Here is a 115,343-nt window from a genome sequence, read left to right on the forward strand (position 1 = left end):
ACCTACATCAGCAACATGGTGCCAACAACGCTCACACTTCGCCGCTTCAGAAGCAACAACGTCAACAAACAGACCATCTAATTCTGTTGCTTTCGCTGATTCTGTTTTCTCGCTCAGTGGTTTAACCGTTGCAGCTGAAGTTAGAAGAACAAAACGCAGTTCATCTTCTAATTTGTTGATTTTAGCAATTAATGCATCATCAGCGTACAGCGTTACTTCTGCTTGAAGTGCGCCACCGATCACTTTTTCACCACGAGCAGCTTCAAGTAATTTATTTACAGAAGCACGAACTGCTTGGATATCAGTCCAGAATTCATTATTGAACTCTTCACCTTCAGCAAGATCAAACAGACCTTGGTACCATTCACCTGTAAATACGAATTTCTCACGCTCACCTGGCATTTCATTCCAGATTTCATCAGCTGTGAATGACATGATAGGAGCCATCCAACGAACTAATGCTTCTACGATGTAGTAAAGCGCCGTTTGACAACTGCGTTGAGCGTGACCGCCCTTCTTCGCTGTATATTGACGATCTTTAATTACGTCTAAGTAGAAAGAACCCATTTCGATTGAACAGAAATGCATCAAACGCTGAGTTACTTCGTGTAAGTTGTATTCATCGTAAGATTTGATGATCTCTTGCTGTGCTGCAAATGCACGACCTACAGCCCAACGATCTAACGCTACCATTTCTTCTGCAGGAACGATATCTGTTGCTGGGTTAAAGCCACTTAAGTTTGCTAAGAAGAAGCGAGCTGTATTACGAATACGACGGTATGCGTCAGCTGAACGTTTTAGAATTTCATCAGAAACTGCAACTTCGTTAGTGTAATCAGTAGATGCTACCCATAGACGAAGAATATCTGCGCCTAGTTTGTTTGTTACATCTTTAGGTGCAACAACGTTACCGATAGATTTAGACATCTTACGACCGTTACCATCCACCACGAAACCGTGTGTTAGTACTTGGCGGTAAGGTGCTTTACCTTTCATCGCTACTGATGAGATCAACGACGATTGGAACCAACCACGGTGTTGATCTGAACCTTCTAGGTAAAGATCTGCACTGTGCGTTCTTTCTTCTTCTGGGAAGTTGTATTCTTCACGAGAATCAACAACAGAGAAGTGAGTTACGCCAGAATCAAACCATACGTCTAAAGTATCTAAAACTTTTTCGTAGTTTGCAGCATCTTCTTCGCCCATAAGCTCAGCGGCATCAACATCCCACCATGCTTGAATGCCTTTTTCTTCAACTAGTTTCGCTACTTTCTCAATTAGCTCTAGTGAATCAGGGTGCAATTCAGCGGTTTCTTTATGTACAAACAGAGCAATTGGCACGCCCCAAGTACGTTGACGAGAGATACACCATTCAGGACGGCCTTCGATCATACCTTCAATGCGGTTTTGACCCCATTCAGGCATCCACTCAACACTCTTCACTTCTTCTAACGCTTTTGCACGAAGACCCGCTTGATCCATTGAGATGAACCATTGTGGCGTTGCACGGAAGATGATTGGCGTTTTGTGTCTCCAGCAATGTGGGTAGCTGTGCTCGTACGCGTGATGATGCAGTAATGCACCTTTTTCTTTTAGTACTTCAAGAACTGAATCGTTCGCTTTGAATACGTGTTGACCAGCAAATAGCTCAGTATCAGGAAGGTATACACCATTTGAACCAACTGGGTTTGCGATTTCTAAATCGTATTTTTTACCAACCACGAAGTCTTCTTGGCCATGACCAGGAGCGGTATGAACAATACCTGTACCAGAATCAGTCGTTACGTGTTCACCTAAAATTGCAGGAACCGTAAAGTTGTAGAATGGGTGGTTAAATTGAAGAAGTTCTAAGTCAGAACCTTTAGCAAAACCTAAGTTATGGTAATGTTCGATGTTTGCACGATCTAATACTGACTTAGCCAGTTCAGAAGCAAGGATCAGACGTTGCGCTTTTTGCTCACCGTGTGCTTCTACTTGTACTAATACGTATTCAAGATCTGCGTGTAATGCCACTGCACGGTTTGCAGGAAGAGTCCAAGGTGTTGTTGTCCAGATAACAACTGATAATTCACCTTCACCTTGATGGCCTTCAGGCGTGCTGAATTTCGCTAATGTAGCAGCTTCGTCAGCGGCAACAAAACGTACATCAATTGATGGAGATACTTTATCTTGGTATTCAACTTCCGCTTCAGCTAGTGCAGAACCACAATCCGTACACCAGTGAACAGGTTTGAAACCTTTCAATAAGTGGCCTTGGTCAGCAATTTTACCTAAAGAACGAATGATGTTTGCTTCAGTACCAAAATCCATTGTGCGGTAAGGTTTATCCCACTCGCCCATAACGCCTAGACGTTTGAAGCTCTCTTTTTGACCTTCAACTTGGCCTGCCGCATATTTACGACATTCTTCACGGAATTCAGCAGCAGAGATCTTTTGACCCGGCTTACCTTTTTTCTTTTCTACCATTAATTCGATTGGTAGACCGTGGCAGTCCCAACCTGGAACATACGGCGCATCGAAACCAGAAAGTGTTTTCGACTTAATAATAATGTCTTTAAGAATCTTGTTTAGTGCGTGACCAATATGGATGTCACCATTTGCATAAGGAGGGCCGTCGTGTAATACGAACGATTTCTTACCTTTTTTCGCTTTACGGATTTCACCGTAAAGGTCTTCATCGTACCAACGCTTAAGCATTTCTGGCTCACGATTAGCCAAGTTACCACGCATTGGGAATCCTGTTTCTGGCAGGTTCAAGGTATCTTTATAGTCACTCATTGATTCTTAATTCCGTTACTTGGGCGAAATGAAATGTTATCTATTTTCAGACAGCCACACCCGCGCTGCCTGAGAATCTAATTCTATTTGTTGTTTTAGAGCGTCAAAAGACTCAAATTTATGCTCGTCTCTTAATTTATAAAGCAATTCAACATCCAACTGTTGACCATAAAGATTTCCTTTATAGTCAAAGAAATGAACTTCAAGTTGCTGACGAGCGCCATTTACCGTTGGGCGATGACCGATATTGGCAACACCACCTAATTGTTTCCCTTCGCTATCTTTAGCTTGCACAACATACACTCCAGAGACAGGAGAAACACAACGTTTTAATGGGATATTCGCTGTAGGAAAACCTATGGTTCGTCCTAATTTTCGACCGTGGGATACACGACCTGTAATACTATAATGTCGCCCTAACATGGTTGCGACATCATCTAATTTATTATGTAAAAGTGCAGAACGTATTGCTGTGCTACTTACTCGTTGTTGCTGTAGGCAAAAACTTTGTGTGTTCACCACTTCAAAGCCATGTTTTTTACCTGCTTCTTGCAACATGGCAAAATTTCCTTTGCGGTGTTTACCAAAACAGAAATCATCACCCACAACCAGAAACTTAACACCCAACAGTCTCACCAACAAGTCTTCGACAAACTCATCAGCACTTTGTTCTGCAAATTTCTGATTAAAATTAATACATAATAAACGTTCTATTTCTAGCTTTTTAAGCTGAACAAATTTATCTCGTAAACGAGTTAATCGTGCCGGAGCCTTTTCTTTTGCAAAAAACTCCATAGGTTGAGGCTCAAAAGTCATTACGACAGACGGTAAGCCTAGCTCTTTAGCTTTAGACTTAACTTGTTGTAATACTTGCTGATGTCCTAAATGAACACCATCAAAATTACCTATCGTCATTACGCAGCCTTTATGGTCTGGCGTAATATTGTGAATACCTCGGATTAATTCCATTATCTCAATATCAATTTATTCGCTTAAAAAAACTGACGAATTATATACTAATGAACTCATTCAGACCACTGAACAAAAGCAATTCTTAATTTAGACTGATGCTCTTAAATGACGAGGACGCAATCCAAATACAATTGCTGTGATTAAGTAAGAAGTGGCACCTAAACCAATAAAGGCAAATAGCATCATCACTCGCTTAGCCAAATCCCACTCTAACCAGATGCTCATGCTCGGCATCAGCCACAGTAAAATAGATACCATAACACCACCTGACACAATTAACTTCAATACAAAAAATACCGTCTCTTTTGATAATTTATATACGTTTGCTAAATGCAGTCCTCTATATAAGAGAACCATATTAACTAATGCAGATAATGCTGTCGCCATAGCAAGGCCAACATAGCCATAAAAATAAGCAAAAATAGCATTAAAGAACATGTTAGTTACCATGGCAATGATACCGTAACGAACTGGTGTTTTAGTATCTTGACGAGCGTAATAACCAGGCGCTAATACTTTAATTAACATAAAGTTCAGCAAACCAGATGCGTAAGCCAATAAGGACAGAGAAGCTTGGTGTACATCATTTGGAGAAAACTCACCACGCATAAACAAAACCATGAGCATTGGTTTAGCCAATACCATTAAGCCCAGCATGGCTGGAATACCAAGTAAAATCACCATTCTCACCCCCCAATCCATAGTTTGCGAGAATCCATCGCCTTCGGCATCGACATGTTTACGTGATAATGCTGGTAATATCACGGTTGCAATAGCAATACCAAATAGCCCTAAAGGAAACTCTAACAGACGATCTGAATAATATAGCCAACTGATCGAGCCCGTCGCTAAAAAGCTGGCAATAAAGGTATCAAATAATAAGTTGATTTGACTAACAGACACACCAAATAATGCTGGGATCATTAAGGTTCTGATTTTTACCACACCAGGATCATTCCACCCCCATTGTGGGCGAACTAACATCTTTGCTTTATAAAGAAATGGAAGTTGGAATAAGAATTGGATTAAACCGCCTAAAAAGACACCTATTGCTAAACCGATTTCTGGCTGCTCTAAATTAGGAGAGACAAAATATGCACACGCAATAATAGCTATATTAAGGAAAACAGGTGTAAAAGAAGAAACGGCAAACTTACCAAGAGTGTTTAAAATGGCCCCAGACAAGGCTACAAATGTGATAAACCATAAATAAGGAAAGGTAATTTTTAAAAGAAAGCTGGCCAGCTCAAATTTAGGTGCTGCTGGACCATCATTTAGCCAGTCCATAAACCATCCGGCCCCAAATAATGCGGTAACGACACCTGAGCCGATAATACCAAAGAAGGTAACAATGGTAACTAATACGCCCAATGTTCCCGAGGCTTTTGCAATTAATTCTCGTGTCTTATTATCGTCTCCACTAGCATGATATTCAGTTAAAACAGGGACAAATGCTTGAGAAAAAGCGCCCTCTGCAAATAGACGACGTAAAAAGTTGGGGATCTTATTTGCAAAGAAGAAAACATCAGCCGATGCTCCTGCTCCCATAAGATTTGCAACCACGACATCACGGACTAAACCGAGAACTCGAGACACTAAAGTCATGATGCTGACTATTAAGCCAGAACGTAAAAGTCGTTTACTCACAAAAAAAACCTCATAAAGATGGTAATGATGACCATAAAGAGCTTACTAACTGGAAAAAATGCTGTTAGAATGCACGTCATCTTAACCGTGTTTTGCCAGTTTCATCAAACTTTTGTTTGAGACAGCTTGGTTTTTACACAAATCATTTGACATTTGGGTTCAAAGGGTGCATATTTCCCGACCTTAAATTGTCACCGAACTACGTTTTTGGGAGTTAGACCCTTGGCAAATAGTAAATCTGCTAAGAAGCGCGCAACTCAAGCTGAAAGACGTCGCCAGCACAACGCTAGCCGTCGTTCAATGATGCGCACTTACATGAAAAAAACTATCGCAGCTATCGAAGCTGGCGATAAAGAAGCTGCAACTGCTGCACTAGCAACTGCAACTCCACTTCTAGACCGCATGGCGACTAAAGGCCTTATTCATAAGAATAAAGCTGCACGTCATAAAGCGCGTTTCACTGCTGCAATCAAAGCTCTTTAATAGAAATTTGATTCTCAGTTAGAAATAAGAAAAAACCGACTTAGGTCGGTTTTTTTATATCTGCAATTTGAAGAAAAAAGAAAAAGCTCTTACAGCCCCTTCCTCTCCTTTTCTCTATAACTTACTTTTGACAATATAAATCGTGTAGTAATTGAATCACAGATCTTACTTCTTGACTATTTAATGAGTAAAAGACCGTTTGAGATTCTTTTCTTGTTGATACTAACTCATCACGACGTAACCAACCTAAATGTTGTGACAGTGCAGATTGGCTTAATTCTAATTTTTCTGCAATTTGACCTACCGACAATTCGCCATCTAATAGTAAACACAAAATGAACAATCTACGTTCGTTAGCCATCGCTTTTAATAATGTCACCGCTTGTGGTGCATTATCTTCCATCATTTGTAAGTCCATATAGACATCCACCTTCTAATTTAGCTCTGGCTAATTTAGCTTGTTACTTACTGTAATTGCAAATTAAAAATCAAATAAATGCGAGAAGTCTGCTTCACAAATACTTTTCACTGCTGGGTGCTGTATCATTCTTTCTGCAAAAATGACGTAATACTCTTCTTTTAGATCTCTTACATCTGCAATCTTATGTAAAGATAAATCAGAATCCGCTTCATTCATATATACAGAAGGCGCTAAAAAAACCGCATTATTTTCACGAGCAAATGCTTTCATTAATGCAACATCATCAAACTCACCTAAAATATTTGGAGTCACGCCTTGTTGATCGCACCATTGAACCACTTTTCTTCCCATTGAAGTACGACTACCTGGGATTAGTACCTTATGTTTTTCTAATACCTCAGGAAATGTCACTCCTTTAAGTTCTTTTGAACAAAAGAAGCTCATCTCACATTCACCCAACTTTTTACTGAATAACCCTGAATTTTGGCTTGAATCTACAGGACAGTCTGAAAGGATCATATCCAATTTATGTTGAGATAATTGTTCTAGTAATAATTCATGCGTCGATTCAAAACAACGTAAGTGAATAGATGCATCTTCAGGAACGGTTGTTGAAAGCACCTTACTAACCAACCTTTTAGAAAGCGCATCAGCAACACCAACATCAAATAATACATTCGCCTGTTGGCTATAATTTACGATATCTAGCATTTCATAACTTAAACCAAACATACGATCGGCATATTTATAAATAAGCTGCCCTAACTCTGTAGGCTCAATATTACGACCATTACGTTTAGTTAACTTTCCATCAAGTCTATCTTCTAATGCTTTAATCTGACCCGTTACCGTTTGAGGGGTTAGAAATAATGCCTCAGCCGCTTTAGTTACAGAGCCTTGTTTACATACCATCCAAAAGTAATACAAATGGTTATAGTTTAAATGAGACATTACGATTCCTTTTACTACTCACGTTATGAATTACGGCAATAATCGTTAATATTGTTTTGCTCTAAACAAGATACGTCATTTATTACAGCAATAGCAAATACTTCGTAAAAAGTACAACAAATAGCAAAATAACTCGACTTTTCCGCATCCAGATTCTTCAAAGCGTCATACAAACGCAATATAGAACAAAATAATCCCAAAAAATAATTTATATTCCATTTTCTAATAACGCATATAAACCATTAAATATCAAAAACTTAAAATAAATAAAAATCATGTATTCACTCAAATAATCGAATATGACGCATTTATTACAGTTTTATCCTCCACTGTAATATTTCTGAAATATTCGTTATCTACTATCGCAGCAGATTAAATAAACCGACAACATAATTTCTCGGTACGGAGCTTTACTATGAATACCCAATCAATTTCTGCAGCAACAATGAGCAATACCTCGCGCATGCTGCGTTGGGCGAACTTAGCATTTATGCTTTACCTTCTTCTTTTAGCGGTTTCTATGGTTGGCACAGGCTTTAAATGGTCTGTAGGTGAAGAAGCTAAAGTTCTTTTTGAATTTGCTGCTCACCCAATTGCTGGCTTAATGATCGGCTTAGTTGCAACGGCATTAATTCAATCATCTTCAACAGTAACATCAATCATTGTTGGATTAGTTGCTGGTGGTTTACCTGTTGAAACTGCAATCCCTATGGTTATGGGTGCAAACATTGGTACAACTGTTACGAATACACTAGTAAGTCTTGGCCACGCTCGTTGTAAGAACGAATTTAGACGTGCTTTTGCTTGTGCGACAGTTCATGACTTCTTTAATCTACTAGCGGTAACTATTTTCTTACCACTAGAGATGATGTTTGGTATTTTCCAAAAACTATCAGCATGGTTAGTATCTCCACTATTAAACGCTGGTGATATGAGCATGAAAGGTTTTGATTTTATCAAGCCAATTACAAAGCCGGTAATCAGTGCGATTCAAGAGCCACTATCAAACTTTGGTAGCATGACTGGTGGTCTACTAATGATTGCTCTTGGTATTACTATTTTGTTCATCGCAATTACCTTGATGGGCAAACTAATGAAGAGCCTAATGGTTGGTCGTGCAAAAGAACTACTTAAAAGCGCAATCGGTCGCGGTCCTCTACACGGTATTGCATCAGGTACTGCGGTTACAGTTCTTGTTCAATCATCATCAACAACAACAAGTCTAATGGTTCCACTGGTTGGTACTGGTGTTCTTAAAGTTCGTGATGTGTATCCATTTACTCTAGGCGCTAATATCGGTACTTGTGTAACCGCTTTACTAGCAGCGACAGCGGTATCTGGTGAATACGCAGTATTTGCACTACAAATTGCATTAGTTCACTTATGTTTTAATGTTATCGCAACATTGGTTATCTTCGGTACTCCGTTCCTACGTGAGTTACCAATTAAAGGTGCTGAGTGGATTGCTGAAATGGCTAACCGTAACAAAAGCGTTGTTGCTGGATATTTAGGTTTTGTATTTATTATCCTGCCAGGTAGTGTATTAGCACTAACGGTATAAGACTAAAAATACGTGTCTCGTCCTAAAATACGTTGACGATTTTAGGACGAGACAATCTAATAAATAATATTAAACAGAGAAAGGATACTTTATAGCCTCATGGCTTTCATAGCCAACCACTTCAAAGTCATCCATAGTTACCCATGTTTCTAAATCTTCTAATGACTTAATCTCAGGGTTTATTTTAAAGATCGGCGCTTGTAACGGTTCACGTTTTAGCTGTACATTTTGCATTAACTCAAGTTGGTCTTCATAAATATGTGCATTTACAATCTTATGGTACGCCTTACCTGCTTTATGCCCTGTAATTTGTGCCACGATAGCTAATAGAAAATAAACTTGAACCATATTGAAGTTTAGGCCTAGAGGCACATCACAAGAGCGTTGAGTGCTATTTAGGTATAATGTATCACCTAATAATGAAAAATGATGTGAGTACATACACGGACGCAAACAACCCATATCAAACTCACCAGGGTTATAAAAATTTAAAATTTCACCACGATCATCAATTCCCTGACTTAAATCATCAATGATTTTTTTCAGTTGATCGACAAACTCACCATTTGGTTTCGCCCATGAACGACCTTGAACACCATATACTCGCCCCATATCATCATCACCTTTACGGTGAGGGTTGTTTAGCCATGCATCGTTAAGATTAGCATTCGCATCCCATGTTTTAGTGCCAATTTTACGGAAGTCTTCTGCGCTATCGTAACCACGGATATAACCAATCATTTCTGCAACTGCCGCTTTCCAAAAGCTCTTACGCGTTGTAACAAGAGGGAAAACACCATTTTCTACATCATAAGTTAAATCCGCATTAATCACCGTTAAACAACGCTTTCCTGTGCGCTCGTTTTCGATCCAAGTTCCTTCATCTACAATGCGTTGGCATAAATCTAAATACTGCTTCACGGTCATTTCTCTCAAAATTTAACTTAAAAAAATGGCCTCATGAGTTCAGAGGCCACTATATAATAAAACTATTCTAACTTATTTTTTCTTTGCCGTACTTTGTAGTTGCTCAACTGATGGGTACAAATTGCGTTTAAATGCCCAAAGCATCATTAATAAGCCACCAATCACCATTGGTAGTGACAAAATTTGTCCCATTGAAATCCAATCACCAAATAAGCCTAACTGTGCATCTGGTTGACGTACATACTCGACCAAGAATCGGAATGTACCATATCCAAATAGGAATAAACCTGAAACTGCGCCTAATGGACGAGGTTTACGAATAAACCAGTTTAGAATAAGGAATAATACAACACCTTCAAGGGCAAATTCATATAGCTGAGAAGGATGTCGAGGGAAAGGACCACCCGTTGGGAATACCATAGCCCAAGGCACATCGGTAACACGTCCCCACAACTCACCATTCATAAAGTTACCTAAACGACCCGCTCCCAGACCAAATGGTACCAATGGTGCAACGAAGTCTGCAATCGTAAAGAAGCTACGATTATTCTTATAACCATACCAAAGCATTGCTGAGATAACACCCAGTAAACCGCCATGGAAGGACATACCACCGGTCCATACCTCAAATAAGTACAGTGGGTTATCTAAGAAGTAGCCGAAATTATAAAACAGCACATAACCAACACGACCGCCGATCACTACACCTAAAAATCCAGCAAACAATAGGTCGCTAACTTGATCTCGTGTCCAACCACTATTTGGTTTATCTGCACGCTTATTAGCAAGCCATAATGCAAACATAAAACCAAATAAATACATTAATCCATACCAACGAACCGCTAATGGACCGATCTCAATTAATACAGGATCTATATGTGGGAAGTTCAAATACCCCTGACTCATGACTACTCTCTTTTATCCTAAAAACATTTTGCTGCCAATAAATACTAGAAATATGGCAAAGATTTTTTTTAACGTTGATGTCGGCAAATGCGATGTTAACTTTGCGCCAATTCTGGTGGTCAAAATAGACGTAACACCAATACCACATAATGCAGGTAAGTAAACATACCCTAAACTCATTGAAGGCAAGTTAGTTACTTGTACTCCATGAAGAATAAAACCTATCATGCCAGCAAGCGCTATCAAGGTTCCGCACAAAGAAGAACTACCAATGGCTTTTCTCATTTCTACGCCATGAAAACTTAAATAAGGTACCGTTAATGACCCACCACCAATTCCAGCTAAGCTTGATACAACACCAATAACCCCACCAGAAGCGGCAATTTTAAGCGGAGATGGCATAGTTCTGGTTGCTGTAAACTTAAGCGCTAATAACATTTGTAAAGCAAGCAGAAGTACAATAACGCCAAATACTTTTGGTAAATATTGGCTTGGAATTAATTCTGCAACGTAGCTACCAAGAAAGCCACCAGCAATAACTCCAGGAGCCAAACTACGGATAAGTGCTACTTCGACATTGCCTAAACGTAAATGGTTCAACGCAGATGACGTTGAAGTTAAAATAATCGTTGCAAGTGAAGTACCTAATGCCATTTGCATTACGATTGAACTATCGATTCCTGCTTGAGGTAATAACCACAATAAAGCGGGAACAACTAACAAACCACCACCAATTCCAAGTAATCCAGCCATTACGCCAACGATACTACCTAGCAAAAGATATAAAACAAAAAGCGAACCAAAATCCACTGTCATTACCTGCCTGCTCGAATAAACCCTGAGAGTTCTTTCTCTTCAAAGAAGCTAATCATATCAGTTAAAATTTGCTCTGCATCATCGTGATGTAAAAGAGTCGCAACTAATTGTTCAACTTCTTGCTGCGATACCTGCCTAATAATGTATTTTACTTTGGCTACGTTAGAGGTATTCATACTTAAACTTTGATAGCCCAAACCAAGCAGTAATAAGCAACCAATAGGATCCCCCGCAAGCTCCCCACAAACACTAACAGGCAATTTATATTGATTTGCTGTATCAATAATTTGCTTTAAAGCAAGTAACACGGCGGGATGATAAGATTCATAGACATGTGAAACTCGTGCGTTATTTCGATCTACCGCTAAGAGGTATTGAGTTAAGTCATTAGTACCTACAGAAATAAAATCCACTAATCCAACAACTCTTGGTAACAAGTAGAGCATAGAAGGCACTTCTATCATCATACCTATACGAGGTTGTGAAAAGTCTCCTTCCGATTCACCAAGCACTTCTTCATAGGCTTGATTAATAAGCTTTCTTGCTTGCTTTAATTCGGGTAAGCCTGAAATCATAGGTAACATAATGGATAAATTACCATTACCTATATTTGCTCTAACCATCGCTTTTAGCTGCAGAAGAAAAATATCAGGATGATCTAAAGTAAAACGAATACCACGCCAGCCTAAAAATGGATTTTCTTCTTCGATAGGCAGATACGGTAATGGCTTATCACCACCGATATCTAACGTCCTCATAATCACAGGCTTTTTCGGATACGTTTCTAAAATAGTTTTGTATTGTAGATATTGCTCTTCTTCCGATGGGAATCGCTGTTGCAATAAAAAAGGAATTTCAGTTCGATACAACCCAACGCCATCAACACCCTGATTAACAGCAATACTCGTGTCGGCACTTAACCCAGCATTCAAATAAATTTTCATTTGATGCTCATCACGAGTAAATGTTGGTTTATCAAGATCCTGAGTGATTAATTCAGAAAGAGCTAACTCTTCATTTTGTAATTCGGTGTATTCTTGAATTAACGCTTCTGTCGGCTTGATATATAAAGCGCCGCTATAGCCATCAACAATCGCTAATTTTTGATGATAGTGAGTCGGGTTAAACTCCACCCCCATAATAGCGGGGATCCCAAGGGCTCTTGATAAGATGGCAGCGTGAGAGTTTGCTGCGCCTTCAAGCGAAATAACGGCTTTTAATTTATCTTGAGGAACACTGGCGAGCATAGAAGCCGTCAGCTGAGTGGTCACTAAAATTACAGGATGAGCTAAATCCAGCTCTAACTTACCTTCATAATTTAAGAAATAAAGTAACCTCTGACCTAACTCACGAACATCATTAGCCCGTTCACTGAGATAGGAATCACTCATTTTTTCAAAACGCCCTGCATATGACTCAATAACTTGACGTAATGCCCATTCGGCAGAATCACCTTGGTTGATCTGTTTTTTCAGATCCCCCTTCAACATAGGATCGTTTAATAAGTGAGTAAAAAGATCAAAAATAGCCAACGTTTCGGTATTTAATTCTTGCTCAAAACGTTTTTTAGCTCGGCGGAAATCTTTTAAAGCCAACTCAACCGCAGTACCTAAACGATCTTGTTCTTGCTCTGTATCAAGACATGAACTTGGCAGAATCGATTCTATTCTTGGTTGCGCATCATCAAACCATAATGGAGCAATAGCCACACCATTTGATGCAGAAATACCTTTAAATTGCTTTTGTTCAATCGATTGGGGTTGTAATTGAATCGACCAACTTTCATGAGCTTTAGCATGAGCAAGTACAACTGCAAGTTGGGCTGATAATGTGACTAAAAAGGACTCTTCAACTTCAGTAAACTGACGCTTTTCCTTTTGCTGTACAACAAGTACACCAAGGTTTTGACGTCGGTAAATAATCGGGGTTGCCAGAAAGGAATTAAACTTATATTCGGCAATACTAGGAATGTATTTATATGAAGGGTGTACAGAAGCATTAGCTAAGTTTAGCGGCTCACAACTGCGTGCAACCAATCCAACTAAACCTTCATCAATACCTAATGAAACGGTCTTGGGTTTCGCTTTTAATCCTTCTGTCGCCATTAATTCTAAGCGCAGGTTATCATTACTCATCAAATAGACTGAGCAACACTCTGTATGCATAGAGTTACGAGTATTTTTCACGAGCAACGCTAAAGCATCATCAAGAGACTCCGCTTTAGCTACGTGATCAACTATATCCCTGAGTTGAGTAAGCATGCTTGCCAATCCTTAAGGTTATATAAGGTATCGACCGCTTAACCTTTTTTACCTTTCCTTTTAAATTTTCGTTCCTTAAACGGCATAGCGATCACCGCGAACTCTTTTAGTGCTCGACGGTAAACATCACGCTTAAATGAAACCACTTGTCTTACAGGGTACCAGTAGCTTACCCATCGCCAACCATCAAATTCAGGCGAGCGATCTCTTTGCATATTAACCTTGGATTCATCACATTCTAAGCGTAACAAAAACCATTTTTGTTTTTGTCCGATACAGACAGGTTTAGAGTCCCATCTAACTAGACGTTTCGGTAATTTATATCGTAGCCAATGACGGCTGCTTGCTAAAATACGAACATCATTTTTTGTCAGACCTACTTCTTCGTATAATTCACGGTACATGGCTTGTTCTGGAGTCTCTCCATCATCAATACCACCTTGCGGAAATTGCCACGAATGCTGTCCGTATCGCTTCGCCCAGAATACTTGACCATGGCTATTACATATCACTATCCCGACGTTCGGGCGGAAACCATCGCCATCTATCACTGGATGACCTCATCATAAACTTATATTGACTCTGATTTTTTCACAGATCGGCTCTTTGAGCAAACAGGATCACGCTTTCTTGTCACGTTTTACCAAAATAACCTGATTTTCTGAATAACTTTTAATCACTGCTTAACTTATCAACACAACAATGAGATATAAGCCACATTTATTCACCTTTTCTGTGTATAACTTTGTGCAGAAGCTAAAAATAAATCACAAACGATAAAAGTTAGCTCTTTCAATACAAAATAAAAACAGAGACAGTAAATACATAAAAAACAATAAAACCAACAAGTTAAATTAAGGATCTTTACTTTGATCTTTTCTCTGAAAAAGTGGTTGGATAATATAAACACAGATCGGTTAAAGATCCATCAACAAGCTAATTACCCACAATCAAGGCTATCTGATTAAGTATAAGAGCTAAAAGTCAATGAGTTATTCAAAATTAAAGCACTGTATATGGATCCAGAAAAATAAGAGATGAATAAAATATATACACTATTGTGGATAACTTACGAAGATCCAAATTAGGTCAAAAAATAATGTTGATAATATGATAATCTATTCGTTCAATCATGTTGAAGAGTCTTTATGAGCTTACCACCACCAAATACTATTGATGAATTATTACAGCGAGCAGAAAGCATTGCAGGCTATACGCTATCTGAGTTGGCAGAGCAAGCAAATATACCAGTACCTGAAAACTTAAAGCGAGATAAAGGCTGGGTTGGTCAATTATTAGAATGGCATTTAGGCGCTTCAGCAGGTAGTAAACCTCTACCTGATTTCATTGATCTTGGAGTCGAATTAAAAACCATTCCAATCAGCTATACTGGCAAACCATTAGAAACCACCTTTGTTTGTGTTGCCCCATTAACAGGCGTTCATAGCTTACAATGGGAAGAATCGCATGTTCGTCATAAGCTTGCTCATGTTTTATGGATCCCTGTAGAAGGAGAAAGAGAGATCCCTGTAGGGGATCGTCATGTTGGATATCCAGTTTTATGGCAACCTTCTTTAGAAGAAGAACAACAATTAAAACAAGATTGGGAAGAGTTAATGGATTTAATTGTGCTCGGTAAGGTTGAGTCAATTACAGCAAAACATGGCGAAGTTCTTCAATTAAGACCTAAAGCAGCAAACAGCCAAGCATTAACTGAGGCTTATGGTGAAAATGGGCAACCGATAAAAATGCTACCTCGCGGTTTTTATTTAAAAACTCAATTTACTCATTCTATATTAACTTCATTCTTCAGCTAAAAAAATAGGCCTACCTAATTCAAGGTAAGCCTATTTTTTCAATCAAAAGCTCGGTTAGCTATAGCTTCTCGGCTCTGAAATTAAATTATGTTTATTCAATAAACGATACATAGTTGCTCGTGAAACACCCAGCTCTTTTGCCGCTGAAGATACTTGACCATCATGAGATTCTAATACCATCAATAATGCATCTCGCTCAGAGTTTTCACGGATAACACGTAAACTACGTTTAGTTTCACTGCGTTGTGGTAAATCTAAATGTTCAAGATCAATTGTCATGCTATCGGCAAGTAATACAGCACGTTTCACTTGGTTTACCAATTCACGAACATTACCTGGCCATTGATAATGTAGCATGGTTTGTAATGCTTCTTCAGAGAACGTTCTTGCTTGTGTATTGTATTCTTTTGCATAACGCTGTAAGAAATGCTCTGCTAAAACCGAGATATCTGAACTTCTCTCTTTTAAAGACGGAACATGAATACGTAATACATTTAAACGATAATACAACTCTTCTTTAAAGCTGCCTTCTTCAATCGCTTTTTCTAAATCAATGTGGCTTGCAACAATTACACGAACATCTAAATCAACAAAACCTTTTTCAGTCTCAATATTACCTTCTTGTAGGAATCGTAATAAATGCTGCCGCTGACTAGCTGGCAAATCATTAATATCATTTAAAAATAATGTACCACCATTGGCTTGGAATAATTTTGATTCTTCCGGTGACGAAGAATGAGAACCAAACAGCTCCTGCTCAATCTTGCTTTCAGATAACGAACCACAATTTAATGAAACAAATGGACCTTTATTACGGCCTGATGATTCATGAACTGCTTTTGCTACCGCATCTTTACCTACACCGCTTTCACCAGAAATAAGAATAGAAACATCTGTTGGAGCAACACGGCGAATTTGATCTCGTAAACGTTTCACCGCAGGTGCTTCACCTAAAATACCTAGATCCGATTTATTACCCATATTAGGCCATACTTTACGCTCTAGCTTAAGCATACCTAGCTGGTGACCAATCGTACTTAATAATTGAGCATCTGGAATCGGTGCAGTGAAGAAATCAATACAGAAGTTTACAATGAACTGGCAAATAGTATCTGAACTTAGCTGAGACTCACGGATGAAAGCCATCCAACGAACTTGCTTATTGTTATTTACTAATGTTGCAATGCCATTAAGACTAAAATCATCTTGGCTTAAATCAACAATACCAATACATGGCCCAATCTCGTCAAACAGAGCTTGAGCTGCTCGAAGATCATAGCAACGATGACAACGCCAACCTACTTGTTCTAAAACGGCTAACCAAGGTTCATAGCTGCCACCAACAACAACTAAAGAGCCTGGAACCGAATCCATACGAAATTGAGTACCCATAACACTACCTCTAAATTCTTATTTCTAAACCAACTAAAAATGTTTCTTAGATGCAACTATACAGGTTTTAAGACCTTATCTCGTCTCACAAATGAGATGCGCGTCATCCTTTTAACAAAAAAAATACATCTCGAGCATAATAAATAAATGACAGTTAACATATTAAAGAAATAGTTGAATCAAATATGAGATTGGAGAAGATTTATTGCATAAAAAAAAAGGTTTTTATTACTTTTTAACCGTTACATGACTATTAATTTGAATTGTAAAAATTAAGTCAATTGATAAAAAAGTGTAGTTATTTTCTCATTTTTAGTGCTTTGAGTAAGATAAATAAAAAAAGAGCGGCTATTTAGCCGCTCTTTCATCATCTTTATTTATTCTTTATTACGCTTGTGGACGCATTGATGGGAATAAAATAACGTCACGAATTGTGTGCGTGTTAGTTAATAGCATAACTAAACGGTCAATACCAATACCCTGACCAGCTGTTGGTGGTAAACCATGCTCAAGAGCTGTGATGTAGTCTGCATCGTAGTACATAGCTTCATCATCACCAGATTCTTTAGCATTAACTTGCGCTTTAAAACGCTCGTCTTGATCTTGTGCATCATTCAGCTCAGAGAAACCATTAGCAACTTCACGACCACCAATGAAAAATTCAAAACGGTCTGTAATGAAATCATTGTCATCGTTACGACGTGCTAATGGAGAAATATCAGCTGGGTATTCTGTAATGAATGTTGGTTGCATTAACTTAGGTTCAGCAGTTTCACCGAAGATTTCTTCAAGAAGCTGACCACATGTCCAGAAGCTTTCAACTTCAACATGTACAGATTTAGCAATAGATACCATTAGATCGCGATCTTTAACGCCTTCGTATGTTAGCGCTTGGATCTCAGCGTGATCTGGGTTGTATTGTTTGATCGCATCTAACATGCTCATACGAGCGTATTTGCCACCAAAATCAACCGTGTGTTCACCGTAAGGCATTTTGTCACTACCTAAAACAGATGTTGCTACTGTAGATAGCATTTCTTCTGTAAGGTCCATTAGATCGTTGTAATCTGCGTACGCCATGTAGAATTCCATCATTGTGAATTCTGGGTTATGACGTGGAGATAGACCTTCGTTACGGAAGTTACGGTTAATTTCGAATACACGTTCAAAACCACCAACAACTAAACGTTTTAAGTAAAGCTCTGGAGCGATACGTAGGTACATATCAACATCAAGTGCATTATGGTGCGTTACGAATGGACGAGCAGAAGCACCACCAGGGATAACGTGCATCATAGGAGTTTCAACTTCCATGAAGCCTTTATCAACCATGAAGTTACGGATAGCAGCAACCACTTTAGAACGAACGATAAATGCATGACGTGAGTCATCATTTACGATTAGATCTACGTAACGTTGACGGTAACGCATCTCTTGGTCTGTTAAACCATGAAATTTTTCTGGTAATGGACGTAATGCTTTTGTTAGTAGTACGTACTCTTCCATGTTCACGTAAAGATCGCCTTTACCTGACTTATGAAGTGCACCTTTAACACCGATGATGTCACCGATATCCAAACCTTGGTATTTGTCTTTTAGTTCTTTTTGAACTTCTTTTGCCGCGTAAGCTTGGATCTTACCAGACACTTCTTGAATCAATAAGAAAGGACCACGCTTAGCCATAACACGGCCAGCAATTGCAACAACGTGGTTCAGTTCTTCTAGCTCTTCTTTGGTCTTTTCACCAAATTCAGCTTGAAGATCACCCGCTAGGCTATCACGACGGAAGTCATTTGGGTGGCCATTAGCTTTACATGCTTGACGAATATGGTCTAATTTACCACGACGTTCAGCAATCAGTTTGTTTTCATCTAGTTGTACTTGTTCAGTCATAATGAACCCTTTCTTATAATCCAGATTTTAAGCTGGCTTCGATAAATTTATCTAAATCACCGTCTAGAACGGCTTGCGTATTACGGTTTTCAATGCCGGTACGCAAATCTTTAATGCGTGAATCATCTAATACGTATGAGCGAATTTGACTACCCCATCCGATATCAGATTTAGCGTCTTCATTGGCCTGTTTTTCAGCATTTTGCTTTTGCAACTCATATTCAAACAATTTCGCACGTAACTGCTTCATTGCTTGATCTTTGTTTTTATGCTGAGAACGGTCATTCTGACACTGAACAACGATATTTGTTGGTACGTGAGTAATACGTACAGCAGATTCGGTGGTGTTTACGTGTTGACCACCCGCACCAGAAGCACGGTAAACATCAATACGTAAATCAGAAGGGTTGATATCAATCTGAATGTTGTCATCAATCTCTGGATAAATAAATGCAGATGCAAATGAAGTATGGCGACGACCACTAGAATCAAATGGCGATTTACGAACTAAACGGTGAACACCAGTTTCTGTACGTAACCAACCATAAGCATATTCACCAGCGATACGAACTGTTGCGCCTTTAAGACCTGCAACTTCACCTTCTGATACCTCGATAACTTCTACTTTAAAGCCTTTCGCTTCTGCCCAACGTAAATACATACGCAGCATCATAGAAGTCCAATCTTGAGCTTCTGTACCACCAGAACCCGATTGTAGATCGATATAACAGTCAGAAGCGTCGTGATCACCAGAGAACATACGGCGAAATTCAAGTTTAGCTAACTTAGCTTCTAGCTCAGCCAGTTCAGGTTCAATTTCGTCAAATGTTTCTTGATCTTCTTCTTCAACCGCAAGTTCTAGTAAGCCGTCTACGTCCTCAACACCTTGATCTAAAAGATCAATAGTTTCAACAACAGCTTCTAGTGATGCACGTTCTTTACCTAGTGCTTGCGCACGCTCAGGTTCATTCCATACATCCGGTTGTTCTAGCTCTGCATTTACTTCTTCTAGACGCTCTTTTTTAGCGTCATAGTCAAAGGTACCCCCTCAGGATATTTGTGCGTTCAGACACATCCTGGAGACGGTTTTTAATAGGATTAATTTCGAACATGGTGTTTTATCATCGCCGAATAAAAAATAACCGAGAGATTTTAACCAAAAGTGTGATAGAAATCGAGGTATTTCACCCTCTGAAAGCAAGAACAATAAAGATTGAGAAAATGGTGTAAAAAACGTCACACCAAAACGTTTTTTATTTAACTTTCACAAGGAAAATAAGGCCTATCTGTTTTCAACTAAACCATAAAAATAACAACTCATTAAGTCTTTTTTAATGAGTTGTTCAGTGAAAATTAACGTGTTTTACGGATTATTCATGAATTAAAGTGGTTCAATATTCTCAACCATAAGTTGTAAGGTTTGATTTCCACGAAATTCATTAATATCGAGTCGATAAGCTAACTTTACTTTTTGAACTGAGGCATCTGGCCAGCGGCGAACATCAATATTAAATGCGATGGCATCAACCATTTTATTGGTTGGAAAATCACGATGAATCGGCTCTAACATTAATTTAAGATGTTTCTCACCAACTAAGCGTTGGTTTAATACTTTAAATTCACCATCAAAAATAGGCTCTGGAAAAGCTTGTCCCCATGGTCCACCCGCTCGGATAATTTCAGCAGTACCTAACGTAAATTCTTCCGGTGTAAGTGCACCATCAGATAAAACGATTCCCTTAAGAGCCTCTTCTTCTACCGACTCACGAACAACATCATCAAAAGCTTGACTGAATTTTTTATAATCCGTCTCTTTAATGGTTAATCCAGCAGCCATAGCATGCCCACCAAATTTCAAAATAAGGCCTGGATTTCTAGTATCAATCAAATCCAATGCGTCACGCATATGAAAACCTGCAATAGAACGGCATGATCCCTTAATAAAACCATCACCACCGTCAGCAAAAGCAATGACAGGACGGTGATATTTTTCTTTTATTCGTGAAGCCAAAATACCAATAACCCCTTGGTGCCAATCACGCTGAAACAGCACTAATCCAAAAGGCAATTCACTTTGAGCACCAAACTCTAATCGCTCACAAATAGCCATGGCTTCTTCTTTCATGCCTTGCTCAATTTCTTTTCGAGTTTGATTTAATGAATCTAATTCTGCCGCCATACGACGAGCTGCATGAATATTATTTGACATTAAAAGTTCAACGCCAAATGACATATCATCCAAACGGCCCGCTGCATTTATTCTTGGACCTAAAGCAAAACCAAAATCAGAAGCAACAATACGTGATGGAACTCGATTAGCCACTTCAATTAATGCTTGGATCCCGGGTCGACACTTACCTGCACGAATACGCTGAATACCTTGATGAACAAGAATTCGATTATTTTCATCCAAGGCAACTAAGTCAGCTACTGTCCCAAGTGCAACTAAATCAAGTAAATCAGCTAAATTCGGGATGGCTATATTTTGTTTTTCAAACCAATTTATTTCACGAAGACGAGCACGAATAGCAAGCATTAAATAAAAGGCAACACCAACTCCTGCCAATGATTTCGATGGGAATGCACATGCTTCTAAATTAGGGTTTACAATCGCATCAGCTAAAGGCAAATGAGCACCTGGTAAGTGATGATCCGTTACAACGACTTGCATTCCATATTCTTTTGCTTTCAACACTCCATCAATAGAAGAAACTCCATTATCAACGGTCATGATGATTTCAGCACCCATCTCTTTTGCTTGGTCCACAACATCAGGACTCAAACCATAACCATCTTCAAAGCGGTTAGGCACTAAGTAATCAACATTTTGACTTCCCATCATACGAAATGCCATAACTGACAAGGCTGAACTGGTTGCTCCATCGGCATCAAAATCACCAACGACGATAATACGAGTTTGGTTTTGAATCGCCTCAACTAAGATATCAACGGCTTTAGAAATGCCATGCATAGATTGAAATGAGAGTAAAAATTTTGCGCCACGCTCAAGCTGTGAGCTTGATGTAATACCTCTTGCTGCATAAATTCGCTGCAAAATTGGAGGTATCGAATCCGGAAGTTGAATGGAGGTTGGAACAATTCGACGTTTCACTTCAATCATGAATTTCACCTAGTTTTTCAATAAAAAAATCCCCGCATACACGGGGATTATAGTGAATAGCTTTACTTAATTATCGTTCTAAATCAGATAGAAGCTCACGAGCTGGTTTATATCCAGGAACAAGATCACCACTTGGAAGAACAATTGCAGGAGTTCCATTTACACCCATTTTTCTACCCAATAAGTATTGTTCTTTAATGATATTTTTACACTCAGCCGTTGCTGGTTTTGAACCATTAATTGGACGATTTGATTTTGCATCTTCCATCGCTTGCTGTTTATCATCAGCACACCAAATTTGAGCCATTTTATCAGCTACTGAACCTTGGTAACCTTGACGAGGATATGCTAAATAACGAACGGTAATACCTGCATCATTATAGTCTTTCATCTCTTTATGCAATTTTGTACAGTAACCACAAGTGATGTCAGTAAAAACAGTAATTACGTGTTTTTCATTTTTAGCAGGGAACACAATCATATTATCGCTTTGGCTATCCACCAATTTAGCAAAACGCGCGGCTAATAAATCTTTCATGTTGCCGTTTTCATCAAACTCAAAAATTCTACCTTGGATGAAATGCTTACCATCAGAAGATACGTAAAAAATACCAAACGGAGTTTCAACTTGTTTAAAGCCGTCAACTTCTGAATCATGAATAGCTTCTACAGGCAAACCTAAAGTCGTTAGTCGCTGAGTAATAGCTTGTTCTGAATCAGGTTGAGCAGTCTCAACTGCAGAAGGTGATGCATCCTGTTTTTGTGCTTGTTCATCTGAACATGCAGTAAAAGAAACTACGCTCATTAAAGCAATAATCATCGCACTAGTTCGGCGAATAAATGACATAAGGGTACCTATAAAAAATGTAATTGTAGAAGATTTGAAGTTTAGAGTTTTTAAACCACCAGAAGTTCCCTTAATTATGAACGAGGGTGATGCTCTTGATGGATTTGCTTCAAACGTTCCGTTGCTACATGAGTATATATTTGTGTTGTAGAAAGATCACTATGTCCTAACAACATTTGTACAACACGGAGATCTGCGCCATAGTTTAAAAGGTGTGTAGCAAAAGCATGTCGCAATACGTGTGGCGATAATTTATCAGAATCAATACCAGCAATAACCGCATAATGCTTAATTCGATGCCAAAATGTCTGACGAGTCATTTGTTTTGCTCGTTTACTAGGAAACACGACATCCGAACTTTTTTCACCAAGCAACATTGGACGACCATGAGTTAAAAACTGCTCAATCCAATCGACGGCATTCTCTCCCATTGGGACTAAACGTTCTTTATCACCTTTACCTGTAACTCGTACAACACCTTGGCGTAGACTTACATTTTCCATGGTTAAGCTAACTAGCTCAGTAACACGTAAACCTGTTGCATAAAGTAGCTCTAACATTGCTCGGTCTCGAAGTTCTAGTGGATCTTCGACATTCGGAGCATTAAGCAACGCATCAACTTGCTCTTCGCTTAAATCTTTTGGTAAGCGTTGAGGTAATTTAGGGCTAGCAAGTAATGCTGTGGGATCATCTCCACGAATTTTTTCACGATGTAGATACTGAAAAAAACGACGTAATGCAGACAGCATTCGAGCACGAGAAGTTTGTTTATATTCTTTATCAACTAAATAAGCTTGAAACTCATTAAGTCCCATCGCTGAAATAGAAGCACATTTATAGTGATTATCTTCTAACCACTGCAACAACTTCACTAAATCGTTTCGATATGAAGCTAACGTATTTTCAGACAGGCCACGCTCCATCCACATGGTATCTAAAAAACGCTCCATTAATGCCATATCATTATTCATCTACTTACCACTTAACGTATATTCCAGAAAATACTGGTTAGAATTACAGTATTAAACAATTTTACCCACTTTAAATGCAAGTTTAATTTTAATAATCATTTACGGTAAACTAACGTTATATTTATTCATCGTTAAGGTAATGAAAATGAAAATCGGTCTTTTTTATGGTTCTTCAACTTGTTATACCGAAATGGCATCTGAAAAAATCAGAGCTTTTATCGGAGAGGATCTTGTTGATGTCTTTAATATTAAAGAGACACCAGTGACCACAATGAATGATTACGATCTTTTATTACTTGGGATTTCTACATGGGATTTTGGTGAGATCCAAGAAGATTGGCAGAATGTTTGGGATGAGTTAGATGGCTTATCTCTAGATGGAAAAACCATTGCGTTATTTGGTCTTGGTGATCAAGAAGGTTATGGTGAATGGTTCTTAGATGCTATGGGTTTACTGCATGACGAATTAAAAGCAACGAATGCTAAATTCATTGGCTATTGGAAAAATGAAGGCTACCAATTCGACGCATCAAAAGCCTTAACTGAAGATGAATCTCAATTTGTTGGTTTAGCACTAGATGAAGACAGTCAGTATGATAAAAGTGATGAGCGTATTGAGCAGTGGTGTGAGCAGATTTTAGTAGAATATCACGAGTCGCTTTAAAGCTAGAAACGATAGGCTTTATAGGCTTTATAGGCTTTACTAACTAGACACTGCGTTACTATAAAAGAAAAGAGCGAGTGAACTTAAACAGTTATACTCGCTCTTATAATCTCTAATTTCTAGTCCCTAGTCCCTAGTCCCTAGTCCCTAGAATTATGCATTTTCAGCCACTAATTCGTCTTCTTTCTTACCGACAAAACGAACAATGATCATCGAAGCAAATGTTGGAATCACCCAAGCCATACCATGGTCAAACATTGGTAGCATTGAGAAAGCAGACATATCCGCACCTGCAACTTTCGCAGCATCTAATATCGCAAAACACGTTGCAACAGAAATAACTACGCGGTAAGCCAATTGTGGATTTGGCATCATTTTACGAATGAAAGCCAACACAACTAATGCAATTGCTACTGGATAAAGTAAGAATAATACAGGAACCGAAAGCGTAATTAGCTGAGTTAACCCAACATTAGCCACTACTGCACATGCCACACCGACGATAATAACCCAAGACTTATACGTCACTTTACAGATTGAGCTAAAGTAATCTGCGCAAGCTGAAATCAGACCAATCGCCGTTGTTAAACAAGCAATCAATACAATAACAGATAATACCGTCTGTCCAGACGTACCAAACAATGCATGAGTATACACAGTTAGGATTGCACCACCATTATCAGCCCCTGCCGCAACTGCACTTGACGTTGCACCTAAGTAGAATAATGAGATATAAACAAAAGCCAAACCTGATGCAGCAATTAAACCAGCAATCGTTAAATATTTAGTTGTCGCTTTATGCTCTGTAATCCCTTTACTCTTTAATGCATCAATGATCAAAATACCAAACATTAAAGCACCAAACGTATCCATTGTATTGTAGCCTTCAAAAAAGCCAGTCGTGATAGGACTATCAACATACTTACCCGTAGCTGCAACAATCTCGCCTTGAGGATTAACAAATACCGCAATAGCTAACACGATTAAACCAATGAACAATGCTGGCGTTAAAAACTTACCAATAGTGTCAATCAATTTTCCTTGAGACCATGCAAAAAACATTGCTATAGAGAAGAATGCAATTGAAAATAGAGTTAGTGAAAATTGACTAGCATCCGCTCCAATAAATGGTTTCGCTGCCATTTCATATGCTACTAGCCCTGTACGAGGAGCAGCAAAAGCAGGACCGATAATAACAAACATGAGAATTGCCATTATCATTGCGACTTTAGGAGGTAGGTCACGCGTAAGGTGCTGCCAAGAACCACCAGAGACACCAATCGCAATGATCGTTAATAATGGTAAACCAACAGCTGTGATAAGAAACCCACTCATAGCACCAAAAACGTGCTCACCAGCCATTTGGCCAGCAATTGGTGGGAAAATAATATTACCTGCGCCTAAGAAAAAGGCAAAAAGCATAAAGCCAACGGCAATGATATCGGCTAGTTTTAATGACTGTTTCACAATAAAACCCTTGTATAATGTTGTGTGTATTTAATTTTATGTTTTATATCTATGTATGATATATCTCCCAGAATAATGAACAAATTATCACAAGTTCGCAATACCTTAGCGTAAAACACCATAATCTAGTTAAATAATGGTTAAAAACCAGATTATTAATCTATTTTGCTAGATCAAAACAGAATGATTGGCGCGTATAAAAACATTTAACAATAGATCCCAAATAGAACAATACACCAATTAACAATTAAATTACAAAATTAACAACCATAACTCAAATAGGCCCCTTATGAGCAAAAGCTTTACGTTCAAACAATTTCATATCGATATTGGCTCATGTGGAATGCCAGTTAGTACTGATGGCGTGTTATTAGGTGCTTGGACAAATATTAGTGAATGTAGCCAAATATTAGATATAGGCGCAGGAACAGGGTTATTAAGCCTAATGAGTGCGCAAAGAAACTCAAATGCACACATTGATGCCATAGAATTAATGCCAATAGCTGCTGAGGTTGCTCGTTTAAATTTTTCTCAAAGCCCATGGAAAGAACGCTTAGTCCTTATTCATCAAGACTTTCTTAGTTATCAAACAGCTTATGAATATGACGCTATTATTTGTAATCCCCCTTATTTCAATAATGGGGAGCAATCATTAAAAGGTGAACGATCTACTGCTCGCCATACAGACAGCCTTCCTTTTGATAAACTATTGCAACACTGTAAAACTCTGATTTCATCAACGGGTCGTGCTAGCTTTATCCTCCCTGTTTTTGAAGGTGAGATTTTTATTAAAATCGCTAAAGGCTGTGATTTTCATTTAACCAAAATAACAAAAGTGAAAACCACTGAAAAAAAATCACCGACTCGCCTTCTTATCGAGCTATCTCTTTTTCCTCATATTTATCAAGAGAGTACACTCACAATTCATGATGGAAATGGATATAGCGACGACTTTATTAAGCTAACTCGAATGTTTTATCTCAATATGGGCTAAAAGATCGGTGATTTATTAGAGATGGATCACTATAATGTCCGGCTGACACTATATTTTTAAAATTTCATACCTGAACGGAGAATCAACAGTGATCAAAACGTTTGCTGACCTCGATCTATCACCTAACCTATTGCGTGCTCTTGAGGAGATAGATTATCAACGTCCAACTCAAGTTCAGGCTATGACTATCCCTGAAGCATTAGAAGGTAAAGATATTCTTGCTTCTGCACCAACAGGGACAGGTAAATCTGCTGCATTCCTATTACCAGCTCTTCAGCACTTGGATGATTTCCCTCGCCGTGAGCCAGGACCTGCACGTATTCTTATCTTGACGCCTACGCGTGAATTAGCGATTCAAGTTGCTGATGAAGCTCGTCAATTAGCAAAATATACTCGTCATAAAGTATTTACGATTACTGGCGGTATTAGCTATCAAGATCACGCAGATATTTTAGCTACGACTCAAGATATCGTTGTAGCTACACCTGGCCGTTTAATGGAATACATCGAAGCTGAACGTTTTGATTGTCGTGCTATTGAAACCCTTATTCTTGACGAAGCTGACCGCATGCTAGACATGGGCTTTGGACCTGTTGTAGATCGTCTATCTAAAGAATGCCGCTGGCGTAAGCAAACCTTCTTGTTCTCTGCAACATTAGAAGGTCGCGGTGTAGAAGGTTTTACGGCTGATCTACTGAATGAACCAGCAGAAATCAATGCTGAGCCATCTCGTCGTGAACGTAAAAAAATCACTCAGTGGTACCACCGTGCGGACAACATGGCACATAAAATTGACTTGTTAAAAAGCATTTTAAAAGAACAAGCTGAGCGCTCAATCGTATTCGTTAAAACTCGTGAACGTTTAGCGGAACTTCGTGGCCATTTGGAAACAGCAAAAATTCCTTGTGCTTGGATTCAAGGTGAAATGGCTCAAGAAAGTCGTAATAACGCTATTGCTCGATTCCGTGACGGTACAGTAAACGTATTAATTGCAACAGACGTTGCTGCTCGTGGTATTGATTTACCTGACGTTTCACACGTAATCAACTTTGATATGCCACGTACTGCTGATGTGTACTTACATCGTATTGGTCGTACCGCTCGTGCAGGCAAAAAAGGCAACGCTGTTTCTCTAATTGAAGCGCATGACCAACCAATGATGGAACGTGTAGGTCGCTACATTAAAGAAGATGAAATCATTAAAGAACGTTTTATTGAAGGTCTAAAACCTAAGCATAAAAAACCTGTTTTCAAAAACAAACAGAAAAAAAATGCGAAGAAAAAAGCTGCTCTAGCGAAGAAAAAAGCACCGAAGAAAAAGAAGAAGTAATTTCTATACGTTTAGCTAGCTAGAATGCTTCGCTCTAGAAACGATAAAAGCAGTCTGTATTACAGGCTGCTTTTTTATTAGAAGTCACTTAGGTACTAGGGACAAAAACGCTTCGCTTCGAGTATAAGCCAGAGCTAAAAACTCGTCCCTAAATCCTCGTCGCTAGTCCCTTATTACGGCATAAAAAAACCCGCCAATCAGCGGGTTTTTTATTAACTCAATTCGAGCTGTCTATAATAAAAATTATAGTACGTCGATTGCGTTAAGGTCAGCAAATGCTTTCTCAAGACGAGTAACCATAGAAGCTTGACCAGCACGTAGCCATACGCGTGGATCGTAGTACTTCTTGTTTGGCGCAGATTCGCCAGTTGGGTTACCGATTTGACCTTGTAGGAAATCGCGGTTTTCAGCTTCGTAAGTACGGATACCGTCCCAAGTAGCCCATTGTGTATCAGTATCGATGTTCATTTTGATAACACCGTAACCGATAGACTCTTGGATTTCAGCTTCAGAAGAACCAGAACCACCGTGGAATACGAAGTTTAGAGCGTTAGGTGCGATACCGAACTTCTCTGCACAGTATGCTTGAGAGTCACGTAGGATAGTTGGAGTAAGTACAACGTTACCAGCTTGGTAAACACCGTGTACGTTACCGAAAGATGCAGCGATAGTGAAACGTGGGCTGATAGCGCTTAGTTTCTCATATGCGTATGCAACATCTTCAGGAGAAGTGTAAAGCTCAGAAGCGTCCATATCAGAGTTATCAACGCCGTCTTCTTCACCACCAGTACAACCTAGTTCGATTTCTAGAGTCATACCCATCTTAGCCATACGCTCAAGGTATTTGCCAGAGATTTCGATGTTTTCTTCTAGAGACTCTTCAGAAAGGTCGATCATGTGAGAAGAGAATAGAGGCTTACCAGTTTCAGCGAAGAATGCTTCACCAGCGTCTAGTAGACCGTCGATCCATGGAAGAAGCTTCTTAGCAGCGTGGTCAGTGTGAAGAATAACTGGAACACCGTAAGCTTCAGCTACAGCGTGAACGTATTTAGCACCAGCTACAGCACCAAGGATTTGAGCACCTTGACCTTCAAGTTTAACGCCTTTACCAGCGAAGAAACCAGCACCGCCGTTAGAGAATTGAACAACAACTGGAGCTTTAACTTTAGAAGCAGCTTCTAGAACACCGTTGATTGAATCAGTGTTAACTACGTTTACTGCAGGAAGAGCAAATTTGTTTTCTTTTGCTACTTCAAATACTTTCTGTACGTCGTCGCCAGAAATAACACCAGGTTTTACAAAATCGAAGATCTTAGACATGGAAATAGTCCTATTTATTCTATCGTTTTAAAAATTAAAAAACTTACGTTTAAACTTTTGCAAACGTTTGCTCACAACTATCGGTATTGTATCAATAAACCTTGCCATCAACAAACGTAAAAAGCGGGAATGATTAGATTCCCGCTCTTAAATAATTATGCTTTAGCACGCTCTTCAAGCATTGCTACTGCTGGAAGTACTTTACCTTCAACGAATTCAAGGAATGCACCACCACCTGTAGAGATGTAAGATACGTCAGCTTTAATACCGAACTTGTCGATAGCTGCTAGTGTATCACCACCACCCGCTACAGAGAAACCTGCAGATTCAGCGATTGCTTTAGAGATACCAGCTGTACCCGCTTCAAAGTTTTTGAATTCGAATACGCCAACTGGGCCATTCCAAAGAATTGTTTTCGCATTGCCGATGATTTCAGCAAGTGCCGCTGTTGAATCTGGACCAAGGTCGAAAATCATGTCGTCATCTTGAACTTCAGAAACGTGTTTGATTTCAGCTTCAGCGTTTTCGTCAAATGCTTTAGCACATGCAACGTCAGTAGCAACTGGAATTGCACACTCTTTCATTAGTTTTTGAGCAGTTTCAACTAGATCAGCTTCGTATAATGATTTACCTACGTTGTGACCTTCAGCTGCGATGAATGTATTCGCGATACCACCACCAACAACAAGTTGGTCAGCAATTTTAGATAGAGACTCAAGAACCGTAAGCTTAGTAGAAACTTTAGAACCACCAACGATAGCAACTAGTGGGCGCTCTGGGTTATCCATCGCTTTACCAAGTGCTTCAAGCTCTGCAGCTAGTAGTGGACCAGCACATGCTACAGGAGCATTCATGCCAACACCGTGAGTAGATGCTTGTGCACGGTGAGCAGTACCAAATGCATCCATTACGAAGATGTCACATAGTGCAGCGTATTTCTTAGAAAGCTCTTCTTCGTTCTTCTTCTCGCCTTTGTTGAAGCGAACGTTTTCAAGAACAACTAATTCACCAGCGTTCAGTTCAAGACCGTCTAGGTAATCTTTTGCTAGCTTAACGTCACAATCTAGTGCGTCATTCAAGTAGTTAACTACAGGAGCTAGAGAGAACTCTTCGTTGTACTCGCCTTCCGTTGGACGACCTAGGTGAGAAGTAACCATTACTTTAGCGCCAGCTTCCAAGCAAAGCTTGATAGTTGGTAGAGATGCAAGGATACGTGCATCAGAAGTTACTTTACCATCTTTAACTGGTACGTTTAGGTCAGCACGGATAAATACGCGTTTACCTGCAAGTTCCAGGTCAGTCATCTTGATTACAGACATGTTTTGTCCTCTCAATTAAATAATAAAAAGTTTTCAAGCTCGGCGTCATTGCCAAACCGATTAAATTCTTACTGCATTATTCAGTAAATAGGGATGCAGTTCACTTTTTTCAAGATAGAAAATCATCTTTTTTATCTTTTCATCACAAATTTACTGATTACTGAGTTTATTTACTCATTGCTAATGCGGTATCTAGCATCCGATTAGCAAACCCCCACTCGTTATCGCACCAAACTAGCATTTTAACTAAATGCCCATTACTCACCCTTGTTTGTGATCCATCGACAATGGCGCTGTGGGGATCATGATTAAAGTCGATAGAAACAAGCGGCGCTTCAGTATAGTCAACAATGTTATGTAATGTACACCGAGATGCGTTAACAATGGTTTGATTTATGTCATTAACTTTCACATTTGTATTAATTGTTACACTTAAATCCATCGCAGTTACGTTTACCGTTGGTACTCGCACAGAAATCGCTTCAAACTTGTTAGAAAATTTCGGAAATATTCTTTCAATACCTTTATGCAACTTAGTATCAACAGGAATAATAGATTGGCTAGCGGCTCTAGTACGACGTAAATCGGAATGATAAGCATCAATAACTTGTTGGTCATTCATTGAAGAATGGATAGTAGTAATCGTGCCAGAATCGATACCAAACGCATCATCAATCGCTTTAATAACAGGAATAATGCAATTGGTAGTACATGATCCATTAGAAACAATTCGATGTTCTGGTAATAACGTATCGTGATTCACACCATAAATAATAGTGTTATCTAAATCAGAGCCACCAGGGTGAGAAAACAGAACCTTTTTAGCTCCAGCATTAATGTGTTTTTCACCATCCGCTTTAGAGCCATAAACCCCAGTACAATCCAAGATTAAATCAACCTCTAACGATTGCCATGGTAAAAGAGAAAGATCCGCTTGGTGTAATATTCGAACTTTATCTTGAGAGCCGTTAGGTAAATCAATATAAAGGTATTCTTGATCGTGGGTGACTTTATGCTGAAAGCGTCCATGAGTTGAATCATATTGAAATAAATGTGCCATCGCTTCAGGCTGTGATAACTCGTTAACCGCCACCACTTCTATTTTATCGCGCTTATCACTCTCGTATAACGCTCGAAGTACACTACGACCAATCCGGCCAAATCCATTTATTGCCACTCTCAACATAATACATAACTCTCTTTTTCCATTTGAGGTTATTGTACTCTTTTCGCTTTTTTCTTAAAGGATCAAAAAAGCGAAGTTACCTTTCAATAACTTCGCTCTTCATCTTATTTTTACTTATCGCTAAATTAAGCCAATGCTTTTTTAATTAAGCTAAAAGTTCTTTCGCCGTGTTTACTACGTTTTCAGTAGTGAAACCAAACATTTTGAATAGCTCATCAGCAGGTGCTGACTCACCAAATGTTGTCATACCGATGATCTTGCCACCGAAACCAACGTACTTGTACCAGAAATCAGCAATGCCAGCTTCAATTGCGATACGTTTAGTTACCGCTGATGGAAGTACTGCTTCACGGTATGCTTCGTCTTGCTTATCAAAGGCATCTGTTGATGGCATTGAAACAACACGTACCGCTTTACCTTCTGCTGTCAGTTGTGCTGCTGCTTCAACTGCAAGCTCAACTTCAGAACCTGTTGCAATAAGAATCAACTCAGGTTGGCCTTCACAATCCTTAAGGATGTAAGCACCTTTAGCGATATCTGCAACTTGCTCTTGTGTACGCTCTTGTTGTGCAAGGTTTTGACGAGAGAAGATTAAAGAAGAAGGACCATCTTTACGCTCGATAGCCAGTTTCCATGCTACAGCAGATTCAACTTGGTCACATGGACGCCATGTGCTCATGTTTGGTGTTAAACGTAGAGAAGCAATTTGCTCAACTGGTTGGTGAGTTGGACCATCTTCACCAAGACCGATAGAGTCGTGCGTGTAAACTTGGATGTTTTGCACTTTCATTAGTGCAGCCATGCGCATTGCATTACGAGCGTATTCCATGAACATTAGGAACGTTGCGCCGTATGGTACGAAACCACCGTGCAAAGCAATACCATTCATGATTGCTGTCATACCGAATTCACGCACACCGTAGTGGATGTAGTTACCTGCGAAGTCATTTGCTTCTAAAGATTTAGAACCTGACCACATCGTTAAGTTAGATGGTGCAAGGTCAGCAGAGCCGCCCATGAACTCAGGTAGCATAGCACCAAACGCTTCTAGTGCATTTTGAGATGCTTTACGTGATGCGATGTTTGCAGGGTTAGCTTGAAGATCAGCAATAATTGCATTTGCTTTTTCTTCCCATTCTGCAGGTAAGTCACCATTTACACGACGTTTATATTCTGCCGCTAATTCAGGGTATGCCGCAGCATATGCATCGAATTTTGCATTCCAAGCAGCTTCTTTTTCAGAACCCGCTTCTTTTGCATCCCATTCGCCATACACATCTGCAGGAATTTCAAATGCACCGTGTTCCCAACCCAATTGAGCTTTAGTTGCTGCAATTTCTTCAGCACCTAATGGAGCGCCGTGACAGTCGTGTGTACCTTGTTTATTTGGAGAACCAAAACCAATTACTGTTTTAGTACAAATTAACGAAGGACGAGGGTCAGCTTTAGCCGCTTCAATTGCTGCATTGATAGCATCTGAATCGTGGCCATCAACCGCAGGAATTACATGCCAACCGTATGCTTCAAAGCGTTTAGGTGTATCGTCAGAGAACCAACCCTCAACTTCACCATCGATAGAGATACCGTTGTCATCCCAAAATGCGATTAATTTGCCTAGACCTAATGTACCAGCAAGTGAACACGCTTCGTGAGAGATACCTTCCATTAGACAACCGTCACCCATGAACACGTATGTGTTGTGATCAACGATATCGTGGCCTTCACGGTTAAATTGTGCAGCTAATGCTTTTTCAGCCATCGCCATACCAACACCGTTAGTGATGCCTTGACCTAATGGACCCGTAGTTGTTTCTACGCCTGGTGCATAACCATACTCAGGGTGACCTGGAGTTTTAGAATGCAGTTGACGGAAATTCTTTAAGTCTTCGATAGACAGGTCATAACCTGAAAGATGAAGCAGAGAATAAATCAGCATAGAGCCATGACCATTTGAAAGAATAAAACGGTCGCGGTCAGCCCACTCTGGATTTTGTGGGTTGTGATTTAGGTGGCTACGCCATAATACTTCAGCGATATCTGCCATACCCATAGGTGCGCCTGGGTGACCAGAATTTGCTTGTTGAACACCATCCATGCTTAAAGCGCGGATTGCATTTGCTAGATGTTTACGTGAAGACATGCCTGCTCCTGAAAATTCGAAGGACTATATTGTTGAGCAAGTTAATCACTATTGATTAACCTAAATTTGCAGGTGCGTATTGTCGCAAAGCCTCATCGGCACTGCAAACGATTACTTAGTAAATAAGACGCTTTTTTTCACGATTTTGACAGAAAACCTGATTTATACCGATAAATCTCACAACAAAACGCAAACGATTGGTTATGTCTTATATTTATTTTCTTAAACTAAATGAGTTGTAATTAATCAATTTTACTTTATTATGGCCGTCTAGATGGAAAAACACCTACACTGTTAAACGTATAGACTTATATAGATTGTGGGTATTTTTAGAACTTATTATTTATAGAAGTGGAGCTCCCTTATGGCTAAGCACCTATTTACCTCTGAGTCAGTATCAGAAGGTCATCCAGATAAAATTGCAGATCAGATTTCAGATGCAGTACTTGATGCGATCTTAGAACAAGATCCAAAAGCGCGTGTTGCGTGTGAAACATACGTAAAGACTGGCATGGTGATGGTTGGTGGTGAAGTAACCACTTCTGCATGGGTTGATATCGAAGAAATCACTCGTGAAACCGTTCGTGAAATCGGCTACGTTCATTCAGACATGGGCTTTGATGCAAACTCTTGTGCCGTACTAAACACAATTGGTAAGCAATCTCCAGACATCAACCAAGGTGTTGATAAAGCTGACCCTAAAGAACAAGGTGCTGGTGACCAAGGTATCATGTTTGGTTACGCAACTAACGAAACGCCAATTTTAATGCCAGCTCCAATTACCTACTCTCACCTACTTGTTCAAAAACAAGCAGAAGTACGTAAAAGTGGCAAGCTAGACTTCCTACGCCCAGATGCAAAATCTCAAGTAACTTTCCAATACGACCAAGGTAAAATTGTTGGTATTGATGCAGTTGTTCTTTCAACACAACACTGTGATTCTGTAACAACACCAGATCTTCGTGAAGCAGTAATGGAAGAAATCATCAAGCCAGTACTGCCTGCAGAATGGTTAAATAAAGACACTAACTTCTTTATTAACCCAACTGGTCGTTTTGTTATCGGTGGCCCAATGGGTGACTGTGGTCTTACTGGTCGTAAAATTATCGTTGATACATACGGCGGTGCAGCTCGTCACGGTGGCGGTGCATTCTCTGGTAAAGATCCATCAAAAGTTGACCGTTCAGCAGCATACGCAGCACGTTACGTAGCGAAAAACATCGTAGCAGCTGGCATGGCTGACCGTTGTGAAATCCAACTTTCATACGCAATCGGTGTTGCTGATCCAACATCTATCATGGTTGAAACGTTCGGTACTGAGAAGGTATCTCACGACATCATCATTGAAGCCGTTCGTCAAAACTTCGACCTACGCCCATACGGCCTACAAGAAATGCTTAACCTTCTTCAACCTATCTACAAGAAGACAGCAGCTTACGGTCACTTCGGTCGTGAAGAGTTCCCATGGGAAGCAACAGATAAAGCAGCAATCCTTCGTGATTTTGCTGGTATTAAATAAGTACTATTTACTTATTTCTGAATTTAAAAAGGAAGCTTCGGCTTCCTTTTTTATGTTTACAGCATGAATAATATCTTCCTATCTATTGATTAATCCTCTTTGAAATGGTCTATTTAATCGTTCTTCCTTTCCGGAAGTTTGAAAACCGATAATAAAGAGACGTAATGACCCCACTTCAACAAGCATCAATAGCAAAAGCACAACAATGTATTCAACAAGCTTCTACCTTTTTTAATCGTCCTTTTTCTCTGCCAGAAATCAAATTTACTCAGCGTGGAAAAATTGCAGGAACAGCACGTCTTCAAGGCTGGGAAATACGCATTAACCCTATTTTATTAGAAGAAAATCAACACACGTTTATTAATGAAGTGATCCCTCATGAAATCGCTCACCTAATCACATTCAAATTGTATGGTCGTGTGCGCCCTCACGGAAAAGAATGGCAAGGAGTCATGAATCAAGTATTCAACCTCCCCGCTCGTACAACACACAGTTTCAGTGTCGATTCAGTTAAAGGAAAAACCTTTCCTTATCGTTGCAAATGCTCGACACACGAATTAACGGTACGTCGCCATAATCGAGTGCAAAAAAAACAGACTCAATATGTATGTAAAAACTGTCAATCGCCATTAAAACTCTCTAGAGCTAAAATCAACTGTAGTTAAATTAACGACTTCTAATAATTAATTTATCTATAAAGCGGTTTAACAATAAGCTACTCTTACTGGATTAATACAATCATCAGTAGTAGTTATTATGAAATTAATCCGCTTACTTATTAGCATTATCGCTATTGGCTCTGCATTTAATGTATTAGCCGCTCCCCCTTCTTCATTTTCAAAAGCCAAAAAAGAAGCAGTCAAAATCTATTTAGATCACCCAACCTCATTTTATTGTGGCTGTGACATTACTTGGAAAGATAAAAAGAAAGGCATTCCTGATTTACAAAGTTGTGGCTATAACGTGCGTAAACAAGAAAAACGAGCAAGCCGAATCGAGTGGGAACACGTGGTTCCAGCATGGCAATTTGGTCACCAACGCCAATGTTGGCAAGATGGTGGTCGTAAAAACTGCACCCGAAAAGATAAGCAATTTAAGTTAATGGAAGCCGATTTACATAACCTGGTTCCAGCAATTGGCGAAGTAAATGGTGACCGATCTAATTTCCGTTTCTCACAATGGAATGGCAATAAAGGCGCATATTACGGCCAGTGTGCCTTCAAAGTGGATTTCAAAGGACGTGTCGCTGAGCCACCAGCACAATCAAGAGGTGCTATTGCTCGTACTTATTTATACATGAACCAAGAGTATCGTTTCAATTTATCAAAATCACAACGTCAACTAATGAACGCATGGGATAAGCAATACCCTGTATCTGAGTGGGAGTGTGAACGCGATAAGCGCATTGCTAAAATTCAAGGCAACCATAATCAGTTTGTCTACAAAGCATGTCGCAAATAGACATAATTAGAGGTTGAAAAAGCACACTTTAACCTCCATCCTTAAATACAAGATAGTTAAAGAAAAGTAGACCATGAGAATACCAAGAATCCACCACCCAGAGCTTCTTCCTTCACAAGGAAAAGTGAATTTAAGTGATGATGCAGCAAATCACGTTGGTCGTGTAATGCGAATGAAAGAAGGTGAATCTGTGCTTCTGTTTGATGGAAGCGGAGCTGAATTTCCAGCTGTAATCACTTCAGCATCAAAAAAGAGTGTTGAAGTGGAAATCACTGAGCGTATTGAGCGTAGCAGCGAATCACCACTTAACTTACATTTAGGTCAGGTTGTTTCTCGTGGCGATAAAATGGAATTTACCATTCAAAAATCGGTCGAATTGGGTGTGAATGTGATTACACCACTGATCTCTGAGCGCTGTGGCGTTAAATTGAATAAAGAGCGATTTGAAAAGAAATTAGATCAATGGCAAAAAATTGCAATTGCTGCATGTGAACAATGTGGACGTAATACAGTTCCTGAAATTCGCCCTATTATGTCATTAGAAGAATGGTGTGCAGAAGAGTACGATGGGTTAAAGCTCAACCTTCATCCACGAGCAAAATACTCAATCAATACACTTCCTGAACCGGTAACAAATGTACGCTTGTTAATTGGTCCTGAAGGCGGTTTATCGTCTGAAGAAATTAACATGACAGAACAATATCAATTTGAAGAAACGCTGCTTGGTCCTCGTGTTCTACGAACAGAAACCGCAGCGCTTACCGCAATTACAGCCCTACAAGTTCGTTTTGGCGATCTTGGCTAACTGGAGAAACACAATGATCAAACTCGGTATCGTAATGGATCCAATTTCATCCATTAACATTAAAAAAGACTCTAGCTTTGCCATGATGCTTGAAGCTCAAAAACGTGGTTGGGAAATTCATTACATGGAAATGAGTGACCTGCATTTAGATCAAGGCAAAGCGGTTGCTGATACCAAAGTCGTTGAACTAAAAGAAGACCCAGTAAGTTGGTATGAGTTCAAATCAGAACAAACTATCGACCTTGCTGATCTTGATGCGGTACTAATGCGTAAAGATCCCCCATTCGATACTGAATATATCTACGCAACTTACATTTTAGAGCGCGCTGAAATTCAAGGTGCACTGATTGTAAACAAACCACAAAGCCTTCGTGATTGTAACGAAAAGCTATTTACTGCTTGGTTCCCAGAGCTAACGCCAACAACATTAGTGACTCGTAAGGCTGAAAAAATTAAAGCTTTCCGTGAAGAGCATGGAGATGTGATTCTTAAACCACTAGATGGTATGGGTGGCGCTTCTATTTTCCGAGTAAAAGCCGGCGATCCAAACGTATCAGTAATCATCGAAACATTAACCAATCACGGACAAAACTACTGCATGGCACAAACCTTTGTTCCTGATATTAGTAACGGTGATAAGCGTATTCTTGTGGTTGATGGTGAGCCAATGCCTTACTGTTTAGCTCGAATTCCAGCAAAAGGGGAAACTCGCGGCAACTTAGCAGCAGGTGGTACCGGTGAAGCACGTCCATTAAGTGAGACAGATTGGGCAATTGCTAATGCAGTAGCTCCAACATTGAAAGAAAAGGGTCTAATCTTTGTAGGACTCGACGTGATTGGCGACAAACTAACTGAGATTAATGTAACAAGCCCAACCTGTATTAAAGAAATTGAAGCGGCTTTTGATATTTCGATTACAGGCAAATTAATGGATGCAATTGAGCGCCGAATTAACGCTTAATCACATTCTAACTGTATTGAGGGGGCAACTCCTCAATATTAATACCAATTGGTTTATGCGTTATCTTTAGCGGTATTTACATTGGTATTAATCTCGCTTTCCGGGAGGCTCTGTGAATTTAAAAAATCATTTTTTAGTTGCTATGCCTAGTATGAAAGATCCGTTCTTTCAACGAAGCGTTATTTATATTTGTGAACATGATTCAGATGGAACCATGGGCTTACGCATCAATGAGCCTGTACCGATTTCATTAAAAGGAATGCTAGATCAAATAGAACTAGATAATCCATCACCTATCATTTTCCCTCAAACATTAAGCCAACCAGTATTAAATGGTGGGCCGGTGTCGGATGATCGTGGTTTTGTTCTTCATTCAAATAAAGATAACTATTTATCAAGCATTCAAGTGACTGATGAGTTATCAGTAACAACCTCAAAAGATATTCTTGCTACATTAGGTACAGAATACCAACCATATAAATATCTTGTTGCACTAGGATACTCTGGATGGGAAGGTGGACAGCTTGAAAAAGAATTATCAGAGAATACATGGCTGACTTTAGAAGCAGATCCAAGCGTTATTTTCGATACTCCTATTCCTGATCGTTGGCGTAAAGCATTACAACTACTGGGAATTAACCCTGCAAATTTATCAAGTGAGATTGGACACGCATGAGTTCACGCACCATTATGGCCTTTGATTTCGGAACCAAGAGTATTGGTTCTGCGATTGGACAAGAAATCACAGGAACAGCAAGTCCACTAAAAGCATTTAAAGCTCAAGATGGCACCCCTAATTGGGATGATATTGAAAAACAAATTAAAGAGTGGAACCCTGATTTAATCGTTGTTGGTTTGCCAACCGATCTTCACGGTAAAGAACTCGACACTATTACGCCACGAGCAAAGAAATTTGCTAATCGCCTACATGGTCGTTTTGGTAAACAAGTTGAATTGCATGACGAACGTTTATCAACGGCTGAGGCTCGTGCTGATTTATTCGAATTTGGTGGGTATAAAGCCCTGTCAAAAGGCAATATTGACTGTCAGTCTGCTGTAGTTATTTTAGAAAGTTGGTTTGAGAATCAGTGGGGCTAAGAACTAGAAACTAGGGACTAGAACGCTTCGCTCCTATAAGATCAAAAGCAGATATTAAGAGCAGTAATCATTTACGTATTACTGCTCTTATAGTTTCTAGAGCGTAGCGTTCTAGTTAGCAAAGCGTATCGCTTTTAGTCTAACGATATCGACACATTATCCAATGTAGATGAAGAGAACGCATCCCCTCTTTTTGTTTTCAACATCAGGCGTAAATCATTAGCCGAATCCGCACTGTGCAGCGCTTCCATTTCTGATATTTTCTTATCCATTACCAGTTCAAATAAGCTCTGATCAAACGTCTGCATACCCGACTCACGTGATTTTGCCATGGTCGATTTAAGTTCATGCAAATCACCACGACGGATCAAGTCTGCAACGCGTGGCGTGTTTAGTAATACTTCATAAACGCCATGACGACCATTACCATTCATATCCGGAACTAACTGCTGTGCAATGACCCCTTTTAAGTTCATGGATAAATCAAACAAAAACTGCTCTTTACTCTCTTTAGGAACAAGGTGCAAAATTCGCTCTAATGCTTGGTTAGCGTTATTTGCATGTAATGTTGCCATGCATAAATGCCCCGTTTCAGCAAAGCTCATGGCGTATTCCATTGTCTCTCGATTACGGATCTCACCAATTAAAATCATATCTGGCGCTTGGCGTAACGAGTTTTTTAATGCCACTTCATAACTTTCAGTATCAAGGCCAACTTCACGCTGAGTCACGATGCATTTATTATGAGGATGCACAAACTCAATTGGGTCTTCTACCGTTAAGATATGACCACTTCGGTTGTCATTTCGATAACCCGTCATCGCCGCCATTGACGTTGATTTACCTGAACCCGTAGCCCCCACCACTAATACTAATCCACGCTTAGTAACGGCTAATTCTTTCATTACTTCTGGAAGATTTAGTGACTCCATGGACGGAATTTTGGTTTCAATACGACGTATCACTGCACCAGGTTGCTCTCGCTGCCAAAAAGCACTCACACGAAAGCGACCAAATTCTTTCACAATGGCAAAGTTCGCTTCTAAGCTTTCATTAAACTCTTCTTGGCGCTCTTCATCCATCATCTCAGCAAGCAAAGCAGTGACTGATTCAATACTCTGTTTGTGGCCTAAAGCTTGAAGTTCACCATTCACCCTCAGTAAACAAGGAGCATCAACCGTTAAGTAAATATCCGATGCTTTTAAAGCGATCATTTGTTTCAGTATTTGATCTAATGTCATGACTAAAACCCTATGCTGCTCATTTCAACTTTCTTAACGACTTCATCAGGATCAACCAAACCTTGAGCAATAATTTTCTTCGCATTCTGCTCCATGGTATTCATACCAAAAGAAGACCCCGTTTGAATAATTGAATACATTTGAGCAACTTTGTCTTCACGGATTAAGTTACGAATAGCTGGTGTCGCTATCATGATTTCATGGCACGCAATACGACCACCACCAATACGTTTAAGCAGTGTTTGTGCTACTACCGCTCTTAATGATTCAGATAACATCGAGCGAACCATAGATTTATCACTGCCTGGGAAAACATCAATAATACGGTCAATGGTTTTTGCCGCTGAGCTAGTGTGCAAGGTTCCAAATACCAAGTGTCCAGTTTCAGCGGCTGTCAGAGCAAGGCTGATCGTTTCTTGATCACGTAATTCACCGACTAAAATAACATCTGGATCTTCACGCAAAGCTGAACGAAGTGCTGCTTTAAAACTATGTGTATCACGATTAACTTCACGTTGGTTAATCAAACACTTCTTATTCTTATGAACAAATTCAATCGGGTCTTCAATCGTAAGTACGTGCTTGTTGTAGTTCTCGTTAATGTAATCAACCATAGCTGCTAAAGTTGTCGACTTACCTGAACCTGTAGGTCCAGTAATTAACACCAATCCTTTTTGATATTTTGCAATATCGGTGAACACTTGAGGTGCCGCTAATTGCTCTAATGAAGGAATATCAACAGGGATAGTTCGAAACACGGCAGCACAACCACGAGATTGGTTAAATGCATTGACACGAAAGCGACCAATATTAGGTAACTCAAATGAAAAATCGACTTCTAATTTATCTTCAAATTCACTACGCTGAGCATCATTCATAATGTCAGTCACTAAACGATGAACATCGGCATGTGTAAAATCAGGTAATGTCAGTTTACGCACTTCACCATCCACACGTACCATAGGAGGAACTCCTGCAGATAGGTGTAGATCTGATGCGTTTTGTTTTACACTAAAGTCCAGTAGTTCTGTGATGTCCATAATTTTCCTCGGTAATCGTTTCTATGACTAGTATTAAGCAAAATATCAATCAAATCACTCATCAAATAGAGAATAGCATTCAAAAATGTGGTCGAAACCCCGATTCAGTGCAATTGCTGGCGGTAAGTAAAACAAAACCTATCGAGTTACTCGAACAAGCGATAGAAGCTGGCCAATGTATTTTTGGTGAAAACTACGTTCAAGAAGGTATAGAGAAGGTTCAATACTTTCAAAAACAACACCCTACCACCTCTCTTGAGTGGCATTTCATTGGTCCAATTCAATCCAATAAAACACGCCCTATTGCAGAACATTTTGATTGGGTTCACTCAGTAGAACGCCTTAAAATCGCCCAACGTTTAAATGAACAACGTCCTTCCGAACTAGGCGAACTTAATGTACTTATTCAGGTCAATACTAGTTCTGAAGAGAGTAAATCAGGCACGACTGCTGAAGAAGTGATGGAGCTTGCCGCGGCCATTAATAAAATGCCAAATCTAACCTTGCGTGGATTAATGTCTATTCCTGCGAATGTTTCTAATTATGCAGAGCAATTGGCGGCATTTAAACAACTTACTTCCATTCAAAATCAATTACGAGCACAATACCCTCAAGTAGATACTCTATCGATGGGAATGAGTGGCGACATGGACGCTGCAATCGAAGCGGGTTCAACAATGGTACGTATTGGTACTGCCATTTTTGGTGCTAGAGATTATAAAAACAAAGAATAATATCTGCTATCAATTTCAAACAAACGAATTGATATCATATGCTCACAACAACTAAGGTCTATTGACCCTAAAAGGAATAGAAATGGAACATCGCAATATTGCTTTTATTGGTGCAGGTAACATGACTCGCTCAATTATTGCAGGTCTAATTAGCAGTGGTTATCCAAAAGATAAAATCACGGCTACTAACCCTAGTACTGAAAAACTAGACCATTTATCTCAATGTTACGGTATCCACACCAGCACAGATAACTTACAAGCTGCACAGCAAGCTGATGTGATTGTTCTGGCTGTAAAACCACAAATGATGGCAATGGCTGCCGAGCCTCTACAGCAAACTGATTTTTCAAATAAATTAGTGATTTCCATTGCTGCTGGTATTTCAGCAAAACGCCTCAATGAGATGTTTGCTAGTGAACTAAACTTAGTAAGGGTTATGCCAAATACCCCTGCTTTAGTGGGTAAAGGCATGAGTGGCTTATTTGCGGTCGAACACCTTACAGAGCAAGATAAGAACTTCGCAAGCGATTTACTATCTGCTGTTGGTGAAGTGTGTTGGGTTGAGCAAGAATCAGGAATAAACTCTGTAATTGCAGCAGCAGGAAGCGCTCCTGCGTATTTCTTTTTATTTATGGAAGCCATGCAAGCCGAGGCCATTAAGCAGGGCTTTGATGAAGCAACTGCTCGTCAACTTGTACAACAAGCGGCTCTTGGTGCTGCTGAAATGGTTGTCGCGAATCCAGAAACACAATTATCAACACTGCGTGAGCAAGTCACTTCAAAAGGCGGAACGACTGCTGAGGCACTGCGCACGTTTAATGAACATCAACTGCAAGAAATCGTAGCAAAAGCAATGCAAGCTGCCGTTTCTCGCGCAGAAGAAATGGAATCTTTATTTTAAGATCCTTAAAGCTAACTCAATTCTGATATTTCTAAGGTTAAACATACTATGAATGCAATGAGCTTTTTAATCTCAACCGTTTTTGATCTATACATCATGGTCGTGATTTTACGTATCTGGTTACAAATGGCGCGAGCAGATTTCTATAACCCATTCTCACAATTTATTGTTAAAGCAACTCAACCAGTAGTCTCTCCTCTACGTCGAGTGATCCCATCAATCGGTAGCTTAGACCTCGCAACGGTACTATTTGCTTATGTATTGTGCGTAGTTAAATTTGTCGCACTGCAACTTGTTGTTTCTGGTGGCGTCGCATTTGGCCCTGAGTTTCTATTTATCGGTTTAATCGCACTTGCTAAAGCGGCAGGTGGTTTGCTTTTCTGGATCTTATTAGTTCGTGCAATTTTAAGCTGGGTTAGCCAAGGCCGTAGCCCAATTGAATACGTAATGCACCAATTAACAGAACCTATGCTTGCTCCAATCCGTAAGATCTTGCCTCAAATGGGCGGACTGGATTTAAGTGTATTAGTGTTATTTATCGTTCTTCAATTTGCTAACTTCTTAATGGGCGATTTAATTGGCCCAATCTGGTACAGCTTGTAATCTCGCTATGCCAGTTAAATATGATAAAGACGATCTGATCTTACGACTGTATTTACAACCTAAAGCCAGTCGCGATCAGATAGTTGGAATACATGGTGAAGAGTTAAAAATTGCTATTACTGCTCCTCCTGTTGATGGAAAAGCGAATGCGCATTTAATTAAATACTTCTCCAAATTATTCAAAGTAGCCAAAGGAAAAATTACGGTAGAAAAAGGTGAGTTGAATCGACACAAACAAGTTCGAATTCACTCCCCTGAGATCATACCGAATGAAATCCAACAGCTGTTAGCATAAAAATAACGATTAATGCCGAGTTAACCCTCGGCTTTTTTATATGGAAGCCATTTTTATAAGGAAAGTAATATGAAAAAAACGCTATTACTGTTGTCACTGTTTATTTTTAGTTTACCCAGTTTTGCAGGGCAATTTGTACAAATAAAAAATGTCGAAGTACACTACTCGGCATTCAATTCCACATTTTTAACACCAAAAGTAGCTCGAGCTTATCAACTAAAACGTTCTGGCTACAATGCGTTATTAAATATCAGCGTCTTAGATATATCTCAAGCAGGAAAGCCGGCAATTTCAGCAACAATATCAGGTAGTGCAAAAAATCTATTAGGTCAAACTAAACAACTGACCTTTAGAGAAATCAAAGAACAAAATGCCATTTACTATATTGCTGAATTGCCCATTACCAATGAAGAAACCTTTCGCTTTGATATTGATGTCTCTGCTGGCACTAAAGGCGCAGGCAAGTTAAAGTTCAACCAAAAGTTTTACGTAGAAGAGTAAGAGAACCATTATGAGTAAAATCGTATTAGCAACGGGCAACCAAGGTAAAGTTCGTGAAATGGCCGACATCCTAGCGGATTTTGGTTTCGATGTCGTAGCGCAAAGCGAATACAACGTCCCTGATGTAGCTGAAACAGGCACAACATTCATTGAAAATGCCATCATCAAAGCGCGTCATGCAGCAAAAGAAACAGGCTTACCAGCCATTGCTGATGATTCAGGCTTAGAAGTTGATGCGCTAAATGGCGCACCGGGTGTTTACTCTGCTCGTTATTCTGGTGAAGGTGCTACGGATCAAAAGAACATTGATAAAATGCTAGCAGCGATGGAAGGCATTCCTGCTGAAAAACGTACAGCTCGCTTCCATTGTGTTTTAGTTCTGATGAAACATGAAAACGATCCAACACCATTGATTTGTCATGGAACATGGGAAGGTCATATCACGACAGAGCAAAAAGGTGAAAACGGCTTCGGTTATGATCCTATTTTCTGGGTAAGTGAAGATAACTGTTCATCAGCTGAACTTGAACCTGCACGTAAAAAACAACTATCTCACCGTGGCCAAGCTCTAAAAAAGCTCTTTGCAGCATTAAAAGAAGGTCAGTAAGTAATGCTTATTCCACCACCTCTAAGCCTATACATTCATATTCCTTGGTGCATTCAGAAATGTCCATATTGTGACTTTAACTCTCATGCTTTAAAAGCTGAGATCCCAGAAGCTCAATACATTTCAGCCTTGATTGATGATCTTGATACGGATCTTGCTCGTTATGATATGCAAAGTGAACCACGTAAACTGCATTCTATTTTTATTGGTGGTGGTACACCAAGCCTAATCACAGCTCCTGAGATAAAACGACTACTAAGTGAAGTTGAAAAGCGCCTTCCCTTTGCTGATGATATTGAGATCACAATGGAAGCCAATCCGGGAACCGTTGAAGCTGGTCGCTTTGTTGAATATCGACAAGCGGGCGTTAACCGTATTTCTATTGGTGTACAAAGCTTTCAGCAAGAAAAACTAGAAAAGCTTGGTCGAATTCACGGTAAAGATGAAGCGATTCGAGCTGCACACCTTGCTCATGAAGCACAATTAAACAGCTTCAACCTCGATCTTATGCATGGTTTACCAAACCAAAGCATTGAAGATGCACTGTCTGATTTACAACAAGCTATTGATCTTAATCCACCTCACTTATCTTGGTATCAATTAACCATTGAACCAAATACCGTGTTTTACTATAAGCCACCAACACTTCCTGACGACGACGACCTATGGGATATTTTCGAACAAGGTCATCAGATGCTTGCCAAAGCAGGTTATGTTCAGTATGAAATATCTGGCTACAGTAAAGTAGGTTATCAGTGCCGCCATAACTTAAATTATTGGCGCTTTGGGGATTATCTGGGTATTGGTTGTGGTGCTCATGGTAAATTGAGTTTTGCTGATGGTCGTATTGTTAGAACCACGAAAATTAAGCACCCTCGTGGATTTTTAGACCTAACAAAACCTTACTTAATTGATGAGCAAGAGGTAATGGATCATGATAGACCTTTCGAATTCTTTATGAACCGTTTTCGTCTATTAGAAGCGTGTCCTAAGCAAGATTTCATTGATAAAACTGGATTAGGATTTGACACCATTCAAGAAACCATCGATTGGGCGAAAGAGAAAAAATACTTAGAAGAAACCGAGACGCATTGGCAGATCACAGAGCACGGGAAACTGTTTTTGAATGATATGTTGGAAGCGTTTATGGGGGATGAGGATTAAGAGCAGGATTCAGATCGCTTCGCTTAAAGGTTTCAGTAAGAGCAAAGAATCGAAACTCTAAACTAAATAACTAACAACCCCTCCTAGCCTCCCCTTATATCAATACTGACTACCAAGTAACACCGGTGAACAAGGGGAGGAACAGTATTGTGATCGTTGATATACCAGCATCAAAGGAAGTTCTCCCCCTTTATCGACCAACCATTAAGATCGATGATGTTAATAGAAGGGGGAGGTAGAGGGGGTTGTTAGTGAAAAAAACGAATATTTCACTATTCTGCTTTCTCTTATAACCCTGCTCTTATCTTAAAAGATCGAACGACCGATACGTTCTGAAAGCAACTCTAATGCTTTAGTACCTGCAAGCGAGTTACCTGATGGATCAAGCTCTGGTGACCATACTGCAATGGTCATTTCACCAGGAACGATAGCAATAATGCCGCCACCAACACCTGACTTTCCAGGCATACCAACACGATAAGCAAACTCACCTGCACCATCATATAAACCACAAGTCGCCATTAATGCATTAATTTGCTTACATTGCATTGGGGTCACAATAGGCTCACTGATCCCAGGTTGAATACCTTTATTGGCTAAATAACCAAAAGTACGAGCTAAATCCACACAGTTCATACTCAATGCACATGCATGAAAATAGTTCTTTAAGACTGGCATCACTTCATTATCGAAATTACCAAATGAACGCATTAAATAAGCAATAGAAGCATTTCGATCACTATGATCCATTTCCGAATTAGCCACCACGCGATCATAAATAATATGCTCATTACCTGAAAGCTTACGAACAAACTCTAATAATCGGTGCTTTGGAGCAGAAAAGCGACTGTACAGCATATCTGAAATAACAATCGCCCCTGCATTTATGAAGGGGTTGCGAGGCACACCTTGTTCCATCTCAAGCTGAATAAGAGAATTAAATGCTTGTCCAGAAGGCTCTTTACCAACTCGTTGCCATAACTCTTCTGGTTGATACAGTTCCATCGCCAACGTCAAACTGAGCGCTTTTGAAATAGATTGAATAGAAAAACACTCTGTCGCATCACCTGCTGTGAGCATTTCACCATCATTGGTAAATACTGCAATACCCAACTTATCATTAGGAACGCAAGCAAGAGCAGGAATGTAATCAGCAACTTTACCTTGACCAATAAGAGGACGAACTTCATCCAAAATATCTTCGAGTATTTGTTTTGTTGGCTTCATTATTTCTACTTCCTTTTGACAGCAAGGACAAAAAAGCCAACACTCAGGTTGGCTTTAATTATGTTGTATTATAACAATACTAACTATGCGTTACGACGGAATTTAATATCCCAAACACCATGACCTAAACGGTGGCCACGAGCTTCAAACTTAGTTAATGGGCGCTCATCTGGGCGAGGAATGAAATCACCATCAGTGGCAATGTTTTCATAACCCGGTGCAGCATTCATAACTTCAATCATATGCTCTGAGTAATTTTCCCAGTCAGTTGCCATGTGGAAGATACCACCTTGGATTAACTTAGGACGGATCATCTCAGCAAACTCAGCTTTAACGATACGGCGCTTATGGTGACGCGCTTTATGCCATGGGTCAGGGAAGAAAAGTTGTAGAGTATTTACAGATGAATCAGGGATCATTGATTCAAATACTTCAACTGCATCATGACACATAACACGTAGGTTAGTTACGCCCGCTTCTTTTGCTGCCGCAAGACATGCGCCAACACCTGGACGGTGAACTTCGATACCTAAAAAGTTTTTCTCTGGAGCGTTTTTAGCCATCTCAACAAGAGATGCTCCCATACCAAAACCGATTTCAAGAACAACTGGATTGTTGTTACCAAACACTTCATTCCAATCAAGCATTTGCTCTACAAAATCAATACCCATGCTAGGCCAACATTCTTGGATAGCACCTTCTTGGCCTTTAGTTAAACGCCCTTCACGGCGAACAAAGCTACGGATTTTACGAACAATTTTACCTTCTTCGGTAAAATCATTTTTAGTCACTTCAGTCATGATTGGATTGCCTGGTTATTCTCTGAACAAGGATTGTGGATCCGGCATTATCCAAAGTTTAGCCCAGTGTTCAAGTATTATCTTTCGTTTTCCCATTATAAATCGCTTTAGACTTAATTTATCTAACACACAATTACGATTGGTTTACCTTCAAAGCAAATATATATCCTTACTTTCTATCGGGTGTACAAACTCATCACAGTGTGGTGCAATCTCTAGAATTATAAAAATGAATGAGCATGTCATGACGTCTTTCTCTCAAGCTATTTTAGAATGGTACGATAATTACGGTCGAAAAACGCTGCCTTGGCAGTTAGAAAAAACGCCTTATAAAGTATGGTTATCGGAGATCATGCTACAACAAACCCAAGTGACTACCGTTATCCCTTATTTCGAACGCTTCATGGCTCGTTTTCCAACAATCGTTGATTTAGCACATGCCGAGCAAGATGAAGTTCTTCACTTATGGACTGGGCTAGGCTATTACGCTCGTGCTCGTAATTTACATAAAACGGCACAAATCATTGCTGAACAATATAATGGTATTTTCCCTACAGATATTGATGATGTGATTGCACTTCCTGGTATTGGTCGCTCAACAGCCGGCGCTGTTTTATCGCTTTCTTTGCAACAGCATCATCCAATTCTTGATGGTAACGTTAAAAGAACATTATCTCGCTGTTTCGCAATTGAAGGCTGGCCAGGAAAAAAAAGCGTTGAGAATGAAATGTGGGCGGTGGCTGAAACACACACTCCAAAGCAAGGTGTTGAGCGCTATAACCAAGCAATGATGGATATGGGAGCAATGGTATGTACACGCTCCAAACCTAAATGTGAGTTGTGCCCAGTAAACGATCTTTGCCAAGCAAAAGCCCAAGATAGACAATTAGATTTTCCGACTAAAAAGCCAAAGAAAGAGAAACCCGTTAAAGAAGCGTGGTTTGCTATCTACTATCATGATGGCGAAGTTTGGTTAGAGCAGAGACCACAAAGTGGCATTTGGGGAGGATTATTTTGTTTTCCCGAGCAACCAACAAATACACTTGATGAGTTATCAGAAAGCTATGGTTTTAAAATAGCATCAAAACAACAGTTAATCGCTTTTCGCCATACTTTTAGCCACTACCATCTTGATATTACCCCTGTACTTATCACTCTTGCGAAGAAACCGAACATGATAATGGAAGGAACGCGTGGAGTTTGGTATAACTTATCTCAACCGATGACGGTCGGGTTAGCTGCACCAGTTCAAAAATTATTGGATGCCCTACCGTACGAAATTTCTAATGGAGAATAACCATGAGCCGCACAGTGTTTTGCGTTCGTTTAAATAAAGAAGCCGATGGCCTAGACTTTCAACTTTACCCTGGCGAACTAGGTAAGCGTATTTTTGACAACATCTCCAAAGAAGCTTGGGGACAATGGCAACACAAGCAAACCATGCTGATCAATGAAAAGAAATTGAACATGATGGATCCTGAGCACCGTAAACTTCTAGAAACAGAAATGGAAGGTTTCCTATTTGATGGCAAAGATGTTGTTATCGATGGTTACACTCCTCCAAGTGAATAATCACTTTTACATTAAAGCAGTCATTTGGCTGCTTTAATTTTATGCTATTAAGTCAAAGTTAAACCTGCCGTTAACCTTATTATCGAGTTCTCAATCTATATTGCCTTTATGAAAAAAATTATACTGATCGCCTCGACCTGTCTTCTGCTTACCAGTTGTAGTCGAGAATCAATAGAATCTACTTTTGGTGTAAATTACGATACAACCAACCGCTTTGCTAAAAATCTAGCTCCACTCCCTGGACAATTCACCAAAGATATTAAAGCATTAGATAGTTTAATAAGTAGTTTCAATGGCAATATCGAAAAACGTTGGGGTAAGAAAAACCTTGTTACTGCTGGTAAACGCTCCTATGTAAAATACACTGATGGGTATTTAAGCCGCTCTCAAGTGGATTTCACTAATGGTCGAGTTACCGTCGAAACGGTTGCCGGCACCGACCCTAAAGCGCATTTACGTCAAGCTATCATCACCACTCTTTTGACACCGGAAGATCCTGCCAGTGTTGACCTTTATTCTGATGCTGATGTTACCTTAGGTGGCAAACCCTTCTTATATCAACAAGTCTTAGATCAAGATAAAAAACCAATTGAATGGTCATGGCGTGCCAGTCGTTACGCAGATTATTTAATTGCACATCATTTAAAACAAAAAAATGTCGATTATAAAAAAGCATACTACGTCGATATTCCAATGGTAAAAAACCATACTCAACTCCGAGAATACAAGTATGCTGATATCGTACGTAAAGCATCATTAAAATATGATATTCCTGAAGATCTCATTTATTCAATCATTCGAACTGAAAGTAGTTTTAATCCGTATGCGGTAAGTTGGGCTAATGCTTATGGTTTAATGCAGGTTGTACCAAAAACTGCTGGTCGTGATGTATTTAAGTTAGTTAAAAACAAATCAGGAGATCCAACTCCTGAGTATTTATTTAATCCTTACAATAATATTGATACGGGAACGGCTTACTTTCATATTTTAAAAACTCGTTATTTAAAAGACATTCGTCACCCAACATCAAAACAATACAGCATGATCTCCGCCTACAATGGTGGTGCTGGTGGCGTATTTAATACATTTAGTAGCAGCAGAAGTCGTGCAATCAATGACATAAACAGTCTACAACCCAATCAAGTGTACTGGGCATTAACCAAAAAGCACAAAAATGCAGAGGCCAGACGCTACTTAGAAAAAGTTACCGCCTTTAAAAAAGAGTTTAATTCGGGAAAGTTTTAACCATAAAACAGGCCATTCGCTGAATATTCAATCAAACAATCAAAAAAACGGACTATTTTGAAAAAAAAAGTTGACGCTGAGGGTAAAAATCCGTTTAATAGCGCTCGTTGCCCGGATAGCTCAGTCGGTAGAGCAGAGGATTGAAAATCCTCGTGTCGGTGGTTCGATTCCGCCTCCGGGCACCATACAATAAGATTGTTGGTGTTGTTTTAAGTTTATAATTAAACTCTAAATCACGAATAGTCAAAAGAATTTAGTGTGCCGACTTAGCTCAGTAGGTAGAGCAACTGACTTGTAATCAGTAGGTCACCAGTTCGACTCCGGTAGTCGGCACCATTCTTTTGCCTCGATAGCTCAGTCGGTAGAGCAGAGGATTGAAAATCCTCGTGTCGGTGGTTCGATTCCGCCTCGAGGCACCATACAATTCCCTTTTAGTTCAGTTGGTAGAACGGCGGACTGTTAATCCGTATGTCGCTGGTTCAAGTCCAGCAAAGGGAGCCAAACAATTTAATCTTTCACCTAAAGATTAATAAAAAATACGTGCCGACTTAGCTCAGTAGGTAGAGCAACTGACTTGTAATCAGTAGGTCACCAGTTCGACTCCGGTAGTCGGCACCATTTCTTCCCTTAAAAGAAGAAAATAAAACCTGTTCCCTTTTAGTTCAGTCGGTAGAACGGCGGACTGTTAATCCGTATGTCGCTGGTTCAAGTCCAGCAAAGGGAGCCACATTTTAAAGCTTTGTTTATAACAAGGTTTTAGTTACTGAAGAAACATCAGTAACAGCATAAGAATATAGTGTGCCGACTTAGCTCAGTAGGTAGAGCAACTGACTTGTAATCAGTAGGTCACCAGTTCGACTCCGGTAGTCGGCACCATTCTTTTGCCTCGATAGCTCAGTCGGTAGAGCAGAGGATTGAAAATCCTCGTGTCGGTGGTTCGATTCCGCCTCGAGGCACCATACAATTCCCTTTTAGTTCAGTTGGTAGAACGGCGGACTGTTAATCCGTATGTCGCTGGTTCAAGTCCAGCAAAGGGAGCCATATTAAAAAGCCTCATCATCTGATGAGGCTTTTTTTATGCTTGTCATTTCTTAATCTCAGCACTACCATACCCCACTCCTTTGTATTATGTATATCGTTAAGGCTACATCATGACAGACGTACCATCAGGTAAACCAGGGAACACTGGGATCAAACGCATTATTAAAGCTACTGGATTCTCAATCCAAGGATTAAAAGCCGCATTCAAACATGAAGCAGCCGTTCGCCAAGAATTTGCTATGTTAGTTATTGCCACGCCTATCGCTTTACTGCTGGATGTCACTGTCGTTGAAAAAATCTTATTAGTTGGTGTGTTTGTTCTGATCTTTATGATTGAGCTTTTAAACTCAGCTATTGAAGCGGTAGTTGACCGTATAGGGCCAGAACACCACGAATTAAGTGGAAGAGCCAAAGATATTGGTTCTGCGGCTGTATTCGTCGCTCTGTGCTTTGCAGGCTTTACTTGGTTAATGATTTTAGGAAGTCATTATCTTTAATACCAATTCCAATAATTATTAAGGCATATTTAAATGAATCCAATTATTCAAACACTAAAAGAACATAATGTAAGCGATGAGCAAATCGCAGAAGTGTTCCAAACACTAACACAGAACCCATTCGCAGCAATGGCAACCATTCAGTCTCTTGGTATTCCACAAGAGAAACTACAGCCATTGATGATGTTAGTAATGAGTAATCCTGCATTAATTAAAGAAGCTGTTGAAGAGCTAGGTTTGGATTTTTCTAAAGTTGAAGAAGCAAAAGCAAAGCTTGACGAAAACCAATAACGCTTTTAACTAGTGATACTAGACTAGAGCCCTAACTTCGGTTGGGGCTTTTTATTATGAATAGGATAATTAAATTTCTATTCTCCAGATATAACAAAGCCCCGATTTTTATCGAGGCTTTGTCATTTAAATATGGTACCGGTAGGCGGACTTGAACCGCCACGCCCGAAGGCAACGGATTTTGAATCCTTAACGCTTCGCTAATTCCGTGTATGAACAATCACTAGAAGTTATATCCATACCGAAACTCATGGTAACTACCCTGCATGAAATGCACTGCTCAATAGCGCAAGCAGCCTCTCATAGCCCTATCCCGTTTGACCATAGTTCACCACTAGAACTTAGGACTAAACCACTCTGAAAAGTGATTTAATCAATCCGTATGAATCATAGCGTTACGCTATAAAGGCAACGGATTTTCAACTCATTGAGATACCTTCCAATCAAATATTATGAGTCCGTAAATTTAATATGAAAATAACCTCCAGTATCAGCAATAAATTAGACGGTTAAAATCAAACTATAAAAGTGATAAATGTCTCATATTAATATATTTGCATTACTAACTTCTTGTATTCAATCAAAATGCCCATATTTATATTATATATCATTAATATTACAAGGGGTTCTAATGGAGAATATTAGTAAAATAATATATCGCAATTTAACAGATGCAGATTTTTTTAACATCAATAAACCAAGAGGTATGGAAGATCGAGGTGGTGGTCAAACCTACATTGATTTCCCGATTAGAAATGTAAATATAGAAAATTGGGAACTATTTTTTGAAAGTGTCATAAATGTAGAAAAAAATCGCGTAGCTCAAGGCCCGAGCTGGTCTTTTCCTATTTATAGTATAGGGTTAGATCGTGAAGACTCACTCCCTTCTCAAACATTAAAAGTATATCAGCGACGACCAGCGTCTGTATCTATTTCCAGTCAAAAATTAGGTTCTTCTGGTTCTAATAGAGTACGAGCATGGCACCCAGATTTTGGATTCCCTTACCCTCTAGATAATACCTTACGTAATCTGGCTCCTGAAGGACTAATGGTCTACTTGGCGCTTACTACTTCAGGTAAAGTATGGGCTGGATGGTACTTGAATGATGGTACAACCCCCTTACCTTTCTCCGGTGAATGTTTAGCTGAACTTGATGAAATGTTTGAAACAAACTTAGATCAAGATGGACGTAGTGGTTTTATCTCTATCCCTCAGAATAGTCTTTACCTTGACGCTATGGATTTAAAATTACCACTAAAATCAGGTCATTTAAACCGACCGCTTTTAGTTTCAGGCCCAGAATCAAACACAGGGGATGAACAGCACATTGACGAACAGTTTCTGGAAGATACATCAGCTATTGTTGACCCATCAATAACAACTAGAGTAATTCAAGTCAGAAAAAGAAATAAAAGATTAGTATCTAAATTAAAGAATCTCTACCAACACAAATGTCAGGTTACGGGGGAAGACTTTCTTTTCCAGAAAAAAAATGGTACTAACTATACAGAAGCTCATCATTTAATACCTTTAGGTGATGGTGGTTCCGACAGAGCTGAAAACTTAATCGTAATATGCCCTCAAATACATAGTATGCTACACCACGCAAGAGTATCAGGGTTAGATTTAAACAATATCTATACTAATAGCGCTGGTTATGGATATTTAGATATAACCATAAATGAAAAACCTTATACAATAGAATGGTTACCTGCACACGCAGCTCTTTTTGAATAAAGAAAATAGTAAGGTACTAGCAAGAGAAATACATCTTCTTGCTAGTGACCTCACATTTACTAACTCATGTCGAGTAAAATTAAGTACTCTGTAAGCATATTTTTTAGATTACTACTATTACTCTTAAATCTTTTATGATGAAATTCATCAATAGAAACTTTACCAAAAGGTTGCAGCAATGCCTGAAAGTCCTCTAGGCTCAGCAGCCCATCCTCACTATAACTAATTAAAAAACGATCACATTTCATCTCATTGAAAATTTGTCTAAACGACTCTCTAATTTTCGTTTTCGTACAAAAATTAGAATATTGATCCCTCCAAGGCCTTAGGCCGCTAACCCCAATAGCTTCGGGCTCATCCCCCCGAGCTATGGTCTCTAATACATGATAATTGGCAGCATATTGCCTTTTCATATATGGAGGGTCAATATAACAAAGGTCCGCTTCTATTAATTTAGCATTTTCCTCAGCATAACCTTGCATAACGGTATGATCTTCAACGTTATCCATTAGTAAAAGTTCTGATTTATATAGTTTTAACTCACTTTTAGAGCGACCAGACAACTTTGACATGTAATGCCCGTAGGTCCCTGCAATATTTGCTATATCATTAGTACACATTATAACATCATGATTTAATAGACTATACTCATCATTTGTTAGCATTCCCTGTGTTTTTAAAAGTGACAGATCCCTTCTAATCCCATCAATTTTCATCGCATTCTCAGGGCTATAATAATTACGCGCTTTTTCTGTATTCTTAGGAGAACCATCACATGATAGCTCCTTCCAAAAATATCCCTTTTCAGGTTCAGCTAAAGAAAGAGACTTAATCATTAACTCATATCTAGAATTGCCCGTTCGATCTACATTCAATAACTTACTTGTAATATACTCATCCGCTCCCAGAAACATAGGTTCCGAAGAAAACCTCAAATTAACAACAGCATGATGATATGAGTATGTCATTAAATCATTAGCGATAACTTTATAACCTAATTTTCTAAGCTCACCGGATACGGCAGCAGTACCACACATTAAATCTACAACCGTTGAACCCGGTTCACAAAGTTCACCAATCTTATTTAAAACAACATCTAATATTTTAGTCTTTGAACCAATGTAACGAAAACCCATTAAATACGACCTTTAAAAATATCTTTTACGCCAATCATCTTCAAAGCTTTAACTGAAATAAGTTCTTGTGATTTATCAATCGCCTTGAAGATCGAATTATAGTCCTCAATTGATAAACCATAAATATCAGCCACCAACATTTCAATAGATGCATCAAAGTCTTTAGTTATAGCCCCCTTACCTTTCAATATCTTAGATAAATTTAAAGACATTTCACTAACTCTACCTTGAATGTTTTTTGATAACCGACTTAAATCTGGTATTGGTATCTCCAGTACTTGTTTTTGGGTAATGTAGGGGTGACTTTTCCATTCAATCTCACCATTAGACATAGCAACAAAAAAGAAAGCCATTCTAGAGTTCAATATCATAATTAACAATTCTAGCGTTATAAAACGACACAAATCGTTATTTAATTTAAACATATACACTACTTGATTAGTCAAACAAGCGTCGTAATCAATTGAAGCAGAAATACCTACCCCTGTTTTACGTACAACAATTTTATCTCCTGTATAGACTTCAAGTTTCTTATAGTTTATGCCCTTACGGTCTAACTCAATCCATAAATCATTTCTTAAAGAATATCTAGATATACTTTCACCTACGATAAGAGATCGACTACTACCAACATCATGTTGATGAACTATAACGTCTTTATTTTCCTCTAAAATAATATTTTGAGCACCACAAGACTTACACTCATATACTTCCTTTTTAGGTAATGGAGTCCAATCTTCACATGAAGAACAACGAATAACATTCCCCTTTTTAGATAATTCAACCCCTCGACAACTTGACAAATAATCCCTACATGTATGTTGTTGGTTTAAAATTTTGGTATAAATCGTACTCAATGAATCATCTATATCAATATTAAATAAATAATCTTTATTATTAGTGAATCTGGATTGCTTTATTTTATGTAGAAGTTCTTGTTCAGCTTCCAGGAAGCTCATTGTTCCTTTTATTATTTTTTTTCTGTATTCTCCAGAAGCCCTAATGCAATCCACATAATGAGACCTGTCAACATGACTTTTCTTACATATAATGACAGAACATGCTCTATTCACTGAAGAAAAAATGCCTTCACCAAATCTACCTATAAAACATATTTTAGTATTCTTAATTAATAGCTCTCGTAACTTATCCCGTTCTTGATAAAAAATAGAGTCAGGAACAATGAAAGCAATAACACCATTATGATTTAATTGTTCCACAGCCATTTCAATAAATAAATCGGATGTATCAAATTGACCTGTAAATAAAGAAAAATTACTTTTTTCAATTAATTTTTTATAACCATTAACATCAGCTCCCCATGGAGGGTTAGCAATAATAAGATCAAAGCCAGATGAATTTATCTTAAATTTATTTATTAAGAAATCCCAACCAGCATCACACGGCATAGAGTTAGGACATAAACCATTATCTACAACGCCTTTGAATGCAGTGGGTAATCTTTTTGAAGCAACACCTACAGCTTCTGCATCAATATCTACACCAAACATTTTGGTATTACTTTTGTATTTACTCGTTAAGTTATTCCAAATTGAAAAGAGTAATTCGCCATCACCACAAGCAGGATCTAGTATACTTATTGCTTCATTGGATCGTTTATCTAAATTAAGATATTCAATAGCTTTACTAGCTACATACTCCGCCAGCTCACTAGGAGTGTATACAACACCATTTAACTTCTTTATATCATTTCTATCAGTCGTTTCTTTCAAAGCATCTAAAATAAGTTCTGAATGATTTTTTCCCTTCATACTTGCCTCCAACCTTTGCAGCAAATCTTGAGGAATAGTTAACGATACCTGCACTCCCTGACTTTCTTTTTTACTCATCAATTCACCCAAACAATTCAGTCATTAATGACAACCATGGCATTTTACACAAAATACTAAAAATCACAATCAAACCCAACATACTAAACCTAACAAAAAACTACATAAATTCAAAAACTTACCAAAAAACCAGTCAAGTTAAAAATAAGTATTGCTATCTAAATAAATCAAACATTCACAGATACAATATCTAAATAAGACATATTTCCATCACAAAATTCTTACAAATTAATTAATCTCTGCACGTTTGAGTTGATACAACCGTTTACAGATCACCTGTAAGGCAATGATTTATCGAAGTAATAAAAAGTATTTCAGAACTAGTTTTAGCAATGGATACATTGCTGTGATTATTCGACACCATTAGTAGAACCATCACGGGGACAATACTCTCGCTACTTCAGCAGAGAATGACAGCAATCGATGCCTCTACATTGCCACTACGTCTTCTGAAATAGAAAGCCAGACCCTTGCGAGATCTGGCTTCAAATGAGTTATCACATACTAAGCAACGAGTTTTTCAGTATGTTTTAGGTTGTAATCTTCTAGCATATTTACTGCTTCATTCAGCTCATCAGGGTGAAATATCAAACTTAAATCCACCATCGGATACTTACGAACAAACCAAGATAATAATGGCAACATACGGCTAGTAATTGGTAGCGCAGATTCAAGTAACTTACGCCCCTTATTATTCGCTAAATCTTGCTTAGTGATACCTTCAATCCCCTCATCCTCAAATATCACCACCATCTTGTCATAGTGACCACGAGGAGCTCGTTGTGGTGTGCTTGGTAAGCCCCAACCACCTTGAGTGATAGCACGTAACATCTGTACCTTGAAAATACCCTCTGAGCCATCTTCTAGGTATTTAATGCCTGTACCCTTGAGATAACGACGAACCTTGTAAAAATCCATCCAGTTATCCCAATCTTCCATCGTCTTTAAACAATTATTTACGCGCCATTCGTCGAAGTAAGTACGAGCATCTAAGCCCTCATCAACGGTATTCCATGGAACGGTATCAAACGATAGGTGCTCTACCATTTCACCGCTAACAGGGTGACGAACTTTCACCATACGTGGGTCTACAGGACAACGCTTAAAGTCCCATTCCAAATTAAGTGTCTGCATCGTATGAATTGATACTAAATCCATTTCCTTTAACCACATATCACGAGCTGAGGCTAAATGACTGCGTTCTATCTTCTCTCCTGCATAGCGGTCTAAAAACTTAGTTACCATCCATGTATTTTCATTAACGCCTTTCGGTGGTTTAACCCCTGCCTTAGCGCATACTGGCTTGGTGCTACCTAATTCAGACGTTAATTGCCCACGAGTTTTCATAGAGATAATCTGCTTCGCATGGTGCTTGAGTTGCATCATGTCTTCACCGCTGACTTCAGTACAGATTTGCTGGAAGCGTTGTGCTAATGGTCCATCTAGGCAACTCTCCAATTGCTCTTGGGTGGCATTAGTAAGAAATCCATCCGTAGTTGCACTGACGATTTGAATACTATTATCCTTCGTGAGCTTACGAATAACTTCCATCATAGTGGCACGAACAAAACCCGTTGCATGAGCAGCATAATGTGCATTGGTCACTGGTGAGTATGGGATCTTACTGCTCAATCCTGACGATATGTCGAAGCCAGATTTTTCCCGAAGTCCCTGCCCAACTTTGCCGTAAAGGGTGTTGCCTATCAATTTCCAGAGCTGGTCGTACAGCTCATTACCCTCTTTTTTATACTTAGAACGTTGCTTACGGATGATCTTCGTAAATGCCTTGAACTGAGAAACTGAACCCTCTTTCCAAGGGATAACCTGACCGTGAAGGATCTCAATTTCTACACCTGCATCATAAGCCAATTGCAACTCTGGTGCTGTCACGTAAGTCATTCCCTCTAACGGGTAATAGATACCACGCAAATCAGTACGGCATGGCAATAGCCCCCACTTTGTGCCCTCTGGATGCTTGAAACGAACATAAGCAAAGCCCATGGTATGACCTCGATAATCTTCAATGTTCTTCGACTCAAACGAGTTCAGGTAATCAGCTTCGAGAATATCGACCAACGCTGTAGTGTAAGCACCAGATAAGTCGTAATCGTTATAGTCACCTAGTTCAGTAATACCAAAATACGCTCCGAAGTTCGCACCACCATAAAAACAGTTCACGGCTAGTGCGTCGGTATACTCTCGGCTCACCGTCTTAGCTATATTGATAGATTTACGAACCCCATTACTCTTAGCATGGTAGTACTGACCCTGACGTTTCTCATACCCTAAGAACTCGTGCATTTCATTCGTACCACCGCACGTATGTTTGAACAATGACACAGCAAAATTACCAAGTGTTGAGGGCAACTGTTTCAACTCTAACCCTGTATCTTCCTGCATATCAACCAGTGCGAATTTCTGCATTTTCAAACCATACTTCAAGGCAATTTCCGCATCACGAACGGCATAGCGATCAAACAAGCTTTGATCCTCACAATACAGATCATCCATACGAGAGATCATTCCGTCTGCCAATGTCATTTTAGGAATACCCACTAGCTCACCAATATCATCAAGTGACGCCTTACTACTTAATAGCATTGTGTCGATGAAGCGCACTTTGGTTTCAAAGCTATTGTTCGACCCTGTATAGAACTTGGTGTTTTCAGTCTTGTACTTGCTGCGACCAATAGATGCCAAATCAATTCCATAAGAACCACGACCTGAAGTAATTGAACCTTGAACCGCAGTAAAAGAGTTCTTATGGTTTTTACTTTTAGCTCCGATACTCCAAAACTCTTCAAAGGAAGCAATATCAGCACGTAAGAAGTGGGCATAGATAAAGGTATGCTCAGGCCATTCATCGATGAATCCACGAGCTTTAGCCTTGATTAGCAACTCTTGAATGAACTTGTCGAAATTCACCTTGTAGCTCTTAGTGCGATTGGCGAGGAGCTTTCGCTTTAGCATTTCCTCATCTTTCGGCAGACCTTGTTCACGACACGCCTTGATAAGCTTAGCCATCTCAGTATGCTTCACACCTTTAAAGAACTTGTCACCGACCTGAACGTAATATGAGTAACAGAGAATGTCATTTTTTCCTGTCTCAGGGTTAAAGACCCACTCGGAATCAATAGCAATATGCACTGCCTTACCCTTACCACGCATCGCAGCCCAAGGAGCTGAACGTAGCCCCTCGAAATAACGCTTTAACTGCTCATCAACAATCTTTTTAGCTTCCTCACGGGTACGCAATTCTTGCTGAAATTTGGCGACTTGATCATCCAGTATGTAAGAACGATTGTTAGAAAATGTGGCTTCTAGAAAATCACCAATTTCACGGTCGGTTTGACGCATGATTTGATAATCTGTTTTGGCTTCTTGCTCGAAAATATTCATCTTTAATTATCCCAATGGGGTGAATTTAAGACGAAGCAATCCATTACCGAACTGCTTCATCGATAATCGGGTATGTAAAGACAGGTAATAAATGAGGTGCCTAATGGGACTGATGCTCAAGATGAGACAAGGGTAATTAAAGTTGGCAATAAAATAGTATGCACTCAGGCGTGGCTTGCTAAACCTATTTTAATAGCAATATTCTCCTTACAGTTAACAGGTATAAATTAACTTATTTTAACCCAACGACACGAGTCCAACGCTTAACGAACTGCATTAACTGCTTACGTCCAGCACAATCTTGACCATTTTTCTCTGCAATAGAAGTATGGAAGCACTTCTTAACATAGTTTAGTAAAAATGCAGACTGATCAAGTTGACCATGTTTACGTTCAAATTGCTCAATACTATCTTCTAATATCTCGATATAAACACCGGATTTCCCTTGTTTATTATCAACACAATTTTCTTCAATGATATTTAGTAATGTCGCTTTCATAATACTCACTCCTATAGTGATAAAATTAATAATTAAAGTATTTCTGTCAGATCTGGTTGGGAAAACTTACCCATTTCATAGCTCTCAATAGCTGCATGGAATTTAGATACCGCAAGATCACGAACCTCTGCTGTACGGATAGAAAGAAAAGCAAGAATAGCGTCTCCCTCACTACGAAAAATCAAACCCTTAAGGTCTGAACCCGAGTGATTTTCAATGGCCTGAATCAAGGAACAACGTACATAATTACCGTTACCTAAATTAAGCAAAGGATCAGTTTTTGATCCATTAATAATTGCCTTAGTACATTCATCTGCATCAAACGATGTCTTACCATCTTCATCAGGATTTAGCTTCGTGTAGCTGATAGTTCGCCCCTTTTTATCTAACAAGATAAACCACTCATCTAAGCGAATAATACTTGCTATAATCTTGATTGCCAGCGAGTGCTTATCAAGCGTTCCGATGGATCCACGTTCAGTTTTCTTAGTTGTTCGAGCCATGTGATTACCTCCAGTTGTTTAAATTTCGAACATCATTACCTAAAAAACAAAATTAATCAATACCTAACATTTCAACAACTTACACCTAAAAAGGTCGAGTGTTAAATACTAGTCACCCAATAAAACCAGCGTCAATCTAACGATAATTTTTAATAACATTTACATCACAAAGTTTTGCGCCTTGAAGAAGCCACGAAATATCTGGATTAATAAATTTATTAACATTTAAGCGATGCATTAAAATAACCATCAACATGAAATCAGTTAAAAAAACATCAAAAAAATAACGCAATAATTAGTTAAAAAAAAATGGAATATTATTTAAAAAACACTTAATCGTTCGTTTTTCAAACAACAAAAAAGCTGTCAGCACAAAAATTTAAAAAAGTAATGAGTGTCTTAAAACATTAGGTAGGTTAGATTTTGGAGATTCAGAGATAAATCTCAGGACACGTTATGCTATGGGTACATCGCTGTTATTACAAAAAGCATCGTGACACTATTCTTAACTGCAACTATCACGGCAACATCAAGATATGAATATCCGCAATACATACTGCATTGCATTACTAATATTAAAATTGTTCTATCTCTCCTTATCTCCATTAGGTTAAATCGACACGCGCTATACTAAAGATGAAAAAAAAAGTAGAGATATAACATCCCTACTTTTAACTACTCAATCCGCCTTACCGAATACAGCGCCAATCACCCCACCAACCACAACGCCAACAGGTGTACCTAATGGATGCGGCACCTTAGAGCCTATCATCCCACCAATAACCATACCTTTTTTACAACCAGACTCACTCAGCTCTACTTCATAACGAGTTAGTGTATCGCTATCAGGGTAGTAAACCGACATCGCATTTTTCTTCATATTATTCTCCTGTTATTTCAGATATGAAAAAAGGCGACACCATTACTGGCATCGCCCTAAGACATAATCAAATTATTGAGATGACTTAATCGTCATCATCGTCAGCCATGAAGTCACCACCTAACCAACCATCATCGCCCGGTTCCATATCGAAGTCCTGACTGAAACCAGAATCTTCGGTGCCGTCATCATAATCGCCTTGGTCTTCCGTCCAACCGCCCATAATCCTCTCCTATAACTTCAAGTAACTATCAACATGTCTTACAGTAGTTCTGAGTCACTTGCTTGCAGCTATTACAAACCCACTGACCACAACGGCTACATGATGTTCCACCTTTCACATCTGTCTTCTTACTACATTGATGACAAGTCCATGATTTAGGCCCATTTCCGATACTCTTAAAAAATGACATTTTACTTAAGCTCCTAATTACTATTTAACCGTCATTATTATTGGTTCATTTCTGTATTACGCAATGAAGTCTCTTTGTTTTCATCAGCACCATCACACTTGGTAGGGTCTAATTGCTTTCCATTTAGAGTCCCACAAGCGTCCGCTTTCCAATGAGCAATAATCCCTGAAATCGGAGTGGCTTGTGGCCCTGCTTTTCCATTCCATTTCGCTTCTAATTGCTCTTTAGCAATAGAAGGACTTCCACCTAATGTTCCACCACTGCCGCCACCATAAGCCAAAACTTGATGTGACATTGAAGACAGCATAACGCCGACTACCAGTGATTTTATTAATGTACTTTTCATTTCGATTGTCCTTTTTATTACAAAACGAATACCACAAAGCCAAACTCGACAATGAGCCTTTCATGGAGTCCGTTTATTTTGAAGTTGATCCCCGACACGTTGTGTCGAGAGAGATAAGAAATTTACGATTTGCTTGTAAAGCCTTACAGGGCATGAGTAAGCAAAGGGGGTGAAATTGATAACAAATCCAGTAACCCTATTGATTTTTCTAAGTAAAAATCACTTCTCTTTATCCCTCGACACATCCTGACATGTGCTCACCGTAAAGTTGTAGATATGAAAGAGAGTGAGAAATACGACAAATTAGCTAGGAGACTAGGCATGATATTGACCCGATTGAATACGGGTGAAAAACTGCATCTGGAAGAATTAGCTGTCGAGTTCAATGTATCTACACGAACACTACAACGAGATTTTAACGAGCGATTAGATTACCTTCCGATAGAAAGACAAGGAGCAATATACTTTTTAAACCCGACCGTATTAGGCAAGCAATCAGGCCGAGAGTTGTCTGTGTTATTACTTAATATGGGACTAGATTCCCTATTCTCAGGTAAGCATTATCTTAGTAATGGAATATTGAACAGTCAGGTGACACCACCATTTCTATTTAAAAATCCCAACATTGAAAACATCAGTAATAATGCTCAAATCTTTGATAAATTAGTTGAAGCAATACAGAGAAAGCATGTTATTTCCTTTACCTACAATGATAAAACCTACTCCGAGTTCTACCCTTATCGGTTGGTGAATGACAGAGGGTTCTGGTATCTGGCTGGGAGCCACAGAGAGCGATTAGATTCGCTCAGAGTTGCCTATATTTCTCAGTTTATTCGACACGAGGATAAATACATTCCTCATCGTAATATCGAAAAGCAACTCACTGAGCAACCCGTAGATAGTGAGCTTCCTTGTATTATTGAAGTCATTGTTAATGTTCACCGTAATGCGGTTGACACCATCTTGAATGAGGAGTCTTTACATCAATTTGTGCTGTTAAAAGAACTAGAATCAGGTGATGCACTGCTTAGTTATAAAACCAACAACACATCATCATTAATCCGTTATTTAAAATCGTGGGTTCCTGATGTAGAGGTTCTATCGCCTGACTGGTTTCGATATCAATTGATGCAAGAGTTACAGTCCTATTTGGATTCAACCAAGTAGACACATTGTTTCTACTTAATCTTGTTTTAAGGACTAATGAATAGCCATGTGGCCTCTAAAACTAAGCTATTACATAATGTCTTCAATAATTTCAGTCATACTCAAAGTAAAGATTAAACTTGTAACTATGTAACGAATATCAAAAAGGGTATGACCGGAATTAATAGTTGTGATTTAGTGAAAAACACAGCCTTTACCTCGCATCCAAAACCCTGAAATATCCATTTTTTAAGCCGAATTTCTAACATATATATAACTAGTGCTGTGCACATCTAATATAAAAGAGATAAGTGAATGTATTTAGGTAAATTTAACTCTGTTTATCTTTCAGCTATCCATACAATAAAAGGTTACTCTCAATTAACATCGAGATAATCAGCTCCCATTGCTTGTTGAAGCAATGGGAGTGATTAATGCCAAAAATCCAGTAACCACCATGAAAACAGGTTAAAATTAAAATTCTCTCCTTGGTTTAAAACACCATTTTTCTAGCTCCATCGAACTACTCCCCTCTGAATCCCGACTACAACGTTTAAGTAAAACGTTGCGGAACGTTACCCAAATGAAAAAGGCTTCCCATCACACCATAACGAACATGAGAGAATGGGAAGCCTTAATTTCACTAGGAAGTGACTGACAGATTTTATGGTGCATACATGGTACTTTCAACTTGGTTTGTTACCGATGGATTAATCCACCGTAACTTTTATTTCATCAAACGCTTCCATGCCTACATAAGCTAAGAAATTCATCTCCCACATCTGGTAGAAGTCCATCACGCTCATGTCACTAATAGGCAATGGTTGCATGTTTTGAAATACAACTTCTCCATTGGCAAAATCAAAATCAACATCTTTAGCCAGTTCAGGATAGGGATACCCCACATAACTAAAGTCAGTAATGTAGCTAAAACTCCATTGCCCATTTTCTTGCTCGATACGGATTTCCACCGGATGCCAACCACCATCTTCAGCACTGTAACTAGTATCTCTAAAATTAAAGGTTAAGACATTGGTTGATGGTGTTGGTAGGTCATGTTGATTGGCGATTTGTTCTAGCTTGTCTTGCAAATCCACACTGACAGGCAGCAGTAAGCCCTCAACACTAAAAGTTAAGTTCATAATAAAGTCTCGTTTAATTTGTTAAGAATACGCCCTTAGTTAGAGCGAGGTATGAAAGCCTAAACAGGCTTAGTTGGTAAGGATTGATGATTTTTTCAGAATTATTCAGACTTAGTTTCACCGTCCACTAGAGATAACAACTCCTCTCTACGTTGCTCGTAATCAGGTGCTAGTTGATGAAGGAAGACTGATTTCTCCGTTGGGATGATAAGACCAAGCCCACGGCAACAAGCCGCTAAGAACCCGGCATTATTTGCACTACTACCTTTGAATACAGATTTAAATACAGTGCTCTTAAATGGCTTGTCTTCTTGCTCATTTAGTAAAGTAAATACATCGTCAATAGCAATCCACTCCTTAGAATGAAGTCCTCCACCTTCATTACCTGAAAGACGAAGATATAAGGCTTTTAGTTCATCATGTTCAGAAAGCTCATAGAACACATGATTTACTGTTTTTGGTGATAGTTTTAATGCTTTACCATCAAGAACGATATTAGTGAAATGATCTACTGGTACATCTGCTGTAACTTCAGCTTGTTCATCACCCTCTATGATTTCAGGTTGAATAGAAACTTCTTCATTACTGATTTCAACATCAGATTTAACTGTTACTTGTTTATTATTTGATTTACGTGCCATGTGACACCTCCTTTAAAATGGAATGATTTAGATTAAATTGGTTTTAAGACTCAACTAGGTCAGCGAGCTTGACGACAGGGAACGTAGGGCTATTCATTGGAGCAACTAAATAAATACCACCACCGTCACTGGTTATAATGGCGAGCGCTAATAGCCAAGGACATTCATCATCAAGTAGTAAAACGAACTCAGGATAGTTAGTTACAAAACGTAATAAGTGTTGCACTTGCTCACTTTCTTCACTCAATGATTTATCTGTATCGCCTTCTTCAATAAGGTACAAACAAGTATTGATTTCTTCCCATACTTCGCTCGTTGATTTCTCATCACCGAATGGCTCAATCAGGTGTTCTAACAGTTTCGCTTTAATCCCATTAGGTATTGGCAGCGCTGATACTTCTTCAAATTTGTTTACTTTCTTCATCGTGAATTTTCCTTTAATAATGAAAAAGCCCCTGTTTAGCGATGAACTAAACAGGGGCTTTCTAATGTAGAATTTTAACTAACGTTGTATTTATCCAAGCGATACATGACCACTCACCATATCAGACAGATGTGAGCCAATTTCACGCCTACGTCCGACAGTTAGCTTGGAGTAGCGCCTTGTTGATGAAAGGTCAGCATGATTTAACTGCTTGGCTATATCGTGTAATGGCACACCATTCGAGGCCAATAGACTACCTACGGTATGACGAGCACTGTGTAAGGTTATGTTGGCTTTATCTCCGGGGATATCAGGCAGTCCCATTTTTAATTTAATCACCTTCAAAGCATGTCTAGCTGGACTTATCGGTTGACCTTTCCGCTGTCCAGCAAAGATATAAGGGTTATTCGACACCTTAGGTATCGACTGCAAAACCTCAACCATGTAATCACTCAGATAAATAACGTGTGAACTACCGTTTTTCGTATGTGGAATAGTAAGAATTTGTTCATCCCAATTAATGTCATTCCATAAGCGAAATCTCAGCTCTTTATCACGCAGTCCAGTTAGAAATAGCAGAGCGAGAAATGCCCCTGTGTGTCTATCTGGATACTCTAGAGCATGGCGAATAAAATCCTTTAATTGTACTTCCGACAAATAACCCGTACGCACATTATCTTCTTTCATCAAGCTAACCTTATCAGCAACCAGAGGAGCATCCATCAACTTATATGCTTGGCGGTTCACCGTTTTCAACAATGCTAATACTCGATTAATCGTAGCCGCTGCATAAGGTTTATTCGTGGTTTTACTGATAGCTCCTTGCATTTCCATCTGAACTTTAATGATGTGTGCTGCGGTCAATTCATGGATAGATACATGCTGTATAGACTTCGCATGACGAAACCTTGCGACTTCATCTTTCCAAGAGCGTTTTTGCTTAGCCAATGGCAGATAAACCTCATTGAAAAAACGTTCAAGGGACATAGAAGAATCAATCTTTTCAGTATCACGCTCGATCTTCGGATCAATACCTTCAAGGATTTGTTGACGATATTCTTTAGCTATTTTTCGTAAAGTAATTATGTCGGTCTCGGGATGCTTACCAAGACCAATAGACGCTTTCTTACTCGTGATAGGACTGATATATCGAAGTAAGAAACGCTTGTTACCAGACTTACCCACTAGGCAGCGAACACCCGTAGGCAATCCACTGTCTTTCATAGCAGACAGGTTAACTTCGTAATCGGTGGATTTTGCAGTTGTGGGATTGGGCTTGAGATTGTTTAGAAATGCGGTGGTTAGTCGTTGTGGATTTTGCTTACTCATTCAAACCTCCATTAAGTAGATATTCTATTAATTAATATGTACTTAATTGGCTGTTTATTACGGGATTAGTTTGAATGGTGTTAGTTCAGGTTATGTATGGCGGGGATTAATGCTAAATTTCACAGACTGACTTTAGCAATGGATACATTGCTGTTATTTAGTTTTTCTTTACGCTCATGCTTGTAGGTGTAATGACATCGTAGAATCATCACACGATGTCAATCTGGATAATCACTGATAGTAGTGACGCTGCACTCCTACCATTATCAGGTTCTGAAATTGATTTAAAACTACAGTGATTCTTTTTCTACAAAGCGTGAAAAATGATCGTTCATATACCTTTCAAAGCGACTTAATACATCCAATTCTAAATGATGTGTACTTAATTCAGTACCTTCATCAATAGCCAATGAAGCTAATGTTCTTTTATCTAATTTCTTCGATACTTTCAAAATAAAGCGCTTATTTTTTTGCTCAAATGATAATAAGTGTTGATCGAATAACTTATCAATATGAGCACAAAGTAATAATCCATTAGCACCATCCAATCGCTCAATACTATCTTCACAATCACGCCATGGCTTAATATGAGATGCTATTAACATTTCTCGAATATTAATCAATGTGACGGCACAACGTTCACCACCCCAAATCTTAGCAACCTTATCTCTAAATACACCCTGACCTATCCTAGCATTAATCAATTGCTGTTTTTCTGTAAAGGATAAATCTGTGTTTGTCACTTGAATTAAATCATCAGCAAACTGTTCTTCTGAGGTTGCATTAACTTCAGAAAATAATTTATATCGAGAGCTTTTATATAACGATGTAACATCTTTAATCACATCATAAATCACAACATCCTCTGGTTTGAATCTTATGTTAAAGTTCACCAACGGATCATCTTCTATAAGCAAATTAGAATTGATATTAACCATTTCTAATTGCTCTATCATTTCATCAAACCAACCCTGTGATTGATATGTTTCAATAGCTTTCTCTGCATCGTCCTTAGTTATACATTCCACTTTATTGATGTGACCAATGCATAACTTCTTCCCATGGTGAATGGTATATAAGCTTATTTTATAGCTCATTCCTTGATGAGATTTATTTGGAGTATTAATCCCTTGCAAGAATGAATATTTAAATCCTGAGATTGTTTTATCTAAGTCTAATAACCACTCTTCATGTCCGTAGCCGGGATTAACCTCAAATGAATTTTTATCTTGGCTTTTACCTTCAGGTCCCGATGGTTTAACCCATTGATTAGAGTTCCAACAAATTCGAGTTGCTTTACTTTCCATAATTAAATAACCAATTAAACACAATCAAAGATTCATTATACTATTGAAAATTAAAGTTATTTCATACCTAAGTCACTAAATCATCATAACACCGTAAATTCACCATGGTCGTACCATGGTTCTGGTAGCTCAGAGCTCTTGGCAATACTGGCTTGCGACTTTGCAGTAACCGGAGTTTGTTGGATTTACTGGAATACTTTTGTGCACAGAATCGTCATACGATGAACCATAGATGGACCATGGACAGGAATTGAAGCGCGATAAAGGAAGTTTATTGGGAGAGATAAATACTGATAACAGGAAAGAAAAACTGAGGTCAGCTTTTGATTGTGCCAGATACAACAAAGCCCCGATTTTCATCGAGGCTTTGTTATTTAAATATGGTACCGGTAGGCGGACTTGAACCGCCACGCCCGAAGGCAACGGATTTTGAATCCGTCGTGTATACCAATTTCACCATACCGGCTTTATCAGCATTGCTGCTTGATGTGATTGATTATACTCAGAGATGATCTTGGCGCAAGCTCTTTATTACTCTTAGTTTTTTGTTTGCTGAAATAAGCAGCACTTATTTACAATCTGATTTTCATTTTTTCCCTCACAGTCGTTATACTGCTGTCAGTTTTTTAATTTATGGAAGAAAAAATGAACACTCAAAAACAAGCTGGCTTTATGCGCCGTATGGGAGCATGGTTTTACGATACCTTAATCATTAGTGCTGTGATGATGCTAACTGGTGGCGCTATCGTGGCAACGCTTGAAATGCTTTATGGCGCAGGCATTATTAGTTACGGTGAATTTCCTGATGTGAGCTCTTATCTCAATCACGATCCGCTATGGCGTAACCTTTACCCTGTGACTCTTGTTTCTGTTTTCGTTGGCTTCTTTGCTTACTTTTGGTGTAAAGGCCAAACTCTTGGAATGCGAGCATGGAAACTACAAGTACAACAACTTGATGGCTCCCCTATCACACTAACCCAAGCTATTATCCGTATGTCTACATCGGCATTTGGTTTAGGTAACTTATTGGTTTTTATCTCTCACGATAACTCAGCCTTCCAAGATACATGGGCAAAAACACGCGTTGTTGTTTTAGATAAAGCGATTTAGTACTAAGCACAAAAAATTAAATACAAAAAAAGGAGATACATTTTTAATGCATCTCCTTTTTATTTAAGTAAATATTATAATTTTCTATTTAACAAACCGACAGTCACGGCTAAAAAGACCAAACTCGGCCCTAGTGCACCGAATATGGGGTGTATGTTATACACCAAGGTCATTGGTCCAAATACTTCATTAGAAATATAAAACGTAAAGCCTGCAATCACACCAGATAAAATACGAGCGCCCATGGTCACACTTCGTAATGGACCAAATACAAATGACAGAGCAAGTAGCATCATTACCGCTACCGAAATTGGCTGCAGTGCTTTACGCCAGAAAGCCAATTCATAACGTGACGCATCCAATTCTGAATCTTTTAAGTAATTCACGTAATCATAAAGTCCAGTTAATGACTGCTCTTCTGGTTTCACGGTTACGACTGCTAATTTGTCTGGCGTTAAGGTTGTTGACCAATCTAAAGAATCGACTTTCTTTTCACTGATCACTGCCTTATCTTTCATTTGAGTAATCGATACATCATTCATTTTCCAGTCATCTTGAGCAGCTTGATACGTTGCTGTGCGTGCAAAAATAACGTTATTTAGCTCTTGATTATCATTAAATTGCCAAACCGTTACGCCATACAGCTTTTCTTTATTTTCTACTCGAGCTAAATAAATGAAATCATCAGCATCTTTTGCCCACACGCCAGCTCTGACTGCTGCGATATTACCGCCTGAAACTTCAAAAGTACGTAAATCACGAGCCATTTTCTGCGCTTGAGGTGCACCCCATTGCCCTAATGCCATTACCATTAGCATTAATGGGATTGCCGTTTTTAACACTGAAACACCGATGCTTAACTTTGAATAACCCGCCGCTTGCATAACGACTAATTCAGAACTAGCTGCAAGCATACCCAAACCGATTAAAGCCCCAAGTAGTGCAGCCATTGGGAAAAACATCTCAATATCACGAGGCATACTTAAAATTACAAAATACAAAGCATCAAGTAGATCGTAAGTTCCTCGCCCTACTTTTCGTAATTGCTCTACGTATTTAATGATCGAAGATAAACCAACTAACGTCACCAAACATAGAGCTGAGGTGGCAATAATCGTACGGCCAATATACCAATCTAAAATCTTAAACATTCTTTGGTTTTCTCCGCATTTTATCTTTTATTTGTCTAACAAAAACACTGTCCATGGAGTTAAGAATAATACCAACTAACAACAATGTTGCATTAATTGCCCATAAACCAATAGAAGGGGCAAGGCCACCATCTTCTATCGCTGACTTGCCCGCACTTAATGATAAGAAGTAAGCCAAGTAAAGCAAAACTGCTGGCCCAAGTTTAGCAAAACGTCCCTGACGAGGGTTTACGGCAGAGAGAGGCACAACCACCATTGTTAATAATGGAATACAAATAATTAGAGAGATACGCCATTGCAATTCTGCTTTCGCTTCTAATTCTGGACGCTTCATTAAATCAAGCGTTGGAATAGCGTCCCAATCACGACGTTTTTCTTTAACTTCTTTTTGTCCAATCAGAACTTCATAAGACTTAAAATTACTTTCTAAGTAATCTAGACGAGTTGGGATGCCCTCATAGCGAGTTCCATCCTGAAGCTCTAACACCTGACGGCCATCTTTAAGCTCTTTCACTACCCCTTTATCAGCAACCAATACACTTGGGCGTAAAGAGTCATGCGGAACAGGTTGTGCTAAAAATATGTGGCGCAGCTCTTTGCCATTTTTATTGCTAATATCATCAATAAATACGACGGCTTTTCCATCTGGAGAGCGTTGAAACTGTCCTTTTTGCAACAAGTCTACACCAGCATCAGATTCGACAGTTTCCATTAGCTGTGTCGTTTTTTCTTGGCTCCAAGGAGATAACCAAAGTGAGTTAAAAGTAGCAGCAGCACCTGTAATTAACGCAAGGTATAACGCAGCACGAATAAGAATGGAGTTTCCCATACCCGTTGCATTCATTACGGTGATTTCACTCTCCGCATAAAGGCGACCAAACGTCAGTAAGATACCGATAAATATACTAAGCGGCAGCATTAATAGTCCCATCGCAGGCATATTCAATCCCACAAGGGAAAGAATCAAACCACCAGGAATATCCCCATCCGATGCGTCAGCTAACACACTAATAAATTTTTGACTCATGAAGATCAAAAAAAGTACAAAAAAGATCGCAAATTGACTCTTTAATGTCTCCTTGATCAAATATCTAATAATAATCACGTCGAATCTACCTATAGAAAACTTGTATTTTTGCCAGAATCACTATAATTTCCGTGTTAACCATTTATTTTTTAATCTTTGGCTGAATGTTAGCCTGTGAAATTAGTATACGAATATTACAGTATCTTGCTAGATTTTACTCATTATCTAACATTTAGTTCTATTTGTCTTTAGGATGTAGGAGTACGCATGGAGTTCAGTGTAAAAAGTGGTAGTCCAGAGAAACAACGCAGCGCTTGTATCGTTGTTGGTGTCTTTGAACCACGTCGTTTATCTCCAATAGCTGAGCAGCTTGATAAAATCAGTGGCGGCTACATAAGTTCACTACTTCGTCGTGGTGATCTTGAAGGAAAGCCAGGCCAGATGTTGCTATTGCACCAAGTGCCAAACATTCTTTCGGAGCGTGTTTTATTAGTTGGTTGTGGTAAAGAGCGTGAACTTGGTGAGCGTCAATATAAAGATATCATCAAAAAAACTATCAGCACACTAAATGAAACAGGCTCTATGGAAGCAGTATGTTTCCTTACAGAGCTTCACGTTAAAGGTCGCGATACGTACTGGAAAGTACGCCAAGCCGTTGAATCGACCAAAGACAGCTTATATACCTTTAATCAATTTAAGAGCAATAAGCCTGAGACTCGTCGTCCATTACGTAAGTTAGTCTTCAATGTTCCGACTCGCCGTGAACTTAACTTAGGTGAAAAAGCGATTGCTCATGGTTTATCTATTGCTTCTGGTGTTAAAGCATCGAAAGATTTAGGCAACATGCCACCAAACGTAGCAAACCCAGCTTATCTTGCTTCTCAAGCTCGTCGTCTTGCTGATGATTACGAAACCGTAACCACCAAGATCATTGGCGAAGAGGAAATGAAAAAGCTAGGCATGACCTCTTACTTAGCGGTTGGTCAGGGCTCTCACAACGAATCTATGATGTCTATCATGGAATACAAAGGTCACCCTGACCCTGCTGCAAAACCAATCGTTCTAATTGGTAAAGGTTTAACATTTGATTCAGGCGGTATTTCAATTAAGCCAAGCGAAGGCATGGATGAAATGAAATACGACATGTGTGGCGCAGCTTCCGTATTTGGTGCAATGAAAGCACTAGCTAAACTGAACTTACCACTAAACGTTGTTGGTGTACTTGCTGGCTGTGAAAACATGCCAAGCAGCAACTCATACCGTCCAGGTGATATTCTAACTACAATGTCAGGCCAAACGGTTGAAGTATTAAATACCGATGCTGAAGGTCGACTAGTGCTTTGTGATGCGCTGACTTATGTTGAACGTTATGAACCTGAATGTGTGGTTGATGTCGCAACATTAACTGGTGCATGTGTTGTTGCTCTTGGTCACCACATCAGCGGTTTGATTTCGAATCACAATCCACTTGCTCATGAGCTAATTAATGCATCTGAACAATCGGGTGACCGTGCTTGGCGCTTACCAATGGCTGAAGAGTACAACGAGCAACTAAGCAGCCCATTTGCAGATATGGGTAATATCGGCGGCAAAGCTGCAGGTACTATTACTGCAGGCTGTTTCCTTTCTCGTTTTGCTAAGAAATACCACTGGGCTCATATTGACAGTGCAGGTACTGCTTGGGTCTCTGGTGCAAATAAAGGGTCAACGGGCCGACCAGTCTCATTGCTTGTCCAATTCTTACTGAATCGTTCAGGCCAAGAAAACGAAGAATAAACCAATTCGTTTTATGATATAAAGGGCCTATATTGAGGCCCTTTTTTAATACGTACTATTTATCCACTTATAGAGAGTTTATGAGCCAAGCCCTTTTTTATGTTTTAGAACCCACATCTCCAGCTGCAACCACTGATGGTCAGCTAAAATTTGTGTGTCAGCTTGCTCACTATTATTACTCTCAAAATGCACGAGTGTATGTATTAGCCCAAGATAAAGAACAAGCCTTGCTGATTGATGAAGCACTTTGGCAATATGATGTATCAGAATTTACACCGCACAATTTAGTCGGAGAGGGACCAAAATCAGGCTCCCCTATCGAAATTGGTTGGGGAACATTACGCTCATCAGGACGCCGTCATGTGTTAATTAATTTAGCTCAAGAGGTCGCAAGTTTTGCTGTTTCCTTTGCTCAAGTGGTAGACTTCGTACCTTGCGAAGAAAAAAGCAAACAACAAGCTCGAGAAAGGTATAAAATATACCGAAATGCAGGCCGAGCCATGCAAACCGAGATACTGAAATGATGCCAATCATCATAGCTAAATGACTCATATATTTATTCTTTTTAAGAATGAGCCATTAATTATGATATTTGGCATTCCACTTTTTAATAGAGATATTCGTGACGAACACTATGGAAAAGACATATAACCCGCAATCGATAGAACAAGCTCTGTACCAGACTTGGGAAGAAAAAGGCTACTTTAAGCCACACGGTGACACTTCAAAAGAAGCTTATAGCATCATGATCCCGCCACCGAACGTCACAGGTAGCTTACACATGGGTCACGCTTTCCAAGATACAATCATGGATACTCTAATCCGTGCTGAGCGTATGAAAGGTAAAAATACGCTTTGGCAGGTTGGTACAGACCACGCTGGTATCGCAACTCAAATGGTTGTTGAGCGTAAGATTGCTGCTGAAGAAGGCAAAACAAAACACGACTACGGCCGTGATGCTTTCATCGACAAAATCTGGGAATGGAAAAACGAATCTGGTGGCACAATCACTAAACAGCTTCGTCGTCTAGGTGCATCTGTAGACTGGGACCGTGAGCGTTTCACTATGGATGATGGCCTATCTAACGCTGTTCAAGAAGTGTTTGTTCGTCTATACGAAGATGACCTAATCTACCGTGGTAAGCGTCTAGTAAACTGGGATCCAAAACTGCACACTGCAATTTCTGATCTTGAAGTTGAAAACAAAGACAAAAAAGGCCACATGTGGCACTTCCGCTATCCGCTAGCAAATGGCGTTAAGACAGCTGAAGGCAAAGACTACATCGTTGTTGCAACAACTCGTCCTGAAACCATGCTTGGTGATACAGGTGTTGCTGTAAACCCAGAAGATCCTCGTTACAAAGATCTTATCGGTAAAGAAATCCTACTTCCTATCGTTAACCGCCTGATCCCTATCGTAGGTGATGAGCACGCGGACATGGAAAAAGGTACAGGTTGTGTGAAGATCACTCCTGCGCACGATTTCAATGACTACGAAGTTGGTAAACGTAACCAACTACCAATGATCAACATCCTAACCTTCAACGCTGATATCCGTGAATCTGCAGAAGTATTCACAACCAACGGTGAAGCAAGCGATGTTTACTCAACAGAAATTCCAGCTAAATACCAAGGTATGGAGCGTTTCGAAGCTCGTAAAGCTATCGTTGCTGAATTTGAAGAACTAGGCCTTCTTGAAGAAATCAAGGATCATGATCTAACCGTTCCTTACGGCGACCGTGGTGGTGTAGTTATCGAACCAATGCTAACTGACCAATGGTATGTACGTGCTGCTCCTCTTGCTGAACCTGCAGTTAAAGCGGTTGAAGATGGTGAGATCCAGTTCGTTCCTAAGCAGTACGAAAACATGTACTTCTCTTGGATGCGTGACATTCAAGACTGGTGTATCTCTCGTCAACTTTGGTGGGGCCACCGTATCCCAGCTTGGTACGATAACGACGGTAATGTATATGTTGGTCGTACTGAAGAAGAAGTACGTGCTAACAACAACCTTGCGCCTGTAATCGTTCTACGCCAAGACGACGACGTACTTGATACATGGTTCTCTTCTGCATTATGGACATTTGGTACTCAAGGCTGGCCTGAGCAAACTGAAGATCTGAAAACATTCCACCCTTCAGATGTTCTGGTAACTGGTTTCGACATCATCTTCTTCTGGGTTGCACGTATGATCATGATGACCATGCACTTCAACAAAGATGAAAATGGTAAAGCACAAGTACCATTCAAGACAGTTTACGTAACGGGCCTAATCCGTGATGAAAACGGCGACAAAATGTCGAAGTCTAAGGGTAACGTACTTGATCCTATCGATATGATCGATGGTATCGACCTTGAATCTCTAGTTGAAAAACGTTGTGGTAACATGATGCAGCCTCAACTAGCTAAGAAGATCGAAAAGAACACTCGTAAGACTTTTGAAAACGGTATCGAACCATACGGTACAGATGCACTACGTTTCACTCTTGCTGCTATGGCTTCAACTGGCCGTGACATCAACTGGGATATGAAACGTCTTGAAGGTTACCGTAACTTCTGTAACAAACTATGGAACGCAAGCCGTTACGTACTAATGAATACAGAAGAGCACGATTGTGGCATGTCACTGTCTGTTGAAGAACGTGCAAACATGGAATTCTCTCTAGCTGATAAGTGGATTGAATCTCAGTTTGAACTTGCAGCAAAAGAGTTTAATGCTCACCTAGACAACTACCGTCTAGATATGGCAGCAAACACGCTTTACGAATTCATCTGGAACCAATTCTGTGACTGGTACCTAGAGCTAACTAAACCAGTTCTATGGAAAGGAACAGAAGCTCAGCAGCAAGCAACTCGCTACATGCTGATCACAGTACTAGAGAAGACTTTGCGTCTTGCTCACCCTGTTCTTCCTTACATCACAGAATCTATCTGGCAGAGCGTGAAACCGCTAGTAGATGGTGTTGAAGGCGACACAATCATGACTCAAGCACTTCCTCAGTTTAACGAAGAAAACTTCAATGCTGATGTGGTTGCTGATCTTGAGTGGGTTAAAGCGTTCATTACAAGCATTCGTAACTTACGTGCTGAATACGACATTGCACCAAGCAAAGGCTTAGAAGTAATGATTAAAGTAGCTGATGAAAAAGACGCTGCTCGTATTGAAGCAAACAAAGTTGTACTTTCTTCTCTTGCTAAACTGGATGAAATCAAAGTACTTGCAAACGGTGAAGAAACACCTGCATGTGCAACTTCTCTTGTTGGTAAATCAGAACTTATGATCCCAATGGCAGGTCTTATCGATAAAGATGCAGAACTTGCTCGTCTTGCTGGTGAAGTGAAGAAAACTCAAGGTGAAATCAAACGTATCGAAGGTAAACTAAGCAACGAAGGTTTTGTTGCAAAAGCACCTGAAGCAGTTATTGCTAAAGAACGTGAAAAACTGGAAGGTTACCAAGAGACTCTAGTAAAACTAGAAGCTCAACAAGAAACTATCGCTGCACTATAATGTAAAGCAAGCAAAATAAAAGGTCGATGCTAACGCATCGACCTTTTTTATTTATACCAATGTAACTATTGAATGATTTAACCAGTAATACCAATGTAACTAATTAGATGATCTATTTATTACGCAGGAAAATTACTTAAGAGTAAGGCAAAAATTCTTATAAGTAGTTATTCTACAATAATAATTTTTAACGCAACTATTGAGTGATTTAACCAGTAATAATGAACAACTAATTAATGGGATTAGTATTACTACAAGGGAAAATGAATCACGTTTTCCGTTTCACACAAACCAAACTCCAACTCGTGCAACTGCCCATCAAGAGTAATTTCTACACGATATAAATTGTCTGAATTGGGCTTCTCATCACTCCAATATTTGGGTGCTTCAACCTGAAAAAGAGCTGATACTTGATCACTACGAACATCAACAGGAATCGTCAAAGTCATACCATCAAACTTAATGCTTGCTGATATCAAATTGGCTTTATACGTTTGAAAAAACACATTCACTTTTAACTCACACCCATGGTGCCAAATTTGTTCAATAGTGATGTGATTTAAAGCGAGATGTGAAATAGGCTGAAGAAAACACACACCAAAGACACCAATATCTTCTTTAATATCGATATCCTGAACAGCACCAAATCGACGATGATAAGCCTGATTAATATTACAAAGCTTAGTCTCACTTTCATCATCAATGAGCCAATCATCCTCGTCTTCTTGTAAAAACAACACTTCAAATCGGTTCCCACCCACTTGAAGATACTCTTTAATGTCTTTACGGTAGCGAGTCATTTTTTCCGTACAATCAAATACCGCAACACCATTGATACGCACTTCGGCATAACGAGACACCCCGCTCATAACAAGTTCGATTGCAGGATAATTCAATAGTGTTTCATCAACATCAAAATAACGCATTAAATGCCACTCTTGAGCTTCAACTTGTAGTAAAGAGAGCTCATCAAAAGCAGAATTTATCCCTTGCTGAATAGGAATATCTTTAATGGGTAATGATGTTTCTGTTAATGGCGACAACTGCCATAAGGCCTGCTCATTATTTAATATAATTCTTGAGTTTATCGTCATATTCATCCTTAAAAAAATGCCCCAGACATGATTCACATCTAGGGCATCTATGTTCTTTAGTGGTTATGAATTAATCTTCATCACCATCTTCAATCACATCGTACTCAGCATCTTCGCCTTCGTAGTAAGTACCCCAACCGTCATAAATGATGTCGTACTTTTCAGCAAGATTTACTAACTTTTCAACTTGAGCATCGATTACTTCTGCGTCTAATGCCGAATCCATCACGGCATCACAACATAAGATTTTAGCACCATCTTCATCTTCTAGCTCTTCAGCTTCTAATACTTCAAAGCCCATTTTAAATGCTTCAACAACTGCATTTTCAAGTGCTTTAAAATCTTCAGCCATTAAATGGTGCTCAATCGCATACAGTGCATCAGGCTCACTACCATCGGCTTTTAGCGACTCGATAATTTCACGAGTTTCTGCTTTTTGTAATTCAAGAAATTGTTCAACCGATAGATATTCATCTTCTTGAGACATAGTTAATGCTCCACACTGTATGTAATAAAAAAATAAGACTCAGTCATTATAGCCTGTACTAAGCAAATCCCCTAGCACTTCAATAAGTAAAGAAAAATTAACATCTATACGGTATGATAGCTGCGCAACAAGAATATTAAAGAAAGGAATCTTATGAATAAATTATTTGTTGGCTCTGAAATTGGTCAACTACGCCGTGTTATTCTTCATCGTCCTGAACGAGCACTCAGTCATTTAACTCCAACTAATTGTCACAACTTACTTTTTGATGATGTGCTATCAGTAGAAAAAGCCCTTTTAGAACACGACCAATTTGTTAAAACCTTGGAAAACCAAGGCGTCAATGTACTCTTACTTCAGGATTTATTAGAACAAACATTAGAAAATCCAGAAGCAAAAGAGTGGCTTCTTAAACATCAAATTTCACACTATCGATTCGGTCCTACTTTCGCCAATCAAATCCGAGCTTTCTTACTTGAGCATAGCAATAAAGAGCTAGCTTCTATTTTATTGGGAGGTTTAGCTTTCATTGAACTTCCGTTTAAAGCTCCTTCCATGCTTCAACAATTAAGTGATCCATTTGATTTTGTCATCGACCCATTACCAAATCATTTGTTTACTCGCGACACCTCATGTTGGATTTATGGTGGTGTATCAATTAACCCTATGGCGAAGGCTGCTCGTAAAAGAGAATCAAACCATTTAAGAGCCATCTATCGTTGGCATCCACTTTTTTCTAATCAAAATTTTGCACGTTATTTTGAAGATGAAAACCGTTATTACGACAATGCGACCATTGAAGGTGGAGATGTTTTAGTTATTGGTAAAGGCAATGTATTAGTCGGTATCTCTGAGCGCACGACTCCTCAAGGCATTGAAAACTTGGCCAAGCAACTGTTTAGAACCCATCAAGCAAAACAAGTCATTGCTATTAAATTACCCGAAGACCGTTCATGCATGCATCTAGATACAGTAATGACGCATATGGATCACAACGTCTTTTCTGTTTACCCAAGAGTCATTGATAAAAATATGGGGTGCTGGTCAATCACCCCTTGTGGAGAGCAGCATTTAGATATTAAAGAAATGCCTAATTTCCAAAATGTATTAATGTCAGCATTAGAATTGGATAACTTAAATATTATTACAACCGGTGGGGATAGCTATGAAGCTGAGCGTGAACAATGGCACGATGCAAATAATGTTTTAACCATTAAACCCGGTGTTGTGGTTGCTTATGAACGAAACACCTACACCAATGAGAAATACGATAAAGCAGGTATTCATGTCCTTCCTATTACCGGTGATGAGTTAGGGCGAGGTCGTGGAGGCGCTAGGTGCATGAGTTGTCCAATAGAAAGAGACGGTATTTAACTCCCAACAAAAACATATACACATTAAATAAATTAAAATAAATATTCACATTTAATGAATTTTTATATATAACTATAAATCACTGGATTGATTTTTTGGCAAGGAGCACATGATGGCTTTTAATTTACGTAATAGAAACTTTTTAAAACTATTAGATTTCACCCCTAAAGAGATCGCACATCTACTTGAGTTATCTGCTGAGCTGAAAAAAGCAAAATACTCAGGTTATGAACAACCTCGCTTAACAGGGAAAAACATTGCGTTAATTTTTGAGAAGTCATCAACACGTACTCGCTGTGCCTTTGAAGTGGCAGCCTTTGATCAAGGAGCTAAAGTCACTTACCTTGGACCTTCTGGATCCCAAATTGGCCATAAGGAATCCATGAAGGATACCGCCCGTGTATTAGGCCGCATGTATGATGGCATTGAATATCGTGGTTTTGGTCAAACGATTGTTGAAGAATTAGGTCAATATGCAGGAGTCCCTGTATGGAACGGATTAACGGATGAATTTCATCCAACTCAAATATTAGCTGATTTTCTAACAATGCAAGAATATGCAAATGGAAAGCAACTTAACCAAATTACGTTTGCCTACCTTGGTGATGCTCGCAACAATATGGGAAATTCTCTAATGGTTGGAGCAGCAAAAATGGGAATGGAAATTCGCCTTGTTGCACCAAAACAGTTCTGGCCTGAAGAAGAGCTAGTTGCTCAATGCCAAGAAATTGCATTACAAACTGGTGCAAAAATTGTGTTAACTGAAGAGGTTACAGAAGGCGTTAAAGGTTGTGACTTCCTTTATACCGATGTATGGGTTTCGATGGGTGAAGCACCTGAAGCATGGGATGAGCGCGTCGCCTTAATGACTCCTTATCAAATCAATATGGATGTTATCAAAGCAACTGAAAATCCTAATGTGAAATTCATGCACTGCTTGCCTGCTTTTCATAATGATGAAACGACACTTGGTAAGGAGATTGCCGAGAAGTACGGTATGAATGGCTTAGAAGTCACAGAGGATGTCTTTGAATCTGAATATTCCATTGTTTTTGATGAAGCTGAAAACCGTATGCACACAATTAAAGCGGTTATGGTTGCAACACTTGGTAGTTAATTGAATACAAATTTTTGATGCAAACGCTTGCTTAGGAATTTGATACGAGTATAATTCCGCCCAATTTATTAGGGAATTATGATGTTATTAACTTATCTTCATACAGCGGTCGACCGAGTAGCTACATTGAAAAAATGTGGTGGTCCCCTATTTTTTGATTTTCCTAATCAACCCAATTTTTAAAGCCTCCTATTTATTAGGGGGCTTTTTTTTGATTTCAATATAATACATAAGGGAAGAGAGACATGGCTAACTCGCTATATCAAAAGCATATCATTTCTATTCCAGAGCTTTCTCGTCAAGAGTTAGAGCTGATCGTTGAAACGGCAGGGAAGATAAAAAAAGAACCTCAACCTGATTTATTGAAAAATAAAATCGTGGCGAGTTGTTTCTTCGAAGCATCAACTCGTACCCGTCTTTCATTTGAAACTGCCATCCAGCGTTTAGGTGGTTCAGTAATTGGTTTCGATACCGCAGGCAATACCTCTCTTGCACAAAAAGGGGAAACGCTAGCGGATTCAGTTCAAATCATTACCTCATACGCAGATGCTTATGTTATGCGTCACCCACAAGAAGGGGCTGCACGTTTAGCGTCTGAATTCTCAAACGGTACACCTGTAATTAATGCTGGTGACGGTGCAAACCAACACCCAACTCAAACGCTCTTAGATCTTTACACCATTTATGAAACTCAAGGTCGCTTAGATAATCTAAACGTCGCTTTCGTTGGTGATTTGAAATACGGTCGTACTGTCCACTCTCTGACCCAAGCGTTAGCAAAATTTGAAGGCATTAAATTCTTCTTCATTGCACCAGAAGTATTAGCGATGCCTGATTACATTTGCGAAGAACTTGATGAACTAGGTATTGAGTACCAACTGGTTGAAAGCATGGATGATGCAATCCCTGAACTTGATATTCTATACATGACTCGCGTACAGAAAGAGCGTTTTGATGAATCTGAATACGCGCACATCAAATCAGCATATATTCTTTCAGCTGAAAACCTACAACCAGCACGTGAAAACCTAAAAGTTCTGCACCCACTACCACGTGTCGATGAAATTGATACTGACGTTGATGCAACACCACACGCTTACTATTTCCAACAAGCAGAAAATGGTGTTTATGCTCGCCAAGCTCTATTGGCTTTAGTTCTAAATGAAACACTTTAAAGGAGAGGATACTATGGCTAATAAAACTCAATTACGTGTTGAAGCAATCAACAACGGTACAGTAATCGACCATATTCCAGCAAACATTGGGATTAAAGTGCTTAAGTTATTCCAAATGGATAAAAGCGCTGAGCGTGTTACTGTTGGTTTGAATTTACCTTCATCAGCGCTTGGAGCAAAAGATTTATTAAAAATTGAAAATACATTTATCACTCCAGAGCAAGCAAGCAAACTCGCATTATATGCACCGCACGCAACAGTTAACCAAATTGAAAACTATGAAGTAGTAAAGAAAATACCATTAGTGCTACCAGAGCAAATCACGGGTGTTTTTGAGTGTCCAAACAGTAACTGTATTACTCACGGTGAGCCGGTAGACAGCAGCTTCAAAGTCCTAACAAAGAAAGAAGATATTCATCTGAAGTGTAAATACTGTGAGAAAGTATACTCACGTGAAGTAGTCACTGACTTAAATTAATTAAATTTGATTCTCTTCTCAGCCTCGATATTCTCGGGGCTGTTTTCTTACGGTTATTTGTTTTATATTGAACAATCGTAATGCTTCTAAGGCCTATTGCTCCTTAGACTTACTTTATTTCAAAAAGGAATCATAACAATGACTAAAGTTCTTCATACAGATAATGCACCAGCAGCTATTGGCCCATATATTCAAGGTGTTGACCTTGGTAATATGGTACTAACTTCAGGCCAAATCCCTGTAAACCCTGCAACAGGTGAAGTATCTGACGATATCGCTGAGCAAGCACGCCAATCACTAGAGAACGTAAAAGCCGTTGTTGAAGCTTCAGGCCTAACTGTATCTGACATTGTAAAAATGACAGTTTTTGTAAAAGATCTTAATGACTTCGGCACAGTAAACGAAGTATATGGTAACTTCTTCGATGAACACAAAGTTGCAAACTACCCTGCTCGCTCTTGTGTTGAAGTAGCTCGTCTACCAAAAGATGTTGGTATCGAAATCGAAGCTATTGCAGTTCGTAAATAATCGAACACTAAATTAAAACGAAATAAGGCAGAATTTCTTCTGCCTTATTTTTTATCTAATAAAAGAATATCGATTTAGTTCGCTTGATGTAGGTGAGTAAGTACTTTCTTATAAACTGTAGGAAACCAGACAGAAAAAGTATCTGGGTTTGCTTTCAGTTCTTTTTCAATATCAGCTTCACTCCACCACTGAATGTCACTGACTTCTTCAGGGTTCAATATAAAACTCACATCTGGAGTGTTAGCAATCAAAATATAATCTTGCTCATGCTCACTCAATCCATTTTCTAATTCAGCTTGATAAATAAACCAACCAAGATTTACGAACTGCTCAGGTAAAACACCAGTTATACCAATCTCTTCATTTAAACGTCGCGTACCCGCCGCCTCTACGTTTTCATTCACTCGGGGGTGAGAACAACAGGTATTACTCCATTTGTTCTTACTGTGATATTTACACTCGGCACGCTTTTGTAATAAAAACTCTTTTCCTAAATCCGTTTCACGATAGAGCAATACTGAAAAAGCGAGATGTAACAAGCCTTTCTCATGCGCTTCTAATTTTTCCATTGTTCCAATGGCATCACCTTGCTCATTCACAAGTACTACATATTCTGTCATGTCTACACATCTAAAAAAGAAAAAGGCACACAGAAAACCGTATGCCTTAGATAAAATTTAAGGATAATTAATTACGCTTGGTTGCGCTCTGCAACTTCTTTATTTAATTCTTCTAATTTAGTAATCATCTGCTCACGGCACAAATTAGCTAATTCACGCACATTGTCTTTTTCGTACCCTTCACTGCTGATCGGCGGCAAAATTTCAACAATTACGTGTCCATTATTCCAACGATTTAACTTAATGTTGCCTTGAGTATTACTACAAACAATCGGAGTTACAGGCACATCTGCTGCAATAGCGGCATGAAAAGCGCCCGTTTTAAACGGTAGCAATCCACGTCCACGTGAACGCGTTCCCTCAGGAAACATCCAAACAGAAACATTACGCTTTTTAATATTCTCTGCCACTTGAGCAATCGTACCTACCGCTTTACTGCGATTGTTACGGTCGATCAAAATATTCCCTGTAATCCAGTAAAGCTGACCAAATAATGGCATCCAAGCTAAGCTTTTCTTACCAACCGTTACGGTTCTTGGTTGAATAGCACCAGAAACAGTGAAAAGATCCCAATTATTTTGGTGATTCGCAATGTATAAACTTGGCTCTGAACTTTTTGCACTCTCAGGTACACGAATTTCTAGTTTGATACCAAAAACACGTGACATTCGAGCAAATAAGCGACCAAAAGTATAAACGTGCTTTGGATTACGAGGGCTTAATAAGCAATAACCGCAACCAAACACAAAAGTAAAGACAGCAAAGATAGCCAAAGCAATCAGGCGTAACAATGCGATCATAAATGTATCTCCTAAACTCACTAACCTGTTCATCATTATCTTTTTAAATGAACAAATTAGCTTTATTTCCAACCAATAAAAAACCGGGTAGTAATATACCCGGCTTCCACTTTAATACGTTTACATTAAGCGTATATATCGCAACACTTATAAGTCGTCGCTATGAACTCGCTCAATATTTGCACCTAAAGCGGTTAACTTGTCTTCAATCTTATCATATCCACGGTCGATATGATAAATTCGATCAACAATTGTTTCACCTTTTGCTATACAACCTGCGATCACAAGGCTTGCTGATGCACGTAAATCTGTCGCCATAACCTGAGCACCACTTAAACCATCAGTATCACCACAAATAGCAGTATTACCTTCGATTTCAGCATGAGCACCCATACGTTGCAATTCAGGAATGTGCATGAAACGGTTTTCGAAAATCGTTTCAGTAATGATACCTGAACCTTTAGCCATCATATTTAAAAGTGTGAATTGAGCTTGCATATCGGTAGGGAATGCTGGGTGTGGTGCAGTACGGATATTTACCGCCTTTAACTCACGGCCAGTCATATCTAAGCTAATCCAATCATCACCAGTTTGAACGTCTGCACCCGCTTCTTCAAGTTTAGCAAGTACCGCTTCAAGTAGATGTGCTTTTGTATTCTTACAAACGATCTTACCGCCAGATACCGCAGCAGCCACAAGGAACGTACCTGTTTCAATACGGTCAGCAACCACTTCGTGATAACCACCACCTAAGCGCTCAACACCTTCGATAGTAATTGTATCGGTACCCATACCAGACACTTTAGCGCCGATAGCATTAAGGAAATTAGCAGTATCAACAATTTCAGGTTCACGCGCTGCGTTTTCTAATACCGTCGTGCCTTCAGCTAATGTTGCTGCACACATAACAGTAATGGTTGCACCAACACTGACTTTGTCCATTACGATATGAGCACCTTTAAGGCGACCATCAACTTCCGCTTTTACATAACCTTCTTCAAGTTTGATTGTTGCGCCTAGTTGCTCTAATCCGTGAATATGAAGATCAACAGGACGAGCGCCGATAGCACAACCACCAGGTAATGAAACCTGACCTTTACCAAAACGAGCAACCAATGGACCTAATGCCCAAATTGATGCACGCATTGTTTTAACTAAATCATAAGGTGCACAGAAGTCATTTACGCCACTTGCATCAATATGAACAGAACCATTACGAGATACTTCAGCACCTAAACGCTTTAACAGTTCCATCGTGGTATCAACATCACGAAGTTTCGGTACATTTGCTACTTCAACAGGTTCTTCTGCAAGCAACGAAGCAAATAGAATTGGTAGTGCAGCATTTTTTGCACCAGAAATTGTAACTTCGCCAGAAAGTGGTTTATCACTTCCTTGAATTCGAAACTTATACATCAAAGGGCCTCTTAGAATAAGCTATTTAATTTTTTATCACGTGCCCACTCTTCAGGAGTAAACGCTTTTATTGATAGAGCATGAATTGTGTTCGTTGAGATATGCTCCATCAAAGGTCCATAGATGGTTTGTTGTTTTTTCACTCGGCTCATACCTGCGAATGATGCGTCAACAGCAATGACTTCGAAATGGCTTCCTTCGCCTTTTACATGTATCTCTTCTAGTTGAAGTGCTGCGTCTAGTAACTCTTTAATCTCGGCGCTATCCATTACTCTACCTTTGCGTTATTTATATGATCAGCAAACAATGATTCCACATTACTTAATTGAATTAAAGTAATGAGCTGATCTGGGACGAAAGTAAACATTATATGACAGTTTTGATTTTTTGCATGCTCTATTAGGTGTAAAAGTAATACAAGCCCTGCAGAGTCAATGCGATTAACGTGAGCTAAGTCTACCTTTACTTGACTCAAATTAGGTTGCCACTTTGTCAATTTATTCCAAATATTAGGCACAGTCTCACGATCAAGAGCACCGTTGAAGCTTATTTCATCAACTTTGGTTACACATAAATCGATAACTGACATTATTTATTGCCTTCTAATCGAATTGGTTGCTTAGCTAAAGATCGTAACTCAGCACTTACCGAGCTGATGCCTTCTTTGCGAATTTTACCATTCCACTCAGACTGCTTAGTCGATAAAAGGCTTACCCCTTCAGCCACCATATCAAAGGCCTGCCATTCACCTGTTTTTTTATTCTTACGCAGTTTGAAATCGACTTTTACGGTCGGACGAGCTGAATCTAAGATATCAACACGAACACTGATGATTCTTTTTCCTTCCGGTATTTTTTTCGCTTTTTCTAATACAATTTTTTGATCTGTATATAACGTTAAAACTTGAGCATAAGAGGCAACTAAATAATCACGAAAAGCAGTCACGAACTCTGCTCGCTCTTCTGGTGTAGTTTTCTTTAAGTGTGTCCCTAATAATTTGTAAGCTGCATATTTTACATTTACATACGGCATTAACTCTTCATCAACGACCGTTTTTAAAATATTTGGGTCCGTTTTTATTGCACTCTGCTCTGATTTTAATCGAGCAAAAGTAATTTCAGATACTTGCGCCATCATTTCATACGGTTTTGTCTTATCGATTTCTTGAGCACTTATTGCTGATGAAAAAAAACAAATTACGACTATAAATGCACTTATCCACTGTTTCATTACTCTTCCTCACTTGCTTCTGACGAATCACCACCAATGCTGTATAGCACTTGACCGATCATATCCTCTAATACCAATGCTGACTTGGTATCTTCAATAAAATCACCATTACCTAACATATCAATATCTTCGTCAATAAACCCAGGAACAATCCCGATGTATTGTTCACCAATCAGACCTGACGTTAAAATTTGAGCCGCTGAGGTTTCAGGAAAAGCACCAAACTGTTTGTCAATTTGCATGCTTACGATAGGTAAATAGCTTTCTTTATCAAGAGTAATGTTATCTACACGACCAATAACAACACCACCGACTTTTACTGGTGAACGTGATTTTAAACTTCCGATATTATCAAATTGAGCATTTAGAGTGTAATACTCACCACTACCACCACTGCGAACATCCGCAACTTTAAGTAATAACATCAGTAAAGCGGCCATTCCTGCTAATACAAAAAGGCCAACAAAAAATTCTACTTTACGTGTCTGTTGCATAATTTAGTTCCCAAACATCAGTGCCGTAAGCACAAAATCAATACCTAATACCGCCAACGAAGAGTGCACTACTGTGCGTGTCGTTGCCAATGAAATACCTTCAGAAGTAGGCGTTGCATCATAACCATTAAACAGAGCAATCCATGTAACAATAAATGCAAACACCACACATTTAATTAAGCTATTTACAATGTCATATCGCACATCAACCGATGATTGCATTACCGACCAAAAACTGCCGTAATCAATCCCTTTCCATTCGACTCCGACAATTTGCCCTCCCCAAATACCCACAGCCATAAAGATGACAGCGAGAATTGGCATCGAAATGATCCCTGCCCATAAACGAGGTGCAATAATTTGACGCAACGGGTCTACAGCCATCATTTCCATACTTGAAATTTGTTCGGTGGTTTTCATTAATCCAATTTCAGCGGTTAATGCAGAACCCGCACGGCCAGCAAACAGTAACGCAGTTACCACTGGGCCTAATTCTCTGAGTAATGACAAGGAAACAAGCTGCCCTAAACTGGTCTCAGCCCCGTAATCAACTAAAATAATATAACCTTGCAAGCTGATTACCATTCCAATAAAGAGTCCTGACACCACAATAATCACTAAAGATAAAACACCTACGGAATAGAGTTGCTTTAGCAGCAAAGGAAACATTTTTATTGGTTGAGGTTTCGCAAATATCGCGCCAAGCAACATAAAGGTTGCACGCCCAAAGGCTTCACAAACCGATAAAGCGCGTCGTCCTATCTGTTCTATTGAAGAGACAAGTGAAAAATTACTCATAAGAGAAAAGATCCTCATTTAATGTATTAGCCGGGAAACGAAATGGTACTGGTCCATCAGATTCACCATCCAAAAATTGTCGAACTTGAGGATCAGGGTTTTGCTCCAATTCTTGCGGCGAACCTTGTGCAATAATTTTACCGTTAGCGAGTAAGTAGACATGATCAGCAATACTCATCACTTCAGGAACATCATGTGAAACAACAACAGAGGTTAATCCTAACGCATCATTTAGATTACGAATTAAATCAACCAATACCCCCATCGTTATAGGGTCTTGGCCGACAAAAGGTTCGTCATACATGATTAAATCAGGGTCTAATGCGATTGCGCGAGCTAATGCAGCACGTCTTGCCATACCACCAGAGAGTTCACTTGGCATCAACTGAGCGGCACCACGTAGCCCCACAGCTTCAAGCTTTAAGAGAACCAATGTACGGATCAGTTTTTCAGGCAATTGAGTATGTTCTCTCAAAGGAAAAGCCACATTATCGAATACATTCATATCCGTAAATAATGCGCCAGATTGAAATAACATCCCCATTTTCTTACGAGCTAAATACAGAGCTTTACGCCCTAGTTTGGGAATATTCCACTCTTCAAAATGGATATTTCCTGATTCAGGAAGTATTTGCCCACCAATTAACCGTAATAATGTGGTTTTACCAATTCCTGATGGCCCCATGATCGCCGTTATCTTTCCTTTTGGAACAGACAAACTAATATCATCAAAAATAATACGCTCACCACGTTTAAAGGTTAGGTTCTCTATTTTAATCAGTGTGTTTTGCGTATCCATATCTTCACAGCTCATTTAAATCATGCATTAACAATATAATCATAAGTATACGTGAACTTATCTGTCTAACTTATATTTTTTAATAATCTTTAGAGACTGTTCCACGTTAAACACTCCTTTTTTCTTTCTTTTTTGTTAGAGAAACGTCAAAATTAACGATTCAAACTAAAAAACATCTTTCTACAAAAGGAAATTAACACAATGACAGAGCTGCTCATGCCAACTCTACTTCTTATCGTCGGTCTATCTCTATTGGTTTGGGGCGCCGATAAACTGGTATTTGGTTCTGCTGCCTTAGCGAGAAACTATGGTATTTCCCCTCTTGTAATTGGTATGACTATCTTAGCCATGGGTTCATCTGCACCAGAAATGATGGTGTCAGCTGCTGCTGCTTTAGATGGAAAAACAGATACTGCGGTAGGTAACGTTATTGGTTCAAACATTGCGAACATCGCATTAATTTTAGGTATTACCGCCTTGATCAAACCATTAGCGATCAGCTCAGCAATCATCCGCCGCGAACTACCATTAATGCTGATGGTTACATTATTAGCTGGTGGTATTATGTTTAATAACTACCTTGGCTTTTATGAAGGTTTATTGTTAATTGGTCTTTTTGCTTGCTTCATCATTGCAATGCTATACATCAGTAAAAACGAACAACAAAATGGGGATATTCTTCTTGAAGAACAAGAATCAGAAATCCCTGAAGGCGTGGCAAACGGTAAAGCTCTTTTCTGGGTTGTTGTAGGTCTTATCTTACTTCCTGTGGGTGCAAACATGCTGATTGATAATGCCGTTGTTATCGCTAAATACTTTGGTATGAGTGATTTAGTTATCGGCTTAACTATCATTGCATTAGGTACAAGCCTTCCTGAGTTAGCGGCTTCTGTTGCTGGTGTGCTTAAAGGTGAAGATGATATGGCTGCAGGTAATATCATTGGCTCAAACGTATTTAATATTCTTGCAGTAATGGGGATTCCGGCATTAATTAATCCATCAGAAATCAGTCCTGATCTTATGGGCCGTGATTTCTATGTAATGCTAGGTGTATCCATCTTATTACTCATTATGGCATTAGGAAAAAGCCGCAGTATTAATCGCATAGAAGGCGGTATTTTGGTGACGTGTTTCTGTGTCTACCAAGGCTATTTATTTCTAAATATGGGTTAACCATTCTTTTAAACCCCATAAGTTTGATGAACAATAAAAATCATGAACTTATGGGGTATTTATCCCGATAATTTACCTTCTTTTACCTACTCAATATTGAACTAGCTCTGGCAAATGGCATAATATTTGTATAGGCTATTCCTCTAAATCATAAATTCCGCTCAAATACAGCAAGGTGGTAACCGATGGCAACTCAGTTTGATTTCTGCAAAGCAGGAAAAAATGTTCTTCAAATTGAAATCGATGCTCTTACCCAACTCAGCAATTACATTAACGATGACTTCACTAAAGCGTGTCAATTAATGCTTGAATGCAAGCAAAAAGTTGTTGTTATGGGAATGGGTAAATCAGGTCACATTGGTAATAAGATTGCAGCTACCTTAGCAAGTACAGGCACTCCCTCTTTCTTTGTACACCCTGGCGAAGCAAGCCATGGTGATTTAGGCATGATTGAAAAAGGCGATATTGTTATTGCTATTTCTAACTCAGGTGAAGCGTCTGAAATTCTTGCTTTACTGCCAGTAATTAAACGTCTAGGTATCACTTTAATTACAATGACAGGTAAACCGGAATCTAGCATGGCAAAAGTCGCTGATGTGAACCTTCAAATTACGGTTCCTCAAGAAGCTTGCCCTCTTGGTTTAGCGCCAACATCAAGTACAACAGCAACCCTTGCTATGGGAGACGCTTTTGCTGTTGCGCTTCTTCAAGCAAGAGGCTTTACTGCTGATGACTTTGCTTTATCACATCCAGGTGGCGCTTTGGGTCGTAAATTACTACTCTTATTATCAGACATCATGCATACAGGTGATGAATTGCCAATGGTTACGGCTGATGCTCTTATTAAAACAGCACTTTTAGAAGTGTCTGAAAAAGGGTTAGGAATGACAGCTATCGTTGATAACGAGCAAAAAGTAATTGGTATCTTCACTGATGGTGACTTACGTCGCCTTTTAGATAATAAGATCGATATCCATACTCAAACTATTGGAGAAGTAATGACACACTCTCCAGCGGTTGCTAATCCAAACTTACTTGCTGTTGAAGGTCTAAACCTAATGCAAGATAAGAAAATAAATGGATTATTACTTTGTGATGAAACTCATCGCTTAGTTGGTGCATTGAATATGCATGACTTATTAAAAGCGGGAGTGATGTAATGACAACAAAATTAGTTTCAACTCTTTATGGCCAAGTTGAAGAGTCAATCTTTAACATAGCAAAAGACATCAAGCTTCTAATTTGTGATGTTGATGGCGTCTTCTCTGATGGCCTTGTTTACATGGGTAATGATGGCGAAGAACTAAAAACGTTCCATACTCGTGATGGCTATGGTGTGAAATCACTTATGTCAGCAGGGGTTGAAATTGCGATTATTACGGGCCGTAGCTCAAAAATTGTTGAAAACCGAATGACAGCTCTTGGTATTAAATTGATCTACCAAGGACAAGACAACAAATTACAAGCATACCAAGATATTTTAACTAAACTCAATGTAGCCCCAGAGCATACTGGTTATATTGGTGATGACCTTATTGATTGGCCTGTTATGGAAAAAGTTGCATTAAAGGTATGTGTTGCTGATGGACATCCTTTATTAGTTCAACGTGCAAACTATGTAACAACCATAAAAGGTGGTCATGGTGCTGTTCGTGAAGTAAGTGACCTGATCCTCGAAGCAAAAGGTGAATTAGAGCAACATAAAGGTTTGAGCATATGAGCTTAAAACATCTTTTCATGGCCATTCTATTGATGATTTGTAGCTGGTCAGGCTACAACTTATATTATGACTACGTGAAAGGTGAACAACAGACAACACCAGACCAACAAGTCCCTGTTTTTACAGGCAAAGGAATTTCGAATAATAACTACGATGTAAGTGGTATTCGTAACTATCAAATAAACGCAAAAGCATTAGCTCGATTTGGTAAGACTGGTGAAACGAACTTCACAACACCTCACCTTTTTGTATTCAAAGATGGTGAATTAAAAGAATGGGAGATCATCTCCGATCTCGGCGTTTTAAATAAAAAGCACGAACTTTACTTAAGTGGTAACGTTATTGTTAAAAATCTACTGCCTGACGCAGCATTTGAGACAATGACAACGGACAGTATGAAGATCGAGCTAACGACAAAAGACTTTATGACAGAGGATGTTGTTAATCTCATTGGCCCTACTTTTGAAACAACAGGAGTTGGAATGAAAGGTAACTTCACAAGCCAAGAAGCAACCCTATTAGAAAATGTACAAGGTATCTATGAAGCTTTCACACGTTAGTCTACTTGCAAGTCTACTTTTCAGTGCTTCAAGCTGGGCATTGAGTAGCGATACAGAACAACCGATCCACATTAATTCAAATTCACAGAATTTTGATATGCAGAGTAACCAAGTAACCTTTACAGGTGACGTGACTCTAAAACAAGGCAGTATCGAAATTTTTGCAGATAAAATTGTGGTAATTCGTCCTCAAGGTAAAGAAGGACGAGAAGTGTTAGAAGCATATGGAAAACCAACTCGCTTTAGTCAATTAACTGATGATGGTAAAACATTAAAAGGTAAAGCGAATAAATTACGTTATGAATTAGAAAACGAATTTCTAAAAATGACTGATAGCGCAGAGCTAACCCAAGATGACAGCATCATAAAAGGTAAAGTAATTACCTATAATATGAAGACTCAAAAACTAATTGCTGATGGTGGTAAAGACGATCGCGTAACAACCATCCTTCAGCCTAGCCAATTGAATAATAAATAATTATGGCAATATTAGAAGCAAAGAATTTAGCAAAAACATACGGAAGCCGCAAAGTAGTTTCCGATGTAAGCCTTACCGTTGAATCTGGAAAAATTGTTGGTTTATTAGGGCCTAATGGTGCAGGTAAAACGACCTCTTTCTATATGATTGTAGGCTTAGTCGCTCGTGATGAAGGTTCGATTACTATTGATGGTGTCGACATCTCATTGCAACCAATGCATAACCGCTCAAAAATGGGGATAGGCTATCTACCTCAAGAAGCTTCTATATTTAGAAAATTGTCAGTATTTGACAATATCATGGCCGTTTTACAAACGCGTAAAGATCTAAATAAAGCTGAACGTCTTGATAAACTTGAAGAACTATTAGATGAGTTCAATATCCAGCACATCCGTAATAGTAATGGTATGGCGCTATCTGGTGGTGAACGTCGTCGTGTTGAAATCGCACGCGCACTCGCTGCTAATCCTAAATTCATTTTATTGGATGAACCATTTGCTGGTGTTGACCCAATCTCGGTTATTGATATCAAAAAGATCATTCAACATCTAAGAGATCGTGGTTTAGGCGTATTAATCACTGACCACAATGTTCGTGAAACACTTGATGTATGTGAACATGCTTACATCGTAAGCCAAGGTCACATGATTGCAAATGGCACTCCTGAACACGTATTAAATGATGAACACGTAAAACGCGTTTATCTTGGTGATCAATTTAAGTTGTAATGTACAAAAGGTATCGCTAAATAATGAAAGCATCTCTTCAGCTAAAAATGGGACAACAACTTGCTATGACGCCTCAGTTGCAGCAAGCTATTCGATTATTGCAATTATCGACCCTTGACCTACAGCAAGAGATTCAAGAAGCGCTCGACTCAAATCCACTTCTAGATGTAGAAGAGGAAGCATTAAGCACACCTGAAACTCTTACCTCTCCTGAGCCTCAAGCGGAAAAAGAAACCGCATCAGCAGAACAAGAAACACCAGTAACTGATAGCAGCGATGTCATTGAAAGCAATAACATTTCAGAAGAACTTGAGATGGATGCAAGTTGGGATGATGTTTATAGCGCAAACAGTGGAAGCACTGGATTAGCTATTGATGATGACACTCCTATTTATCAAGGTGAAACCACAGAAAGCTTACAAGATTATCTGATGTGGCAAGCTGACTTAACCCCATTTACCGATCTTGATCGAACAATCGCAACCACGATTATCGAGTCATTAGATGAATACGGTTACCTGACTAGTTCTCTCGACGATATTTTAGAAAGTATTGGAGATGAAGAGGTTGAAATGGATGAAGTTGAAGCGGTTTTAAAACGCATTCAACAATTTGATCCACTAGGTGTTGCTTCTCGTGATTTAGCTGAGTGTCTATTACTTCAACTTGCAACTTACCCTGCTGATACCCCTTGGTTACCTGAAACTAAGCTGATTTTAAAAGATCATATTAATTTATTAGGAAATCGAGACTACCGACAACTAGCAAAAGAGACTAAGCTTAAAGAAAGTGACTTAAAGCAAGTCATGATGCTTATTCACGAGTTAGATCCTCGCCCAGGTAATCGTGTTATCGATACTGAAACTGAGTACGTTATTCCTGATGTTTCTGTATTCAAACATAATGGAAAATGGGTGGTAACCATTAACCCTGACAGTGTTCCTCGCTTAAAAGTAAACGCTGAATATGCGGCTCTTGGTAAGACAATGGGCAACACTCCGGATGGGCAATTCATTCGAACCAATTTGCAAGAGGCAAAGTGGTTAATTAAGAGCCTAGAGAGCAGAAACGAGACGCTGCTCAAAGTTGCACGTTGTATAGTTGAACATCAACAAGATTTCTTCGAATATGGTGAAGAAGCAATGAAACCTATGGTTTTAAATGACATCGCATTAGATGTCGATATGCACGAATCCACCATATCACGAGTAACAACACAGAAGTTCATGCATACCCCTCGAGGTATTTTTGAATTGAAATATTTCTTCTCTAGTCATGTTAGTACGGATAATGGTGGTGAATGCTCATCTACAGCAATCCGAGCACTAGTGAAAAAATTGGTTGCGGCTGAGAATCAAGCTAAGCCGTTAAGTGATAGTAAAATTGCAACCTTACTGGCTGAGCAAGGGATCCAAGTAGCACGCCGTACCATTGCTAAATATCGTGAATCACTTGGTATCGCACCATCAAATCAGCGTAAGCGTTTACTTTAATTAATTAAAAGGAAGTGTTATGCAAATAAACATCGCAGGTCAAAACGTCGAACTAACCGATAGCCTTCGTGAGTATGTGAATACCAAATTCCAAAAATTAGAGCGTTTTTTTGAACACATTAATAATGTACATGTTGTATTAAAATTAGAAAAAGTACAGCATGTAGCAGAAGCAACACTTCACGTAAATCAAGGTGACATACACGCTCATTCTGACTCAGAAGATATGTATGCAGCTATTGATGGTTTGGTTGATAAATTGATCCGCCAACTCAATAAACATAAAGAAAAACTAAGTAGTCATTAACATGCAGTTAAGCACCATTCTTTCATTGGATTGCACGAAAAGTGCAGTCCAATGCACAAGCAAAAAGCGCGCATTAGAACTTATTAGTGAGATTGCCGCACCTCAAATTGGTCAAAGCCCTCAAGAGCTTTTTGAAAGCTTATTAAACCGAGAAAAAATGGGAAGTACTGGTATAGGTAATGGGATAGCTATCCCCCATGGCCGAATGTTCAATTGTGATAATGCCGTAGCTGTACTTATCCAATGCCAAGAACCCATCGAATTTGATGCTATTGATAATCGTCCTGTTGATATTCTTTTTGCACTTCTCGTTCCCGATGAACAATGTAAGCTTCATCTAAAAACACTTTCTAGTGTTGCTGAAAAACTCAATGATAAACAAGTATTACGTCAGCTGCGCCATGCGGAAAATGATGACGAGCTTTATCAAATCATCACATCTTAACCATCTTTTTTAAGGTCATAATAATGAAACTCATGGTAGTTAGCGGAAGCTCTGGTGCAGGTAAATCTGTCGCTTTACGTGTATTAGAAGATCTTGGTTATTATTGTGTTGATAATTTACCTATTGATTTACTCACTCAGTTTGTGGAATCCATTCAACATAGCAGTCAAAATGTTGCTGTCAGTGTTGATATCCGCAACCTACCTAAAGATCCTGCATTATTAAAAAACACCTTAGCGCTATTAAAGAAAACACATGATGTTACGGTTATCTTTTTAGATGCTGAAGATAAAGAGCTAATTAAGCGCTACAGCGAAACTCGCCGTTTGCACCCGCTCTCTTTAATCGGAGAGCAATGTTCTTTAGAACAAGCCGTAACACTTGAGAAAAGCATTTTAAGTGACTACAGAGAAGAAGCCGATCTTGTCTTAGATACCACAACAAAATCGATTCATGATTTAAGTGAAACCCTACGCTCACGGATCCTAGGTCGAGAATCTAAAGAGTTGGTGATGGTATTTGAATCTTTTGGATTTAAGCACGGTTTACCCACCGATGCTGATTATGTTTTTGATGTACGCTTCTTACCTAATCCTCATTGGGAACCAAGTTTACGCCCGATGACAGGGTTAGATAAACCCGTTGCTGACTATTTAGCAAAACACGCAGAAGTCATCCAACTTAAAGAGCAAATCCAACAATTTTTGACCACCTGGCTACCTGCTCTTGAAAAAAATAATCGCAGTTATTTAACCGTAGCGATTGGTTGTACTGGTGGTCAACACCGCTCTGTTTATATTACCCAACAATTAGGGGAATACTTTAAACAGCGAGGTAAACAAGTTCAGATCCGTCATAAAACCCTAGAAAGACATTAATATTAAAGAGCCTTAATTATGCCAATCTCATCTCGCCACTTATTAATAAAAAATCGATTAGGTTTACATGCTCGCGCCGCAATAAAATTAGTTGAGATGGCACAAAGCTTTGATGCTGTAATTACCTTAACCAATGAAGAGAACACTCAAGCAACGGCAGATGGTGTTATGGGGCTTTTAATGCTCGATTCATCACAAGGACAATACGTAGATGTCTCTGCTGATGGCGTTGATGCAGAACAAGCACTCAATGCTATTTGTGAGCTTATTGAAGCGGGTTTTGATGAAGATGAGTAGATAATACTCATCTCAACACCTGTTTAACCCAATCCTTACAAAATTCACTTATCGTGCCTTCCAAATTGCGTTACTATTCAGCCCATTATCTAATCTAGATTGTCTATACTCATTATTCGAGTTAGAAATCGGTTTTCTATGGGGGAGAGTATGCAAGAGCTACAAGATTTCGATCAAACCCATCAAACTCTTCAAGAAGTATCTAATGCACTTGATAGTGGGATGTTTGTCCATGTTCGTCGTTTATTACAGGACATGGAACCCGAGGATATTGCCCATCTATTAGAAGCTTCGCCCAGAAAAAGCCGTAACGTATTATGGCAGTTAACCGATCCTGAAGATTACGGTGAGATCCTTGATGAGCTATCTGAAGATGTAAAAGATGGCATCGTCTCTCAAATGGCTCCAGAAAGCATTGCTGAAGCAACTGAAGGTATGGAGACAGATGATGTCGCTTACGTTCTTCGTAGCTTACCTGACGATGTTTCTCGTGAAGTATTGAGCCAAATGGATACGGTTGATCGCTTCCGCGTTGAAACCGCTCTATCGTACCCAGAGGACACCGCTGGCGGTATGATGAATACCGACTTCATAACGATTCGTGCTGATGTCGAGATCGATGTTGTTCTTCGTTACCTTCGTATGAAAGGTGAATTACCAGAAGCCACCGATGCACTGTACGTATTAGATAAAGAAAGCCGCTTAATCGGTCATTTATCTTTAACTACAATTCTTACTGCCCAGCCCGATGTTCTGGTCAGTGATGTAATGGAAGACGCCGATGAAGCGATTCCTGTAAATACGGATGATGGTGAAGTTGCCAATTTATTTGAACGTCGTAACTGGGTTTCTGCACCAGTTGTTGATGAAAATAATTTGCTCTTAGGTCGTATCACTATCGATGATGTTGTCGATGTTATTCGTGAAGACGCTGAACACTCAATGATGAGTATGGCCGGTATGGATGACGAAGAAGATACCTTTGCACCCGTAGTAAAATCCGCACGTCGTCGTAGTGTTTGGCTTGGTATGAATGTACTTGCAGCACTTGCAGCGGCATCTGTTTCAAACATGTTTGAAGCAACCTTAGCGCAAATGGCTTCTATTGCAGTCTTAATGACAATCGTACCATCAATGGGTGGCGTGGCTGGTAACCAAACTGTTGCTCTGGTTATTCGTGGCTTAGCAGTGGGTCATATCGGTGACAGTAACAAAAAAGAACTGCTTATGAAGGAAGCGGGTATCGGCATCTTAAATGGTATTCTTTGGGCAGCTATCATTGGTGGCATTGTGATGATTTGGAAAGGTGACATCATGCTTGGTGCTATTATATCTGCCGCTATGTTGGTTAACCTTACTGTAGCGGGTGTTGCGGGTGTATCGATTCCTTTAATTCTTAAAAAAATGAATATCGATCCTGCATTAGCTGGTGGCATGGCATTAACCACCATTACCGATGTTATCGGCCTATTTGCTTTCCTTGGCCTAGCAACCATCCTGATGTAATTTTGATTTTTTACATGACATAAAAAAAGCGCGCTCTCATTTAATGATTGCGCGCTTTTTTATTTATGCTTTATACCAATCTACATAAGTATTTGATCATATTACGACTACTGACCAGCAATCTTCATTGATTCAATTAAAATAGAACCCGTTTGGATTTGAGAACGAGTTTCTACATCATTACCTACAGCAACAATATTGTGATACATGTCAGCAAGATTACCTGCAATGGTAATTTCAGAGACCGGATATTGAATTTCACCATTCTCAACCCAAAAACCTGCAGCTCCACGAGAGTAATCACCCGTTACCGTATTCACACCTTGTCCCATAAGCTCTGTCACTAAAAGACCTGTATCCATGGTTTTCAGCATTTGCTCAAAGCTTTGACCTGTAGATTTAACAAACCAGTTATGGATACCACCAGCATGCCCTGTTGGTGTCATGTTTAATTTACGTGCAGCATAGCTAGTTAATAGATACGTAGCTAATACACCATCGGTAATGATTTCACGGTCTTGAGTGTATAAACCTTCACTATCAAATGGACTACTTGCCAGTCCTTTTAAAATATGTGGACGCTCACTTACGTTAAACCACTCAGGTAAAATCTTCTCATTTAGCTTATCAAGCATAAATGTCGATTTACGGTATAAGTTAGCACCACTAATCGCCATAACTAAGTGCCCTAATAAGCCTGTAGCAACGTCAGCAGCAAACATTACAGGTACCTTCATAGTATCTAGCTTTTTAGCATCTAAACGACTTACTGTGCGTTTTGCAGCTTCTAAACCTACTTTTTTAGCATCCCATAAATCATCACGATGACGAGCAACGGTGTAGCTATAATCACGTTCCATATCGCCATTTTTATCAACACCAATCACACTACAACTGATGCTTTGACGACTTGAAGGGTAACTTGCCAACATACCATGACTGTTACCATATACTTTAATGCCATAATGACTATCGTAGCTAGCACCGTCGCTTTGCTTAATTGATGAGTGATACTCTAAAGCCGCTTGCTCAGCTTCAATGGCTTTTTGTGCAGCATAATCTGGCTCTGGTTCATCTGGGTGAAATAAATCCAAATCAGGAATATTTTTCGCCATTAATTCTTTTGGCGCTGGACCTGAAAACGGGTCTTCTGATGTGTAGTTTGCAATATCAAGTGCTGCAGCAACCGTTTGTTGAATCGCTTTATCACTTAGATCAGATGTTGATGCGCTGCCTTTACGATGACCACGGTATACAGTGATGCCTAACGCACCATCACGGTTAAATTCAACATTCTCAACCTCACCCATAAGTGTTGATACACTAATGCCTGTCGTTTTTGTAATAGCAACTTCTGCTGCACTTGCATGCTGTGTCGCCATGTCTAAAGCTTTAGCTACCGCTGCTTCGAGTTCAATTTTTTGATTCATCATTTGCTGTTTTGCGCCCATAACATCTGACTAAATAGATACATTTTTACTAGAATAACATTCTATGTGATAAATTTGCGCCCAATTATTCATTTATCTTGCTAAAATAGAGTCAATCACCCATTAAAGAATGAAGATCATGGCAAGAAAAAATCAGAAAGCTCCTTGGGAAGAGGAAGAAGAGATCATCTGGGTAAGTAAGACCGAGATGAAAAACGACATGGAAGACTTACAAAAATTGGGCGAAGAGTTAGTTGGTTTAAAACCATCTGTTCTGGCTAAATTCCCTCTTTCAGACGATCTGAGAGAAGCGATCAATGATGCTCAGCGTTTTAAAAATGAAGCGAAACGTCGTCAACTGCAATTCATTGGTAAGCTAATGCGTAATGAAGATCCAGAGCCAATTCAATTAGCTCTAGATAAAATTCGCAACAAGCACTCACAAGCAACAGCCGCACTTCATAAACTAGAAACACTTCGAGATCGTATGATTGAAGAAGGTGACGCAGTAATTGAAGAAGTAATGGTGAAATACCCTGACGCCGATCGTCAGCGTTTCCGCCAACTTGCGCGCCAAGCTAAAAAAGAAAAAGCATCGAACAAGCCACCAAAGGCGTTCCGTGAAATTTTCCAAATCTTAAAAGATTTATACCTAAACGAAGATCTGTAATTCTTTTGAATTCATATTTTTGTTAATAAAAAAGCCAAGCATCTTAATGATCCTTGGCTCTTTTTTTATTCATTTCGTTGTCAGTATTACTCTGTACCACCAACCGTTAAAGCATCTAGTTTAAGCGTTGGTTGACCAACTCCAACAGGTACGCTCTGACCAGCTTTGCCACATACACCAACACCACGATCGAGTGATAAATCATTACCAACCATCGAGATTTGCTGCATTGCTTCAATGCCAGAACCAATTAATGTTGCCCCTTTTACTGGGCGAGTAATTTTACCATCTTCAATTAAATATGCTTCTGATGCTGAGAAAACAAACTTACCAGAGGTAATATCTACTTGGCCACCACCAAAATTAGGTGCATAAATACCTTTTTTAACTGTTGAGATGATTTCTTCAGGTGCATACTCACCAGGCAGCATATAAGTATTCGTCATACGAGGCATTGGTAAATGTGCGTAAGACTCACGACGGCCATTACCTGTAGGTGTAACACCCATTAATCGAGCATTAAGCTTATCCTGCATGTAGCCTTTTAATACACCATTTTCGATTAGTGTATTGTATTGCCCAGGAACACCTTCATCATCGACATTTAATGAACCACGGCGATCAAGCATAGTGCCATCGTCAACAATAGTGCATACAGAAGACGTTACTTTCTCACCAACTTTGCCAGCAAATACTGACGAACCTTTACGGTTAAAGTCACCTTCAAGACCGTGTCCTACTGCTTCATGCAATAAAACCCCTGGCCAACCAGAACCAAGAACTACAGGCATCATACCAGCAGGTGCTGCGTCAGCATCAAGATTAACTAAGGCTTGGCGAATCGCCTCATCAGCAAACTCTAGTGCAATAGATTTACCATTTACTTCCGTTAAGAAATAATCATAACCATAGCGGCCACCACCACCAGCGCTACCACGTTCACGCTTATCACCACGCTGAACTAATACGCTAATAGAAAGACGTACCAATGGACGAATATCAGCAGCATAGGTTCCATCTAAAGCAGCAACAAGCATTTGCTCATAAACACCACTTATGCTTGCAGACACTTCTTGAACTAGCGGTTCTTTCGCACGAATATAAGCGTCGATCTCTTCAAGCAATGCGATCTTCTGTTGCTTATCTAAGCTATTTAACGGATTTACAGGCTGATAAAATTGAGGAATAGACTGCGATGAAAATGCCTTAACTTTACCTTCACCACCTTGCTGAACGATACCACGAGCCGCTTTAGCACTCTGAGTTAATGCTTCAAGGTTAATCTGATCTGAATAAGCAAACCCTGTTTTTTCTCCAGCAACAGCTCGAATACCTACACCACGATCTATATTAAAAGACCCGTCTTTAATAATACTGTCTTCAAGTACCAATGACTCATGCCAACATGATTGAAAGTAGATATCAGCGTAGTCTACGTCTCGTTTTGCGATGGTGCTTAAGGTCTGAGACAGTTCCTGCTGACCGATCCCTGCTTGACTCAATAAGGATTGTTCTACTTCTTGCAAACTCATTAGGAATACTCTTTTTTAAGAATTTAAAATCTATCGTTTAATTATGAAGAAAAAAGAGTGAGTTTTATAGGCTAAACTCACTCTTTTCTGTATTTAAAGTAGATGACTAGTTAAACGAGCGTGTTGAGCTACGGGCATTTTTTTTCGAATTTGATTCATTTGCTCAAGGTCTATATCAGCAATAATAACACCAGTACCTTCTTGTTGTGCGGTCACTTTATTACCCCACGGGTCAATAATCATTGAATGCCCCCATGTTTCGCGTCCAGCGCCATGTTTACCCCACTGCCCTGCAGCAAGTACCCAACACTGAGTTTCTATGGCTCTTGAACGTAATAATATGTCCCAATGTGCATAACCGGTAACTTTGGTAAAAGCCGCGGGAACAAGAATAATTTCAGCACCCTGTTTACGTAACTCACTATACAACTGAGGAAAACGCACATCATAGCAAATCGATAGTCCAACTTTCCCAATAGGCGTATCTACGACTTTAATGTCATTACCTGCCGTAAAAGTATCGGATTCTCGGTAACTCTGATGTCTATCTTCGACATCAACATCAAACATATGCAATTTATTGTAATGTTCGACTAAATGACCATTATCATCAAATACAAGGCTGGTTGTCGATAAACTGCCATTTTCATTTCTTGTAGGAAATGAACCTATCACAAGCCACAATTGATAGTGACGAGCAAGCGCTGACAATTGATCTTGTAATACACCTTTACCTACTGGCTCGGCATATCGCTCATAATCGTCTTTTTTCCCAAATACTATGCAATTTTCTGGAGTTAAAACTAACTTAGCACCTTGTAGTTGTAGCCCTTTTAGTTTGAGTTTTAGCTGCTTAATATTCTCATCGGGCTCCGCTCCCGAAGTCATCTGAACAATACCAACTTTACTCATAATACGTCCTTTTCTTATTTTTCCGTTTTCTCAGGTAATTGATATTCACCTTGGCTACGAGATAGCTCTTTTACTGTAGGTGAATCTAACGGTCCTTCAACCTTATAATTAACTTGCGTAATAACGTCAATAACAGGAGCAATCGCCGTCGCTACAGCCAAAACAATAATTGCGGTTTGTGGTGCTACCGCAAATGCGGTAATAATTGGTATTCCCGATGTTAAATCTGGCGTAAAGCTAACCTCTGCATCAACTAAACGAGTATTTAGATCCGCCTTACCTTTTATATTCATCTCACCAGCGACCGCATCCATCGTTAGATTATTACTAACAAAGATACCATTTCGCATCTTGCCGCTACCTGTAATTGAATTAAAGGCCATACCATCATCAAATACGTCTCTAAAGTCCAATTGCATTTTTCGGATAATAGAGTCGATACTAAATAAACCTAAGAAACGAGCAGCGCCTTTTACATCGGTAATCACCCCCTCACCTAAAGTCGATGCTAACTCACCAGATAATGTATTTGTTCGAATACTCCATGGAGCACCATCCCAATTTAAATCACCATCCATACTATAGCTTGCTTTTTGAATGCCTGAACTGATACCAAATCGAGCTAACAACTCTGAGTTATTTTCACCAGACGCTTTCACTTTAAAGGTTGAATGGCTCTTTTCTTTATCTAACAACCAATTACCTGACATGGCTAATTTATTTTCACCACTGGTAATTTTCAATTTATCTAAATAGAAAGTATCACCTTTCTTATGCAGTTTTGTGTCAACTTTCCCTAGTTTGTAACCTTGAATCCACGCATCTTTAATCGTTAATTCTAAGTTTGGCATTAAGCGGAAAAACTCACGATCAAAAGAAGATATTAGCGGCTCATTCTCTTTTGCTCGATTTAACCCTCTTTGATTTTCAGGCTTATCAAGACTTGGAATAAATATATGCAGATTATCCAATTGTACTAGCAGTTCATCATTATCTTTCCAGCTTGCCTTACCATCAACCTCTTGACTTTGGATCTGTGCATACCAACCTTGAGATTTTTTACGAATATCAGCACTCACATCATTCCAATCTAGCGATGCCAAATGAAGAGATTTAATGTTTGAATCAATTCGAGTAGGTACAGGAATAACAGGGAAGTGAGACATAGCTACACTTTTTGGTTTTTTATTAGATTCTTTACTTAAAATAGGCTCTGCAATCCATGCATCAGCATCTAAATACTTCGTATTAATTGATGCCGAATTACCAACGATAGGACTAACTTTATAATTCCCTTTACCAACAACTACATGGCTAGCGGTAATCTCTGGAATTTTTCCCGTAATATCTATTTCAGCTTGATATTTGGTATCAGGTAAAGTTAATCGCCCTGATAGTTTTTCAGAATTTCCAGAAACTTGTAGCGATGCTTTTTCATTTGCTCCTTTCTCTAATGCTAAAGGATAAGGAAGAGTTGAAGTCATATTATCTAATTGCGCATAAACGCCTATCTGATAAGTAAACCCAACATCTGCTACTTGAAGATTAATATTTGAGTTCCACGAAGACGTACCACTCACCTTATCCATCATAGGTGAATCAATATAGTTTTTAAGTGGTGCAATTTTCCAATTGCCTTTGGTTTCTATTTTCACACCATAGTAATCAGATTGGTCTTCGCCATGAAAAGATAACGAAACAGGCTGACCAAGCAACGAAGCTTTAATGCCACTTGCTTTTACAACATCATGATCAAATTCGATGCGCCCTTTAGCATTAGTCAATACGATATTAGGCGACTGCAATTCAATATGGTTATTCGCTAAATCAGCATAGCCCCACGCTCGAACATCCTCACCGGAGAATGGAATATCTAAACGCAACAATGCATCAACACGATTATCAACTTGTATGCTATTTAATGCCGCGCCCACAGAATCAACCAATGGCGTCGCTGTCATGTATTCACGAACCGCTTTGCCTGAGCCGTTTGCTGTTGCTCGAATCGTTAACTTCCCATCTTCCGATAAATTAGCAATACGCCCTGTCACTCGAGTGGCGTGAACATCCATAAGATCCGCTGAATGCGAGCTTAAAAACATTGATGCATTTTGGAACATTAAATCTAACTGAAGATTAGTTAATGGAGGCCAAGCCGTATCAAAAGCAAACTGCGCATCTTTTAAGCCAACTTTAACCTGAAAAATACCGTCATATTTCGTATAAGGAAAATCATCCAACTCACCATACCAAAGCAGTTGAACGGTTTTAGCATTACCACCTTGCACAGCCGCAGACAAATAATCAGTAAGATCTTGACCTAATGCTAATGTTGGCAAATAGCGCCACGTCTGATCTGCATTAAATGCATCGGCTTCTGCATAAAAAGAGAGTACTGATGGTTTATCTGTTGGGAAATCTAAACGGAACTCCCCTCTTGCTTGTAAATCAGGTGTAGAAACATAAATGTAATCAGACCATAAACGCCAACCGTCATTATTCACTTCCCAATAAGCCGTAACATCACCGTCTTTAATATTTAATGGCGCTTGGAAAACATCTCCATAAGGAAGAGTATCATCAACCAAAGACAGTTTTGCTTTGCCTTTCTCTTCGTTGCCAGAAATTAATACATCCAATTTATGAAACCCAGGAAGAAGCTCCCACTGGTTCATTCCGGCTGATAAAATCGATACTGAATAATTCAATCCCGTTGTTTTATCCAATTCCACGCGGATATCATTCACGCTGCCTTTTGGATTTAACGTTGTCAGTAGATCAGTCACATTATCTTGAGAAGGTGGCAATAATGTTTTCAGCCCTAATGCACTTTGCAAATCAATATGAGCTAAATTCAAAACCCATTTTTCAGGTTGCCAAGAAAAACTACCTGTAATTTCCGGCCACTTATTTCCTTGATGCTTAACCTGTACATCGGTTGCAAAAACATTCCACCCTTCATTATCAGGTTGAAGTTCAAATACGCCGCCTTCTACACTAACCTGATGAATACTTTTATCTTCAACCCAGTTTAAATACGAAGGAGACGCTTCGACTAATGCATCAATTGGTTGGCCATTTTTAAAAGAAAACCAAGCATTTACTGATACTTCACCTTGAGTTATTCCATATTCTTTTTGGATAGAATCAGTGATCCAAGGGGTCACTTGAATATTTTTAGCTTCAACATAAAAGTGACCATCTAAACTTTTAAATGATCCTTTTTCTTTGAAATTAGCAATGACTTTAAGCTGATTGATTTCACTACCAATAACGCTGACTATGCCTTCTGCTAAGTGTTTTCGGCGTTCATTACGCCATTGGAGGGAGTCAATCTGAATGGTTTTTTCGTTACCATCAAGTGCCATGAAAGCAACTTGAGAACTTTTTATGGAGAAGTGATTTAAACGCACGAGAAATAAGTCTTCTAAACGCTTAGCTAAAGACTCATCACTCTCTTTTTCTGCTTCTATATCTTCCTCATTTTTCCCTAAACTTGAAGGGCCTAACGAAGTAAGATCTGCCGTTAACTTATCAATTCTTAAATCAGCAAATTGAGGCTGTTGTGCCCATAATGAAGATAAAATATTAAGTTGAATCTCAACCGCTCCCACTGAAATTATTTCATTGCCAGTACTTGGATCAACTGCAGTCAATTTTCTAAGATTTAATGACGGATTGGTATTTCTCCAACGTCCTTTAACTTCACCAATTGAGATAGAAAAACCTGTAGTTTCTGAAAGAAAGGTTTCAATTTCGGGCTGATATTGGTTGAGAGTAGGTAGAAAAAGGCGCAGGCTGGTAATGACTAATGCTGCTAGTAAAAATACCAGCAGCAATAATCCCATCAAGCAACGTTCAAAACGAATTAACTTAGTGGTCACTTATTTTTCTCTTACATCATAACGACGTCAAACTGCTCTTGGATATAAAGAGGTTCAGCTTGAATTTTAACTTGTTTACCAATAAAAAGTTCGAGTTCAGCTAACGCATGAGACTCTTCCCCTTCTAGAGCATCAGCAACAGCTACAGATGCATAAACAACAAACTTATCAGAGTCATACGCTCGGTTTACACGCGTGATTTCACGTAAAATTTCATAACATACGCTTTCCACGGTTTTCACTGCTCCACGACCTTCACAAGTAGGACATTGACCACATAAGATATGCTCAATACTTTCTCGAGTTCGTTTACGCGTCATCTCAACTAAACCAAGCTGTGTAAAACCATTAATATTGGTTTTTACACGATCTTTTTCTAAAGCAGAACCTAAAGACTGGAGAACTCGGCGGCGATGCTCTTCACTTAGCATATCAATGAAATCAATAATGATGATCCCACCTAAATTCCGTAAGCGAAGTTGACGAGCTATCGCTTGTGTCGCTTCAATATTGGTATTAAAAATGGTTTCTTCTAAATTGCGTCGACCAACAAAAGCACCAGTATTTATGTCCACGGTGGTCATGGCTTCGGTTTGATCGATAATTAGATAGCCGCCAGATTTTAATTCTACTTTACGATCAAGTGCTCGTTGAATTTCATTCTCAGTTTCATACATGTCAAAAATAGGTTTATCACCTGAGTAATATTCCAATTTCTTTGTTAATTCCGGTACGAATTCTGTTGTAAATTCTTTTAGCTTCTCAAATGCCAGCTTTGAATCCACACGAATAAGATCAAGCTCTGTGCCCACAAAATCACGTAAAATGCGTTGGTCTAAACCTAACTCGCCATAAAGCATTGATTTTGTTTTATTCTTTTTACGACGTTCAATTACTTTATGCCATAAACGTTTTAAGAAAGCAGCATCTTGTGAGATCTCAGCTTCACTCGCTCCTTCAGCTGCGGTTCGAATAATAAAACCACCAAATTCATCACAATAATCAGAGACAGTGTCTTTTAAACGATTACGTTCTTTCTCGCTTTCAATACGTTGAGATACACCAACGTGACTTGCCCCTGGCATAAACACCAAGTAACGAGAAGGCAGAGTAATATCTGTTGTCAGACGAGCACCTTTTGTACCAAGCGGATCTTTTACTACTTGTACAACGAGATCTTGTCCTTGGTGGACAAGCTGTGAAATATCCCTTACTTGGAATTGACGTTTTTCATTTTCAGAAACACATTCTGTATGAGGGACAATATCTGAGGCGTGAAGAAATGCGGCTTTATCCAAACCGATATCAATAAACGCAGCTTGCATCCCCGGTAATACTCGGCTTACACGGCCTTTATAAATATTACCAACAATACCGCGCCTTGCTTCTCTTTCTACATGAACTTCTTGAAGCACACCGGCTTCAATCATCGCAACTCGAGTTTCGCTCGGAGTTACATTTATTAACAACTCTGTACTCATTTGGAGCACCTCACTAATTTTACAAAAATTGGTGTAAGAGCTGATCTGTTTCCATCAAAGGCAGTCCCATGACAGCGTGATAGCTGCCATCAATACGCGAGACAAATCGCCCACCACTACCTTGAATACCGTATGACCCTGCTTTATCACAAGGTTCACCACTTTCCCAATATTGTTCTATTTCTTGTTCAGAAAGTGTTTTAAACCATACCTGAGTAATTACTGTTTTGGTTCTTATTTTTTCAGGTGTGGCAATCGTTACAGCAGTCATTACTTGATGTTGACGACCAGACAGTGCCAAGAGCATTCTCTTAGCATCTTCAAAATCTTTTGGTTTTTCTAAAATAACACCATCGATAACAACGATGGTGTCAGAGCCCAATACAGGGGTATATTTACTCTTTGTTTTTTCTATCGCTTTAACGCCAGCTTGAGCCTTATCTTTAGATAAACGCTCAACATACATCAATGCCGTTTCATGTTCTTGATGTATCTCTTCAACATTCACCGATAACACATCAAATTGATAACCTAATTGCGTTAACAACTCTTTTCTTCTCGGAGAACCTGACGCTAAGAAAACTTGCGCTTCCATTCTTGCTTTCCTATCGAATTGACCAATGACGGCGAACTCTTCGCATTAATAAAAACAACCAAGGCCATAGTAGGAAGTTTAACACGCCTGCCCATAAAAAATGTGCGTTAAAAGACACATCATGAACTAAAAACTCCCCCATAAACTCTAATATTTTCCCTAATAGGGTCAAACCAGAGAATATTGCTGCTTGTTGCCATAAGGCTAAGTTTCTCAAGACCTTAAAGTTAGCAGCAACCAAATAAACCAATATGGCCATGGTCATCCCCCGAATACCAAGGGTGGTTCCTAATAATAGGTCCCATAAAATACCAAGCACCATTGCCGTTCCCACATTCACTCGATGTGGTAGAGCTAGCACCCAATAAAAGGTCACTAAAATGATCCACGACGGTCTTAGAACTTCTAAAGCACCAGGCCAAGGAGCTGCTTGTAAAGTTAATGCGATTAAAAAAGAGAGCCAAATAATGACCCTTCCACGCATTAAATGACTACTCGCCATCAGACACCTCCTTTGGTGCTAGTTCATTTCCTGTTGGCCATACAAGCAATAAATAACGCAATTTATCAAATTCAACCGTAGTTTCTATATCAATAGAAGCAAATGGGCGTTTATTATCATTATCTATTTTAGAGATATACCCAACTGGATACCCTTCAGGGTAACGTTGACCTAAACCAGAAGTTACCAATAAATCCCCAACTTTTAAGTCAGTATTTGTTGGTATGTGCTCAAGTTGCATCATATCTAAGTGACCTTTGCCCGATGCAATAACACGAATATCATTTCTAACTGCCTGCACTGGAATTGCATTATTTGCATCCGTTAATAACAACACTCGGCTGTTATGTGCTCCAACATAGTTAATTTGTCCAACAATACCTTTATCACTGATAACTGGCTGACCTTCATATACGCCATCAACAGATCCTTTATCGATCATCACTTGATGTGTATAAGGCGCGGAATCCACCGCCATTACTTCCGTTACCATCTTTTTTTCATCACGAATAAATGGTGAACCAAGTAGATTACGTAAACTGCTATTTTCTTGTTTCAACTGTTCCATTAGCAATAAATTGCTGTTTTGAACAAACATTTCTTGCTTAAGACGCTGATTTTCAAGCATGAGGGTATTACGGCTATTAAACCGTTCATACATGCCATTAAACATTGTACGAGGAAGGTTTGCCGCATAATGAATTGGGGAAACAAAGCTATTTAATAGGTAACGTATGTCGGAAAAGGCATTTAAACGACTATCGGCTAACATTAGGCTAGCCGATACCATTACTGCAATAAACAGGCGAAATTGTAGAGAAGGACCTCTACCAAAGATTGGAGTCATATCCACTCACCCGTTAGTTGTTATTACTCTTCACTAAATAGATCGCCACCGTGCATATCGATCATTTCTAATGCTTTACCGCCGCCACGAGCTACACATGTTAGAGGCTCTTCAGCAACCACTACTGGAATACCCGTTTCTTCTGTTAGAAGACGGTCTAAATCACGAAGTAGTGCACCACCACCTGTTAATACCATACCATGTTCTGAAATATCAGAAGCCAATTCAGGTGGACACTGTTCTAGTGCAACCATTACTGCAGATACGATACCAGATAGAGGCTCTTGAAGTGCTTCAAGGATTTCGTTCGAGTTCAGTGTAAAGCTACGAGGTACACCTTCTGCAAGGTTACGACCACGTACTTCAATTTCACATACGTCATCACCAGGGTAAGCTGAACCGATTTCATGTTTAATACGTTCAGCCGTTGCTTCACCAATCAAGCTGCCGTAGTTACGACGAACGTAGTTAATGATTGCTTCGTCAAAACGGTCACCACCGATACGTACAGACGATGAATAAACCACACCGTTTAGAGAGATAACTGCAACTTCTGTTGTACCACCACCGATATCAACAACCATTGAACCTGTTGCTTCAGATACAGGAAGACCTGCACCGATAGCAGCAGCCATTGGCTCATCAATAAGGAACACTTCACGCGCGCCCGCACCTTGTGCAGATTCGCGGATTGCACGACGCTCAACTTGTGTAGAACCACAAGGAACACAAACTAATACGCGAGGACTTGGACGTAACACGCTGTTGTCATGCACTTGCTTAATGAAGTGCTGAAGCATTTTTTCAGTTACATAGAAGTCAGCAATAACGCCATCTTTCATTGGGCGAATTGCAGAAATGTTACCAGGAGTACGGCCTAGCATCTGTTTTGCATCATGACCAACGGCAGCTACACTTTTAGCTGAACCTGAACGATCTTGACGAATAGCAACCACTGAAGGCTCATCAAGAACAATGCCTTGACCTTTTACATAGATAAGTGTGTTGGCAGTACCTAGATCAATCGATAGATCGTTTGAAAACATGCCACGAAGTTTCTTGAACATAATCTTCGTATTTCCTGAAAACGTGAGAATAAGATAAATTTTATTAAATGTACCAATGCCTAGCCGAATCAGCAAGGTATTGCTACAGAATCCTGAAGCAAATCAGGATTTTTATTCATTTTTTAGTTAGAAGTACCAATAATGTTACTTTCACCACGAAAAATAACACGATCATTACCTCGATACATCCCAAAAGTGACAAGCGTCGAAGGATCTTCATCTCCTTTGCCCCGCCAATTGAATTGTAACCAAGGTTGTAGGTATAAACCCGATGGTTTTGATTCACAATGTGTATGCTTTTCACTTAATTGTGGCGAACCTTCAGATAAGCGTAACCAAAAGCGGATCTGCTCTCTTAATTGATTGTTATCGGGTTCTGCTATTAGATCAATTGAGTTAAGACCAGATTTAATGCCACCAGTTCCCATTAATTTCGCAGCGCTTTCCTTATCAGGTTCTGGCCAAATAGTTTGCTTACAATAAGATGAACCATTAAATACGGCTGCGTCATCTTCTTTACTTAAAATAAAACGCTGACCATCCCAATATTCAACCCTAAGGGGCACTGATACAGATTGTCCTGAAGCAACGCCTACATTATCTAATACCATTCGCCCATAACGAACATCCGGTTGAGATAAAAGTTCTGCCTCTACTAATTGTTGATCTTTAATGAAGGTAACAGGATCTACACCACCAATTTTTAGGCCTAAACTTGTGATTTCTGAACTTGAGTACCCCGATATATTAAACGGGCCATCGACCACCGTAGTACGATTTCCAAATGAAGGTGCCCCCTCTTTTTTTGACCACATAACAGCATGATCTAAATTCGTAACTTGCCACACAGCCTTATCATTCCAATGCGTTTCATCTAAATCCACATCACTAATATTTAAGCGAGAAGCATATTCCCCAACCAATGAGAACCTAGATTTTAACTCATTGTTAAACTGAGCATAGTTGGTGACCTCTGAATCTAAAGCACTATAAGCAGTCACTTGAAAATCCACATTTTTAAAAAATTGATCCATATATACAAAACTACCCTCAGATGTGCCTTGGTTTTGAGGATAATCCCATTCGGTATTTGTGATAGAAAAATACGCAGGATAAAAGCGTCCTACCTTAGAAGTCGTTGACGGAATATTAAACCCTGAACGGTTAAAGTAATCATTCTGGAAAACATCAAAACTTAATGTACCTACTTCATTCCAATTTATCTTAGTTGATGAATTTTGGTTCTCACTTGTCACTTCTTTATTAAAATCAGCAATAGGTTGTCCATCAACAGTAACAACGCCGATAGCACCTGA

110 protein-coding genes and 10 tRNA genes (2 of these 120 cut by a window edge) are annotated in these 115,343 nt (G+C 39.2%); 58 read left to right on the forward strand and 62 right to left on the reverse strand.

What is annotated here, in order from left to right:
- From ileS to murJ, 3 genes are all read right to left on the reverse strand, one after another.
- A protein-coding gene (gene ileS / locus HC728_RS06895; RefSeq protein ID WP_012533712.1) for an isoleucine--tRNA ligase crosses the window boundary here: on the reverse strand, window positions 1–2,778 show its 5' portion. Its footprint begins 81 nt before the window's first position; only the first 2,778 of its 2,859 coding nucleotides appear in the window; the start codon lies at window positions 2,776–2,778; the stop codon falls past the left edge of the window.
- Window positions 2,779–2,814: 36 nt separating this feature from the next.
- Window positions 2,815–3,747, reverse strand: a complete 933-nt coding sequence (ribF, locus tag HC728_RS06900; protein WP_005417633.1) for a bifunctional riboflavin kinase/FAD synthetase — start codon at window positions 3,745–3,747, stop codon at window positions 2,815–2,817.
- A gap of 90 nt (window positions 3,748–3,837) precedes the next feature.
- Window positions 3,838–5,397, reverse strand: a complete 1,560-nt coding sequence (gene murJ / locus HC728_RS06905; RefSeq protein ID WP_017018299.1) for a murein biosynthesis integral membrane protein MurJ — start codon at window positions 5,395–5,397, stop codon at window positions 3,838–3,840.
- A gap of 222 nt (window positions 5,398–5,619) precedes the next feature.
- Here murJ and rpsT point away from each other — a divergent pair, with 222 nt between their 5' ends.
- Window positions 5,620–5,880, forward strand: coding sequence for a 30S ribosomal protein S20 (gene rpsT / locus HC728_RS06910; RefSeq protein WP_005417629.1), 261 nt, complete (start codon window positions 5,620–5,622; stop codon window positions 5,878–5,880).
- Window positions 5,881–6,001: 121 nt separating this feature from the next.
- On the opposite strand, the gene HC728_RS06915 is transcribed toward rpsT, so the two are convergent.
- Both HC728_RS06915 and nhaR read right to left on the reverse strand, forming a co-directional pair.
- On the reverse strand, window positions 6,002–6,298 hold the full coding sequence (locus HC728_RS06915) for a helix-turn-helix transcriptional regulator (RefSeq protein WP_005417627.1): 297 nt from the start codon (window positions 6,296–6,298) through the stop codon (window positions 6,002–6,004).
- Between the two features lie 63 nt (window positions 6,299–6,361).
- The gene (gene nhaR / locus HC728_RS06920) at window positions 6,362–7,252 is read right to left on the reverse strand and encodes a transcriptional activator NhaR (RefSeq protein WP_011261240.1); all 891 of its coding nucleotides are present in this window, start codon (window positions 7,250–7,252) and stop codon (window positions 6,362–6,364) included.
- A 415-nt stretch (window positions 7,253–7,667) separates the two neighbouring features.
- On the opposite strand from nhaR, the gene HC728_RS06925 reads away from it, so the two are divergent.
- The gene (locus tag HC728_RS06925; protein ID WP_054775644.1) at window positions 7,668–8,813 is read left to right on the forward strand and encodes a Na/Pi symporter; all 1,146 of its coding nucleotides are present in this window, start codon (window positions 7,668–7,670) and stop codon (window positions 8,811–8,813) included.
- 69 nt (window positions 8,814–8,882) lie between these two features.
- On the opposite strand, the gene HC728_RS06930 is transcribed toward HC728_RS06925, so the two are convergent.
- From HC728_RS06930 to rppH, 5 genes are all read right to left on the reverse strand, one after another.
- Window positions 8,883–9,734, reverse strand: a complete 852-nt coding sequence (locus tag HC728_RS06930; RefSeq protein ID WP_005417622.1) for a thymidylate synthase — start codon at window positions 9,732–9,734, stop codon at window positions 8,883–8,885.
- A gap of 78 nt (window positions 9,735–9,812) precedes the next feature.
- A complete protein-coding gene (gene lgt, locus HC728_RS06935; RefSeq protein WP_190395232.1) occupies window positions 9,813–10,646 on the reverse strand; it encodes a prolipoprotein diacylglyceryl transferase in 834 nt (277 codons plus the stop codon).
- Window positions 10,647–10,658: 12 nt separating this feature from the next.
- A complete protein-coding gene (locus tag HC728_RS06940) occupies window positions 10,659–11,462 on the reverse strand; it encodes a sulfite exporter TauE/SafE family protein (protein ID WP_017018294.1) in 804 nt (267 codons plus the stop codon).
- Entirely contained in the window at window positions 11,462–13,723 is a 2,262-nt protein-coding gene (gene ptsP / locus HC728_RS06945) for a phosphoenolpyruvate--protein phosphotransferase (RefSeq protein WP_012533055.1), read from the reverse strand. The genes HC728_RS06940 and ptsP overlap by 1 nt, the downstream gene beginning before the upstream one ends.
- A 38-nt stretch (window positions 13,724–13,761) precedes the next feature.
- Complete coding sequence (gene rppH / locus HC728_RS06950; RefSeq protein ID WP_005417607.1) at window positions 13,762–14,274, reverse strand: RNA pyrophosphohydrolase; 513 nt, start codon at window positions 14,272–14,274, stop codon at window positions 13,762–13,764.
- 597 nt (window positions 14,275–14,871) lie between these two features.
- Between rppH and mutH the strand changes: the two genes are divergently transcribed.
- Complete coding sequence (gene mutH / locus HC728_RS06955) at window positions 14,872–15,540, forward strand: DNA mismatch repair endonuclease MutH (RefSeq protein ID WP_190395233.1); 669 nt, start codon at window positions 14,872–14,874, stop codon at window positions 15,538–15,540.
- A gap of 54 nt (window positions 15,541–15,594) precedes the next feature.
- On the opposite strand, the gene HC728_RS06960 is transcribed toward mutH, so the two are convergent.
- From HC728_RS06960 to xerD, 6 genes are all read right to left on the reverse strand, one after another.
- On the reverse strand, window positions 15,595–16,932 hold the full coding sequence (locus HC728_RS06960) for a sigma-54 dependent transcriptional regulator (protein WP_190395234.1): 1,338 nt from the start codon (window positions 16,930–16,932) through the stop codon (window positions 15,595–15,597).
- A gap of 387 nt (window positions 16,933–17,319) precedes the next feature.
- Window positions 17,320–18,825, reverse strand: coding sequence for a lysine--tRNA ligase (gene lysS, locus HC728_RS06965; RefSeq protein ID WP_005417603.1), 1,506 nt, complete (start codon window positions 18,823–18,825; stop codon window positions 17,320–17,322).
- A 13-nt stretch (window positions 18,826–18,838) separates the two neighbouring features.
- Window positions 18,839–19,937, reverse strand: a protein-coding gene (gene prfB / locus HC728_RS06970; RefSeq protein WP_011261232.1) for a peptide chain release factor 2 whose coding sequence is annotated in 2 segments (ribosomal slippage) — window positions 18,839–19,861 and window positions 19,863–19,937 — 1,098 coding nt in all. Because the reading frame shifts where the segments join, the coding sequence is not laid out codon by codon here.
- A gap of 269 nt (window positions 19,938–20,206) precedes the next feature.
- The gene (gene recJ / locus HC728_RS06975) at window positions 20,207–21,946 is read right to left on the reverse strand and encodes a single-stranded-DNA-specific exonuclease RecJ (RefSeq protein WP_012533033.1); all 1,740 of its coding nucleotides are present in this window, start codon (window positions 21,944–21,946) and stop codon (window positions 20,207–20,209) included.
- A gap of 70 nt (window positions 21,947–22,016) precedes the next feature.
- Entirely contained in the window at window positions 22,017–22,793 is a 777-nt protein-coding gene (dsbC, locus tag HC728_RS06980; protein WP_017018291.1) for a bifunctional protein-disulfide isomerase/oxidoreductase DsbC, read from the reverse strand.
- Between the two features lie 74 nt (window positions 22,794–22,867).
- Entirely contained in the window at window positions 22,868–23,764 is an 897-nt protein-coding gene (gene xerD / locus HC728_RS06985; RefSeq protein ID WP_011261229.1) for a site-specific tyrosine recombinase XerD, read from the reverse strand.
- Window positions 23,765–23,909: 145 nt separating this feature from the next.
- Here xerD and fldB point away from each other — a divergent pair, with 145 nt between their 5' ends.
- Window positions 23,910–24,428 (forward strand): flavodoxin FldB, encoded by a 519-nt coding sequence (gene fldB, locus HC728_RS06990; RefSeq protein WP_065597932.1) that lies wholly within the window; start codon window positions 23,910–23,912, stop codon window positions 24,426–24,428.
- A gap of 153 nt (window positions 24,429–24,581) precedes the next feature.
- Here fldB and brnQ read toward each other — a convergent pair whose 3' ends face one another.
- On the reverse strand, window positions 24,582–25,895 hold the full coding sequence (gene brnQ / locus HC728_RS06995; protein WP_190395235.1) for a branched-chain amino acid transport system II carrier protein: 1,314 nt from the start codon (window positions 25,893–25,895) through the stop codon (window positions 24,582–24,584).
- A 289-nt stretch (window positions 25,896–26,184) separates the two neighbouring features.
- Between brnQ and HC728_RS07000 the strand changes: the two genes are divergently transcribed.
- Window positions 26,185–26,889, forward strand: coding sequence for a tRNA1(Val) (adenine(37)-N6)-methyltransferase (locus HC728_RS07000; protein ID WP_012533086.1), 705 nt, complete (start codon window positions 26,185–26,187; stop codon window positions 26,887–26,889).
- Between the two features lie 88 nt (window positions 26,890–26,977).
- Window positions 26,978–28,219, forward strand: a complete 1,242-nt coding sequence (gene srmB / locus HC728_RS07005) for an ATP-dependent RNA helicase SrmB (protein WP_005417590.1) — start codon at window positions 26,978–26,980, stop codon at window positions 28,217–28,219.
- 243 nt (window positions 28,220–28,462) lie between these two features.
- On the opposite strand, the gene fbaA is transcribed toward srmB, so the two are convergent.
- The 4 genes from fbaA to tkt form a co-directional block, all read right to left on the reverse strand.
- Window positions 28,463–29,539, reverse strand: a complete 1,077-nt coding sequence (gene fbaA, locus HC728_RS07010) for a class II fructose-bisphosphate aldolase (protein WP_012533692.1) — start codon at window positions 29,537–29,539, stop codon at window positions 28,463–28,465.
- A 155-nt stretch (window positions 29,540–29,694) separates the two neighbouring features.
- Window positions 29,695–30,858, reverse strand: a complete 1,164-nt coding sequence (locus HC728_RS07015) for a phosphoglycerate kinase (protein ID WP_005417586.1) — start codon at window positions 30,856–30,858, stop codon at window positions 29,695–29,697.
- 166 nt (window positions 30,859–31,024) lie between these two features.
- Window positions 31,025–32,044 carry an erythrose-4-phosphate dehydrogenase gene (epd, locus tag HC728_RS07020; RefSeq protein ID WP_012532906.1) on the reverse strand — a complete coding sequence of 340 codons (1,020 nt, stop codon included), beginning with the start codon at window positions 32,042–32,044 and terminating at the stop codon, window positions 31,025–31,027.
- A gap of 145 nt (window positions 32,045–32,189) precedes the next feature.
- On the reverse strand, window positions 32,190–34,184 hold the full coding sequence (tkt, locus tag HC728_RS07025; protein WP_065603290.1) for a transketolase: 1,995 nt from the start codon (window positions 34,182–34,184) through the stop codon (window positions 32,190–32,192).
- A 364-nt stretch (window positions 34,185–34,548) separates the two neighbouring features.
- Between tkt and metK the strand changes: the two genes are divergently transcribed.
- From metK to ruvX, 7 genes are all read left to right on the forward strand, one after another.
- Entirely contained in the window at window positions 34,549–35,703 is a 1,155-nt protein-coding gene (gene metK, locus HC728_RS07030) for a methionine adenosyltransferase (RefSeq protein ID WP_005417583.1), read from the forward strand.
- Between the two features lie 164 nt (window positions 35,704–35,867).
- Window positions 35,868–36,368, forward strand: a complete 501-nt coding sequence (locus HC728_RS07035; protein WP_011261221.1) for a SprT family zinc-dependent metalloprotease — start codon at window positions 35,868–35,870, stop codon at window positions 36,366–36,368.
- Window positions 36,369–36,459: 91 nt separating this feature from the next.
- The gene (locus HC728_RS07040) at window positions 36,460–37,164 is read left to right on the forward strand and encodes an endonuclease (RefSeq protein WP_011261220.1); all 705 of its coding nucleotides are present in this window, start codon (window positions 36,460–36,462) and stop codon (window positions 37,162–37,164) included.
- Between the two features lie 73 nt (window positions 37,165–37,237).
- On the forward strand, window positions 37,238–37,969 hold the full coding sequence (gene rsmE / locus HC728_RS07045; protein ID WP_065597616.1) for a 16S rRNA (uracil(1498)-N(3))-methyltransferase: 732 nt from the start codon (window positions 37,238–37,240) through the stop codon (window positions 37,967–37,969).
- A 13-nt stretch (window positions 37,970–37,982) separates the two neighbouring features.
- Window positions 37,983–38,930 (forward strand): glutathione synthase, encoded by a 948-nt coding sequence (gshB, locus tag HC728_RS07050; protein WP_190395236.1) that lies wholly within the window; start codon window positions 37,983–37,985, stop codon window positions 38,928–38,930.
- A 112-nt stretch (window positions 38,931–39,042) separates the two neighbouring features.
- On the forward strand, window positions 39,043–39,606 hold the full coding sequence (locus tag HC728_RS07055) for a YqgE/AlgH family protein (RefSeq protein WP_190395237.1): 564 nt from the start codon (window positions 39,043–39,045) through the stop codon (window positions 39,604–39,606).
- Window positions 39,603–40,028, forward strand: a complete 426-nt coding sequence (gene ruvX / locus HC728_RS07060; protein WP_011261217.1) for a Holliday junction resolvase RuvX — start codon at window positions 39,603–39,605, stop codon at window positions 40,026–40,028. Before HC728_RS07055 ends, ruvX begins: the two co-directional genes overlap by 4 nt.
- Window positions 40,029–40,162: 134 nt before the next feature.
- On the opposite strand, the gene HC728_RS07065 is transcribed toward ruvX, so the two are convergent.
- Entirely contained in the window at window positions 40,163–41,269 is a 1,107-nt protein-coding gene (locus tag HC728_RS07065) for a PilT/PilU family type 4a pilus ATPase (RefSeq protein ID WP_017019407.1), read from the reverse strand.
- Window positions 41,270–41,271: 2 nt separating this feature from the next.
- Window positions 41,272–42,309, reverse strand: coding sequence for a type IV pilus twitching motility protein PilT (locus HC728_RS07070; protein ID WP_005417568.1), 1,038 nt, complete (start codon window positions 42,307–42,309; stop codon window positions 41,272–41,274).
- Between the two features lie 23 nt (window positions 42,310–42,332).
- Here HC728_RS07070 and HC728_RS07075 point away from each other — a divergent pair, with 23 nt between their 5' ends.
- The 7 genes from HC728_RS07075 to hemW all read left to right on the forward strand — a co-directional run bounded on the left by HC728_RS07075 (window position 42,333) and on the right by hemW (window position 47,114).
- Window positions 42,333–43,043 (forward strand): YggS family pyridoxal phosphate-dependent enzyme, encoded by a 711-nt coding sequence (locus HC728_RS07075; protein WP_012533022.1) that lies wholly within the window; start codon window positions 42,333–42,335, stop codon window positions 43,041–43,043.
- An 82-nt stretch (window positions 43,044–43,125) separates the two neighbouring features.
- Window positions 43,126–43,944, forward strand: coding sequence for a pyrroline-5-carboxylate reductase (proC, locus tag HC728_RS07080; RefSeq protein ID WP_017019408.1), 819 nt, complete (start codon window positions 43,126–43,128; stop codon window positions 43,942–43,944).
- A gap of 48 nt (window positions 43,945–43,992) precedes the next feature.
- Entirely contained in the window at window positions 43,993–44,547 is a 555-nt protein-coding gene (locus HC728_RS07085) for a YggT family protein (protein ID WP_012533297.1), read from the forward strand.
- A gap of 7 nt (window positions 44,548–44,554) precedes the next feature.
- The gene (gene yggU / locus HC728_RS07090) at window positions 44,555–44,842 is read left to right on the forward strand and encodes a DUF167 family protein YggU (protein WP_012533617.1); all 288 of its coding nucleotides are present in this window, start codon (window positions 44,555–44,557) and stop codon (window positions 44,840–44,842) included.
- A 69-nt stretch (window positions 44,843–44,911) separates the two neighbouring features.
- Window positions 44,912–45,343 carry a DUF4426 domain-containing protein gene (locus HC728_RS07095; RefSeq protein ID WP_012533186.1) on the forward strand — a complete coding sequence of 144 codons (432 nt, stop codon included), beginning with the start codon at window positions 44,912–44,914 and terminating at the stop codon, window positions 45,341–45,343.
- A gap of 10 nt (window positions 45,344–45,353) precedes the next feature.
- Entirely contained in the window at window positions 45,354–45,950 is a 597-nt protein-coding gene (locus HC728_RS07100; protein ID WP_065623143.1) for an XTP/dITP diphosphatase, read from the forward strand.
- 3 nt (window positions 45,951–45,953) lie between these two features.
- Window positions 45,954–47,114, forward strand: coding sequence for a radical SAM family heme chaperone HemW (gene hemW, locus HC728_RS07105; protein ID WP_065597613.1), 1,161 nt, complete (start codon window positions 45,954–45,956; stop codon window positions 47,112–47,114).
- A 306-nt stretch (window positions 47,115–47,420) separates the two neighbouring features.
- On the opposite strand, the gene glsB is transcribed toward hemW, so the two are convergent.
- Window positions 47,421–48,341 carry a glutaminase B gene (gene glsB / locus HC728_RS07110; RefSeq protein WP_012533640.1) on the reverse strand — a complete coding sequence of 307 codons (921 nt, stop codon included), beginning with the start codon at window positions 48,339–48,341 and terminating at the stop codon, window positions 47,421–47,423.
- 83 nt (window positions 48,342–48,424) lie between these two features.
- The gene (gene trmB / locus HC728_RS07115; RefSeq protein ID WP_005417556.1) at window positions 48,425–49,141 is read right to left on the reverse strand and encodes a tRNA (guanosine(46)-N7)-methyltransferase TrmB; all 717 of its coding nucleotides are present in this window, start codon (window positions 49,139–49,141) and stop codon (window positions 48,425–48,427) included.
- A 244-nt stretch (window positions 49,142–49,385) separates the two neighbouring features.
- Here trmB and mutY point away from each other — a divergent pair, with 244 nt between their 5' ends.
- The 15 genes from mutY (at window position 49,386) to HC728_RS07190 (ending at window position 55,525) form a co-directional block, all read left to right on the forward strand.
- Window positions 49,386–50,438 carry an A/G-specific adenine glycosylase gene (mutY, locus tag HC728_RS07120; protein ID WP_190395238.1) on the forward strand — a complete coding sequence of 351 codons (1,053 nt, stop codon included), beginning with the start codon at window positions 49,386–49,388 and terminating at the stop codon, window positions 50,436–50,438.
- A gap of 2 nt (window positions 50,439–50,440) precedes the next feature.
- The gene (locus tag HC728_RS07125) at window positions 50,441–50,713 is read left to right on the forward strand and encodes an oxidative damage protection protein (protein WP_005417551.1); all 273 of its coding nucleotides are present in this window, start codon (window positions 50,441–50,443) and stop codon (window positions 50,711–50,713) included.
- Between the two features lie 108 nt (window positions 50,714–50,821).
- Window positions 50,822–51,958 (forward strand): membrane-bound lytic murein transglycosylase MltC, encoded by a 1,137-nt coding sequence (gene mltC, locus HC728_RS07130; RefSeq protein ID WP_005417550.1) that lies wholly within the window; start codon window positions 50,822–50,824, stop codon window positions 51,956–51,958.
- A 109-nt stretch (window positions 51,959–52,067) separates the two neighbouring features.
- Window positions 52,068–52,143 (forward strand) — tRNA-Phe (locus tag HC728_RS07135).
- 75 nt (window positions 52,144–52,218) lie between these two features.
- Window positions 52,219–52,294 (forward strand) — tRNA-Thr (locus tag HC728_RS07140).
- A 7-nt stretch (window positions 52,295–52,301) separates the two neighbouring features.
- Window positions 52,302–52,377 (forward strand) — tRNA-Phe (locus HC728_RS07145).
- A 6-nt stretch (window positions 52,378–52,383) separates the two neighbouring features.
- Window positions 52,384–52,459: transfer RNA gene (locus HC728_RS07150), tRNA-Asn, on the forward strand.
- Between the two features lie 41 nt (window positions 52,460–52,500).
- A tRNA-Thr gene (locus tag HC728_RS07155) sits at window positions 52,501–52,576 on the forward strand.
- A 33-nt stretch (window positions 52,577–52,609) separates the two neighbouring features.
- Window positions 52,610–52,685, forward strand: a tRNA-Asn gene (locus HC728_RS07160).
- Window positions 52,686–52,758: 73 nt separating this feature from the next.
- A tRNA-Thr gene (locus HC728_RS07165) sits at window positions 52,759–52,834 on the forward strand.
- A gap of 7 nt (window positions 52,835–52,841) precedes the next feature.
- Window positions 52,842–52,917, forward strand: a tRNA-Phe gene (locus HC728_RS07170).
- 6 nt (window positions 52,918–52,923) lie between these two features.
- Window positions 52,924–52,999: transfer RNA gene (locus HC728_RS07175), tRNA-Asn, on the forward strand.
- A gap of 110 nt (window positions 53,000–53,109) precedes the next feature.
- Window positions 53,110–53,496: a diacylglycerol kinase gene (locus HC728_RS07180; RefSeq protein ID WP_011261207.1), complete on the forward strand. Its 387-nt coding sequence runs from the start codon at window positions 53,110–53,112 to the stop codon at window positions 53,494–53,496.
- A gap of 33 nt (window positions 53,497–53,529) precedes the next feature.
- Entirely contained in the window at window positions 53,530–53,787 is a 258-nt protein-coding gene (locus tag HC728_RS07185; protein ID WP_005417548.1) for a DUF2999 domain-containing protein, read from the forward strand.
- A gap of 535 nt (window positions 53,788–54,322) precedes the next feature.
- Window positions 54,323–55,525, forward strand: a complete 1,203-nt coding sequence (locus HC728_RS07190) for an HNH endonuclease (protein WP_202986228.1) — start codon at window positions 54,323–54,325, stop codon at window positions 55,523–55,525.
- 59 nt (window positions 55,526–55,584) lie between these two features.
- On the opposite strand, the gene HC728_RS07195 is transcribed toward HC728_RS07190, so the two are convergent.
- From HC728_RS07195 to HC728_RS07230, 8 genes are all read right to left on the reverse strand, one after another.
- A complete protein-coding gene (locus HC728_RS07195) occupies window positions 55,585–56,661 on the reverse strand; it encodes a DNA adenine methylase (protein ID WP_190395239.1) in 1,077 nt (358 codons plus the stop codon).
- Window positions 56,661–58,511: an N-6 DNA methylase gene (locus HC728_RS07200; RefSeq protein ID WP_190395240.1), complete on the reverse strand. Its 1,851-nt coding sequence runs from the start codon at window positions 58,509–58,511 to the stop codon at window positions 56,661–56,663. Before HC728_RS07200 ends, HC728_RS07195 begins: the two co-directional genes overlap by 1 nt.
- A gap of 504 nt (window positions 58,512–59,015) precedes the next feature.
- Window positions 59,016–61,910, reverse strand: coding sequence for a DNA polymerase (locus HC728_RS07205; protein ID WP_190395241.1), 2,895 nt, complete (start codon window positions 61,908–61,910; stop codon window positions 59,016–59,018).
- 232 nt (window positions 61,911–62,142) lie between these two features.
- Window positions 62,143–62,409, reverse strand: a complete 267-nt coding sequence (locus tag HC728_RS07210; protein WP_190395242.1) for a hypothetical protein — start codon at window positions 62,407–62,409, stop codon at window positions 62,143–62,145.
- 32 nt (window positions 62,410–62,441) lie between these two features.
- Entirely contained in the window at window positions 62,442–62,912 is a 471-nt protein-coding gene (locus HC728_RS07215) for a hypothetical protein (protein WP_190395243.1), read from the reverse strand.
- A gap of 679 nt (window positions 62,913–63,591) precedes the next feature.
- The gene (locus HC728_RS07220) at window positions 63,592–63,792 is read right to left on the reverse strand and encodes a hypothetical protein (protein ID WP_190395244.1); all 201 of its coding nucleotides are present in this window, start codon (window positions 63,790–63,792) and stop codon (window positions 63,592–63,594) included.
- Window positions 63,793–63,877: 85 nt separating this feature from the next.
- Window positions 63,878–64,015 (reverse strand): hypothetical protein, encoded by a 138-nt coding sequence (locus HC728_RS07225; protein WP_023585706.1) that lies wholly within the window; start codon window positions 64,013–64,015, stop codon window positions 63,878–63,880.
- 227 nt (window positions 64,016–64,242) lie between these two features.
- The gene (locus tag HC728_RS07230) at window positions 64,243–64,512 is read right to left on the reverse strand and encodes a hypothetical protein (RefSeq protein ID WP_130044438.1); all 270 of its coding nucleotides are present in this window, start codon (window positions 64,510–64,512) and stop codon (window positions 64,243–64,245) included.
- A gap of 360 nt (window positions 64,513–64,872) precedes the next feature.
- Between HC728_RS07230 and HC728_RS07235 the strand changes: the two genes are divergently transcribed.
- Complete coding sequence (locus HC728_RS07235) at window positions 64,873–65,718, forward strand: YafY family protein (RefSeq protein WP_238933791.1); 846 nt, start codon at window positions 64,873–64,875, stop codon at window positions 65,716–65,718.
- A gap of 689 nt (window positions 65,719–66,407) precedes the next feature.
- On the opposite strand, the gene HC728_RS07240 is transcribed toward HC728_RS07235, so the two are convergent.
- From HC728_RS07240 to HC728_RS07265, 6 genes are all read right to left on the reverse strand, one after another.
- Complete coding sequence (locus HC728_RS07240) at window positions 66,408–66,839, reverse strand: DUF2787 domain-containing protein (RefSeq protein WP_190395246.1); 432 nt, start codon at window positions 66,837–66,839, stop codon at window positions 66,408–66,410.
- Between the two features lie 101 nt (window positions 66,840–66,940).
- On the reverse strand, window positions 66,941–67,480 hold the full coding sequence (locus HC728_RS07245) for a hypothetical protein (protein WP_190395247.1): 540 nt from the start codon (window positions 67,478–67,480) through the stop codon (window positions 66,941–66,943).
- Between the two features lie 43 nt (window positions 67,481–67,523).
- A complete protein-coding gene (locus tag HC728_RS07250) occupies window positions 67,524–67,904 on the reverse strand; it encodes a hypothetical protein (protein ID WP_190395248.1) in 381 nt (126 codons plus the stop codon).
- 90 nt (window positions 67,905–67,994) lie between these two features.
- On the reverse strand, window positions 67,995–69,128 hold the full coding sequence (locus tag HC728_RS07255) for a tyrosine-type recombinase/integrase (protein ID WP_370539782.1): 1,134 nt from the start codon (window positions 69,126–69,128) through the stop codon (window positions 67,995–67,997).
- 395 nt (window positions 69,129–69,523) lie between these two features.
- The gene (locus tag HC728_RS07260; RefSeq protein WP_190395250.1) at window positions 69,524–70,540 is read right to left on the reverse strand and encodes an HNH endonuclease; all 1,017 of its coding nucleotides are present in this window, start codon (window positions 70,538–70,540) and stop codon (window positions 69,524–69,526) included.
- A 381-nt stretch (window positions 70,541–70,921) separates the two neighbouring features.
- Window positions 70,922–71,006, reverse strand: a tRNA-Leu gene (locus HC728_RS07265).
- Between the two features lie 179 nt (window positions 71,007–71,185).
- On the opposite strand from HC728_RS07265, the gene HC728_RS07270 reads away from it, so the two are divergent.
- The gene (locus tag HC728_RS07270) at window positions 71,186–71,650 is read left to right on the forward strand and encodes an RDD family protein (protein WP_012533244.1); all 465 of its coding nucleotides are present in this window, start codon (window positions 71,186–71,188) and stop codon (window positions 71,648–71,650) included.
- A gap of 74 nt (window positions 71,651–71,724) precedes the next feature.
- Here HC728_RS07270 and lptG read toward each other — a convergent pair whose 3' ends face one another.
- Window positions 71,725–72,801, reverse strand: a complete 1,077-nt coding sequence (lptG, locus tag HC728_RS07275; RefSeq protein ID WP_017018421.1) for an LPS export ABC transporter permease LptG — start codon at window positions 72,799–72,801, stop codon at window positions 71,725–71,727.
- Window positions 72,794–73,906: an LPS export ABC transporter permease LptF gene (gene lptF, locus HC728_RS07280; RefSeq protein ID WP_005417536.1), complete on the reverse strand. Its 1,113-nt coding sequence runs from the start codon at window positions 73,904–73,906 to the stop codon at window positions 72,794–72,796. Before lptF ends, lptG begins: the two co-directional genes overlap by 8 nt.
- Before the next feature lie 189 nt (window positions 73,907–74,095).
- Between lptF and pepA the strand changes: the two genes are divergently transcribed.
- The 3 genes from pepA to HC728_RS07295 all read left to right on the forward strand — a co-directional run bounded on the left by pepA (window position 74,096) and on the right by HC728_RS07295 (window position 79,112).
- Window positions 74,096–75,604 (forward strand): leucyl aminopeptidase, encoded by a 1,509-nt coding sequence (gene pepA / locus HC728_RS07285; RefSeq protein ID WP_011261202.1) that lies wholly within the window; start codon window positions 74,096–74,098, stop codon window positions 75,602–75,604.
- A gap of 80 nt (window positions 75,605–75,684) precedes the next feature.
- The gene (locus HC728_RS07290) at window positions 75,685–76,128 is read left to right on the forward strand and encodes a DNA polymerase III subunit chi (protein WP_005417533.1); all 444 of its coding nucleotides are present in this window, start codon (window positions 75,685–75,687) and stop codon (window positions 76,126–76,128) included.
- 110 nt (window positions 76,129–76,238) lie between these two features.
- Window positions 76,239–79,112 carry a valine--tRNA ligase gene (locus HC728_RS07295; protein ID WP_017018422.1) on the forward strand — a complete coding sequence of 958 codons (2,874 nt, stop codon included), beginning with the start codon at window positions 76,239–76,241 and terminating at the stop codon, window positions 79,110–79,112.
- Window positions 79,113–79,363: 251 nt separating this feature from the next.
- Here HC728_RS07295 and HC728_RS07300 read toward each other — a convergent pair whose 3' ends face one another.
- Window positions 79,364–80,206 (reverse strand): sugar-binding domain-containing protein, encoded by an 843-nt coding sequence (locus HC728_RS07300; protein WP_065603297.1) that lies wholly within the window; start codon window positions 80,204–80,206, stop codon window positions 79,364–79,366.
- Between the two features lie 70 nt (window positions 80,207–80,276).
- Window positions 80,277–80,693, reverse strand: a complete 417-nt coding sequence (gene rraB, locus HC728_RS07305) for a ribonuclease E inhibitor RraB (protein WP_005417527.1) — start codon at window positions 80,691–80,693, stop codon at window positions 80,277–80,279.
- Window positions 80,694–80,846: 153 nt separating this feature from the next.
- Between rraB and arcA the strand changes: the two genes are divergently transcribed.
- The 5 genes from arcA (at window position 80,847) to HC728_RS07330 (ending at window position 85,365) form a co-directional block, all read left to right on the forward strand.
- Window positions 80,847–82,067 carry an arginine deiminase gene (gene arcA, locus HC728_RS07310; RefSeq protein ID WP_065603301.1) on the forward strand — a complete coding sequence of 407 codons (1,221 nt, stop codon included), beginning with the start codon at window positions 80,847–80,849 and terminating at the stop codon, window positions 82,065–82,067.
- Window positions 82,068–82,179: 112 nt separating this feature from the next.
- Complete coding sequence (gene argF / locus HC728_RS07315) at window positions 82,180–83,184, forward strand: ornithine carbamoyltransferase (protein WP_017020144.1); 1,005 nt, start codon at window positions 82,180–82,182, stop codon at window positions 83,182–83,184.
- Between the two features lie 245 nt (window positions 83,185–83,429).
- Window positions 83,430–84,359 (forward strand): aspartate carbamoyltransferase, encoded by a 930-nt coding sequence (gene pyrB / locus HC728_RS07320; RefSeq protein ID WP_012533771.1) that lies wholly within the window; start codon window positions 83,430–83,432, stop codon window positions 84,357–84,359.
- Between the two features lie 13 nt (window positions 84,360–84,372).
- Window positions 84,373–84,837, forward strand: coding sequence for an aspartate carbamoyltransferase regulatory subunit (gene pyrI / locus HC728_RS07325; RefSeq protein WP_011261195.1), 465 nt, complete (start codon window positions 84,373–84,375; stop codon window positions 84,835–84,837).
- Between the two features lie 138 nt (window positions 84,838–84,975).
- Complete coding sequence (locus tag HC728_RS07330; protein WP_005417516.1) at window positions 84,976–85,365, forward strand: RidA family protein; 390 nt, start codon at window positions 84,976–84,978, stop codon at window positions 85,363–85,365.
- Between the two features lie 74 nt (window positions 85,366–85,439).
- Here HC728_RS07330 and idi read toward each other — a convergent pair whose 3' ends face one another.
- The 9 genes from idi to mlaF form a co-directional block, all read right to left on the reverse strand.
- Window positions 85,440–85,985, reverse strand: a complete 546-nt coding sequence (idi, locus tag HC728_RS07335) for an isopentenyl-diphosphate Delta-isomerase (protein WP_012533348.1) — start codon at window positions 85,983–85,985, stop codon at window positions 85,440–85,442.
- A 71-nt stretch (window positions 85,986–86,056) separates the two neighbouring features.
- The gene (locus tag HC728_RS07340) at window positions 86,057–86,785 is read right to left on the reverse strand and encodes a 1-acylglycerol-3-phosphate O-acyltransferase (protein ID WP_005417513.1); all 729 of its coding nucleotides are present in this window, start codon (window positions 86,783–86,785) and stop codon (window positions 86,057–86,059) included.
- A gap of 147 nt (window positions 86,786–86,932) precedes the next feature.
- Window positions 86,933–88,201, reverse strand: coding sequence for a UDP-N-acetylglucosamine 1-carboxyvinyltransferase (gene murA, locus HC728_RS07345; protein ID WP_005417511.1), 1,269 nt, complete (start codon window positions 88,199–88,201; stop codon window positions 86,933–86,935).
- A gap of 11 nt (window positions 88,202–88,212) precedes the next feature.
- Complete coding sequence (ibaG, locus tag HC728_RS07350; RefSeq protein ID WP_005417509.1) at window positions 88,213–88,470, reverse strand: BolA family iron metabolism protein IbaG; 258 nt, start codon at window positions 88,468–88,470, stop codon at window positions 88,213–88,215.
- Complete coding sequence (locus HC728_RS07355; protein WP_005417508.1) at window positions 88,470–88,790, reverse strand: lipid asymmetry maintenance protein MlaB; 321 nt, start codon at window positions 88,788–88,790, stop codon at window positions 88,470–88,472. The genes ibaG and HC728_RS07355 overlap by 1 nt, the downstream gene beginning before the upstream one ends.
- The gene (gene mlaC, locus HC728_RS07360; protein ID WP_065597607.1) at window positions 88,790–89,431 is read right to left on the reverse strand and encodes a phospholipid-binding protein MlaC; all 642 of its coding nucleotides are present in this window, start codon (window positions 89,429–89,431) and stop codon (window positions 88,790–88,792) included. Before mlaC ends, HC728_RS07355 begins: the two co-directional genes overlap by 1 nt.
- The gene (gene mlaD / locus HC728_RS07365) at window positions 89,431–89,925 is read right to left on the reverse strand and encodes an outer membrane lipid asymmetry maintenance protein MlaD (RefSeq protein ID WP_012534287.1); all 495 of its coding nucleotides are present in this window, start codon (window positions 89,923–89,925) and stop codon (window positions 89,431–89,433) included. The genes mlaC and mlaD overlap by 1 nt, the downstream gene beginning before the upstream one ends.
- A 3-nt stretch (window positions 89,926–89,928) precedes the next feature.
- Window positions 89,929–90,723 (reverse strand): lipid asymmetry maintenance ABC transporter permease subunit MlaE, encoded by a 795-nt coding sequence (gene mlaE / locus HC728_RS07370; RefSeq protein ID WP_012533942.1) that lies wholly within the window; start codon window positions 90,721–90,723, stop codon window positions 89,929–89,931.
- Window positions 90,716–91,522, reverse strand: a complete 807-nt coding sequence (gene mlaF / locus HC728_RS07375) for a phospholipid ABC transporter ATP-binding protein MlaF (RefSeq protein WP_012534228.1) — start codon at window positions 91,520–91,522, stop codon at window positions 90,716–90,718. Before mlaF ends, mlaE begins: the two co-directional genes overlap by 8 nt.
- A gap of 201 nt (window positions 91,523–91,723) precedes the next feature.
- Between mlaF and HC728_RS07380 the strand changes: the two genes are divergently transcribed.
- The 12 genes from HC728_RS07380 (at window position 91,724) to mgtE (ending at window position 101,107) form a co-directional block, all read left to right on the forward strand.
- Window positions 91,724–92,695: a calcium/sodium antiporter gene (locus tag HC728_RS07380; RefSeq protein WP_005417502.1), complete on the forward strand. Its 972-nt coding sequence runs from the start codon at window positions 91,724–91,726 to the stop codon at window positions 92,693–92,695.
- A 185-nt stretch (window positions 92,696–92,880) separates the two neighbouring features.
- Window positions 92,881–93,855 (forward strand): arabinose-5-phosphate isomerase KdsD, encoded by a 975-nt coding sequence (gene kdsD / locus HC728_RS07385; protein ID WP_011261185.1) that lies wholly within the window; start codon window positions 92,881–92,883, stop codon window positions 93,853–93,855.
- The gene (gene kdsC, locus HC728_RS07390) at window positions 93,855–94,415 is read left to right on the forward strand and encodes a 3-deoxy-manno-octulosonate-8-phosphatase KdsC (protein WP_005417500.1); all 561 of its coding nucleotides are present in this window, start codon (window positions 93,855–93,857) and stop codon (window positions 94,413–94,415) included. The genes kdsD and kdsC overlap by 1 nt, the downstream gene beginning before the upstream one ends.
- Window positions 94,412–94,975 (forward strand): LPS export ABC transporter periplasmic protein LptC, encoded by a 564-nt coding sequence (gene lptC / locus HC728_RS07395; RefSeq protein ID WP_012534144.1) that lies wholly within the window; start codon window positions 94,412–94,414, stop codon window positions 94,973–94,975. Before kdsC ends, lptC begins: the two co-directional genes overlap by 4 nt.
- A complete protein-coding gene (gene lptA, locus HC728_RS07400) occupies window positions 94,956–95,453 on the forward strand; it encodes a lipopolysaccharide transport periplasmic protein LptA (protein ID WP_012533710.1) in 498 nt (165 codons plus the stop codon). The genes lptC and lptA overlap by 20 nt, the downstream gene beginning before the upstream one ends.
- A 2-nt stretch (window positions 95,454–95,455) precedes the next feature.
- Window positions 95,456–96,181, forward strand: a complete 726-nt coding sequence (gene lptB, locus HC728_RS07405; protein WP_005417497.1) for an LPS export ABC transporter ATP-binding protein — start codon at window positions 95,456–95,458, stop codon at window positions 96,179–96,181.
- A gap of 65 nt (window positions 96,182–96,246) precedes the next feature.
- Entirely contained in the window at window positions 96,247–97,674 is a 1,428-nt protein-coding gene (locus HC728_RS07410) for an RNA polymerase factor sigma-54 (protein ID WP_370539783.1), read from the forward strand.
- Between the two features lie 19 nt (window positions 97,675–97,693).
- Window positions 97,694–97,981, forward strand: coding sequence for a ribosome hibernation promoting factor (hpf, locus tag HC728_RS07415; RefSeq protein ID WP_011261180.1), 288 nt, complete (start codon window positions 97,694–97,696; stop codon window positions 97,979–97,981).
- A gap of 1 nt (window position 97,982) precedes the next feature.
- Window positions 97,983–98,426, forward strand: a complete 444-nt coding sequence (gene ptsN / locus HC728_RS07420; RefSeq protein WP_012534023.1) for a PTS IIA-like nitrogen regulatory protein PtsN — start codon at window positions 97,983–97,985, stop codon at window positions 98,424–98,426.
- Window positions 98,427–98,449: 23 nt separating this feature from the next.
- Complete coding sequence (gene rapZ, locus HC728_RS07425) at window positions 98,450–99,304, forward strand: RNase adapter RapZ (RefSeq protein ID WP_005417491.1); 855 nt, start codon at window positions 98,450–98,452, stop codon at window positions 99,302–99,304.
- Window positions 99,305–99,322: 18 nt separating this feature from the next.
- Window positions 99,323–99,601, forward strand: coding sequence for an HPr family phosphocarrier protein (locus HC728_RS07430; protein ID WP_005417490.1), 279 nt, complete (start codon window positions 99,323–99,325; stop codon window positions 99,599–99,601).
- A 150-nt stretch (window positions 99,602–99,751) separates the two neighbouring features.
- Complete coding sequence (gene mgtE / locus HC728_RS07435; RefSeq protein ID WP_190395251.1) at window positions 99,752–101,107, forward strand: magnesium transporter; 1,356 nt, start codon at window positions 99,752–99,754, stop codon at window positions 101,105–101,107.
- Between the two features lie 107 nt (window positions 101,108–101,214).
- Here mgtE and pmbA read toward each other — a convergent pair whose 3' ends face one another.
- On the reverse strand, window positions 101,215–102,558 hold the full coding sequence (pmbA, locus tag HC728_RS07440; RefSeq protein WP_065597602.1) for a metalloprotease PmbA: 1,344 nt from the start codon (window positions 102,556–102,558) through the stop codon (window positions 101,215–101,217).
- Between the two features lie 118 nt (window positions 102,559–102,676).
- Between pmbA and yjgA the strand changes: the two genes are divergently transcribed.
- Window positions 102,677–103,207 carry a ribosome biogenesis factor YjgA gene (gene yjgA / locus HC728_RS07445; RefSeq protein ID WP_005417486.1) on the forward strand — a complete coding sequence of 177 codons (531 nt, stop codon included), beginning with the start codon at window positions 102,677–102,679 and terminating at the stop codon, window positions 103,205–103,207.
- An 86-nt stretch (window positions 103,208–103,293) separates the two neighbouring features.
- On the opposite strand, the gene tldD is transcribed toward yjgA, so the two are convergent.
- From tldD to HC728_RS07490, 9 genes are all read right to left on the reverse strand, one after another.
- Entirely contained in the window at window positions 103,294–104,739 is a 1,446-nt protein-coding gene (tldD, locus tag HC728_RS07450) for a metalloprotease TldD (protein ID WP_065597601.1), read from the reverse strand.
- A gap of 93 nt (window positions 104,740–104,832) precedes the next feature.
- Complete coding sequence (locus tag HC728_RS07455) at window positions 104,833–105,651, reverse strand: carbon-nitrogen hydrolase family protein (protein ID WP_012533501.1); 819 nt, start codon at window positions 105,649–105,651, stop codon at window positions 104,833–104,835.
- A 14-nt stretch (window positions 105,652–105,665) separates the two neighbouring features.
- A complete protein-coding gene (locus HC728_RS07460) occupies window positions 105,666–109,535 on the reverse strand; it encodes a YhdP family protein (RefSeq protein ID WP_190395252.1) in 3,870 nt (1,289 codons plus the stop codon).
- 11 nt (window positions 109,536–109,546) lie between these two features.
- A complete protein-coding gene (gene rng / locus HC728_RS07465; RefSeq protein ID WP_005417478.1) occupies window positions 109,547–111,016 on the reverse strand; it encodes a ribonuclease G in 1,470 nt (489 codons plus the stop codon).
- Between the two features lie 19 nt (window positions 111,017–111,035).
- On the reverse strand, window positions 111,036–111,611 hold the full coding sequence (locus HC728_RS07470; RefSeq protein ID WP_012533870.1) for a nucleoside triphosphate pyrophosphatase: 576 nt from the start codon (window positions 111,609–111,611) through the stop codon (window positions 111,036–111,038).
- A 10-nt stretch (window positions 111,612–111,621) separates the two neighbouring features.
- The gene (mreD, locus tag HC728_RS07475) at window positions 111,622–112,113 is read right to left on the reverse strand and encodes a rod shape-determining protein MreD (RefSeq protein ID WP_005417474.1); all 492 of its coding nucleotides are present in this window, start codon (window positions 112,111–112,113) and stop codon (window positions 111,622–111,624) included.
- Window positions 112,103–112,960: a rod shape-determining protein MreC gene (gene mreC, locus HC728_RS07480; RefSeq protein ID WP_190395253.1), complete on the reverse strand. Its 858-nt coding sequence runs from the start codon at window positions 112,958–112,960 to the stop codon at window positions 112,103–112,105. The genes mreD and mreC overlap by 11 nt, the downstream gene beginning before the upstream one ends.
- Before the next feature lie 23 nt (window positions 112,961–112,983).
- Window positions 112,984–114,027 carry a rod shape-determining protein gene (locus tag HC728_RS07485; protein WP_005417472.1) on the reverse strand — a complete coding sequence of 348 codons (1,044 nt, stop codon included), beginning with the start codon at window positions 114,025–114,027 and terminating at the stop codon, window positions 112,984–112,986.
- Between the two features lie 122 nt (window positions 114,028–114,149).
- Window positions 114,150–115,343 carry the 3' portion of a DUF6701 domain-containing protein gene (locus tag HC728_RS07490; RefSeq protein ID WP_190395254.1) on the reverse strand. Its footprint extends 1,914 nt past the window's final position, so 1,194 of the gene's 3,108 nt are visible here — the last part of the coding sequence; its start codon lies off the right edge, out of view — the gene reads right to left on this strand; the stop codon is at window positions 114,150–114,152.

The sequence above is a fragment of the Aliivibrio sp. S10_S31 genome (assembly GCF_014694495.1).
In the GTDB taxonomy this organism is placed as follows: domain Bacteria; phylum Pseudomonadota; class Gammaproteobacteria; order Enterobacterales; family Vibrionaceae; genus Aliivibrio; species Aliivibrio fischeri.

What these genes read in the sequence shown, in the direction of transcription:
- ribF (WP_005417633.1), bottom strand. Translation starts at nt 3,747, where the DNA reads ATGGAATTAATCCGAGGTATTCACAATATTACGCCAGACCATAAAGGC.
- HC728_RS06915 (WP_005417627.1), bottom strand. Translation starts at nt 6,298, where the DNA reads ATGGACTTACAAATGATGGAAGATAATGCACCACAAGCGGTGACATTA.
- nhaR (WP_011261240.1), bottom strand. Translation starts at nt 7,252, where the DNA reads ATGTCTCATTTAAACTATAACCATTTGTATTACTTTTGGATGGTATGT.
- HC728_RS06925 (WP_054775644.1), top strand. Translation starts at nt 7,668, where the DNA reads ATGAATACCCAATCAATTTCTGCAGCAACAATGAGCAATACCTCGCGC.
- lgt (WP_190395232.1), bottom strand. Translation starts at nt 10,646, where the DNA reads ATGAGTCAGGGGTATTTGAACTTCCCACATATAGATCCTGTATTAATT.
- HC728_RS06940 (WP_017018294.1), bottom strand. Translation starts at nt 11,462, where the DNA reads ATGACAGTGGATTTTGGTTCGCTTTTTGTTTTATATCTTTTGCTAGGT.
- ptsP (WP_012533055.1), bottom strand. Translation starts at nt 13,723, where the DNA reads ATGCTTACTCAACTCAGGGATATAGTTGATCACGTAGCTAAAGCGGAG.
- mutH (WP_190395233.1), top strand. Translation starts at nt 14,872, where the DNA reads ATGAGCTTACCACCACCAAATACTATTGATGAATTATTACAGCGAGCA.
- HC728_RS06960 (WP_190395234.1), bottom strand. Translation starts at nt 16,932, where the DNA reads ATGGGTACTCAATTTCGTATGGATTCGGTTCCAGGCTCTTTAGTTGTT.
- lysS (WP_005417603.1), bottom strand. Translation starts at nt 18,825, where the DNA reads ATGACTGAACAAGTACAACTAGATGAAAACAAACTGATTGCTGAACGT.
- recJ (WP_012533033.1), bottom strand. Translation starts at nt 21,946, where the DNA reads ATGATTGAAGTGAAACGTCGAATTGTTCCAACCTCCATTCAACTTCCG.
- dsbC (WP_017018291.1), bottom strand. Translation starts at nt 22,793, where the DNA reads ATGTCATTTATTCGCCGAACTAGTGCGATGATTATTGCTTTAATGAGC.
- xerD (WP_011261229.1), bottom strand. Translation starts at nt 23,764, where the DNA reads ATGAATAATGATATGGCATTAATGGAGCGTTTTTTAGATACCATGTGG.
- fldB (WP_065597932.1), top strand. Translation starts at nt 23,910, where the DNA reads ATGAAAATCGGTCTTTTTTATGGTTCTTCAACTTGTTATACCGAAATG.
- HC728_RS07000 (WP_012533086.1), top strand. Translation starts at nt 26,185, where the DNA reads ATGAGCAAAAGCTTTACGTTCAAACAATTTCATATCGATATTGGCTCA.
- fbaA (WP_012533692.1), bottom strand. Translation starts at nt 29,539, where the DNA reads ATGTCTAAGATCTTCGATTTTGTAAAACCTGGTGTTATTTCTGGCGAC.
- HC728_RS07015 (WP_005417586.1), bottom strand. Translation starts at nt 30,858, where the DNA reads ATGTCTGTAATCAAGATGACTGACCTGGAACTTGCAGGTAAACGCGTA.
- epd (WP_012532906.1), bottom strand. Translation starts at nt 32,044, where the DNA reads ATGTTGAGAGTGGCAATAAATGGATTTGGCCGGATTGGTCGTAGTGTA.
- tkt (WP_065603290.1), bottom strand. Translation starts at nt 34,184, where the DNA reads ATGTCTTCACGTAAACATCTAGCAAATGCAATCCGCGCTTTAAGCATG.
- metK (WP_005417583.1), top strand. Translation starts at nt 34,549, where the DNA reads ATGGCTAAGCACCTATTTACCTCTGAGTCAGTATCAGAAGGTCATCCA.
- HC728_RS07035 (WP_011261221.1), top strand. Translation starts at nt 35,868, where the DNA reads ATGACCCCACTTCAACAAGCATCAATAGCAAAAGCACAACAATGTATT.
- HC728_RS07040 (WP_011261220.1), top strand. Translation starts at nt 36,460, where the DNA reads ATGAAATTAATCCGCTTACTTATTAGCATTATCGCTATTGGCTCTGCA.
- rsmE (WP_065597616.1), top strand. Translation starts at nt 37,238, where the DNA reads ATGAGAATACCAAGAATCCACCACCCAGAGCTTCTTCCTTCACAAGGA.
- gshB (WP_190395236.1), top strand. Translation starts at nt 37,983, where the DNA reads ATGATCAAACTCGGTATCGTAATGGATCCAATTTCATCCATTAACATT.
- ruvX (WP_011261217.1), top strand. Translation starts at nt 39,603, where the DNA reads ATGAGTTCACGCACCATTATGGCCTTTGATTTCGGAACCAAGAGTATT.
- HC728_RS07065 (WP_017019407.1), bottom strand. Translation starts at nt 41,269, where the DNA reads ATGACATTAGATCAAATACTGAAACAAATGATCGCTTTAAAAGCATCG.
- HC728_RS07070 (WP_005417568.1), bottom strand. Translation starts at nt 42,309, where the DNA reads ATGGACATCACAGAACTACTGGACTTTAGTGTAAAACAAAACGCATCA.
- HC728_RS07075 (WP_012533022.1), top strand. Translation starts at nt 42,333, where the DNA reads ATGACTAGTATTAAGCAAAATATCAATCAAATCACTCATCAAATAGAG.
- proC (WP_017019408.1), top strand. Translation starts at nt 43,126, where the DNA reads ATGGAACATCGCAATATTGCTTTTATTGGTGCAGGTAACATGACTCGC.
- HC728_RS07085 (WP_012533297.1), top strand. Translation starts at nt 43,993, where the DNA reads ATGAATGCAATGAGCTTTTTAATCTCAACCGTTTTTGATCTATACATC.
- yggU (WP_012533617.1), top strand. Translation starts at nt 44,555, where the DNA reads ATGCCAGTTAAATATGATAAAGACGATCTGATCTTACGACTGTATTTA.
- HC728_RS07095 (WP_012533186.1), top strand. Translation starts at nt 44,912, where the DNA reads ATGAAAAAAACGCTATTACTGTTGTCACTGTTTATTTTTAGTTTACCC.
- HC728_RS07100 (WP_065623143.1), top strand. Translation starts at nt 45,354, where the DNA reads ATGAGTAAAATCGTATTAGCAACGGGCAACCAAGGTAAAGTTCGTGAA.
- hemW (WP_065597613.1), top strand. Translation starts at nt 45,954, where the DNA reads ATGCTTATTCCACCACCTCTAAGCCTATACATTCATATTCCTTGGTGC.
- glsB (WP_012533640.1), bottom strand. Translation starts at nt 48,341, where the DNA reads ATGAAGCCAACAAAACAAATACTCGAAGATATTTTGGATGAAGTTCGT.
- trmB (WP_005417556.1), bottom strand. Translation starts at nt 49,141, where the DNA reads ATGACTGAAGTGACTAAAAATGATTTTACCGAAGAAGGTAAAATTGTT.
- mutY (WP_190395238.1), top strand. Translation starts at nt 49,386, where the DNA reads ATGACGTCTTTCTCTCAAGCTATTTTAGAATGGTACGATAATTACGGT.
- HC728_RS07125 (WP_005417551.1), top strand. Translation starts at nt 50,441, where the DNA reads ATGAGCCGCACAGTGTTTTGCGTTCGTTTAAATAAAGAAGCCGATGGC.
- mltC (WP_005417550.1), top strand. Translation starts at nt 50,822, where the DNA reads ATGAAAAAAATTATACTGATCGCCTCGACCTGTCTTCTGCTTACCAGT.
- HC728_RS07180 (WP_011261207.1), top strand. Translation starts at nt 53,110, where the DNA reads ATGACAGACGTACCATCAGGTAAACCAGGGAACACTGGGATCAAACGC.
- HC728_RS07185 (WP_005417548.1), top strand. Translation starts at nt 53,530, where the DNA reads ATGAATCCAATTATTCAAACACTAAAAGAACATAATGTAAGCGATGAG.
- HC728_RS07190 (WP_202986228.1), top strand. Translation starts at nt 54,323, where the DNA reads ATGTCTCATATTAATATATTTGCATTACTAACTTCTTGTATTCAATCA.
- HC728_RS07195 (WP_190395239.1), bottom strand. Translation starts at nt 56,661, where the DNA reads ATGGGTTTTCGTTACATTGGTTCAAAGACTAAAATATTAGATGTTGTT.
- HC728_RS07200 (WP_190395240.1), bottom strand. Translation starts at nt 58,511, where the DNA reads ATGAGTAAAAAAGAAAGTCAGGGAGTGCAGGTATCGTTAACTATTCCT.
- HC728_RS07205 (WP_190395241.1), bottom strand. Translation starts at nt 61,910, where the DNA reads ATGAATATTTTCGAGCAAGAAGCCAAAACAGATTATCAAATCATGCGT.
- HC728_RS07210 (WP_190395242.1), bottom strand. Translation starts at nt 62,409, where the DNA reads ATGAAAGCGACATTACTAAATATCATTGAAGAAAATTGTGTTGATAAT.
- HC728_RS07215 (WP_190395243.1), bottom strand. Translation starts at nt 62,912, where the DNA reads ATGGCTCGAACAACTAAGAAAACTGAACGTGGATCCATCGGAACGCTT.
- HC728_RS07220 (WP_190395244.1), bottom strand. Translation starts at nt 63,792, where the DNA reads ATGAAGAAAAATGCGATGTCGGTTTACTACCCTGATAGCGATACACTA.
- HC728_RS07225 (WP_023585706.1), bottom strand. Translation starts at nt 64,015, where the DNA reads ATGGGCGGTTGGACGGAAGACCAAGGCGATTATGATGACGGCACCGAA.
- HC728_RS07230 (WP_130044438.1), bottom strand. Translation starts at nt 64,512, where the DNA reads ATGCTGTCTTCAATGTCACATCAAGTTTTGGCTTATGGTGGCGGCAGT.
- HC728_RS07235 (WP_238933791.1), top strand. Translation starts at nt 64,873, where the DNA reads ATGATATTGACCCGATTGAATACGGGTGAAAAACTGCATCTGGAAGAA.
- HC728_RS07240 (WP_190395246.1), bottom strand. Translation starts at nt 66,839, where the DNA reads ATGAACTTAACTTTTAGTGTTGAGGGCTTACTGCTGCCTGTCAGTGTG.
- HC728_RS07245 (WP_190395247.1), bottom strand. Translation starts at nt 67,480, where the DNA reads ATGGCACGTAAATCAAATAATAAACAAGTAACAGTTAAATCTGATGTT.
- HC728_RS07250 (WP_190395248.1), bottom strand. Translation starts at nt 67,904, where the DNA reads ATGAAGAAAGTAAACAAATTTGAAGAAGTATCAGCGCTGCCAATACCT.
- HC728_RS07255 (WP_370539782.1), bottom strand. Translation starts at nt 69,128, where the DNA reads ATGAAAGACAGTGGATTGCCTACGGGTGTTCGCTGCCTAGTGGGTAAG.
- HC728_RS07260 (WP_190395250.1), bottom strand. Translation starts at nt 70,540, where the DNA reads ATGGAAAGTAAAGCAACTCGAATTTGTTGGAACTCTAATCAATGGGTT.
- HC728_RS07270 (WP_012533244.1), top strand. Translation starts at nt 71,186, where the DNA reads ATGAACACTCAAAAACAAGCTGGCTTTATGCGCCGTATGGGAGCATGG.
- lptG (WP_017018421.1), bottom strand. Translation starts at nt 72,801, where the DNA reads ATGTTTAAGATTTTAGATTGGTATATTGGCCGTACGATTATTGCCACC.
- pepA (WP_011261202.1), top strand. Translation starts at nt 74,096, where the DNA reads ATGGAGTTCAGTGTAAAAAGTGGTAGTCCAGAGAAACAACGCAGCGCT.
- HC728_RS07290 (WP_005417533.1), top strand. Translation starts at nt 75,685, where the DNA reads ATGAGCCAAGCCCTTTTTTATGTTTTAGAACCCACATCTCCAGCTGCA.
- HC728_RS07295 (WP_017018422.1), top strand. Translation starts at nt 76,239, where the DNA reads ATGGAAAAGACATATAACCCGCAATCGATAGAACAAGCTCTGTACCAG.
- HC728_RS07300 (WP_065603297.1), bottom strand. Translation starts at nt 80,206, where the DNA reads ATGACGATAAACTCAAGAATTATATTAAATAATGAGCAGGCCTTATGG.
- rraB (WP_005417527.1), bottom strand. Translation starts at nt 80,693, where the DNA reads ATGTCTCAAGAAGATGAATATCTATCGGTTGAACAATTTCTTGAATTA.
- arcA (WP_065603301.1), top strand. Translation starts at nt 80,847, where the DNA reads ATGAATAAATTATTTGTTGGCTCTGAAATTGGTCAACTACGCCGTGTT.
- argF (WP_017020144.1), top strand. Translation starts at nt 82,180, where the DNA reads ATGGCTTTTAATTTACGTAATAGAAACTTTTTAAAACTATTAGATTTC.
- pyrB (WP_012533771.1), top strand. Translation starts at nt 83,430, where the DNA reads ATGGCTAACTCGCTATATCAAAAGCATATCATTTCTATTCCAGAGCTT.
- pyrI (WP_011261195.1), top strand. Translation starts at nt 84,373, where the DNA reads ATGGCTAATAAAACTCAATTACGTGTTGAAGCAATCAACAACGGTACA.
- HC728_RS07330 (WP_005417516.1), top strand. Translation starts at nt 84,976, where the DNA reads ATGACTAAAGTTCTTCATACAGATAATGCACCAGCAGCTATTGGCCCA.
- idi (WP_012533348.1), bottom strand. Translation starts at nt 85,985, where the DNA reads ATGACAGAATATGTAGTACTTGTGAATGAGCAAGGTGATGCCATTGGA.
- HC728_RS07340 (WP_005417513.1), bottom strand. Translation starts at nt 86,785, where the DNA reads ATGATCGCATTGTTACGCCTGATTGCTTTGGCTATCTTTGCTGTCTTT.
- murA (WP_005417511.1), bottom strand. Translation starts at nt 88,201, where the DNA reads ATGTATAAGTTTCGAATTCAAGGAAGTGATAAACCACTTTCTGGCGAA.
- ibaG (WP_005417509.1), bottom strand. Translation starts at nt 88,470, where the DNA reads ATGGATAGCGCCGAGATTAAAGAGTTACTAGACGCAGCACTTCAACTA.
- HC728_RS07355 (WP_005417508.1), bottom strand. Translation starts at nt 88,790, where the DNA reads ATGTCAGTTATCGATTTATGTGTAACCAAAGTTGATGAAATAAGCTTC.
- mlaC (WP_065597607.1), bottom strand. Translation starts at nt 89,431, where the DNA reads ATGAAACAGTGGATAAGTGCATTTATAGTCGTAATTTGTTTTTTTTCA.
- mlaD (WP_012534287.1), bottom strand. Translation starts at nt 89,925, where the DNA reads ATGCAACAGACACGTAAAGTAGAATTTTTTGTTGGCCTTTTTGTATTA.
- mlaE (WP_012533942.1), bottom strand. Translation starts at nt 90,723, where the DNA reads ATGAGTAATTTTTCACTTGTCTCTTCAATAGAACAGATAGGACGACGC.
- mlaF (WP_012534228.1), bottom strand. Translation starts at nt 91,522, where the DNA reads ATGGATACGCAAAACACACTGATTAAAATAGAGAACCTAACCTTTAAA.
- HC728_RS07380 (WP_005417502.1), top strand. Translation starts at nt 91,724, where the DNA reads ATGACAGAGCTGCTCATGCCAACTCTACTTCTTATCGTCGGTCTATCT.
- kdsD (WP_011261185.1), top strand. Translation starts at nt 92,881, where the DNA reads ATGGCAACTCAGTTTGATTTCTGCAAAGCAGGAAAAAATGTTCTTCAA.
- kdsC (WP_005417500.1), top strand. Translation starts at nt 93,855, where the DNA reads ATGACAACAAAATTAGTTTCAACTCTTTATGGCCAAGTTGAAGAGTCA.
- lptC (WP_012534144.1), top strand. Translation starts at nt 94,412, where the DNA reads ATGAGCTTAAAACATCTTTTCATGGCCATTCTATTGATGATTTGTAGC.
- lptA (WP_012533710.1), top strand. Translation starts at nt 94,956, where the DNA reads ATGAAGCTTTCACACGTTAGTCTACTTGCAAGTCTACTTTTCAGTGCT.
- lptB (WP_005417497.1), top strand. Translation starts at nt 95,456, where the DNA reads ATGGCAATATTAGAAGCAAAGAATTTAGCAAAAACATACGGAAGCCGC.
- HC728_RS07410 (WP_370539783.1), top strand. Translation starts at nt 96,247, where the DNA reads ATGACGCCTCAGTTGCAGCAAGCTATTCGATTATTGCAATTATCGACC.
- hpf (WP_011261180.1), top strand. Translation starts at nt 97,694, where the DNA reads ATGCAAATAAACATCGCAGGTCAAAACGTCGAACTAACCGATAGCCTT.
- ptsN (WP_012534023.1), top strand. Translation starts at nt 97,983, where the DNA reads ATGCAGTTAAGCACCATTCTTTCATTGGATTGCACGAAAAGTGCAGTC.
- rapZ (WP_005417491.1), top strand. Translation starts at nt 98,450, where the DNA reads ATGAAACTCATGGTAGTTAGCGGAAGCTCTGGTGCAGGTAAATCTGTC.
- HC728_RS07430 (WP_005417490.1), top strand. Translation starts at nt 99,323, where the DNA reads ATGCCAATCTCATCTCGCCACTTATTAATAAAAAATCGATTAGGTTTA.
- mgtE (WP_190395251.1), top strand. Translation starts at nt 99,752, where the DNA reads ATGCAAGAGCTACAAGATTTCGATCAAACCCATCAAACTCTTCAAGAA.
- pmbA (WP_065597602.1), bottom strand. Translation starts at nt 102,558, where the DNA reads ATGGGCGCAAAACAGCAAATGATGAATCAAAAAATTGAACTCGAAGCA.
- yjgA (WP_005417486.1), top strand. Translation starts at nt 102,677, where the DNA reads ATGGCAAGAAAAAATCAGAAAGCTCCTTGGGAAGAGGAAGAAGAGATC.
- tldD (WP_065597601.1), bottom strand. Translation starts at nt 104,739, where the DNA reads ATGAGTTTGCAAGAAGTAGAACAATCCTTATTGAGTCAAGCAGGGATC.
- HC728_RS07455 (WP_012533501.1), bottom strand. Translation starts at nt 105,651, where the DNA reads ATGAGTAAAGTTGGTATTGTTCAGATGACTTCGGGAGCGGAGCCCGAT.
- rng (WP_005417478.1), bottom strand. Translation starts at nt 111,016, where the DNA reads ATGAGTACAGAGTTGTTAATAAATGTAACTCCGAGCGAAACTCGAGTT.
- HC728_RS07470 (WP_012533870.1), bottom strand. Translation starts at nt 111,611, where the DNA reads ATGGAAGCGCAAGTTTTCTTAGCGTCAGGTTCTCCGAGAAGAAAAGAG.
- mreD (WP_005417474.1), bottom strand. Translation starts at nt 112,113, where the DNA reads ATGGCGAGTAGTCATTTAATGCGTGGAAGGGTCATTATTTGGCTCTCT.
- mreC (WP_190395253.1), bottom strand. Translation starts at nt 112,960, where the DNA reads ATGACTCCAATCTTTGGTAGAGGTCCTTCTCTACAATTTCGCCTGTTT.
- HC728_RS07485 (WP_005417472.1), bottom strand. Translation starts at nt 114,027, where the DNA reads ATGTTCAAGAAACTTCGTGGCATGTTTTCAAACGATCTATCGATTGAT.